Genomic DNA, 115343 nt, shown 5'->3' with positions numbered 1-115343 from the left:
CGTGGGAATGAAATTATGAAAGCTCTTACTGTATTAACTGCTGTGAGTACGCCTTTGACAGCCTTAGGAGCATTATGGGGTATGAATTTTAAATACATGCCTGAACTAGAATGGAAATATAGCTATTTAATCGCTCTCTTATTTATTATTTTCACAACAGGGGGTATGTATTTGTATATGCGGGTAAAAGGATGGACAGGTGATTTATTACGAGTAAAGAAAAAAAAATCTTTTTTTAAATCAAATTAATCTTGTTTTATAAAACATATGATAGATATATGGTTAGTAATATTTATTAATTGGGGTAGTGCCATATCCTCACAAAGTTAAAATTTTGATGTCCCCGCAATGATAAAAATGGTGAATATTTATATGAAAGATTAGAGCTCTCCTTCTTGTAAGAGAGCTCTAATCTTTGTTTAAAAACTATATTATATACATAGGCAGACTCATCATCTGTAATTTGTTCCGATTCAATTTAGAATATGACAAAAGAGAACTTGCGTTAGACAACAAGCTCTCTTTAAAAGAAATAACGTAATTGAGATACTTATATAGTAACAATTGTTTTCTTCTAATTCCATATGTCTTATGTTGAGAAATAAATTATAAGTGGCTTGATAACGCTAAAATGAATGATTGACATAATATTTTGACGATAATATAATAAATCTCGAATTCAAGATAACTTGTAAAGGATTGGGAATTATGAGCGTGATTAACGATGAGAGCCTATATTTAAAGTTATTTGTTATATTATGAAGGGAATTACAGTCAATCACTAAATGTATTGCAAAGGATATAAAAAATTATGGACTTAATCCAACTGAATTTGCAGTGCGTGAGCTACTATACAGTAAAGATAATCAGCTTATACAAAAACTTGGAGACAAAATATTACTTGCAAGTAGTAGTATCACGTACGCGTCAAATATTTCAGAAGGTATTGAATTAATGGACACTATTTTTCCTCAGCATAAAGGGGGATTCGGCAAATATTTGATAGTTTGGACTATATGGAGAAAAAATGATAATTAAACAGTTGAAAAAGTTAGGATGTTACACACAGAAATTGTAAGTTTTTAGAGGTTATTTCTTTTTAGTAATATCCTAATTAAATATAAATTAAATAAATAGGAGGAAAAATTAATAAGTGGTAGTAAATGTATTGTAATGCAAAGTAAATAAATTATGTAATTGCAATTGATATAGTAAGAAAGATAGTTGTTATGTTAACGATATATATATCGTCCTTTTCATTATAAATCTTTCATAAAGCGGAGAGTGGGTATCAAGAATGGAATTACGTCATTTAGAGTATTTTATTCAAGTTTGTAATAATAATAGTTTTACTAAAGCTGCGGAAGTTCTAGGTATTTCACAGCCGACTTTAAGCCAACAAATCCGTGTGTTAGAAGGTGAACTTGATACACCTTTGTTTCATCGAGTTGGAAGAGGTATCAAAATGACAGAAGCGGGTAAGCTGCTATTTGATAAAGGAAAATTTATCATGCAACAATTTGATGAAGTTTATAATGAAATTTTTGAATTAAAGGGTGTAAAAAGAGGGGTAATTACTATAGGTGGTTTATTAGAGGATCTCACTTATTTAACACCTTATATTATGAAGTTTCAACAACATTATCCCAACATCGTAGTGAAAATTATAGAATCCGAAGTTGCTGTAAATCAAATCGTTGATAAAAATATTGATATAGGCATCACACGTAGTGCTCAAATTCCAGAGACATTAACAAGCACCCTTTTGTATAGAGAAGAGCTTGTCCTTGTCATTCCAAAAAATCATCCTTTGAATGAAACATCATTTGTTTCTTTTCGAGAATTAGTAGGGCTCAGTAGAATAATGGTTTCATGTAGTTGTCGTGAATCTATTAAAATATATTGTGAGAGTTTAGGGTTATCTTTATCTGAAGCAAATATAGAAACAAAATCTTCTATTTCTCTATTGAGCCTTGTATACAATGGACATGGGGTTGCCATAATACCTCTTTCACTGGTTAACTTTGTTAATAATGATACTTTGAGCATAGTTCGTATTATTGACCCGACACCAAGTCAAGATATTAATCTTATCCACTTTGATGATAAATTTCTAAGTTTTGCAGCACGTATCTTTATGCAGAAGTTAAATAATCCTGAAAAAGCATTAGTATAATAAAAATAATAATGATTATAGTGTGAGGATTAAACATGATACATAATTCTTGGGAGAAGACCTAAATTACAGTCAAAGGGCATTGGCTTTATATGTGTGGTGTGATCGATTCAAATGGGAATATCATTGACTTTTACTTAAGGGAAAAAGGGCAGACTTTGCAATGAGAGAAGGCTGTTAAAAATAAGTCAAGTTAATTAATTAGCTCTTCGATTTTATCACATAGTAATAGATTCCATTAGGGAGATATTGCTATTTCTTTTTACATATCCTTATTGCATAAAGAATACCACCGGCATTATACCGGTGGTTTTGACTTAGAAAGCAAAGCAAGTACAACCAATACCCCATTTAGTTCCATCTTTTCCTATTACGGTATGAGTGTGTTGATGGAGAGGGTTACTGTAACTATGTAACTTGTGATCATGGGCATCGTGAGAAAGTATAGTGTGGGCTAGGTTAGCACCACCATAACCATAAACTCCCGTCGGTGACCAATCAGGTGATGCTGGTGGCAATTCAGGTGATAAATTTTTAAATTCATCATTTCCATAAACAACCTGCCCACCCATAATGGTGAGTAATGATTCAAGGTTCTTGATTTCTTCTTCTGGCACAGTAAAGTAGTCAGCAGACAATACAGCAAGATCAGCAAACTGACCTACTGCAAGGGTTCCTTTTTTACCTTCATCACCAGAGAACCACGCACTTCCTTTTGAATATAATTCCAGGGCTACTTTTCTATCAAGTTTATTTTTTTCATCGTATATCGAAAGTCCACCAATGGTTTTTTCGGCAACCATCCAGTAAAGAGCGACCCAAGGGTTATAGCTGGAAACCCTAGTTGCATCACTACCGGCGCCAACAGGTATACCTAGGTCTAACATACGATAAATCGGAGGAGTACGCTTTGCAGCTTCCTTTCCGTATAAATCAACAAAGTATTCACCTTGAAAAGCCATGCGGTCTTGGATGGCAATACCACCATTTAAAGCTATTTCCTTGAAATACATTTATGCATTTTGTTTACTAAGATCTCGCTGCGCGCCCATATAGCTTCCAATTATATTTTGATAGCCTGGAAGATTGCTAGCAAGCAAATTGCCAAAACCTTCGACATCGTTGCGCCAATCACGTTGTAATTCGCAAGCTACGCTAAACCAGTTCATAAGTTGCACACCACTATGTGCCATACGAGTATTTGCAGCATCTGCTACTTGTTTACTGAAAGTTCCTGAAGCATCAGTAACAGCAAATACTTCATATCCAGCTTTTATAGCGGAAAGTGCAGGGAAAGCAACACAAACGTCAGTAACTACGCCCGCGATGATAAGTTGCTTTTTTCCAGTTTCTTCGATTGCTTTTACAAAATCATCATTATCCCATGCGTTAATTTGTCCAGGTCGAGCTATTTTTGGTACATGAGGAAAGAGATCAACCAATTCTTGCATTAAAGGTCCGTTAGGCCCGTTTTCAAAACTTGTTGTTAAAATAACTGGTAAATCAAAAAACTTAGCAGTATGAGCAAGAGCTAGAACATTGTTCTTGAATTCATCAACACCATAGTCACGTACTAGTCCGGACATAAGACCAGTTTGATGATCTACTAAAAGCACGACAGCATCATCTTTGTTAATACGAGAATAGAAATCAGTCATTATGTATTCCTCCTAAAAATTAAGTAATCGAAGAAAGTTTAAATAGTCGAATACTATCATAAGTTTCTTCGTTTATAACTAAGCTGACCAATAATATTGGTTATAGCAGCATTCACAGAACATGAAGTGCTATACAAATTTATAGTATTTGAAAACTGATTAATTAATCAATTCTAAATCATCTATAATTTGTATAGGTCGTAACTATAGTTGTTTTCACTATAAAATAGATTGGTTTTACCTATACATCCTATAGATAGAACAATATTGATAGTCACCTATTTTTGTTATTACAATTGAATATGAGTAATGTTCAGTAATTATTTTATGATGAAAAAGGTATTAGAGGGGGGGATTGTTCCAAAAGGAGAAAATGAATGCATTGGAACAATAGAGTTTCATACTTAGAGTTCACAACATAAAGGTGCATGAATAGGTTATGAGATTCATCCGAGTTATTGAAGAAAAGGATACATATTAGAATATTTTTTGGAGGTAGAAGCATGGCTAAAATTACTGTAGGAACCGAAAATCAAGCACCAATTGAGATATATTATGAGGATCATGGCACAGGAAAACCAGTTGTACTAATTCATGGTTGGCCGTTAAGTGGTCGATCTTGGGAATACCAAGTTCCAGCTCTTGTTGAGGCTGGATACAGAGTTATAACGTATGATCGTCGAGGATTTGGAAAATCATCTCAGCCGTGGGATGGGTATGAATATGATACCTTTACTTCTGATTTACATCAACTATTAGAACATTTAGAGCTTCAAAATGTCACACTTGTTGGTTTTTCTATGGGTGGAGGAGAGGTAGCTAGGTATATTGGGAAATATGGAACCAATAGAGTAGAGAAGGCTGTATTTGCAGGAGCTGTACCACCATTCCTTTACAAGTCAGCAGATCATCCTGAGGGTGTATTAGATGATGTAGCAATTCAAGGATTTGAAAATGGAGTAAAAAGTGATCGCCTAGCATTCCTTGATGAGTTTACGAAAGGATTTTTTGCTGCTGGAGATCGAACTGACTTAGTTAGTGAACCATTTCGACTTTACAATAGGGATATCGCTGCAGGTGCATCACCTAAAGGAACACTAGATTGTATCGCTGCTTTCAGCAAAACAGACTTCAGAGGCGATTTAGCTAAGGTTAATATACCTACCCTTATTATTCATGGTGATTCAGATGCGACTGTACCATTTGAATATAGTGGGAAATTAACACATGAAGCAATTCCTAATTCTAAAGTAACGTTAATAAAGGGTGGTCCACATGGGCTAAATGCAACGCATGCCAAAGAATTTAATGAAGCACTCCTATTATTTTTAAAGGACTAATTATAACTATATAATTGTTAATTGATAACTTATAAACAAGTTAAAATAAAGCTTTATAAAAGATGCTCTTGGATAAATCCAGGAGCATCTTTTTAAATGGTGATATTGAGATGTTAGATTGATAAATCTCCAGTAGTTTTGGATTGAATATTCTTCTTAACAGCTAAAATGTATTGATTAGAGTTTTTTAGATTTCTTAGAAGTATTGTTATATTACTATCAAGATAATATTTTGAATAATCCTCAAAAAAAGAAATGTTTTGTCAGAAAATAATAAAATTTTATTAATTTTTATAATTAGTTGAATTTTTATAGAAATAATTCTCTTAATATATTAAAATAACATCGTATTATGTCAGATTTTAATTATTAGGGGAGAGAAATTTTATGTTGAAAAAAATCATTCCAGTTGCTTTAGCAATAAGTACAGTTACTTTTACTAGTGTATTTGCTTTGCCTTCAGTACAAGCGAGTACAGAACCAAACCGCTACATAGATGTGCAAATGCTCGGTATTAACGATTTTCATGGGCAACTAGACACGGTAAAAAAAATTAACAATAAAGATGCAGGGGGAATTGAGTACTTAGGGGCTTATTTACGTAATCGTGAAAAACAAAATCCGAATACATTAAAGGTACATGCTGGCGATGTTGTTGGAGCAAGTACTCCTGTTTCAGCATTATTACAAGACGAACCTACGATTGAATTTCTAAATGATTTGAAATTCGATGTTGGAACGATAGGAAATCATGAATTTGATGAAGGTGTTGCGGAAATGAACCGCCTTATTTATGGTGGATACCATGAGAAAACAGGGAATTTTAAAGGAGCAAAATTCCCATATGTTGCCGCAAATTTCTATAATAAATCCACTGGTCGTTTATATTTACCACCATTCACTATAAAAAAGGTACAAGGAGTTCCTGTTGGATTCATCGGAGTCGTAACAACGGATGTTCCTAACCTTGTTATGCCTACTATGCTAAAGAATGTAGAAATTACAGATGAAGTTGAAGCTATTAACAAATCCGTAAAGCAATTAAAAAAACTAGGCGTTAAATCTATCGTTGTTCTTGCGCATAACGGAGGTATAACAGATGGGAACGGTGTAACAAATGGTGATATCGTCCGATTAGCAAATGAGACTGATCCAGAAGTCGATGTTATTTTTGGTGGGCATAGCCACACTTATGTAAATGGAACTGTTAATAATAAACTTGTCGTACAAGCAAATTCTTATGGTATGGCTTTTGCTGATGTTGATGTAAAGATTGATCGTAAGACACAAGATATTGTTGAGAAAAAAGCAGAAATTGTTACAACTTACCATGAAGGCATGGAGCCTGATAAAAAAATAAAGAAGAAGATGGAGAAATATCAAGCAAAAATCGCACCTCTTGTTAATGAAGTTGTAGGTAAGTCTATTGCTCCACTAGATCGTAAACTCAATACGGCTGGTGAATCTACTCTCGGAAATTTAGTTGCTGATGCCCAGCGTGCAACAATGCAATCTCAAATTGCACTTATGAATCCTGGTGGTATTCGTAATGACTTAGATGCTGGTGATATTACATGGGGAGAGATATATGGTATTCAACCATTCGGAAATCAATTAATAAAAATAAATTTAACAGGTCAAGACATTCGTGATATTTTAAATCAACAATGGCAAAAAGATATAACAAGAATGCTTCAAATTTCAGGTATCCAATACACTTGGGATGCGAACAAGCCTAATGGAGAAAAAGTAACAAGTATTCGCTTAACAAATGGAGAAGAAATCATTCCTTCTAAAACTTACAGCGTCGTTGCTAACGCATTTCTAGCTTCAGGTGGAGATGGATTTGTATCCTTTAAAAACGGTAAAGATGCTGAAACAGGACCAACTGATTTTGAAGCATTAGTAGATTATATAAAAAAATCAAAAGAACCAATTCAGTCTATTATCGATGGAAGAATTCAACAAATAAATTAGTTTTTATTAATCTCAAAAACAACTAGATTACCTGTGCGCTATACTCTTTAGTGTGCAGGTAATCTAGTTTTTTGATTTGAAATAGTCTAACTGTGGCCAATGGGTATACCGTCTAGATGCAGAGTACCGAAAAAAATGAAGTGAACAAAAAATAACCCCTAAATTAACTCTATGATAAAGAGACTACAAACAATCAAAATTTGGAACTTCATATTAACCACGTTAATAATACATACTGAAATTGAATACTTTAGATAACATCATTTATAACGAATATCTATACATTATAATGTTATGCAATGAGGAATTTACACTACAATGGATTGAAGCTTATGTAGTTTTATATTCGTATAAGTGAATTAAGAATTTCTTAAGAACCTATTAAGAAATAAGTGAGTTTTAGGAATTAGAATAAATGTATCTTAACAGTAATAAGAAAATGAATGTTTTAAATGGAAGTTGGCAGAGTATGTCAAAAAGCTATAAGTAAATATTTCAGGAGGTTTTTTATGAAAAAGAAAATAATTATTGCAATTGTTGCTTCTGCTATAACAATGACTCATTTTGTAGGAAATACTTATGCAGATTCGAAAACAGAGGTTTCTGTTACAGCTCCCTACAATATAAATCAAATAGTGAAATGGTTAGAAGCACATGCAAAGCCTTTAAAAACAACTAATCCAACTGCATCTCTTAATGATTTGAAACCACTTAAGAATATGATAGGTTCAGCTTCAATTGTAGGTTTAGGTGAAGCTACGCATGGGGCTCATGAGATTTTTACAATGAAACACCGCATTGTTAAGTATTTAGTATCTGAAAAGGGCTTTACCAACTTAGTTTTAGAAGAGGGATGGGACAGAGCTTTGGAACTTGATCGATATGTTCTTACTGGAAAGGGAAACCCAAGCCAACATTTATCACCTACATTTAAGACGAAAGAAATGCTAGATTTACTTGATTGGATTCGGCAATATAATGCTAATCCAAAACATAAATCGAAAGTACGTATCATTGGGATGGACATTCAATCAGTAAACGAGAATGTCTATAATAGCATAATAGAATATATTAAAGCGAACAATTCAAAACTGTTGCCTAGAGTAGAAGAGAAGATAAAAGATCTTATTCCTGTAACAAAGGATATGAATACTTTTGAAAGCCTTACGAAAGAAGAAAAAGAAAAGTATGTTTTAGATGCTAAACAAATTAGTGCTTTATTAGAGGGAAATAAAAGCTATTTAAATGGAAAATCTAAAGAGTTTGCATGGATAAAGCAAAATGCTCGTATTATTGAACAGTTTACTACAATGTTAGCGACACCTCCTGATAAACCAGCGGATTTTTATTTGAAACATGATATTGCAATGTATGAAAATGCGAAGTGGACTGAAGAACATTTAGGGAAAACCATTGTATGGGGACATAATGGACACGTTTCAAAAACAAATATGCTTCCTTTTATATATCCTAAAGTAGCTGGGCAGCATTTGACAGAATATTACGGAAAAAGATACGTATCTATTGGAACGTCAGTTTATGAAGGACAATACAATGTCAAGAATAGCAATGGTGAATTTGGCCCATATGGAACATTAAAATCGGATGATCCAAACAGTTATAACTACATTTTTGGACAGGTCAAAAAAGATCAATTTTTTATTGATTTACGTAAGGCGAACGGCGTGACAAAAACTTGGTTAAACGAACAACATCCAATTTTCGCTGGAATAACTACCGAAGGGCCTGATATACCAAAAACTGTTGATATATCATTAGGTAAAACGTTTGATATACTTGTTCAAATTCAAAAAGTGAGTCCATCTCAACTACATCAATAAATTTAGAATAATGTACCTTAATGACAAATTTCATAGTGTTTCATATAACACTATGAAATTTGTTTTATATAGCAAGAAGAATAATCGTATTAGAAAAAATCAGCAGTTTAACCTGTTAAGAGTAAAACGAATCTTCAATATGTAAAGCGCAAAAAACACTGAAGCGAAAAGCATCGGTGTTTTTTGCGCTTTTGGGCACAGATGCTACTTCGATCCTATTGTAGAAGTGATTTTGTATATTAAGGAATTTATAAGGAATAGGTAAGGAAAAAGAGATTTTCATTGTGTAGGATAAAAATATAAGGAGGCGTGAAGGGGGGAACAAGTACGGCCTACATATAAAACAAATAATCAGTAACAAGAGTGTTTTGTGAAAATAATGAGTACAATGATTGCAAATGCATTGTTGCCTTTTCATCATTGAGAGAATGGATAGCTGTGTGGTTCGTATATGACACTGCTATTAACTATCTATATAATTTAAATAGAAGAGAGGAATTCTTTATGAAAACACGCAGTAAAATTACATGTGCAAGTCTAGCACTTTTAATAGGTGGAAGTTCCCTGTTATACATAACACCAACATCAATTGTAAAAGCAGAATCTACGCAAAATGTATCTAGTTCGTTACAAACAAGTACGAAAAGCGATCGTACTTCCGTTAAGAAAGCAATACGGGATGAACTGCAACTTGGATACCCGGGAATACTCGCTCAAATTTCTAAGGGTGGTAAAACTTGGAGTTATACCGCTGGGGTAGCGGATCTGAAAACTAAGAGACCAATGAAAGCAGATTTTCGCTTTCGCATTGGCAGTGTGACGAAAACGTTCATTGCAACGACTCTACTTCAATTATCTGGAGAGAATCGTTTGAATCTAGACGACTCCATTGAAAAATGGTTGCCTGGTGTCATTCAAGGAAACGGATATGATGGTAACCAGATTACTATCCGGCAAATATTGAATCATACAAGTGGTATTGCTGACTATATAAATTCAAAAGACTTTGATATAACGGATATAAAAAAATCGTACACGGCTGAGGAATTCGTAAAGATGGGGATTTCACTTCCCCCAGACTTTGCACCAGGAAAGGGTTGGTCTTATTCAAACACAGGATACGTATTACTGGGAATCCTTATTGAAAAAGTAACTGGCAACAGTTATGCCGAAGAGGTTGAAAATCGGATTATTGAACCGCTTGATTTGTCAAATACATTTCTACCTGGCAATTCAAGCGTGATTCCAGGTACCAAGCATGCACGTGGCTATTTGCAACTAGACGGAGCGAGTGAGCTAAAAGACGTTACTTATATTAACCCAGGTAGCTCGGATGGAGATATGATTTCTACTGCTGACGACTTAAACAAATTCTTCTCTTACTTACTAGGTGGCAAATTACTGAAGGAACAGCAACTAAAACAAATGCTTACTACAGTTCCTACAAATAGAGAGGGAACTGGATATGGTCTTGGAATCCTTGAAATTAAGCTTCCGAACGGTGTCTCGGTATGGGGACACAGAGGTGCCGTTCCAGGGTTTTCCACTTTTGTTGGTGGAACACTTGGAGGTAAACATACACTCGCTATCAATTCGAACAGTTTAAACATTAATAACCCGGAATTTTTTAAAAACATTTTACTTGCTGAATTTAGCAAGTAGACAAAAAGGAAAACTGGATAAATTTATCATTTGCAATTTCAATAGGAATGGATTAACACTTGAAATGAGTATAGGGGGGCATTAAGTATCTAGAAATAATCAAACCAATAATGAGAGATTGCTAAGTAAAAGGATTTGTTTATATATTCTATTCTCTCCAGCCGATTAAAAAAGTAACAGATATAATGAGTGATTATTATGTATACATTATTGCATTTGTGTTGGTATCGTCACTGATTATAAATTTGTATAAGGTGCGAAGTCTAATTTATGACTTCGCACTTTTGCTGTTTAACAGCCATTATTACTAAGCTATTAATAATAGAAAAAAGGAGAATGTAACTAGTTATGCAGATGAATCTTGGCACAGGCGTTATGTAGGAGGTTTTGCTGAGAATAAATTTAGAAGAATATATGAATTAGAGACATGAAGGCTGAAGTGAATTTTAGTAGTTTTTATGTTCATGAGTTACTTGAAATTCTAGCTGTTTTGTATGCATAGTTTTTCCCACCGTGATTGATAGTGCATAGATATTATTCTTATTATTATATATATTACCGAGTATGCATTAAGTGAGATTTTTTTAGAACTAAATACAGTGCCATCCCCTAATGGTGAAAATGGTATTTGAATATTGTAGGGCTCTTAAGTATTTTTTAGATTTTTAAAGCCCGGTCATTTTAACCAAAATTTTCATAGAAATACCTTTGAAAAGAACGTAAGTTCGTATATAATAAGAACGAATGTTCTTTTGTTGGGAGTGATAACCTTGTATGATTATTCTCTTTTACCGAATCGTATTATTCTTTGTGTAGACCTTCGTAGCTTTTATGCAAGCGTATCATGTATTAAAAAAGGACTTGATCCAAGATATACAAAATTGGCTGTCGTAGGGGATGTGAATCAGAGCGGATCAATTGTATTAGCAGCAACACCGCCATTAAAAGCGTTAGGAATAAAGAAGATGGCTCGTTTGTACGAAATACCGAAGCGACCAGATATTATTATTGTGAATCCAATTATGCATACGTATATGAAATGTTCAACTTTCATAACGGGTTTGGCTTTGCAGTATGTCGCGCCGGAAGATTTTCATCAATATAGTATCGATGAATTTTTTATGGATATGACTGCAAGTATTCATTTGTTTGCCAGTAATCCGCGCGAATTCGCATTAAAGTTCAAGCGAGAAATATATGAACGTACAAGGATTGAAAGTACGATTGGTATAGGGCCTAATTTATTATTAAGTAAAGTAGCGATGGATGTAGAAGCGAAGAAGAATAGGGATGGAATAGCGCAGTGGACGTATGACGATATACCCGAGAAGTTATGGAGTATTAGACCGCTCAGTAAATTTTGGGGTATATCGTATAAAACAGAGATGAAATTGAATCGAAAAGGTATACATACCATTGGAGAATTAGCTCAGTATCCTTTGAAATATTTAAAGCAATCATTCGGTGTAATAGGAGAAGAATTACATCTACATAGTAACGGAATTGATTTTAGTAGAATAGCAGAAAAATACGTTCCAGCAACAACATCTATAGCGAAAAGCCAAATATTATTGCGTAATTATTCGATAGAAGAGTTCATAGTTATTTTATTAGAGCATATAGAAGAGGTTTGTTATAGGTTGAGACGAGAAAAGAAATGCGCGCAAACAATTCATTTTTCAGTTGGATATAGTAAGGAATGCGGTGAGGGAATAAAAAAGGTACATACGTTAAATAGAGCAACAAACTTAACGATGGATATTTATAATGTTTGTACATATTTTTTATATGAACGCCATACAGGAGAGCCGATTCGATCAGTAAGTGTTTCATTAACAAACCTTATTAATGAAGGGGAAGAGCAAATTTCGCTTTTCGATAACATTATACAAAGAGAAAAAGAAATACGATTAACGAAAGTTATGGACGAAATTCGAACACGATTTGGTAAGAATAGTATTTTACGAGGTGTTTCTTACACAAGCGTCGCAACAGCAAGATATAGAAATACATTATTAGGAGGGCACAAATCGTGAAGAATGTTAATATGCCAAAAGGAAGAGGTATGGTAAAGTGGCAACCGTTTGCCAGTATGCCGGAGCAGTTCGCAGTTATTAAAGAAATGGTAAAGGAGCAAACGAAAGCCTCGCGTCCAACTGTAATGCAAGATGCAAAACAAATGATTGAAAATAAGCTATTAATTTCATTTTTAGGTGAGGAAGAGGTTTTACTTACATATTATAAAGATGGTTATTTATATAAAAATTACATAACAGTAGTGGATATTAATCCATTAATGGAGACGATCACTTGTACGGATGCTTTTTGTAATAAGCGCACTTTTAAGTTTTTTGATGTAATTGAGATTGATTAAAGTATATTTCTATGCAGCAGGCGTATTTTTTTAGCCTACTGCATAGAAAGGTCAGTTACAGTATTAGGCTTATACTAAAAATAAGATACCCTTTATTACCATTGACGATAGTTGCATTTTAGATGAAAGAATGTGGGGAAACACCCCCCGTTAACAATAGAATTAGCATTAACATTAACAGCAGTTATAGGGTTTCTTAAAATTATGCATATCAGTTGTTAGAGGGTGCGATATTTATTTAGAAAAAGCCGTTTTAGATACTAATAGATATAATTAAGAAAAGACTTAATGACTAAAGAAAATAAGCATTTTACACTTCAATTATAATAGGGAGGATCATTGGTTTTCTTTTTGTATGTGAGTATATAAAGTGACCAAGTGATTCTCGTATTTCTCTTTTTAGAACATTCCATTGATTAATATGTGCTTTTTGTAATCTGTTGACAGTTTCTACAACTAATTGATTAATTTTATTTAAGAAATCTTCTGAGTCCCGAACATATACAAACCCACGAGAAATTGTATCAGGGCCAGAAATTATTTTCTCTTCTGTTTTACTCAAGGTTATAACTATTACAAGCATACCATCTTCAGAAAGTTGTTTGCGATCGCGCAATAAGGCGTTTCCAACATCTCCAATACCTAAGCCATCTACATATATATTACCCGCAGTTATACGTCTTGTTTGCATAGCAGTTTGATTTTTAATATCAACAACATCTCCATTGCCGATAACATAAATATTATCTTTCTTGACACCAACAGATTCTGCCAATTGACGGTGATGATGTAACATTCTAAATTCACCGTGTATGGGAATGAAATATTTAGGTTTCATTAAAGTAAGCATCAATTTTAATTCCTCTTGATATGCATGTCCAGAAACGTGCATTCCTGTTGAACTTCCAGATCCATAAATAACATTTGCTCCTAATAGATATAAGTTATCTATAATACGTGAAACATTACGCTCATTTCCTGGTATGGGGGATGCAGACAAAATGACTGTGTCACCTGGTAAAATATCAACTTGTCGATAGTTGCCACTAGATAATCGGGACAGAGCAGCCATAGGTTCACCTTGACTACCAGTGCAAAGTATAGCGACTTTTTCGGGTTCCATTTGATTAATCTCATTTGCTTCGATTAACATGCCTTCAGGTATATTCAAATAGCCTTGTTCTAAGGCGACAGAAACTACGTTCACCATACTTCTTCCGAGGAGGGCAAGCTTTCTATTTGTTTTTAAAGCGGCATCTACTATTTGCTGTACACGATTCACATTAGAAGCAAAGGTAGATATAATAACTTTGCTGTGAGCCTTTACAAAGGCTTCTTCAATTTTTTCGCCTACTAATCGTTCTGATGGAGTAAATCCAGAACGTTCGGCATTCGTACTTTCTGAGAGGAGAGCTAAAACTCCGTTACTTCCGATATTAGCCATTTTGTGAATGTCTGGATATTGATTGTTTATGGGAGTCAAATCAAATTTAAAATCACCTGTATGGACTACTGTACCTTCTGGTGTATGAAAAGCAATCCCGAGGCAATCGGGAATACTATGATTTGTTTTGAAAAAAGATAGGTTTATCTGTCCGAATTCAATTAAAGACTTAGAGTCAATAACAATTAACTGTGTCGAATCTTGAAGTTTATGTTCTTTTAATTTAATGCCGATTAAGCCTAAGGTTAATTTTGTTGCGTAAATTGGTACATTCAATTGTTTTAAAAAATACGGAATACCTCCAATGTGATCTTCGTGTCCATGTGTAACAATTAAACCTCGAATTTTATCTTTATTTTCTTGTAAATATGTAACATCAGGTATTATTAAATCTATGCCTAATAAACTCTCGTCAGGAAACTTAGAACCACAATCAATGATTACAATGTCATCTGAATATTGTATGACATACATGTTTTTACCAATTTCATTAACGCCACCTAAAGCAAAAATAGATAGTTTATCATTTATTATACTCAAATGAATATCCTCCTCTTAAAACAAATTTACTTGAATCTATGTAAAGGTTTGTAACCAACTATTCATTAATAGTTGGTTACAGTTATCTCAAAGACCCATATCTTTTAATCCAGGACTATGCTCATTTGGCATTTCAGGAAGTTCTGGTACAGGAAAACCTTTTGGCGGGTCAGTTACTGCTAATGTTCCTTTGTTTCTACTTGGTGATTCACCTTGGAATATTTCTCCTATTCTTGTTGGATCTAAGCTAAAATTAAATTGTGCGTTATGGAATCCCATGTCTACATACTTTCTGCACTCTGGGTATTTATTAATATCATAGTTCGGCACAGGGAAGAGTTTCCCCCATTCAACACCCAATGTCTCTAAAGCTTTTGCGAAAGCATTTTGATGAGCATTATCACGTACAATTAAAAATGCAAGTGTTTCTCTAAAAGTTTGATTGGAACTCATTTCATAAATTCGAGTTTTTTGAAGTACACCTGTAGATTCAAGTACTACGTTATCTAATAAATCGCTAATTAAATTCCCATGACTATATACCCAAGATCCATTCCATGGGTTGCCAGCTGCATCAACAGGCAATGAACTTTGAGCACCTACAATAAAGTGGTGAGGATTTGCATGTTTAACCGCTTCATCAAGTGGTGCGTTGTCAACACCAGCATTTCCTGGCGTAGGTTCACCAGATCCATCCAGTTAATAGTTGATTAATTGTATGTTGTACAAGTTCTACATGGCTTATTTCCTCTAAAAAAACACCTCGAAGTAAATCGCGATATTGCTTCTCTTTACCTCTAAAATTTGAGCTTTGGAAGAAGTATTGCATCATTGTACGCATTTCGCCATAATGCCCACCTAATATTTCTTGTAAAACTTTTGCGGCAGCTGGATCTGGCTTGTCCGGCTTGATAATATTAATCAGTTCTTCTTTATAATAAAACATGAAGTACACCTCTTTTAAGTTAGTTAACATTGTTATCGTGTCCGCTAATTGGTTACTTAATACTCAAATTCATTTTTTTACCAATAAATCATGATCTCAAAATGCAAATTCTTTTGGAAATAACTATTTTCGATATGAGATGAAAATGGGGGAATAGCTACTTACAATTTAATAAAAAAGATAAGATTACGGAGTGTAATCTTATCTTTTTATTAAGAATAATAAATTGTATCTTCAAGGTTTTAAAATGACTTTTATACAATCATCTTCACGATTATTAAAAATTTGATAACCATAGCTCGCTTCTTCAAGGGGGATTTTGTGTGTAATAATCTCTTTTGGATCGAATTCTTTGTTTATTATTTTTTCAAATAGTTCCGGCATAAAATGAATAACAGGTGCTTGTCCCATTTTAAGGTTAATATTTCTAACCCAAAATGCTCCGAGTGGAAATGCATTATAATTGCCACCATAAACGCCAGTCATTTGAACCGTTCCATATTTTCTTATGGCTTTCGTAGCGATTTGAATAGGGCCGAGAGTTCCGCCTTGTAATTTTAATTTTTGTTCTAGAAATTCTAGTGGCGATTTTTTTCCATCCATGCCCACGCAATCAATGACTACATCGGCACCGCCATGTGTGATTTCCTTTAAATGTTCTCCCATATCGGGGAATTTTGTAAACTCAAATACCTCAACATTGTTAATCTTTTTTGCATAATTTATACGATAATCTAAGTAATCGACTGCGATTACACGCTTAGCACCTTGCATCCAAGCAAATTTTTGTGTCATTAATCCAACAGGCCCGCAACCAAGGACGATAACAGTATCACCTGGCTTAACACCAGCGTTTATTACACTCCAATAGGCTGTTGGCAAAACATCGGATAAAAACAGTAAAGATTCATCTTCAAGTTCGCATGATTCTGGTATAACAAATGGAGTGAAATTTCCAAAAGGAACTTTTAAATATTCTGCTTGTCCACCTGGATGGTTACCAAATTTCTCTGTATAACCAAAGTATCCACCAGAATCATAATGAGGATTGGAGTTATCACATTGGCTTTCCATTTCATGTTGGCAATAAAAACAATGTCCACAAGAAACGTTGAAGGGGATGACAACACGATCTCCTTTTTTCACTTTAGTAACATCTGGACCAACTTCTTCAACAATGCCCATTGGCTCATGACCAATAATGTAACCTGGAGGTAAAGGCATGTTGCCCTGATATAAATGTAAATCAGAACCGCAAATAGCAGTTGAAGTAATTTTTACAATAATATCATCTTTTTTCTCTAACTTTGCATCATCAACCTGTTTAACTTGTACTTGGTTTGGTCCTTGATAGGTTACAGCTTTCATCTCATATCTCCTTAGGAATCATTTTTCATAATTTATCTCGCTATTTGCCGGCTGCCCGTAAAAGCCCGATTGATGAGGGCTGATAATCACCCGGGGATGAACAAAACCCCACTGATTAAAATTTCACTTTATATGTATCTCCTGATAAAATATAAATTTTTAGTAAAGAGAAACCTGTACATAGTGTTGTTATGAAAGTATGTTATAGCAACTCTTCTTTCTTATATCTTTTGCCCTATTTTAAGAAGAAACTCAATAATTATTCATAATCTAATTTCCATAAAAAGGATAATTATTATTTCATAATTTGTCGCATATTAAAAACATCGGAGGTGAAATAATATGGCAAACAATAATAGTGGAAATCGTAATGAATTATTAGTTCGAGGCGCTGAACAGGCTCTTGATCAAATGAAATATGAAATTGCACAAGAGTTTGGTGTACAACTTGGTGCAGATACAACAGCTCGTTCAAACGGATCTGTTGGTGGTGAAATTACAAAACGTTTAGTTGCAATGGCTGAACAACAACTTGGTGGTAGAGCTAACCGCTAAGAGAATTCGTATAAAATATAGCGAATATGTAAATCAATTTCTTTTGTATATGTATAAAAATAAAAACCCTTATAGTAAATGGATTCTCACTCAAAGATTATTGATAATCTTCTTTCATAATCTTTGGGTATTTAATTTGTAAACTACTTTCCTAAACAATAAACACGCAGTGTTGGAAAGGTGTTTTCCATGCATAGTAGAAAAGCTTTTGCAGGAAAAAGCATACTTAAAAATTTGATTTCAATATTGAAATCAATATTGATTATGATATTTTCGAAAGGGAGGAATTTAAAAATGGGTATTTTAAGTGGAAACCCTCAAAATGAACCGTTACATTACGGAGAAGTATTTGATATTTGGAGTTATCTTCTAGCCGCACAAGGTGGAATCGCAAGCCATCAAGTATTTATGAATCATACAGGTGACGAAGATTTGAAGAAGTTTTTAGAAAGCTTAATTGAAAATGATATGAATTCAGAAATAGAAGAGTTAAAAACTCTTTTAAAAGTTAATGGCGTAGCTTTACCGCCAGCTCCGCCAGAACGACCAGTTGCATCTATTGAAGACATTCCTCCTGGAGCACGTATTAATGATGCAGAAATTGCAGCAGCGGTTTCTACAGGATTAGCAGCTGGACTTGTGACATGTAGTCAAGTGATGGGAAAATGTCTTCGAGAAGATGTAGGGATGCTATTCGGACAATTTCATATGAAAAAAGCACAAGCAGGTGTAACTTTGCTACGTTTAAGTAAGAAAAAAGGGTGGGTAGTTCCACCTCCATTACATGTGAAAAACTCTGATCAAGCTTAATAAACAAAAATAAAAAAGTGGCATTGGCCACTTTTTTATTTTTTAGATGTATCCTCAACTTTGGATTTATTTATTGTAGAAGAATCCATATATTCATCTGACATTTCCATAGCATATTTATCATGATGAATATGATTGTGATTTCTTAATTCATCGTCGTTACGCAGTACTAACCTCTTCATATAAATGTGGAAGAAAACCTCTATTCCGCCAATAATTAAAGCGGCTAAGAATGAAGAAAGTCCAATATTACGAGTAGCATCTAAATTAGTAAACAAGTATGTTAAAAGCCAAATTCCGAAGAAGCTTAAGCCGAAATCTGCCATTGTAGCAATCGTATTTCCGTATTTAGGTAAAATGAAGAGATCGCCGATTAAATAGGCAGCTCCTGTTAAGAAAAGAGAAATGAGTAATACTCTAGGAATGGAAATGCCTTGAAAGATACTGAGTACGATAAGTAATACTGCAGTTATCGCTGTGTATTTAATTAATAAAGCAACAATATGTTTCATCATTTTCCTCCATTGTTTAAACGTATATGGAATAAAATATTTCATTAGAAACGGGTTATGCTTTTATATAGCGTAACCCGTTTCATTTTCTGATGGAGGCCTATTTATAATATCCCATGGCACGTATATTGTATTTCGTTCTCCTATACACTATTATGTTGGGCTTAAAGGGCATCAATTATACCTTTGAATTCACGGTCGTAATTACCAATTAATTAGCTATATATTTTAGCATGTAATTTAACATATTAAAGAAAGAAGGAGGTGAATGAACATGTCAAACAATAACAGTGGAAGCAGCAATCAATTATTAGTACGTGGCGCTGAACAAGCTCTTGATCAAATGAAATATGAAATTGCTCAAGAATTTGGCGTACAACTTGGTGCAGATGCAACAGCTCGTGCAAACGGATCTGTTGGTGGTGAAATTACGAAACGTCTTGTATCATTAGCTGAGCAACAACTTGGCGGTGGCGTTACTCGTTAATTTTATATATGAAATGGATATAAAGGAGAGGCATGCCGTCTCTCCTTTCTCATACATTTTTATTTGTTTAACTTTTAGACTCTCGAGGTTTTAAATACATAATGAATTTTTTGTGAAATAAAAGGATAAAAGATAAGAGGTTATATTTGATGCGAAAGGGGCAGAAAAAATGAAATATGAAGCGTTATTTACAGTTGAGATTTCTGTAGGAAGTGAGAGAGTAGCAAACCATAAAATAAAGGCACATGATGTCGTTGATGTTGTTGAAAAGCTTGCTGAAAAGTACTTAAGTAATCATGAGGGACATTCTCAAAATGAATAAAGGAGAATCGTAATATGACCTGTCATGATGTTAAGAACAAAACGAAAGAAAAAAAAGATTTAAAATGGTGGCAACTCTCACTTATTGGAATTGGTTGTACGATAGGAACGGGCTTTTTTTTAGGATCCAGTATAGGGATTAAAATAGGTGGATCTTCAATTATTCTTATTTTGATTTTAACTGGATTCACTACATATATTGTATTTGAAGCATTGGCAAAAATGGCTGTGGAAGATCCGCAAAAAGGATCGTTTCGCATTTATTCAAGAAAAGCTTTTGGAAATTGGGCGGGTTTTAGTCACGGATGGACATATTGGTGTTCGGAGTTGCTTATTATGGGCAGCCAGTTAAGTGCGTTAGGAATCTTTTCACGTTACTGGTTCCCTAAAATACCACTATGGATATTTGCTGCTGTATATGGAGTAGCGGCTATATTAATTATTTTTATAGGGGTAAAGATATTCGAACGTTTAGAAAAATGGATGGCTATTATAAAAATCGTTGCTATTGTGGGGTTTATTGTAATTGCCATTTTAGTTATTTTAGGATTTATAAAGGGTGGTTTATATAAGGCACAAATCCCGCGTAATTTTAAAGACTGGTTCCCAAATGGATTAAAAGGCACTTGGTCCTCTCTAATTTATGCATTTTATGCATTTGGAGGAATCGAAATTATGGGATTAATGACAATAAGACTGAAAGACCCTAAAGATGCACAAAAGTCAGGAAGAGTAATGTTAATGATTTTAACGATTATTTACGTAGTCTCTTTAGGGTTGGCAATTATGATGGTTCCGTTAAATCAGTTTAATACGAAAGAAAGTCCTTTTGTAATAGCGTTACAAGACTATAATTTACCGTATGTGCCATTTATTTTAAATGTAGTATTAATTTTAGCGGGCTTTTCAACGTTAGTTGGTTCATTATTTGCAGTGACAAGTGTATTAATGAACTTAGCTGAAGAGGGTGATGCACCTGCGATGTTTGCGAAAAAAAACAAGAAGAATATCTCTTTTCCAGCTTTAATTCTTATCATAATGGGGCTTGGTGCTTCTATCCTTAGCGCTTTATTACTACCAAAAAATATATATGAATATGTAACAACTGCAGCTGGATTAATGTTGTTGTATACATGGAGTTTAATTCTTCTTTCCTTTTGGAGACTAATGAATCCAAAAGGGTGGATGCAGATAAAAAGTATTATTGGTCTTATTATGATTGCACTAGCTGTTAGTGGAACACTATTACAAAAAACAACGCGTTTTGGTTTCTTAGTGAGCTTGTTGTTTTTAGGAATAGTTATTATTGTTACTATAATTGTTCATTTTGTCTCACGAAAAAGGAATCCAGCTATATGAAGTATCTTTCTTTTCACACCATGAATAGTATGTCAGAACTAAATAATAGAAGTTATTGAAAAATGATTTGGTAAGTTTGAAAACCAAAATATAATCCATAAATAATAAGTGATATTCCAGATACTACTGTTATAAGAGACAATATACGTGTATTCAAAATTTTACGAAATATACTAGATGTACTTGCCATCGTAATATCCCAAATAAAAATGCCTAAAATAATCCCGAAACTATATAACAAAAGCTGCTCTTTATTATAGGAAGAAGCGGCTTTTGCTAATATAGAGCCGAAAATTCCAAGCCAAAATAGAATTGTTAATGGATTAGATAAGGACATAAAAAAACCAGAAAAAAAGCTTTTAATAACTGAATCATCATTTCTCGTATTACTAATGCTAATTTGATTTGCATTTTTTAAACTTTCGATACCTGTATAGATTAAAACAAAAGCGCCGAAAGACCATAAGAAAAGTTTTATAATATCTTTTTCGAGGAAATGAATGACACCTAAATAAATAAGTGCCATGTAGATGACATCTGCAAGTAAGGCTCCTATGCCAAGAATCCAAGCGTGAAAAAACCCACTCCTAATACCTTTTTCTAACTGTGCAGCATTAATAGGCCCCATTGGAGCAGATAATGATAAACCTAAGAAAACATAGCTTAAAAATATGCCCACGTATGATATGCTCCTCCCACTAAATTTGATCTATATTAAATCTATTCAGTGGTTAAAGTTTGTACAACTAAATAATAAAAAGTGGAGTGGGTTACTTATTTTTATGCAAGTATTTTATTATTCGAGAAAAGGGACACTTGGATGGAATTGTTTCATCATCACGTAAAAAATATTGTTGCCATTCATAATTATCTTTTTCACCATAATCTTTAAGAGAAGGGTGAATAGGAGCTTTGTCATAAGCGGCTAGACGTTGACGTATTAAGTTTTTTAGCTTTCTACTGCGTTTCTCAGAATTCATAATTCCCTGTAAAACCCACCTAGGAGTTAAAGCAAGCATCATACATGAAAAATGTCTACTTTGTCTATTGACATGGGCAGGTGTAGCGCAGTAAACAAAATATGATTCATTATGAAAGCAAAATTCCCAAGTGTTTTCCATAGGATCATTTGGAATGTGCATAGGCCATTCCATTTCGTCCAAACGGCTAGTTGTATTAAGTAGAGACCAATAAATATGTTCAAAATCTTCAACTGTAGTTTCTCGCAGTAAATCTATTGGTGTATGAATAAAAACAATAAGTGAAGCGTATTGCCCTGTGTCTCTAGAACATTCCGTATATTCTTTAAGTAATGTGGCAAAATCAGCGCTAGTATTCGTATCTCTAGGATCACCTATGAATCCGTACCGGAGGTGATTGGCTGTAAAGCCGTGTTGAGCTGGGATACAAGGGAACGGCTTATTTTTATCTGTCATTTTTAATTTAAAAGAACGGAAAGCTTCTTGTTGCCAATGTGGAAGGTTAGTAATATTTTTTTGTAAAGAGTCTTTATCATAAAGCATAGTCATCTTTTTATCCCTCCTAAGTCATAATATATAACCTATTAATTATTTAAAAATAGGTGACTAACACGGCTAGAATAATTATTTTTTAATCTATAAAAATAAAATGATTTAATGAAGAATCCCCTTCAATGTAGTTACTTTAATAGTTGATCTTTAATAACGTATAAATTTAAGTAGCTATAAAATTTGAAAAATATATAAGGAATATGTAGGTACAATGTTCACATTTATATTTTCTAACTAATATGGTTTATAACGAAACAAGAAGGGATGTATTATGATGGGGATTTTTAAGGAAGAAAAAATTAAATTTATAGATTGTAAAGGCGAGGAAGTCATTTTGAAAATCAAAATTAAGGATATAAAAAAGTAGGGAAGAGGAATTAAGGATACTTTATTGTGATTAACATAGAAGGATGAAAAGTAACCATGAATTAGATTGAAATGAATTCAGTAGTATAGGCCCTTTTTGAATTTTTTTGCATATTGTAGCATGAATGAATATTAAGGGGGAACGTCTATGTCTTATCCTAATCAACTAGCTTGGCATGAAACATTGGAGTTACATGAATTAGTAGCATTTCAAGCAAACGGTTTAATCAAATTAAAAAAATCAGTTAGGAATGTACCTGATCAAGCACTTCAATCGTTATATATTAAAGCTATAAATGCCATCCAAAACAATTTACAAGAGTTAGTACAGTTTTATCCATATGCTCCTGGATTTCAATCGCAACATCGTGATGACACTGGATTTTACGCTGGAGATTTGCTTGGGTTAGCAAAGACATCTGTTCGAAATTATGCAATAGCGATTACTGAAACTGCAACGCCTCGTCTTAGAGAAGTTTTAATCCGTCAAATAAATGGTGCTATACAATTACATGCACAGGTTTTTAACTTTATGTATGAGCGTGGTTACTATCCAGCTTATGATTTAAAGCAACTATTAAAAAATGATGTTCAAAATGTGCAAAAGGCAATACAAATGCAATATTAAAATGAAGATTTGGAAATTATCATGAGAGAAAAACTATAGTTTATTTATAGAGGATCAAATAATTAAGACTATATGATAATTTCCATTGTTAATAAATTAATTAAATGCTAAAAATATAGATTCATTCTAAAATATTAAAGAAATTATACTAGCGCTATTTTAGAATGGTGAATTCCTTAAAGCTTTTTTAGTGAGTTTTAATAAAATATTAAATACGCTTGAGAATAAGTATTTATATGATACATCTAATTGAATGTTATTTTCCTTCGGCACTAAGTATGTTTAGCACGTTTTTCTTTTGGGAAAAATAAGAATATACATTAGTGGAAAGGATAGGATTTAATGTTTACCAAAACCGATAATACAAGCTATTTAACCTCTTCTGTTTATTTGACCCGTAATCTATGGTCAGGTATCTTGTTTGGGCTAGGGTTAGTAGCTTTTATAGATGAAACTATTTTTCATCAACTGCTACATTGGCACCATTTCTATGATAAATCTACAACAGATATTGGACTCATTTCAGATGGTCTTTTTCATGCTTTTAGTTGGTTTGCAACGATTGGTTCCTTGTTTATGGTTGCTGATCTCCGCCGTAGAAATGCATTTTGGTTGAAAAGATGGTGGAGCGGATTAATGCTTGGTAGTGGTGGATTTCAATTATATGACGGTATAATTCAACACAAACTAATGAAAATACATCAGATTCGATACGTAGATAATGTTCTTATCTACGACGTAATATGGAATATAATTGCGACTGTAATGCTCTTAATTGGCATTCTGCTAGTTTTTCAGACAAGAACTGATGAAAGATTATTGAGAGGTAAAAGCTTAAATGAACAATAACCATCTTCATCATGAAATATGGAATGCACTGGATATTTTACTATTCGTATTCATTTTAATTATGTTAATAATTTATATAGTAGCCACGATTTTATCAAATAGCCATTACAAACGATGGCCGTTATATCGAAGTGTCTTCTGGATTTTAGGACTTATTTGTGTGGCAATAGCAGTTGTTGGGCCCTTAGCTCATCGTGCTCATAATGATTTCACAGTGCATATGCTTGTGCATTTACTCCTTGGGATGCTTGCTCCAATTTTTATAGCATTAGCCGCTCCAATGACTCTTTTTTTACGAACGCTCAATGTGAAAGCAGCACGACGTCTTTCAAGGATACTAAAGAGTAGGCCTCTACAACTTCTTACTCATCCAATTATCGCAACCTTACTTAATTTAGGAGGACTATGGATTCTCTATACGACTAGCTTATACTCGATGATGCACGAAAGTATACTTCTTCATTTGTTCATACATTTCCACGTTTTTATTGCAGGATATCTGTTTACCACATCAATGATTTATGTTGATTTAATATCCCATAGGTATAGCTATACGTACCGATCAATTATTTTAATAATTGCATCAGCTGGTCATGGGATATTATCAAAATACATATATGCTCATCCGCCTGCTGGTGTAGTTACTAAACAAGCAGAAATTGGGGGCGTGCTGATGTATTATGGCGGAGATTTCGTTGATATTGTTCTTATTTTTATACTTTGTTTGCAATGGTCTAGGGGTAGCAGAAAGAGAACAAAAGTTAATAATGTAGTAAGGGCATGGGATGTATCGGATTTTTTGAAACTAAAAACTTTGAAATGAAATGTAGTTAAACTGTATTATGGATTAAGTATGGTATGAACAAAATTTAAAAAAGTATGTTAAAAGTAAAAAGAGCAGTTATTTATTATGACTGCTCTTTTTTATGGTAAGAAGTACAACCTGGGTAAGAAGCAGGCTACACTACAGGTAGTGTTTGCGGAATATCGAGTTTTATTCAACAAGGATAGTTCCATTCTTAAAATAGAGAGGTCGCCTCAGGTTATTATTTTCACATATTTTAACATTCTTTGACATTTTGATTTTGTGAGACATTTTAGTTTTTTGTTTAATTTATGTTTTTATCTACATATTTTCCATAATCAGGTGTAGCAATTTTATCAAATTCTTGAACCAGTGTATTGAGGCTTGTTGATAGCAATTCACCTGACATTGGTATCCCATGTCCAGTAATAGCGACTAGAGGCTTTAATTCTTCTAATTTAATGACTGATTCTTTAGCTGCTTTCCAGTCTGTTGTTAAATAACGAGGGGGTCCGCTTATTTCCTGTTCTTGAGTTATTACTTTATACAGATACTCCTGTTTCACTGTAACAAAAGCGTCCCCAGCAATTAAAGTTCGGTCTTTCTCTCTGAATAATGAAATATGCCCAGGAGTATGCCCTGATGTATGAATCCATCTAAACTCTGGCATATGGGGAACAGTTCCATCGGTAGGTAGTGCTTTTACGCTATTTCCTAAATCAATCGGTTCATTAGGGAACAGGGGAGACATTTTCGCTACCATACCACCTTCAACTGTTGGATCTGGTTCAGGATAGCTTTGTTGTCCAGTCAAAAACGGTATCTCCATTTGATGGGCATAGACTGGAACATCCCAATATTTAATGAGTTCAATTATTCCTCCAACATGATCAAAATGGCCGTGAGTTAAAATAATTGCTTTTGGGCGACTATTGGTACCAAATCGATTCTCAGCGATAGAGATAATTTCATTTGCACATTTAGGCATTCCAGCGTCAACTAAAACAAAATCATCGGTATGCGGATTCCCAACAAAACATATGTTGACGATTTGAATCGTGTAGCAAAATAAATCAGGCAATACTTCGATGCCATGACCACTTTCAATTGAAGTTGCTGGAATAAACTTATAATCACTTCCATAATTCATCTCATTGTCCACTTTTTATCCCCCTTACTATATGTTAATACGACATTATAGTTCCCTAATTTCTCAAATCCATTTTGGAGGATTTGAGAAAAGAATGAGTGGGGGATTAAAAAAACAATAATTTACTCCTAGAATTAAGGTGGAGACATATCAATTTATATAAAGTGCAAACAAAAAATATTGATTGTAAAGTCGTAGTTTCTACTATTATTTTGAGTTTAAGTGTATATCTTTTAAGAGGATATACCAAGTTCTTTTATTTTGATAATTACTTGAAACTTGAATAGGGAAAACATGATCAAGCCCCCATTCTAATTCGTTTATTTCATTTTCAAGTCCTGTTGGATAGAGTAAAAGAATCTTAAAATTATTTTTAACAATATTCGATAAAACGGTTTGTAATTCTAGTGCTTCAGTCAAGTTTCCGCCCCATCTAACAAATAAAATGGATTGTGAATGATGAATTTTTTCGTAAAAGTTATCAATTCTTCGATCTAATTTTTGTTTAAAATCATGGTATGTGATGAACCAATCTTCATTTGGAATAACAGGGAAATCATGATAAGATGTTACGTTATATTTTGTGTCTTTTATAATATGAGAAAAAACAGGTTGTATCACACCATCATTAAACACAATATTTTGTTCCTGCATTGCGTGCATGTTTTTTAAATCCATAAAGTCTATAAAATTATTTTTCAATAATGTGTTGATAGAAGAAAGATTCGGTGATTCAAACCAATCTAGAGGACCTGAATATTTCCGCAGCCTATATTTTTTCAGATGGATAGCGGTATAACAATTTTCCCCTAAACTAATAACATCATCATAAATTCCTTGAAGTTTTTTCATTTCCAATACAATCATCCTTTTTTTGGAAAGTGTGAGAACTAATTCATTATAAATAATATATGTATGTATAAAACCTCCTGTGAAAAGGCTCACAGGAGGTTAAACTAAAGCGTATTTCGAGTTATATACTATTTGTCGAGGTAAGAATTGTGTGTGATAATTAATGGCGTGTTATAAAAAAGGAGAAAAACAGAAGTACATTGAAGTTAGTTGTGAATAAATTATAATTTAAAATTGAGCGGAAATAAGGAGCCCCAGTTACTTCATTATGCAACTGGGGCATTTTCTAATCTCTTCCTAACTTAATTATATCATGTAAATCAAGTTCGAAATAGACTGTTTCTTCTCATTTACTACTGTTACAATCAAGAACACATGAATAGTAAGGAGAGGTGCCAAATGAGTTCTTTCGTTCTCGGTTTTCAGGAAATAGAAAAAACACAGCTTTTTCTCGTTGGTGGAAAAGGATTGAATTTAGGGGAGTTATCCAATATTCAAGGGATACAAGTGCCAGAAGGTTTTTGTGTTACAACGGTAGGGTATGAACAGGCCATCGGAAAAAATGAAGCATTTCAAACTTTGTTGAATCAATTAAAAATGCTAAAAATTGAGGAACGAGATGAAATTGGTGAAATTAGTAAGAAGATTAGAGCAGTCATTATGGCGGTGGAAATTCCAGTTGATGTAGTGGAATCAGTAGCTCATTATCTCTCGCACTTTGGCGATGAACATGGGTATGCAGTGCGTTCGAGTGCTACTGCTGAAGATTTACCGTATGCCTCGTTTGCTGGTCAACAAGATACGTATTTAAATATTATTGGAAAAGAAAACATTTTGCAGCATATTAAAAAATGCTGGGCTTCTTTATTTACAGATCGAGCGGTTATATACCGAATGCAAAACGGTTTTGATCATAATCAAGTTTCTATATGTGTTGTCATTCAAAAAATGGTTTTCCCTGTGGCTTCAGGGATTTTATTTACTGCGGATCCGATTACTTCGAATAGGAAGGTGTTGTCAATCGATGCCAGCTTTGGACTTGGCGAAGCGCTAGTATCTGGATTGGTTTCTGCAGATAATTATAAGGTAATAGAAGACGAAATCGTCGAAAAGGTCATCGCAACGAAAAAATTAGCCATCTATGGACGAAAAGAAGGCGGAACAGAGAGAAAGAAAATTACTCCTAATAAGCAAAAAGTTCAAACACTTACTGAACAACAGATTTTACAACTAGCACGCATCGGAAGACAAATCGAAGCTTATTTTGGTTGTCCGCAAGATATTGAATGGTGCTTAGTTGATGATACATTTTATATAGTCCAAAGCAGGCCAATTACGACTTTATATCCAATTCCAGAAGTAAATGATGGGGGAAATCACGTTTATATATCAGTTGGTCACCAACAAATGATGACCGATGCGATGAAACCATTAGGTTTATCCTTTTTCTTGTTAACGACTAATGCTCCTATGCGCAAAGCGGGAGGAAGGCTGTTTGTTGATGCTACGCAACAATTAGCTTTACCTGCTAGCAGAGATTATTTAGTAAACACTTTAGGGAAATCGGATCCACTCGTAAGAGATGCATTAACGACTATAATCGAACGAGATTATTTTATTAAATTATTACCGGATGAAGAAAAAGAAAAGAGTGCTAGTAAAAGTAAGCCACCAGTAAGTTCGCAACCAGAAATCGAAATTGATCCAGCAATCGTTACAGATTTAATAAAAAATAGTGAAGCATCAATCGAAGAGTTAAAGCGAAACATGCAAACGAAATCAAGGGTGGATGTACTTGATTTTATTTTGGAAGACATTCAGCAATTAAAGAAAGTATTATTTAACCCGCAAAGTATAGCGGTCATTATGGCAGGTATGAATGCTTCGGCTTGGATTAATGAAAAAATGGAGCAATGGCTAGGCGAAAAGAATGTAGCAGACGCGCTTTCTCAATCGGTACAAAATAATATTACGTCAGAAATGGGGCTAGCATTAATGGATGTTGCTGATGTGATTCGGCCGTATCCAGAAGTTATTGCGTATTTACAACATGTAGAAGAGGATAACTTTTTAGATGAACTTGTTCAGTATAACGGCGGAGAAAAAACTCGAGATACAATCATTGCTTTCCTAAATAAATATGGAATGAGATGTAGCGGAGAAATCGACATTACGAAAACGCGCTGGAGTGAGAAGCCAACAACCATTATCCCAATGATATTAAATAATATAAGAGACTTTGAATATGGTGCGAGTAAGCGGAAGTTTGAAGAAGGACTGCAAGAAGCTTTGAAAAAAGAAGAAGAATTATTAGACCGATTGCAGCACGTGCCGGATAGTAAACAAAAAGTAGAAGAAACGAAGCGAATGATTCGTAATATCCGTAATTTTATTGGCTATCGTGAATATCCAAAATACGGTATGATTAATCGTTATTTCATATATAAGCAGGCGTTATTGAAAGAAGCTGAGCAACTTGTGCAGAGCGGTGTCATTCATGAAGTTGATGATATTTACTATTTAACTTTTGAAGAGCTTCACGAAGTTGTTCGCACGAAGAAACTAGATTACGAAATTATTCATAAACAAAAAAATGATTATAAATTATATGAAAAACTAACGCCTCCGCGTGTAATGACGTCTGATGGAGAAATCATTACAGGTAAATATAAACGTGAAAACCTTCCAGCTGACGCGATTGTAGGCCTGCCTGTTTCTTCAGGAGTGATTGAGGGAAGAGCTCGCGTTATTTTAAACATGGAAGAAGCGAATTTAGAAGAAGGAGATATATTAGTTACTGCGTTTACTGATCCTGGCTGGACACCATTATTTGTATCTATAAAAGGATTAGTCACTGAAGTCGGCGGGCTGATGACCCATGGAGCGGTTATCGCACGTGAATATGGATTACCAGCAGTTGTCGGGGTAGAGAATGCTACGAAATTAATAAAAGATGGGCAACGAATACGGGTACATGGAACAGAAGGGTATATTGAAGTGTTGTAATGAAATAAAAGATCATCCGCTATAAATAGTGGATGATCTTTTATTTTGCAACAACTCATTTCTTTAAACCAGCCGCATAAAAAGGACCATGAACTGCGATTGTTGATAAAAAGCGAGCAATCTCCTCAGGTGTTTCTTTTTGTCCATTATTTAACCATTGTTGGATGACACCTATATGCGCAGATGCCATATAAGAAGTTAAGTATTATTGCGACACTTGTAATTGGGTTTGGTCTTACATGGATTGCGGATGGGATGGTAGGGTTAAATATCTCGAACTTCACGGATACAGCTCTATTCTTATCCATTACTTCTTTTAGTTTCTTCTTAATGATATCTGCGGTACTTTCATTAGTTGGGCTAAAAGGGATCGGTTTATTCGCTTTATTACTATTCTTCGGGGCGCCGTTATTATCGTTAGCACCTGAGATGTTGTCTCCGTTTTATCAAGACTGGGTTTACTCATGGTTACCAATGAAATTTATGATTGAAGGCCTAAGAGAAATCTTCTTCTTCGGAAAAGGGTTAAGTTGGAATACTCCTGTTACTGTACTCGTTTGGATTGGTATAGTAAGTATGGTTACTATATTAGCAACTGCACTCAAACGTAGTGTAGTAAAAGGGCATGAAACAGAATTGAATGCTTAAAAACAAGCTGTTTCACTAATTAGTGAAACGGCTTGTTTTTGATTTTTTCTCAATGTAAATGCCTGATTGTTGAAAAGTGTATTGTTTAGAATTAAGTCGGAATCTCTAAAAATCGCGTACGTTCCAAACAATCTCACCACGTTCATCATCCCACGTACTGTGATGACGCTTAAATCCTATCTTTTCTAGTACCCGGAGGGAAGCGATATTCCAAGCACCTACAGTCGACCAAAGTCTTTGGCGCCCAGTAGCAATCGCTGCGTCCAGTACAATAGATGCCGCCTCAGTCGCATAACCTTTACCATGAACGCTACGGAACAACTCGTATGCAACCTCCGGCTCTTCAATTGTGGAACGTCCAATAATTAAGCCACAGTATCCGATGAAATCACCTTCATTGCGCCTTCGAATAGTGAGAAGAGAAATGCCATTTTCGTCTGCCTTCTTGCGCATCTCAATGAGCCGGTTACGAACGGAATCAACGGCTGGAATGTCCACGCCACGTTCGCCAATTAATTTGCTCAGCCAAACGGAATCGGATTCCTCCCACATACTAAGCTCAAGTCTTTCGGTTTTCAGCTGGAAGGCCATAGTTTTAAATAAAGATGGCATAGTGGTACCTCCTAGTTATATGACTGGATTCATAATAGCTTCGCATCTCAACACCACATCTGGTTGGAAACCTGATTCATTCGCGAATTTATAGCAACAGCGTACAAAAAAATAGTGATATTTTATCCGCTATTTGTCGTGTAGTAAAATCCCCACTGAATATAGTTTCACTTTATGAATAAGCAATTCCTTTGCAAAATAGACCCTTTTCTCAAACTTTTCTTTCAATCTAAAGCCGTCCCGTTATATACATAGGCTCCTACTATTTCTAAATGCATAAAATGTTAAGCGAAAGTATGAAGGGATACGATGTATAATTCGAATTATTATGATTGGTATAGACAAAATGATAAGTTGATTAGTGATATTGAAAAAGCTATAAATGGAGAGTATAGCGCTATAAGCTGCTATGCAAAATTAGCGAATATGGCTCCAAATCAAGTAGAACAAAAATAAATTTTTGAAATTCGTAATGATGAAATAAAGCATTTCCACAACTTTGTACAAATTTATACGAACTTAACTGGCAGGCAGCCGAAAGCACAAATTACTGAAAACTGTTCGAATACGTATTTACAAGGATTAGAGTTTGCTATACAAGATGAACAAAATCATGCAGTATGGTTTTTATATTACTTCCTGAAGTCGAAGTGAGCATTAAGAATGAACGGCTAATGTGGTGCATATATTAGAAAACATTTTAAAACGTAGTGCAACAATTGAATGAAATATTTAAATGTAAGCAGAAGGAAACCGTTTCGCTAGTAGTGGAGCGGTTTTTTATGATGTACATATGTATCGACAAAATATAGTAATTACATTTGATATATAATGTATGAAATGAAAATGAATAAGTTAGGAGCAGACATATGAAAAGAGGGATTACAGTAGATATTCTAGATGGATATGATAATTTACTTTGGAAAGTATTAAAGCCAATTGATATTACTGTATTTGATTGGCAAGTCATGGGAAGGGAGGAAGCTTATATAATAATAGGGAATGAATTAGGTCCAGAATTATTTTCAGAAGATAACGAGATCATGGAAGGATCAGAATTAAAAAAGCTAATAAAAGATAACATATATTATCTTTTATTTTTAGATCTAAAAGCATGTCCAAAAGGAGAGGCACTAGGAGAAATTGCAACATTTGAAGAATTTAAGGAGAGTAAGTGTGAAGTAGTCGTATTAGTAGCGGATGGTGAGTATATACAAATTTATGCGAAAAACCAAGAAGAGATTGAAATGATGTATGAAAACGCAGTGAATCAAGGATTTTATGTAGAATATATTACAGATGAAAATGATGGAAGGACTCGTTTGTCAGTATGGTAGCAATTTGAAAGGGGAAAGGCAATATGGAGAGCAATATAAGTAAAGAATATGCAATTCGAATTGCTACTGAAAATGAAAGTGATAGTATTATCCTTTTATTAAAAGAGGTAGCACAATGGCTACAATATAAAGAAGTGGATCAGTGGCAGAAGCTACGGCTGAAATAATAGAATGTATAAGAGAGAAATATACATATGTTGTTCTGAAAGAAGATGAAATAGTGGGTACGGTTACAGTTTCTCCTAAACAAAATGAATGGGATGAACATATTTTTGGTAAAGAGGAAGTTTCTAATTCATTATATATTCATAGATTTGCGGTGAAACGGAAGTATAAGGGGAACGGAATTGGCGAATGGATTTTACAGTGGATAGAAGAGAATGTACAACATGACAAAGAGTATTTGAAGTTAGATTGCGTGGGGCATAATCGTACGTTGAATGATTTTTATAAGAAAAATAGTTTTGAATATGTTGGGAGTACGGATGGGCTTAGTAAGTTTCAAAAGAAAAGGAGAATGTGAATGCATCCAATTAATGTAAGTTTAGTTAAAAAGTTAATACAGGAACAGTTTCCTGAATGGGCCCATTTAGAAGTGAAACCTGTAAAGTTTAGTGGGCATGATAATAGGACGTTTCACTTAGGGGATGAGATGAGTGTAAGATTGCCAAGTGATGTGGCATATGCACCGCAAGTAGAGAAAGAAAATAAGTGGTTACCACTATTAAGTAAGGGGCTTTCTTTACCGATTTCTACCCCACTTGCGAAAGGAAATCCGTCTGAAGCGTATCCATTGCCTTGGTCTATTAATAAGTGGATAGAGGGAGAAACAGTTACGAAACAAAACGTTCGGGATTTAAATGAATTTGCGGCGGACTTAGGATCTTTTTTAGTAGAATTGCAATCTATTAATGCGAGTAACGGACCTTTAGCTGGAACACATAATTTTTACCGAGGCGGACTTATATCTGTATATGATGAAGAGGCGAGAGTTGCTATTGAAAATAATAAGGATGTTTTTGACGAGGCATTATTAAAGCACCTTTGGAATGTAGCACTTAGTTCTACATGGGACCGTAAGCCAGTTTGGATTCATGGAGATGTAGCACCGGGGAATTTACTCGTTAAAGAGGGAAAACTTTGTGCTGTAATTGATTTTGGTATTTTAGGTGTAGGAGATCCTGCTTGTAATGCAGCGATGGCGTGGACGTTTTTTGATGAAAATAGTAGAAATGTATTTAAAGAAGTATTACGCATGGATGAAGAAAAGTGGAATAGAGCGAGAGGATGGGCTCTTTGGAAGGCGTTAATTACATATGATGCGAATAGGGATAGTAATGAAAAAGTAGCAGAAGAATCGTATCGTATCATTCAAGGGATTGTGGATGATTATGAGAGGTAATAGAAAAGCCTATTTTAAAATAGGCTTTTTCATATGATTAAATAGTAGAAATGGAAAGAAGGAATATAACATAATTATACAGAATTTTTAGATAATAGGAGGTGTCGAATTTTGAGTGAAATTGAATTAAAGAGTAATGTAATTAAGACAGGGCGAGAGAAGGGGATTATTCTTCGGTTTATACTTGCTAGTCTCGTTGGGGTGTTTATGTTTTTCGTTCCTGTTACGATAAACGGTGCATCGTCTATTATGATTGATCATATCGTATCGTGGATTAGGGCTTCGGTTCCAGGCGTAGTACCTTATTATGCATTGTTCGTTATGGCGATTGGTGCGATTTATCCATTTTATACGAAGAAATGGAATGCATCTATCGTAGACATTTGTTTTTCTATTTTAAAAGTAGTTGGCGTTGTTTTTGGCATATTATATTGTTTAAAAGTAGGACCAGCTTGGTTCTTTGCGCCAGATGTTGGACCGTTTTTATATGAGAAGCTAGTCATATCAGTAAGTTTGCTCGTTCCAATTGGCTCGGCGTTTTTAGCGTTATTAGTCGGATATGGATTGCTTGAATTTATCGGTACATTCTGTCGTCCGATTATGAGGCCATTATGGAATACGCCGGGGAGATCGGCAATCGATGCAGTTGCGTCCTTCGTTGGAAGTTATTCGCTTGCTCTCCTTATTACGAATCGCGTGTATAAAGAAGGAAAGTATACGACAAAAGAAGCGGCGATTATCGCTACAGGATTTTCTACAGTATCCGCTACATTTATGATCATCATCGCAAAAACATTAGATATTATGCATTTATGGAATGTTTATTTTTGGACTACACTTGTTGTAACATTCATCGTGACTGCTATCACCGTAAGAATCCCGCCCCTCAGTAGAAAACCAGATACATATGTAACAGAAGAAGGGTTCCCAGAGCCTGTTTATAAAGAGAAAATGTTAGAACGTGCTTGGGAAGATGCGTTAGAAGTATCAAAATCTGCACCGAGCATTATGAAAAACATTGCAGTGAATTTAAAAGATGGATTTATTATGACGATGGGAATTTTACCATCTATTATGTCAGTAGGATTAATTGGTATCGTCTTAGCGAAGTTCACGCCAATATTTGATTGGATTAGTTATATTTTCTATCCATTTACATGGCTATTACAATTACCGGAAGCAGAATTAGCTGCTAAAGCCGCATCAGTTGGTATTGCAGAAATGTTTTTACCGTCATTATTAGTAGTAAGTGCACCACTTGTGACAAAGTTTGTTATTGCAGTTGTTTCCGTATCATCTATACTGTTTTTCTCTGCTTCCATTCCTTGTATATTATCAACAGATATTCCGTTAAAAGTATCTGAACTTATTATTTTATATGTGCAGAGAACGATTTTAACGTTGCTTATCATTACGCCGATTGCTTATTTGTTGCTTTGAAGTTTTAATAAGATAAAGTTATAAAAAAGAAGCCGTCTGTAAAAAGAGGGCTTCTTTTGTTTAAAAGCGGGATATTTTTATTTATTTTTCGTATATGACGTAACGCTTCTTAAGAAGATTCCTAGTCCCGCAAAAAAGAACCCTAAGCATAATAAGCTGCCTGGCGTTCCCCAAGTAATTTGATCTAACATTTTTTATCCCCTCCCGTTTATCATTATATAGGATTTATTGGAAAATATGAAAAGCTTTTTTTAAGGGTTACTGATGAGTCTTCCTACCGTATAATACGAGAAGAATATATTTGAAAAGAATTTTTTTATTATATTTTTTTATTCTTATAATACGTTTTTAATTCTTATGATATAGTAACAACAAAGGGGGCTTACAAATGGAATTTATTCACGAAAGAGCAAAGTTGCGGTTAATGGATAATACTGATGTCGAAACTTTGTTTTCGATTGTAGAAGGAAATCGGGATATTTGGGCGTATTTAATCTCTAAAATGGATAGTGTGCAAGATATGCAACAATACGTTCAAAAAGCGATAAAGGGTTACGGAAGAGGTACTCAAATACCTTTCGTAGTCGTAGATCAACAGACGAATAAGATTGTAGGAAGTACACGTTTATATAATATTTCAGTAGAAGATAAGACAGTTGAGTTAGGGCAAACGTGGTATCATCCGAGTGTGCAACGTACGAGTATAAATACAGAGTGTAAGTATATGCTTCTCCAGTATGCTTTTGAAAAACTGCATATGCTTAGGGTACAAATTAAGACGGATGCAAGAAATGAAAAAGCACAACGAGCAATTGAAAGGTTAGGCGCAGTAAAAGAGGGTGTGCTTAGAAATGAAAGAAAATTACCGAATGGTTATGTGAGAGATGCGGTGGTGTACAGTATTATCTCGAGTGAATGGCCAGGCGTAAAAGAACAATTGTTAGAAAAATTAGAGTTATATAAAGAAAAGTTATAATTCGTGTTTTGAAAGGTATATTGTTCGTGAGGTATGAAAAATATACCTTTTTTCTTACAAAATGCTACTTTATTTTAATTCCTTTTGTTTCATCGTTCCCTTCTGAGAAAAAATTCGTTACAATGTAGTTGTATGGTAATAAACTTATGAATTTAAAAAATGTAATGAAAACCGCAAATGAAAATGAATTGATAATCCTCAATTTTAAATGAAAACCCTTTTATATATAAATAACAAGTAAAGTTCCTTCTTTTAAATAAACTCAAACAAAACGATTTGATATAAATGTTTTTTATAGAAGTATGGATGATGTACGGAGGCAATTACAAATGAAAGAGAATAAGAAGAGTAAGAAAAGACGAATCTTTCAAGTATTTTTACTAATGATTTGTTCTGCTATTTTATATGTAAGTTATGCAGCTTACGATATTTGGAGTTATCGTTTTAAAGCAAATGATGACGTGAAAACGGATGCTGGTATCGTACTAGGAGCAGCTTCGTGGAACGGAAAACCATCTCCTGTATTTAAAGAAAGAATTAATCATGCGATTTCTTTATATAAGAACGGAAATATTAAAAAGATTATTTTTACAGGTGGTACAAAGTTCGAGGCAGAACTTGAGGAAGCACGTACTGCAAGAGTATATGCAATGAAACAAGGTGTAAAAGAGGAAGATATTTTAATTGAAACTAAATCCCTTTTCACTGAAGAAAATTTAAAAAATGCGAAGCAAGTTGGAATAGAGAACGGAATACGCACATACACGATTGTAAGTGATCCACTTCATATGAAACGCGCAATGAGAATTGCAAAACATATTAATATTGAAGCGTATGCTTCACCAACGCCGACATCAGCATATAAAACGTTAGACACAGAAATTCCATTCTTCTTTAAAGAATTATTCTCGTATATTGGATATGTAACCTCTTTGCCATTAAAGGCATTGAAGGGAGATTAACATAAGAAAAGAACCTATCCTTAAATAGGAACTTTTCTTATTAGTCAAAAACATTGTATTTTTATCGGAATAGTGAAACAATAGAGAGGTAGCTTCATATAATCATAATGAAAAAGTGAGCGGTTGATGAATCGAACATAAAGGAGATTATAGTATGGCACTCTCATTTGTTGAAACAGAAGAACAATCTTTCATTATTGCACAAATAAATAAATTGATTCCGAAGTTCATGGAAAGGGAGCATCAGCTAAGTGAATTAGGATCATTTCCGTATGAAAATATAAATGATTTGAAAGATATCGGATATACGAAATTAACATTACCGAAGGAATTTGGTGGTAGTGCGATTTCTTTATATGACTTTGTTTTATTTCAAGAGAAAATCGCGGAAGGCTGCGGAGCTACTGCATTATCGATTGGCTGGCATCTTGGCATTGTGAAAGAGCTAGCGGAAAATCGCTCTTGGAATGATGAGATGTTCAAATGGTTTTGCGAAGAAGTACGTAATGGTGCGCTCTTTAACAGGGCAGCAACAGAACCGAAAACAGGGAGTCCGACGCGTGGCGGCAAACCAGAAACAATAGCGGTTCAACAAGGCGAGAAGTGGGTTATAAATGGAAGAAAAACTTTTACAACGATGGCGCCAGTACTTGATTATTTTATTATTTCAGCAAGTATGGAAGGCCAAGAAGAAGTTGGTGAGTTTGTTATTCCAAGAAATACACTCGGTGTATCTATTGAAGAAACGTGGGATAGCGTTGCAATGCGAGGGACTGCTAGCCACGACCTTGTCTTACAAAATGTAGAGATAGAAAGTCGCTTTTTTACAGATATAAAAGGCGGGAAAGTAAAACAAAAGGGTGTTGGCTGGTTGCTACATATACCAGCATGTTATTTAGGAATTGCACAATCAGCAAGAAATTATGCAGTTCAATTTGCGGAATCATACAAGCCAAACAGTTTAAACCATTCTATTAGTTTATTGCCAAATGTTAGAAAATTAATTGGAGAATTAGAACTTGAGCTTATGCAGGCTCGTGTCTTTTTATATCAAATTGCGAAAAAGTACGATGAGGCAGAAGATAAACTATCACTGCAAGCAGAATTAGCAGCCGTGAAATACGCCGTAACAAATGCGGCGATATCTATAGTGGATAAATCGATGCGCATCGTAGGAGCAAAAAGTTTATCAGAAAAAAATCCGCTCCATCGTTACTATTTAAATGTCAGAGCAGGATTACACAATCCACCGATGGATGATGCAACATTGTCTATGTTGGCGGATGCGGCGTTTCGGTCGTAGTTTTTAAATTTTACATTTTATTGTTTGTGGATATTATAGTTGTTTTGAAAGCACGGGTTTGATTAGTAATCAAACCCGTGCTTTTTATGTGTATGAAGTACTTAGTTGAGATGTAGGTTTTTAATATAAATGATTATCATGGTTTGTGATTGTTTCTTGTTGAAAAATTCTTATTGTAATGCCAGTTTGGAGGCTGTATAAACATTTTTCGTATTTAATCCCAAATTAATGGTCTTTCTAAGTTTACCATTCGTAAATATTGTAAAAATTGACCTGCATGGACCGCATCATGATAGGCAATTCGTAATAGCATATCGCCTAAATATCGTTGATAGCCAACATCGCTTCTATCAATAAGTCTTGAATCTAGCTCGGCTATGCTTATTGATTGAACATATTCTATGAAGTCAGTAAAGTATGATTGTGCCAATTCAATTTCTTTTTTTACACAAGTAATCGGCTCGTCATCATACGTGATACGTATGTCGTTTATTGAACCGTTGTTTTTTATAATCATATGGTAGTAAAAAGTTGAACTCCATACATGACGAATCATCTCACCAAAAGACATAGCCTCAGGATCAGGCTTCCAATTAAGAAAATTATTAGGAAGAGAATTCCATAATTTTTCTGAGCGCCTTCTCGTTTCTTTCAAATTTAATATACTAAGATCAATTGCATTCATAATAAATTCTCCTTTACTATTAAACTTAAAATAATTGTATCAATTTAATAGTTAGGGTATCATCGAAATATGAATGTATATCCGAATATCTCATATATAGCTAAACTAATTGCTGAACCTACAAGAGCAATCATATTAGATTGTCTAATGAATAATCAGGCACTACCCGCTAGTGAATTGGCTTATATGGCAAAAGTGTCACATCCAACAATTAGTTCTCATCTTTCTAAATTAGTAGAAGGGAATTTACTTACAGTTGAACAACATGGTAGACATCGTTACTATCGACTTGCTAATCAAGAAGTTGCAGAAGTGCTTGAAAAGTTAGGGACAATCGCACCAACAGTTCAAGTTCGCTCTTTAAAACAATCAGGTCAACTAAAACAAATTCGTTATGCTCGAACTTGTTATGATCATCTTGCAGGCAAACTCGGTGTAGAGATAACTGAAAAATTACTAGATAGGCAATTTATAATTTTAGAGGATGGAGAATACATTGTAACGGAACAAGGTAAGAAATGGTTTCTGAATTTTGGAATAAATGTTGATGAGGCAGATACAAAAAGGAGGGTATTTGCAAAACCTTGCCTTGATTGGAGTGAACGGCGTTACCATATTTCCGGTTGGTTAGGGTCTGCAATTGCAAAACTGCTTTTTGAACAGGGATGGATTACCAAAACGGATAAGAACCGAGCTGTCCATCTTACAAAGAAAGGTGTAAAGTTATTGGAAGATCAATTAGGCATTGATATGAAAACTGAGGAAAGAAAAGCTTGAAATTAGAAAAGTCCGTCAAAATGACGGGTTTTTTTCATTATGGTAGGAGTGTACATGAATAATAGGATGTTACCAATAATTGTTGCCAATAAAAAAATCTTTCTTTTCATTCTTCTTTTTTAAGTTTTAAAGGAGAAAGCTAGGCTTCTTATTTTTACTAATGTTATAATAAGAAAAAAGCACGAAAAGAGGTCATCTCATGCTAGAGGTTATTGCAACATGTTTAGAAGATGTAAAACGAATTGAAAGCGCTGGCGGGAAGCGGATTGAATTAATTTCATCTTATACAGAAGGTGGTTTAACACCGAGTTATGCTTTTATAAAAAAAGCGGTAGAAGCGGTAAGTATACCAATTCATGTTATGATTCGTCCGCATGCGAAGTCTTTTACATATACGGAAGAAGAAATTGAAATGATGAAAGAAGATATTATAGTTGCACAGAAGTTAGGAGCAGCTGGTGTAGTATTAGGCGTATTAAGCGAACGAAATGAAGTGGATGAAGAGAAATTAGCGGATTTACTATCTGTTGTAGATGGAATAAATGTAACGTACCACCGTGCGATAGATGATATAGAAAATCCAGTAGAAGCGATGAACACTTTAAAGAAGTTTCATAAAGTGACTCACGTTTTAACTTCAGGTGGACAAGGAAATATAGTAGAGAATATTCCGGTGCTTACAGAAATGCAAAAGGTAAGTGATGGTCAAATTCAGCTTGTAGCTGGAGCTGGCGTGACGAAAGAAAATATAAAGCGATTGCTAGATGAAACTGGAATTTCGCAAGCTCATGTCGGTACAGCGGTAAGAGAAGGAAAATCATGTTTTTCTGAAATAGACCCTAATTTAGTACAAGAATTAGTTAAAATCATAAAATAAGTGCTTAAGAAAGAGGAGAAACGATGAAGGAAAATACGAAGAAAGAATTATTCTCTTGGGCTAAAACGATAGGTTTTACCCTTGTATTAATTGCTATTATTCGCGGTGTTTTATTTACACCTTCTTTAGTGCAAGGTGAATCAATGATGCCCACTTTAAAAAATAACGAACGAGTGCTCGTGAATAAGATTGGTTATAGTATAAGTGGATTAGATCGCTTTGATATTATCGTCTTCCACGGAAAAGAAGGATACGATTTAGTAAAACGAGTAATTGGTTTGCCAGGCGATACAGTTGAGTATAAAAATGATGTTTTATATGTAAACGGCAAAGCGATGGAAGAACCATATTTAAAACAGTTTAAAGAAAAAGCAGTAGGCCGTGTATTAACTCCAGACTTTACGTTAGAACAAATCACAGGAAAAACGAAAGTGCCAGAAGGCCAAGTATTTGTTTTAGGGGATAATCGTGAAGTTTCTAAGGATGGTCGCATGTTTGGCTTTATTTCAGAAGATGAAATTGTCGGAAAAGGACAAGCTGTTTTCTGGCCGTTGAAACAAGTAAGAGCGTTATAAAGTGTAGTGAAGTATGGGAGAGATATTCTTCCATACTTTTTTATTTGCTTAAAATCTATTGATTGAATTGAAAGAATATTTTATAATTTTAAATTATATGTTTGTTTCGAAAAACGGAATTTAAGTTCCGTAATTCGGAACGAAAGGGAGATAGAATGAGTATAAATAAAACGGCAGTTAAGACAATGGATATTTTAGAGTTGTTTTATGAGCATGAAGAGCTAAGTTTAACTGAGATGGTTCAGCTTACCAATATGCCGAAAACATCTGTTTATCGTTTAATTGGCTCGTTAGAAGAGATGGCGTTTTTACAAAAAAACGAAAAGGGGAAATATCGTTTAGGGGTCGTATTTTTACGGTTCGGTCAACTTGTTTCACAACGATTATCAGTAAGAAATATAGCAATTCCTTATATGAAAGAACTTAGAGATAGTTTAGGACAGGCAGTTAATTTAATAATTCAAGATGGTAATGACGCAATTTACGTTGAAAAGATGGAAGGTGTTCAGCCGGTACGCGTGTATACGGCGGTTGGAAGAAGAGCACCGCTTTATACTGGTGCATGTCCAAGAATTTTACTATCGTATTTCTCTGAGGAAGAGAAACGGAGATACATAGAGGAAGTGGATTTAAAACAGTTTGCAGATGGAACAATCGTGGATAAGAAACAATTGTTAGAAGTGTTGCAAATGGCAAAAAAGGAAGGCTATACAATTAGTTATTCTGAGTTAGAAAATCATACAGCCGCAATAGCAGCGCCCATTTTCGCAAGTGATGGAACGGTTGTAGCAGGCATTAGTATTTCAGGATTAGCAATTGAGTACAGCGAAAGTAACATTTCATATTTTATCGCTAAGGTGAAAGAAACAGCACATCGCATTTCGAAAGAACTCGGCTTTTTGGCATAGAAAGAGGGAGTAGGATGAAATTTTCTGCGTTAGGGGATCAAGCAATTATTGTTACATTTGGTGAAGAAATTAAGATGGATATATATGAGAAAGTACAGCGGTTATTTCAAGCACTGCAGCAACATCCGTTTGCAGGAATGATTGAGTGCGTTCCATCGTTTACTTCATTAGCTGTTTACTACAATGTATATAAAGTATGGAAGAGAAGTGAAAGACCATATGATTATGTTCGCCAGTATATAAAGGAGCTTTATGATTCTAATAAAGAAGAAGTAAAACAGGATGTGAAACATATTTCTATACCAGTTTGTTACGGGGGAGAATATGGACCTGATTTAGAAGATGTCGCACATTATAAAGGTTTACAAGTAGAAGATGTGATTCGAATACATAGTGAAACTACATATTTTGTATATATGCTAGGTTTTACACCAGGGTTCCCGTATCTAGGAGGACTATCAAAAGAATTAGAAACACCTAGAAAAGAAACACCACGGTTACAAATTTCTCCTGGTTCAGTGGGTATTGGCGGGAATCAAACAGGTATATATCCACTTGAAACACCAGGAGGATGGAATATTATCGGCAGAACTCCTATTTCATTATTTAATCCAGAAGAAGAAATACCAACATATATTCAAAGTGGTATGTATTTACGATTTATCCCAATAACGAAGGAAGAGTACGTATCACTTGAGGGGGCTAAAGAATGGATGTAGAAGTTTTGCATGCGGGAATGTTTACAACAGTCCAAGATTTAGGGCGATCACATTATCAACAATACGGTGTACCCGTTGGCGGGGCAATGGATCAAAGTGCGCTTCGGATGATCAATATGTTAGTTGGTAATGAAGAGAATGAAGCCGGACTCGAAATTACGATTATGGGACCTAAATTGTTAATAAAGAAACCGGCTTTACTTGCGATTGGCGGAGCAGACATGGAACCGTTATTGAATGGAGAACGTATCCCGTTATGGCGTCCCATTTTAGCGGAAGAAGGTAGTATGCTTTGTTTTGGAAAGGTGAAAAGTGGTTGCAGAGCGTATGTGACTTTTGCGGGTGGCATCCATATTGATCGCACTATGGGAAGTAAAAGTACGTACATACGTGCTACGATTGGCGGTATAGAAGGAAGAATGTTGAAAAAGGGTGACTACTTCCAAATTGGTGCACAACCAGAAATGGCGAATTGTTTCATTCAAGACTTACAAAAAGATGAGCGAATAAAAACGAAATGGGCAATTAGCAACAGCGTACTACCAAAGTATAAGAAACATCCTAAGCTTCGTGTCATAGCTGACTTTGAATATAATCAATTTACAGAAGAAAGTAGAAAGGCATTTTTTACGAAAGAGTATAAGGTATCTAATCATGCTGACCGTATGGGCTATAGAGTTGAGGGAGAAGTATTAAATAGGATTGAAGAAAAAGAGATTTTATCGAGTCCTGTTACATTTGGAACCATTCAAGTTCCAAATGGTGGACAGCCGATTATATTAATGGCAGATAGACAAACGACAGGTGGCTATCCGAGAATTGGAAATATCATTTCAGTAGATTTACCTCTTCTTGCCCAGCTAAAGCCGGGGGACTATGTTTCTTTTGAGAAAATTACGCTTGAAGAAGCGGAACAATTGTACATAGAACAAGAAGTAAATATGAATCTATTAAAGAAATTCATCGCTTTACGAAGCTGAGAGCAGGAGGGAAATATCATGACTACAATTGATTTGAATTGTGATTTAGGAGAAAGTTTTGGCGCTTATAAAATGGGGAATGATGATGAAATTCTTCCGTTCGTTTCCTCTATAAACGTTGCTTGCGGTTTTCATGCGGGTGATCCGTCTGTTATGCGTCAAACTGTTGAAAAAGCTTTGGAGCATAACGTAGCAATAGGGGCGCATCCTGGATTTCCTGATTTAATTGGATTTGGTAGAAGAAACATGAATGTTTCAGCAAGTGAAGTATACGACTATGTATTGTATCAAATCGGTGCATTAGACGCTTTTTTGAAAGCAGCTGGCGGGAAGATGCATCATGTAAAACCACACGGTGCTCTATATAATATGGCGGCGACTAATCCGGAAATTGCAGATGCAATTGCAAAGGTAATTTATCATAGTAATCCAAATCTATTACTTTACGGATTAGCAAATAGTGAGGCATTTATACAGGCTGCAAAAAAATACAAAGTAACTCTCGTACAAGAGGCTTTTGCGGATCGTACATATAAGCAAGATGGTACATTAACGAGCCGTACAGAAGAAAATGCGCTTATAAAAGATGAAGACGAAGCGATAAAGCAAGTACTTCAAATGGTGAAAGAAGGCCATGTAAATTCGGTCAATGGAAAGAAAGTAGTAGTCCAGGCGCAAACGATTTGTTTACATGGTGATGGGGAAAAAGCAGTGCAATTTGCAGAAAGAATATACAGAACATTCAAACTTAACGGCATTTCTATTTGTGCACTGAAGTAAAAAATGAGGGGAAGTGTTGGAATTGGTGAAATTAATCGGGATATTACTTGTTGCAGTGGGCTTTTTATTTAGATTAAATACACTTTTAGTAGTTATGGTTGCAGGTATTGTTACTGGTATGGTTTCAGGATTAAGTTTTTATGATGTGATCAGTATGTTCGGTAAATTTTTCATAGAAAATAGATATATGTCTATGCCAATTATATTAACATTACCGGTAATCGGAATTTTAGAGCGTTACGGTTTAAAAGAAAGAGCAGAAGCACTTATAACGAAATCAAAAGGAGCAACAACTGGAAGAGTATTAATGTCATATTTTACGATAAGAGAATCCTCAGCAGCACTTGGACTGAATATTGGTGGTCATGCACAAACAGTAAGACCGCTCGTTGCACCGATGGCAGAAGGAGCCGCACAAGGTAAATACGGTAAACTCCCTGAAAAATTAAGAGAAAAGATTAAAGCAAACGCAGCTGCTGCGGAAAATACAGCTTGGTTTTTCGGAGAAGATATTTTCATCGCAACTGGTGCTATTTTATTAATGAAAGGATTCTTCGATTCAGTAGGTATGCATGTCGGTGTATGGGATATGGCACTTTGGGGCATTCCGACAGCAATATCTGCACTTATTGTAAGCTGGATTAGATTTAGAAGGTTTGATAAATATATAGAGAAAACAATGAAGGCAGAAGGAAAAGAAGAGAAGGAGGTAATCTAATATGAACATCATCACAATGGATACAATCTATTATGTATTAGGGATAATCGTTGCCTTTATCGCTGTTCGTATCGCATTCGATCGTGAACATCCAAACAGATTCGGTTCTAGTTTATTTTGGGCATTGTTTGCAGTTACATTTTTATTCGGAAATATAATTCCTTCGTTTTACGTTGGTTGTATAGTGCTTACTATGGTCGTTTTAGCTTCACTAAATAAAGTAACAAAGTCTCAGGAAAAAGAAGTACCAGTACAAGAACGTGTGAAACATGCTGAGAAATTAAAAAATAAAATTTTTATGCCTGCACTTTTAATTCCTATTTTTACAATTATCGGTACGTTAACGTTAGGGAAAATTAAATGGGGAAATGTCTCTCTTGTTGATCCAGATAAAGTAACATTAGTTGCATTAGCGCTTGGTGCATTACTCGCATTCGTCGCGGCAATGCGTATTACAAAATCAAAAATAACAACGCCTGTACAAGAAGGAAGCAGACTATTACAAGCTGTCGGCTGGGCTGTCATTTTACCACAAATGTTAGCAGCACTTGGTGGTATATTCGCGAAGTCTGGCGTTGGACAAGTTGTTTCAGACTTAGTCGGACAAGTGTTACCGACAGAGTATCCGTTCGTTGCTGTTATGGCGTACTGTTTAGGCATGATGCTATTTACAGTCGTAATGGGAAATGCATTCGCAGCGTTTGCTGTTATTACCGGCGGAATTGGCTTACCTTTAATAGTTCAAATGCACGGCGGAAACCCAGCGATTATGGCAGCGCTTGGTATGTTTGCTGGATATTGCGGAACACTGCTTACTCCAATGGCAGCAAATTTTAATATCGTACCAGCAATGCTTTTAGAACTAAAGGATAAAAATGCAGTTATTAAAGCACAAGTACCAATTGCTCTTTCAATTTTTATCATAAATATGTTTATTATGTACGGCCTTGTATATCGTTTTTAATTAGGAGGATAAAACTATGAAAACAGTATTATTAACAGGGTTTGATCCATTTGGCGGAGAAAATATCAATCCAGCTTGGGAAGTAGCAAAAGGTTTGCATGAAAAAACAATTGGAGAATACAAGGTAATAAGCAAACAAGTACCAACTGTATTTCATAAATCAATAAGCGTATTAAAAGAGTATATAGAAGAACTAGCGCCGGAAATTATTATATGCATTGGACAAGCTGGGGGCAGACCAGATATTACGATAGAACGTGTTGCAATTAATATTGATGATGCAAGAATTGCTGACAATGAAGGAAATCAGCCGGTAGATGTACCGGTTGTAGAAGAAGGACCAGCTGCCTATTGGTCTGCACTTCCGATGAAAGCAATTGTAAAAAAACTTTGCGAAGAGGGCATACCGTCATCTGTTTCACAGACGGCAGGCACATTCGTTTGTAATCACTTATTCTATGGACTTATGCATGAACTAGAGAAACATGATAAGAAAATAAAAGGCGGATTCATTCATATTCCGTTTTTACCAGAACAATCGAGTAATTATCCAGGGCAACCGAGTATGTCACTTTCTACTATTAGTAAGGGAATAGAATTGGCAATTGAAGTAACGATGACAGTTGAAGTAGATATTGTAGAGATTGGGGGCGCAACGCATTAAGTAAAATGAATTGTACAACACCTCCTGTAAACAACTGGTATAATAAGAATAGGAAAATACATAGAGGTGATTTTTGTGCAACAATTTGAAGAAGTACGTTCAATTTTAGAAAAAGCGAAGAAAATTACAGTATTAACAGGCGCTGGTGCAAGTACGGAAAGTGGTATCCCAGATTTCCGTTCAGCAAATGGATTGTATGCTGATGCGAATGTGGAGATGTATTTATCAAGAGGATACTATAACCAAAGTCCGAAAGAATTTTGGAAGCATTATAAAGAAATCTTTCAAATTAATACGTTCCATCAATATAAACCAAATCGTGGACATCGTTTTTTAGCTGAGCTAGAAGAACAAGGGAAAGATATTACGATTTTAACGCAAAATATTGACGGTTTACATCAATTAGGTGGCAGTAAGCATGTTATTGATTTACATGGAACACTTCAAACAGCACATTGTCCAAAATGTAAATCAGGCTATGATTTACAGTATATGATTGATCATGAAGTACCGCGTTGTGAGAAGTGTAATTTCATTTTAAATCCAGACGTAGTTTTATACGGAGATACATTACCGCAATATCAAAATGCGATAACACGTTTATATGAAACAGATGTATTTATCGTTATGGGAACCTCATTAAAAGTACAACCCGTCGCTTCATTCCCGCAAATCGCAAAGAGGGAAATAGGGGCAACAACAATTTTAGTAAATGAAGAGTTAACAGGGCAAGAATATAACTTTGATTTTGTTTTTCAAAATAAGATTGGTGAGTTTGTTAAAGGGGTATCTTCAGTGAAATAAGTTATCTAAAAAAGTGAGGTATCTACCTCACTTTTTTATTTGAGTAATCGCTGTTTAAAGCGATATGAAAACATTTTGATAACGTAGTAACAACATCTTTATAATTTATAAAAAAGAGTTTGGTAGGTAAAATGGCAGAGTAAGAAGTAATATTTTCTTTAGCGAATACACAATCGTCATAAAGTAAGCTAATGTGTACCTGTTGTAAAGGTTTTATTTGGTTTTGTTTTAAGTATAAAACTAAATCATTATAAAGTTGCGTACTATACTCACTTACAGACCATTCTAATGAATGCTGACCTACTATGCTAGTCCACCATACTTTAAAACTACACAGTAATTCTTTAAAAGATTCCTCATTACATAATTGAGTGTCAAAAAGCTTCTCGTAAAATATATGATTCTCCTCGTGAAAAATTTGTAAATCATATCTGTCGTTAGCAGTTTGCTTACGAAGAGTCAGCCATAATTCTTTGAAGTTTGTTTTAAAGTCAGTGGAGAAATGTAATGTTTTTGTTATGTAAGGAAAACGAAAATTTTCTTTTTTTCCTTTTTGATTGAGATAAATATTTTGAATGTAAATCATAAAGTTTAAACAATGTGGCGTATTAGTATATATGATAAACGAATCTGTCATTTTCGTTCTCTCCTTAAGTAATGTCTTTTATGAATCTATTTCTTTAGTATACAAAGAAATGTGAATTAATGGTATAAAAATCAATTTGTCCCATTTTTCTTTTAGAATAATATTCATGTTATTGTGCATTAAGGGAATGGTAATAAATAGGATAGCGAAATAAAAAACTGAAAATTAAATCTTTTATTTCTTTTGTAATTAATATAAAATTCTATATATATCATATAAATAAATTTGATACATAATGATTTTGCGTAGAAATGTTAATAGAATGAAGCGAGGGAGCGAAATGAGACAGAAAAAGGAGCAGAAAAAACAATCGAAAAAGAAAAAGACTCATATTCCATTTCGGTTAAATGTACTATTTTTTATTGTCTTTCTTTTATTTTCAGCTATTATAATTCAATTAGGTAAAGTACAAATCATTGATGGAGAAACGTATAGAAATGAAGTAAACAAAAAGGAAGATGTAACGGTAAGCACTCCCGTTCCTAGAGGGAAAATGTTTGATCGGCAAGGTCACGTTATTGTAAATAATAAACCATTGCGAACCGTTACATATACGAAAATGAGAGGAGTAGACTCGAAAGAAGTTTTACAGGTAGCAAAAGATTTAGCTAAGCTAATTGAAATGTCGCAAGAGGACATGGATAAGTTAACAGAGACAGATAAGAAAGATTTTTGGATGCAGTTAAATGAAAAGCGGGCAGCAGCGAAAGTAACGAAAGAAGATGAGAGTAAATTTAGAAAGCAAGAAATAGAAGGAAAAGAGTTAGATAAAAAAGTAGAAGAACTGCGCCGGGAAAGAATTACACAAGAAGAATTAAATGAGCTTTCAAAGGAAGATATAGAAGTATTAGTAATTAAAAGCAAAATGAATGCGGGATATAAAATGACGCCGCAAATCGTTAAAAAAGATGTAAGTCAAAATGAATATGCTGTCGTTAGTGAAAGGTTGGCAAGTTTACCGGGGGTAGATACAACAGTAGATTGGGAACGTGAATACCCAAATGATAAAATACTGCGCTCTATACTCGGTAGCGTTTCTAATGAAAATGAAGGGTTGCCAAGAGAACAATTAGATTATTATTTAGTTCGTGATTATAATCGAAACGACCGTATTGGTAAAAGTTACATCGAAAAACAATACGAAGATGCACTACATGGAACGAAAGAACAGTCTAAAAATATTATGGATAAAGCAGGGAAGATTGTTCGAACTGAAAAAGTGACTGAAGGAAAAAGTGGAAATAACTTGATGTTAACAGTCGATATGGATTTACAGAAAAGAGTAGAGGGAAGCCTTGAAAAGAATTTACGAGCTTTTCATGCTGCAGAGCCGATGATGGATCGTGCGTTCGTAGTAATGATGAATCCGAAAAACGGTCAAATTTTATCAATGGCAGGAAAGAAAATTGTAAATAAAGATGGCGGTATGCAAATAGAAGATTATGCACTAGGAACGATGACAAGTTCTTATGAGTTAGGGTCAACTGTAAAAGGTGCTACTTTATTAACTGGATATCAAACAGAAGCGATTAAGCCGTATACACATTTCTTTGATGCACCAATGTATTTTAAAGGAAGTTCTAAGCCGAAGAAATCGTGGAAAGAATTTGGGGATATTGATGATTTAAGAGCTTTGCAAGTGTCATCGAACGTTTATATGTTTAATACGGCTTTAAAAATGGCAGGCATTAATTATGTCCCAAACAATCCATTAGACATTAAACAAGAAACATTTAATAAAATGCGCTACTATTTTAGACAATTTGGCCTAGGTGTGTCGACTGGTATTGACCTGCCAAATGAATCAATTGGTCAAGTAGGTAGAACTGATAACATACCCGGATTTTTACTTGATTACGCGATTGGACAGTATGATACATATACGCCGCTTCAGCTTGCGCAATATATTTCAACCATTGCAAATGGCGGTTACCGAATGAAACCACAAATTGTACAAGAAGTTAGAGAACAACCGAATAGACCAGAGGATGTAGGAAAAGTCGTTCGGTCGATTGAACCAGTTGTATTAAATCGAGTGGATATGGACACTTCGTACATTAATCATGTAAAAGAAGGATTTAGAAGGGTTTTTCAAGAAGCTGACGGAACAGGTACTGGAACGTTTAAAGGTTTACCATATAAACCAGCGGGAAAAACAGGAACAGCTGAGACAGTATATGGTGGAGAAAGTGATATTGGAAGAGATGAGAACAACAACAGAAAAAAATGTTATAATTTAACTCTTGCCGGTTATGCGCCATATGATGCTGATCCGGAAATAGCCTTTTCAGTTGTTGTGCCATGGGTGAATGATGATAAATCAGGAATTAATTCTGCCATTGGTAAAGAGATTTTGGATGCGTATTTTGAATTAAAAACAAATAGATCAAATGCAAATTCAATTCCAGTAGAACAACCGAACAAGGCACAGTAAAAATAGTATCACTGCATGGAAACTTATTGTGCAGTGATATATTTTTTTGAGTTAAAAAGCGCTTTATAAGGTGGGAATGGATATGAAAAAGGAGATTAAGAGAGGCTGGGGAAAGTACATACTATTTATATTGGTGATAGTCATAGGCTACCATTCTTTTACTTTATGTAAGGTGGAAGGGGAATCGATGCAGCCGACTTTATATGAAGCAGACTACGTATTTGTAAATAAAGCAGCAGTACGTCTTTCTAATTTACAACACGGAGAAATTGTCATTATAAAAGAAGAGGATGAATCGAAATATTATGTGAAACGTGTAATAGGGCTTCCGGGTGATGTAATTAACATAACGAATGGAAAGGTATATGTGAACGATAAAAAGCAAGAAGAACCATATACGAACAAAGATTTATTTAACAACACACAAGTGTTTTATAACTTTCAAAAGACAAAAATTCCGCCAAATAAGTTATTTGTAATGGGAGATAACCGCGAAGTAAGTAGAGATAGTCGCAATGGCTTAGGATATATTGAAGAAGATAACATAATTGGCAAGGTGGAATTCGTATATTATCCTTTTTCAAAAATGAAAATGATAGAATAAGTGGGGGAGGAGCAAAACCCCACTTATTAAAGTTTCACTTTACCCCGCATTAATGGGCAGTAAGACCTCCACCTCAAAGTTCAGGGAAAGCAAAGAAGTTAGGTGGGGGATCAACTGTCCGTAAAAGCCCGATTGGTGAGGGCTGATTAAAGTTTCACTTTATTTTCTTTAAAAACCCTTTTGGATTAAATGATATGAAAAATTTATGTTTAGAGTCGTCGATTATGAAGTGATTATTTTTTGTTAAAAACTCATCCACAGCTTCCATCGGGCCAGGACCCCAATCAGGAAGAAGTGGATTTCCATTAATGGAGGTATCTTCTACAATTATATAACTGCCAGTAGTGACGATAGATTTATATAGTAAGAGTTCTTTGGATACATGTTCTTTACTATGATCAGAATCTAAAATAACTAAAATCACATCATCAGGTTTGCGCATACTTACTATTGTTTGAACGGCCTGCACAGAAACAGAAGAGGCTGTTAAATACGTAATCCGATTATGTGATGGCCGATTTGGCTGCGGAGTTATATCGATAGTAAGTACGTGACCTTTTCCAATTAAATCTAACATAGAAGCTAAATACAGTGCACTACCACCATGAAAAGTCCCGCATTCAATAATTAAATCGGGCTTTAATTCATAAATGATTTCTTGATACAAAAAGAGATCAGAGGGAAGTTTACAGATTGGAACCCCGAGCCAGTGTGTATCGTTTAACCACACAAGGCTGTTGTAATATTGGTTTAAAAATTCATTGCTTATAGTATCGATTTTAAATTCTCCTTTCTAAAAAGGATTCTCTCGTTTGACGTAAAGTGTTTACGCATGAAAGTTGTACTATATATTATGTAGTAAGGAATTGTAAGGCGAGTGTTTTTACTTGAAAATAAGCCAAATAACTCATGTGGAAAATGAAAGGAAATGATTGTATGTACAAGTACACAATTTGCTTTATTAGAAAAAGCGATAAAATACTGCTATTAAATAGAAATAAAAAGCCGAATATGGGGATGTGGAATGGTGTCGGAGGAAAAATAGAAGATAATGAAACGCCATACGAAGGAATAATTAGAGAAACATTTGAGGAAACGGGCATAGAACTTTCAAGTGTAACGTATAAAGGGACTGTTGTTTTTAAAGGTAAAGATGAGCCCCAGGCTAATGAAGGAATGTATGTGTTCGTTGCTGATTTGCCAGATGAAATGCAGATGAATACACCATTTCGTACGGCTGAAGGATTATTAGAATGGAAAGAAATTGATTGGATATTAGATGGTGATAATAGAGGTGTAGTTAGCAACTTACCAAAATACTTACCGACAGTATTAACAGAAGAAAATAAGTTAAAACATATATTCACGTACGATAACCGGAATATTATTAATTACACAACTGCATATTTGACAGAAGATGATACGAACAAGCGATATGAAAAACAACTTGTTTCTCAATAGAAGAGGAAAGTGAAAAATCACGTTTTTGCTCTCATTATATATGCGAGGTGATTATATGTTTCAGAAATACAACTCATTGGTCATAATTGTAATATGTATGATATAACTTTTCTTATGATGAAAGAGTAGAGAACATACGTAAACGGAGCAAAAAGGAGGTGGCTATGCCACCTCCTTTTTGCTAGCTGCGAATCGCCTTAATCATAAATCGATGTTGCTTCACATCAAAATATCCTTTTTGCAAGATGCTCTCATGTATGCGATATAAATCCTCATAATATCTTTCGACAGTAAAATCAGGAATTTGCCACGGAATCGCTTTTAAATAATAGACGATAGCGCCAATATCATAAAAGCGTTGGAAAGGGAATTCTTCCCTTGCTTCTAAAATAGTAAATCCATTTTGCTTTAACTCACTGCATGCTGTTTCGAGAGACCAACTTGCAAAGTCGCTATTTAGTGTTGAGCCAAACTGCTCATTAAGTTCCGCGCAATCAAGACCGCCAACTTGTTGTGTAAGAAAAACGCCACTTGGAGAAAGGATTCTGTTTACCTCAGAAGCAGCATACGATTCATGTTGATTTATAATTAAATCAAACTGCCCATCTTGAAATGGTAATGCAGTATCATCAGTTACTTCTAAAACAGTAACTCCTAAAGGCTCTAATTTGTTTTGAGCAATTGACACGTTTGGAGTGTAGCCCTCAGTAGCGAATATAGTTGACGGGAACGGTTGTAACATAGATAAAAACTCTCCGCCGCCAGTACCCATATCGAGCACTGATTCTGCACATTGCATAAGCTGAAAAGCAGTGCTGCCGTACGACCACGATAAAGGCTCGCTCTTCATTCGACCCGTTTCTGAAATGAAAGAAAAATCCCAGCCGCTAAAGTTTGTATTTGCACTTTTTAATAAAGTTAAAAATAATGGATCACGTTTCATAAATTTGTCCTCCTATTTTTTAATGGATAATATGATGAGAAAAAGGGAGGACCTCTTATTAAAATGAAGCAGTTTTATGTTTCATGTTCGAATAGATTCATATAAATTCGCTCCTTGTGAGAATGGTTATTTATATATTCGGGATAAATAAGTGGAAATCCTTTGATCAAGAGCTAGGGAATTTAGTAGATATGACTAAGGAAGTTCTAAATCGCTTGGAAAGCATGATAAGTGATAAAAATATATTAATTGGAATGCACCGAGAGAAATAATCGTTATTCACGAAAAAATATAGATGGAGGAAGCTTTGTTAAACCTGTTGAAGAATGCAATAGAACATTCTAAACCAGGTGGTAACATAATGATTCAGGTCAAAAATTCTCCAATCTATATCGAACTAGTGATCCAAGATTTTGGAGAGGGAATTTTAGCTGAAGAATTACCTCATATTTTTGAACGATTCTATAAATCAAGTAGTTCTAAAAAGCTTGGCTCGAATGGAATTGGGTTGGCACTTGTCAAAGCTATTATTTAGGCTAACTAACATATTGTATGTTTCAGTATCTATTTTATAAAAAAGAAAATAGATGTAACGGTCCTCCTTTTAATAAAAAAATCCTATAAAAATATAGTGCTCTTAAAAAATTTTGTTACAAATTTGTTTTGTTTGACTTTAAAAAAGGAAAGTAATATTTATTTGTAGAAAATTTTTAAGGATAAAAATAGGATGAATATCCATGGTAAGAAAAAGGGGGCACTTAAATGTTAACAAATGATTTAGATTTTCGATTAGAACCACGTTTAAAAGAACTGTATGAACAACATAAAATAAGAGCGCAGAAGATAGACTGGGCTTATCATGAGTTTTTACCATGGGATAAGGGAATGGACTTTAAAAGAGTTCCTTGGGATGAAAGTCAAGTTACTCTCCCTTCTGGTGTAATTACGGCCATTGAAACAGCTTTATTAACAGAAGTGAATTTACCATGGTTTACAACGTATTTATCTGCGACTTTTAAAGGTTCCCTTTCTGTTATTACAGACTTTATTCATACTTGGACCTCAGAAGAGGATCAACATTCGAATTTATTAGAGACATATTTACTACTCACTCGAAGTGTAAACCCTAAACGTATACATGAATTAAGAAAATCAGTCGTTGAGTGTGGATTTGAGCCTGATTTTCATACACCAATCGAAGCCATGACATATACGACGCTACAAGAACTTGCAACAATGGTGTTTTACAATAATGTAGCTAAGGTGGCAAGTAAGCATGATCCAGATCTTGCTACATTATTACGCCGTCTTGCAAAAGATGAAACACTTCATTATGCGTTTTATCGAGACGTTATTCGAACACATTTAGAATTGGAACCAAATTATTGCTACCATATTGCCAATGTAATTAGGAATTTTAAAATGCCAGGTGCCGTCATGCCTGATTTTGAAAATAGAATGGCTGTGATTGCAAAAGAAGCAAACTATGGCCCACTACAATATTTTGATCAAGTACTTGATGTAGTGGTTGAGTATTGGGGGTTAAAAGATTTACGACCAATTGCCCCTCTAGCAGAAAAAGCAAGAATTGAGATTTTGGAGTATCATATAAGATTGAAAAAAATACGGGATCGATTTGGCCGTTTTCAAGGGGAAATTGATCTACGTTAATGGGTGGAGATTTCAGGATATACGCGTATGGATTCCCTTTTCTTTTATTGGAAATCTCGAACGCTCTTTGGTATTTTACGGCTGTTTTACTTGATTTAACTTTTGAAGAAAAAAGTAATTGACATCTAAAATGAACTTGTGATATTATTAAATATTTGATGAAAAACAACATATGTGTTAAGCTTGAAAAGGTTACCACATATGGAGGTGGATTATATGTTTCAAATTGGCGATAACATTGTTTATCCAATGCACGGAGCAGGTATAATTGAAGCCATAGAAGAAAAAGAATTCTCAGGGGAAAAACAACAGTATTATGTCATCAAAATGTCAATCAGTAATATGCAAGTCATGATTCCTACGGGTAAAATATTGAATTCGAATATACGCCCAGTTACTGATATACTTGCATTAAAACACATTATACACATTTTTCAGCATGAAGAATCATGTAAATTACTGCCGTGGAAACAAAGGCATAAAGTGAACACGGACAAAATAAAAACGGGTGAAATACAAGAAGGTGCTGAAGTTGTACGCGATTTAATGCGTATGAAGAAAGAAAAAACACTGAATACAAGTGAAAAAAATTGTTGGATGATGCATATAAGTTTTTGGTCAGTGAACTAGAATTAATTAAAGGAATCACTGAAAATCAAATAAAAAGTTTCTGTTAAGGTTTATTATAGATAATGTATTATATTTCCCGAAAACATCCTGAATTTTTCGAGAATATGATGAGTATTAAAAGTAAATCATTTCAAAGACATTCAATTTCTTCAACTCACTTTTAGAGTAGGAACCTCTTTTGTTATTACTTCAATCTAATCCATTTTTATTTTTAAATTTATTTTACGAACATTCGAAGTTTCATTAAATAACTCGATTAAATAGTCACTTGATTTTTGCAATCCTGATTCACACTGGCACGGACAAGGAGCCGTAAGGATGAAAGAGAGGTAGGGCTTTCATTGTTTTAGGTAATATACTATCTAAGTCATTATTTCTAGAAGAAAAAACAATCAATCTCACCGCCAGCTTTAAGAGTTCCTTACATCTACTGAGACAGTGAATAGTAATTGTTTATCTTCTTTACGTAAAATTGATAAACGAACTGGTAACACCATATGGTAAACTACAAAAAATGGTTTCCAGACCAAGAAACCATTTTTTATTTTATTTACATAACAATAGTAAATTAAGCAGTAAGAAGGAGTCCGCACATGAAAAAAATGTTAACAAAAGAATTAAGTGTCAATAACGTATTGAAATTCCCTTTTTTTGACGGAATCAAATTCCCTTTTATTAGCGATTTAATGTTGTTGGCTGTATTCCAGCTTTTTGCTTCTCACGAAGCCTATATGAATCTCCCTTGATATTAAATGTTGTTGCGTGATGTAAGAGTCGATCTAAAATAGCTATTGCTAATACTTCATCTCCAAAAATCTTTCCCCACTCTATAAAAGATTTATTTGACGTTACAATGAGTGCTCCCCCTTTTTCATATCGCTTTGAAATGATTTGAAAGAAGATATTGGCACTTAATTCATCAAAGGGAAAATAGCCTAGTTCGTCAATGATAAGAAGATCAGGACGACTCCAACGTTTGATTACTCGATTCAATAGTCCCTTGGTATGAGCCTTCTTACACTCATTAATAAAATCATCAGCTCTCAAAAAAAGTGCTGTATAACCTTTCATGATAGCTTCGCTAGAAAATGCAATTGATAAATGTGTTTTCCCTACTCCTGGAGGTCCTAAGAGTAGGACATTTTCCCCATTATTAATAAAACGGCATGTTAATACTTCTTTCACTCGCTTTTCGCTAATACTAGGTTGAAAAGTAAAGTCAAATTCATGAATTGTTTTATGAAACGGAAGTTTCGCGTGTTGTATTCGTTTCTGTAAAGCTGATGCTTCTCTTTTTTCAATTTCATGCAAAAGTAGGGTGTTTAGAAATTCAGAATATGGTACATTATGTTTAGATGCATCTTCTAAAAGACCATCAATTTGGTCGGCGGTATGATGCCATCCAACTTTGATTAAGCGTTCAATTATAAGCTGAGTGGTCATACAGAATCACTCCCTTCTAATTGTTCATACACTTGAAGAGAACGTTGTTCTACTTCGAGCTCATCGGGTTGAATGTGACGGGTCGCCAAACCTTTTGTTGTCGCATTCAGCCCTTTATAATGTTCAAGGCTTACATGTGTTTCAGTCTTACCTGTAAGAATTGGATGTATTGCGACGCACTCTAATTCATCATATATTTCAAGATGATGATCAAGTGTCTCTTTTATCTTCACTTGTTTGCCCACGAATCGAAACGGTACAGAGTAACGTTTTCCTTGATAAGAGATAAAACAATCCTTACTAACCTCTCGTATTTCCCATTTTGTAATTGGAAAGGCTGGTTTTGTATTAGACTTTCCTAGATACTTTTCCTCGACTTGATATCTTGCGATTGGAGCTTCTTTTGTTGTTCCATTTGGTTTACGATTTGCCGTTTTATTTAGCCAATCCCTGACGTCATCATTTAATGATTCTAAAGTAAATGTATGCTTACGCTGCATAAAATTCTTTTTAAGATACCCTACTACATTTTCTACTTTTCCTTTTGTTTGTGGACGATATGGCTTACACGCCTTCGGCACAATCCCATAATAGGATAGAAAATCTTCGAACCTTCGATTAAATCTAATCTCTACTGGTGTATGTTTAATTACAACAGTTTTCATATTGTCATAAAGGATTTGTTCAGGAACCCCATTAAAATAAGCAAATGCATTCATATGGCATTTCATTAAAGTTTCTAAATCCATACTTGTAGTAAATTCAACATATTTCATTCTGGAGTACCCTAATACCATTACAAACGCGTATACATCTTGTTCTTTTTCGTTAACTTTTATGTTCCCTATGTATCCCCAATCCATTTGAGCCTGTTTACCAGGTGGTGTTTCAAACCGTAAGGTTGCTTGTTTTTTAGGGGTTTGTCGATGAGGTCTGACAAAATCGCGCAAAATGGTAGCCTTCCCTGGGTATCCCATTGATACAATTTCGTCGTATAACACTGCGCAATTTGTAGTACCTTCTTTAATCCTTTGAAGGAGGTATGGTTTATATGGATCTAGTTTACTTGGTTTTTTCTCTACTTTCTTTTTTGATGGTAATGCATCTTGCTGGATATATTTCCGAATAGTTTTTGGATCAAATCCTGTTTCTTCAGATATCGCTTTGATTGTCCATCCTTTTTGATACAATTCTCTGATCATAAAAAATTCCCCAATCTTGACCATAGCTTCTCCACTCCATCATTGTCGTTTTGAAACCATTGTCCGTTATTTTTGGGGAATTTGGAACCGTTGTTATAAAGGATTTTACCACCGTTACTAACAGATATGTCAATATGAAGTACGTCTGCGATTTCTTTGTATTGAAAACCAGAAAATTTCATTAACAATATGGTTCGATCTCGTTCATTCATATGACTAAGTACGTTTTGTACTTTTGTAATCTCTTCTTTTCTAATCCAATCATCATCTAATGATGAGATAGGTTGAACCTCATGGTGTTGTATCGTTTTATCTATTCTCGCCTGATGCCTTTTTTCGGATCGTAAATATTTATATGCAACATAAGTAGAAGATTTTATGAGCCAACCAGATACATTTTCAATTGTCTTCCAATCATTTCTATATAGCTGTAAAAATACTTCTGGTGCTAATTCTTCAGCAATAGGTTGTTTTTTCACAATCCATAGAATTTGTTTCACAACATAAACGTAATATTGCTTAAATAAATCTTCAAATGTCAGATCCGAGACAGGCTTTTCTTCCTTTTTTATCTTTAACATGTCAGTTAAAACCTCACTCTCATTTGATGCCTGTATTATAAAGAACCCAGAAAGACGAGTTTTGTGACAAAAATGTTTTATTTTTTTATTATGTACGAAAAAAAGCATTCATCTTTCAAGTAGATGAATGCAAAAATTAGAATCATTTTGAGTTTTTCTTCCTATCCTTATCAAAAGATATATGAATTCAAAACAAAAGTAATTTATCCTATTTTCTTTTAAAACCGTAAAAGGAGGTATCCTCTGGAGATAAAAATAGTATTTGAAATTTAATGTGTTTTTTATAAGTGGCCCCAAAAAGAAGGAATCGTTGCCGTTCCCCAAAAAGGGCTAAAAACAACGTGATGATTTTTTATTTTTAAAAATATTCATAATTATAATGCCGTTTTTAACCTATCCAATTATTCTATTGTATTCTTCTTGGATGGTTTGTAGTTGTAGACTTAAACACTTTGCAAGTGATGCCATTTTGGGCTCTTGTTCCAACGTGAGTAACAATTGAGATACTTCTATCAACATTTGATGGACCTCATATGCTTCTTCTGTAGGCACATGCCCACATGCCCAGAAATATAACGAAGGATAAGCATAGACTCAATTATCCTCATTTTCTGATCGATTTCTTGTAATAATTGATTAGAACCACTAGACAATGATTTGTTCAATATACCAATCCTCTCCTATATTTTTTACGGGAAGAAGACAGTTATACAATAGATTCTTTTTGTACAAGTTAAAAGAAAAATGATTTTTTGTATTCTATACCAATTATAATACTTACACAAAGACATTTGTGATTTTTATTTTAAAAAAAGCCAAATGTATATACAGTTCGAATTTTTTCATTGAATTTGTTCTGTTTGGGTTTCTACCTGAACTAGTTTTTTATTTGATTCAAATGAATTGACCCATGTTAACTAGGTTAACCTAAGTTGTATCAAAGTTTTTTAAGTATTCAGGTTAACTTTAAAGGAGATTTGTATGGGGAGGAATGCAATTGAAAATGAACAACAACAGAACCGTTTTGATCATGTTGATACAACCAATCTATATGAAACGAATGGTTTTGTGTACCAACTGTATACGAACTCACTTGAAACAAACTCTTCAGATTGACTAGTAAACGTTTTTAATTTATGCGGAGTAGGAAAAGCATGTGAACGAATTAAAACGAGTACACAACCCTATAAGAACCTTTAAAATAATTGAAGGTGTTTTTCTAATAAAAGAGCATTGTATTTTTAATATAATTCCCGTAAAGTAAGCGCATACCATACAAAATATACAACTAGGAGTGTGATACACAATGAAACCCATTTTCAAAACAAGTATAGCTCTAACACTTTTTTCTCTTTCTCTTATAGGGTGTCAGTCACCACAAACACAGCCGAAACAACCATTTTCACTAACCGAACAACAAGTGATGGCAGATGCTTGGTATCAAACCGCTGGAGAAGTCAAAGCGCTCTATCATCAAGGATATAATATCGGAAAGATGAAATTAGACGCAGCACTTGCCAAAGGTACCGAGAAAAAGGCTGCCATCGTTTTAGATTTAGATGAAACTGTCGTGGATAATAGTCCGTATCAAGCCATGACAGTAAAAGAGAAGAAAGGATTTCCTTATAAATGGGAGGATTGGATTCAACAAGCGAAAGCAGAAGATCTTCCTGGTGCCGTTTCCTTTTTACAATATGCAAATAAAAAAGGTGTGGCGATCTACTACATTTCAAATCGCAAACAAAGTCAATTAGATGCTACCTTACAAAATTTACAGAATCTGAATATCCCGCAAGCTGATAAGGAGCATGTCTTATTGCAGGGAAAAGAAGAAAAAGGGAAGGAAGAACGCAGAAAGAAAGTTGCGACAGAACATGATATTATTCTATTCTTTGGAGATAATTTATCTGATTTTACAGGATTTGATGAGAAATCTGTACAAGATAGAAATCAATCAGTTGAAGCGATACACGAAGCATTTGGAGAAAAATTTATTGTGTTCCCGAATCCGATGTATGGGGATTGGGAATCCGCTTTATATCAATACGATTTCAAAAGGTCAGATACTGAAAAAGATAAGCTCCGTAAAGATGCATTGCATGTATTTGAAGATGCGAAATAATAAACGTATTGAGACAAATGGATATATGTTTGCTATTATATTCTATAAGCTGTGGTAAGCTGTCATTTGGAAGATTGGGCGCATTCGCTCAATCTTTTTTCCTATTTTTTATGATCCCATGATTAAATTGCAACATATGGCGAATACATACTACCTATCAAGGGGATTTCCTTGACGATAAAATGTTGATGCATCAACGATATAGGGCTTTTATCCCAATCTTTATGTTTTAAACAAACGTTTAATTCGACATCTTTCGTACAAATCCCACACGGATTCGCTACAATTCGTCAATATTTGTATGCATTTTTTGAGAAAGGAATTCTCTTATGTATAAATCTAATTTCGTTGCTTTCTTACTATTCGTAATCTCTTTTTCTTGTTACATCATCTATGTAACCAAAAACCCACTCTATTTGCATCCAGTCGTTTTATTATCTATTATGTTGATTACAATTGTAAGTGTCATTTTTTTTAGTGATTTCTATGATACAACTTATATGAAATATATACTTCTCATGGGATTGTTTCTGTATCTTATTCTTATATGTAGTACCATGCTAAACGTGATATAAGTGTGGGTACAACAACATAGTAACAAGTATATTTTATTTTAATTCCTTTCTATTAGCTCCCACAAGATAGATAAAAAATAAAAGCGATTCGGAAACTCATTTTTGTAAGCTTCCTTCTTTGTCTATTGTATGTTTTTCTTTTCATTCTCAAAATTTATAATAAGACAAAAAAGAAAAAACGCAATCTTTATGAAAGCGTCTCTTCTTTATATATAAACTTACAAACAACGGAAAGGAATTTACATCCACTTGTATCTTAGCACACATCCTCATCGACGAATATTGAGAAATTTCTACATGGTCATCTCCCTGTCAAGTAGACAGTAATAAAAAGAGTATTATGCCACGGCCTTTTCCCGATATTCTATCGGGGAAAGGCCGTGAAGTTTTTCTTGGAATCTTTCTGTATTATAAAACTGAATATATTCTTGAATTGCTCGGTAGGCCATTTCATATGTTTTTGGGCGCACTAAATACAACTTCTCTGTTTTTAAATGTGAGAAGAATGATTCGATACACGCATTATCAAAACAGTTTCCACGTCTAGAATGACTACCGACAAATCCTAATTTCTCTAACTGTTTTGCGTAGGATTTAGATGTATATTGAAACCCTTGATCTGAATGGAAAAGGGGCTTAGTAGTTAATGACTTCCCTTCTAATTGACGTAATGTAGTTAAAACCAAATCTAAATCATTTCTTGAAGATAGCTTCCAGGCAACAATTTCATTGTTGTATAGATCTAACACAGCTGACAAATAGGCAAATTGTTCTCCGATTCGTACATAAGTAATATCTGTTACGAATTTTTGGTTTTGCTTTTCAGCTTGAAACTCTCGATTCAAATGATTTTTAAATACCACAGATGTTTTTCTTCCATAAAACGGACGTTTTTTTCGAATGATAGATTGAATACCCAGCTCTCTCATAAGACGACGAACACGTTTATGATTCATTACCATTCCTTCTCGAGCCAAAGCACGAGTCATACGTTTATACCCATAGTAAGGGTGCTGACGATGAATAGATAAAATATGTTCTTTATGCCACCTATCCCTTTTCTGACGTAAACGCTGCACGTTATGATATTTCCGCCATTTATAGTAGCCAGCCTTAGAAACTTCCGCGATTTGAAGCAACCATCGGAGTGGATAGGCTTGGCGTAATGAATCGATAAGAGAAAATCGTTCTTTCTTTAGGACCATTCCTTCCCATGTAGATTTGGATTGCGCTTTTTTAAATACTCAACCTGTGCCTTCAAATAAGCATTTTCTTCTTCTAGACTATTAAAATTCTTTCGATTCCAGACACCACGTTGATCATCAAAGGACTCCCCCTGTTGCGCACGTTTTACCCACTCAATAATCTGGGCATCGCTCTTCACACCGAGTTGTTCACGAATTTCTCGCAATGATTTTCTCTCTTCTAATCGAAGACGAACTGCTTCTCGCTTTAGTTCTTCTGTATATTTTTGAAATGATTGTCCTTTTCTTGCCATAAAAAAATCCCCTCCAGATAAAACAGTATTGAGTCCATCATATCAGATGGACTCTTTTTTTACTGTCTACCTATAGGGGGTAATACCATATACCTCCAACTCCGTTTTTATGGGCTAATTTGCTCCTATGGCACATAGGAGTGCTCTTTTATCAGGCCCTTTCTCTCTGGAGTAAAACAGCCAAAATACAACAGATTATTTACATTGGCAAGGCGACTTCATATTATTTGAAGGTTGCCCGCACTGACAATTCGCGTTATTCGCAGATACGTTTGTCTGTGCTCCTAGAGAAGAGTCCGTTGCCATTATAGATGCTCCTGGTTGTGCGAGTGGAGTAGCAACCCCAATGGTATTTATTACTGTATCTCCACCTGAAACACTATGTGGTGTGATTTCTTCATATATCATTTCTTGTACTTCTACCCAATCTACCGTAAACTCTGCACCCTCTGATTGAATAATCAAATCCACTTGGCTCGTATTCGCATCTGGATAGAAATAGAATTCTTGGGTCATAAAAGTAGGTTGGGTGAAGAATAACATATGTCTTTGATTTCCTGGTGGCACAATGGAAATCGTTCCTTGTCCTTTGGCACGAACGCGAACACGATACTCTGTGTTGCCGCCCTCACTTGGTAAGGTAATGATTTGAGTAACTGTGCTATCCCAATTCGATAATGTCAAGACAGGTTTCCGATTACTGTCTTGTGGGAAACTCACTGTACCGGCTATATTCCAGTTTTGTGCTTGTTGAAGAAACAAACCATTTTGAACAATATTCCGTGCTTGTAGTTGATTCCAAGCGCGAAGAGCGGCTTGATAGATTGCTGCTTTTTGTTGTGCATATCGATCTTGCATTGGTATACCTGGCATAGATCCTTCTTGAGGAGCACTGTTTTGAAGTGCTGTTAAGTTCTCTATATCGGTATAACTTACGTTTGGTCCGATCGTTCCGCTCCAATTGGATGAATCGTACATGGCATTTAATTGATTTGTAGCCTGCTGTAAACCCGCAGTGATTTGTGCCTGTTGCGCCAAATAGGGTTGTAGCCATTGTTCCTCTTGGTTTTGTGCTTTTCTTATTTCTGCCGCAGTTAGTGGGCGTCCCTCTGTCAAGGAAACTTGACTTATTTTTGCGAATCCATTCGACGGTACGGTAAAACCAACTGTAATGCCTATATTCGCTTCTGGATGTAATGCACCTACATCAATTGGATATTGAAAGAAGTTTGGACTACTGTTAACACCTTCTACAGAAGTTGGCAGAGACGTAGAATAGGCTACATTCACGACTTGATTGACTTCATTTCCATAGCGGGAAGCCATAATTTGTAGAGAATCCGCTTGTAAGACAAAAACGGATAGATAATAACGTGTATACGGTTTTAATACTGATTCCGGTACAGTCTGATAGGCATAAGATGGATATACAAGGGAAGAAGGAGGTAACACCAGTTGCTGCCCCGCGTATTGTGAGTCTCCTGATGAGATGAACACCTTGCGTCCAAGTTGCCACCCTTCACCTGTAAAACTCCCACTGCGCAATACATTTTGTGATTTACTCAGACGTTTTGCCTGATTCACTTGTGTATTTAATTCCCGTTTTTCTATTGCATAACTATTTGGTAGAGATTGAACTTGTTGATGCACATAATCAATCCAGTAATCGGTCACACCGGGAGCTAGTTGATTCGGATTATCGGTCGAAAAAAGACTTTGTGTCATTGTACGAACTTGGGCCACATCGTTAGATGTAGTTACGATCGACGAAGCAACTTGATTCATATTTACCACCATATCATCACTCCTCTATACTTATTTTGAATCTATTAAATAGATATAATATTAGCACGCTGCTTTCGAGAGTGTGTAAAAAATTGAAAATCACCCAAATATCATTTGCTAGGAATGTCGAAATTCAAAGTCTGAAACATTAGTTAGTAGGTGGCTGGTCCGTACCTAAATAGGCTTTTGCACTACCTGTTATTGTTAAACTATAATCATGAGGATTATTATATAATATGATTGCATCAAATCCTGATGGGTCTGCGTATCCCTGGTTCAATACTCGATTTGCTATCCATTGCCCTTGTCTTACATACCACACTTGTAGTGGCTGTATTTCAGGAGGTATCTGATCCGTAGAAGAACTACCGGCTACATATGATTTATACTGTAACTCTCCGCTCCAAATAGTTTTAGTTTGTAAAGGACTAAGAGTAAATGCATCCGGATCCAAAAATGGAATCAACTCAATGCGATCGATAAATACTTGTGTGTTTGTTTCCTGTGGCTGTAAGGTAAGTGCTACTACCACATTTCCTGAAGGTAAAGTAAGAGGATCACCAGATCCGCCACCTGTAGGCCATGAGATGTCTTGGACTACATAATTTCCTTGTTGTCCCGATACATATACTTGATTTGGGAAGTTTGCTTGTATATTGGCATCTGTAGTACTTTTAAATCCCCATCCACCACCTTGAATCTGGCCACCATTTGCTACTACACTTTGCGTTAAAGATGCAGTAGTTGTACCAGCGTTTGCATAACGTACACGAACTTTATATTTTCCCGCTGTTAAGTTTGTTGCTGTTATCAACAAAGTATTTCCCGGAGTAAGGTTTACAGCATTCGCACCATTCACCCATTCTCTTACCACTACAGGACGGTTCCCATTCGTAAGAAATCCCTTTTCTGCCGGAAACCCTTTTCCAACGATATTTAGTGTATCAGGATCGATTGTACCAAAAACATTGTTTGGACTTAGACCATAGGGAACGAAACTCGCCATTACTCCTAATTTCCCAGATGCTCCCGACACATTTGTTTGTGTAAAAGGGTATAGTGCATTTATTTTTTGATTCGGTAACGGAGTATTACAACTCGCTGCATATCCAGAACTTCCATTTACACAATAGCTTCCCGGTGTACACGTCGCAGCATTACAATAACCAGGTGTAGCACAACCTGCTAAGTCAGCATTTTCTGTCGATAAGCTTTCCGCATCTACATAACGAGTATTTTGAGTAATCGCATTAATTGTCTGGACAGGGGCAATCGCACGATGATCCCAGCTGGTGTTATTTCCCGGATCATTATCCCCGTAGCGGTACGTCTTATTATTTGTATAATCTAAATAAAGTCCATAGGGGTAACAAGCATTATTAGGGTTGTATGTTTTCGTTCGAATGTACTGTAATTCTCCTGGAAAATACGAGATATCATTCAGGTTGATGGGTTGATGTTGATAACCATTGCTATCAAAAATATTATGAATAGTCGTAGTCCCATTATTGATTTGATCCTGTCCAACCATATCTGAAAAAATAACACGTGTTTGTTCTAATTCTGTTTGAGAAGTATAATCATCAGGATACATGGAAGGCCATGTTGCAACCATATCTAAGCCGTTTAACAACATTCCTCGAATATATACATTGTAGGCATTGATCGAAGCTTTATCAGATCCTAATGAAGGCATCCCCGATTTAAAAGCATCAAACACTTTTTGTGTGTTGTCATGAATAGCTGTCCGCATGATTCCTTTTATTCTAACTAGATTTTGTTTTTGTGTAAGCCCATCACCTTGTGTTTGATCTGGGTACACTACATTAATCCATTTATTTGCAAACTGGATAAAAGATTGATACGTTGATAATTGTACAGTTGCTCCTATAACAAAGAAAGGTATCGCAAGCGTGTCAAAATTTCCAGTGACCATTTGACTTAGGGCGATAATAAAAGCGGAATTAGCCGCAACAAGTTCATTATAAACATTTACATAATCTGAAGGGCTTGGTTGTCTTGGTTGTCTGTTTTGATCTCCTTGTACGCCAGTAAACTGCGCATCGACTACGGTGTCCGCTGCCTCGCTCGCTAATGTAAAAATAGCATTCAAATACCCCTGCCAATTATTTTTATCCTGATTAGATAAGGCTTGATTCAACTGTTTTTGAATTTCTGCATCAATCAAATTAATCAATTGTTGAGTATCATCTTTACTACTGTGTGGCCACAACCAACCAATCACCATGCTGAGAATTGGTGCTGCAACAGCAACGCCAGGAATTTCAGCGCCTAAAACTGTTCCTAATATTCCTATACCAGCTTGTAAAACTGCTAGATAATTGAAGCTTCCCCCACTCGCTGCTGAGAATCCGTTCTGTAGAACCGTTGTTAATAATTTGTCACTACCTGTTTTTTGAAATTCCACCCATGCTTCTTTTAGGGAAGTAATAAGGTCCTCAAAATCACCAAATTGACTCCCTGCAGTGCCCCTTGGCGGGCTTACCAGTACATTATAAGGAATAATGGATTGTTCTTGTAATGAATTCATAAAATACCCCCCTATAAAAATGGATTTGATATAGCATACTCTCTTTTCGAGACGGTGAAGAAACTCAGAACTTTATATGTTTTATTGGTATTATAAACATATTTTTTTGTGTAAATGGAATTTTTTGGGTTGTTATCACCATTTTAAGATATACGTGAAATACTCTGTTTATTCCTGTTATTTTCTTTATATAAAAAACTACAATGTTTTCCGTAGTCTGACAAAATTGTTCAAAAAGTAAAAGTATGTGTATATGTGAGCCAAAAAAGGGGAAATTTACATTCCAGACTTCTCTTTTTCGACGTAAAAGGAATTACATTATTTAAACATCAACCATATTATTTCGTACATAATCATAACCGAGGTTTATCTTATCTTTAAATTAGGATGTGTGCTCTGAACACCTGAATCAACAACTGCTACAAACCTCATTTTTTCCAATTGATTCGTTTGAGCCTTTAATGTAATTCCAATGGATTTGAATCCCCGTAAACACAGTACTCATAGGATTATAATCACTATGTGTAAACTGTGAATCGTGTCCATTGGCTTGAATGATTTCAATATTAGGTAAAACCTCAAAAACATTAATAATGGCTATCAAGCTTTTGCTTTTTACTTATGCCGTACGCTATCCACCTTTTTTCTGATGTTACATTAGACCATGATTCCATTCGGAAAGGAAGTGCAGTCAACATCTTCCTTTCCTTCTATGAGTGAGCCCTATACAGAGTTAGGAACGACAGAAAACCAAACGATTTTAGGTGTAGAACTGATTCCCCATTAAGAAAATGGCACAATGTTTTCTGTAGATACGTTAAAAACAGGAACCGTATTAATTTTAATAACGAGTAAACAGGTAGAGATACAACTTATTTCCTCATCAGGGAAGGTTTATAATAAACAAGATACATTAGTAACAAAGGGTCATAATATCTTTTTAAAGGGGTTTTCATTCATATGTTTCAACTAAAAAGTATGAAAGTGGGAGACTGGCAGATACGTATGAACACGGAAGGTAAAGATGCCTATTTAATGATGGTACGGTATCAACAATAAGCACCTTTCCATTTGAAAATACCCGCTAATAAAGCAAAATTAAAAATCCCATCTTTTGATAAAAAACTGTTGAAGCGGAGGTGGTCTCTATTATGATTCGCGTTGTTCATTGGACAGCTACACTGAGTTCATAATCTGATGGATTTCGACAAGTAGATACAAATATTTTATCTGCTACGTTACAGCATATAGAGCAATCGGATATATACAATCTTATAATTGATGTGAAAGGAATAAATAAAACAGGACACCCATATACATGTACAATTATACTTTCTATGTATATTGAAAAATAAAATATGTTTAGAATTCTACAAACAGAAAAAACGCTCTTATGAGCGCCCTTTTTCTGTTCGTTACTTTTATTCATTTTGAGGTGGTACAGTAAAACTGGAACACAGTATAGAGATAAATTATTCTATATAAGAGGTGTTTCAGATGAAAAAACAGTATGATGAAACATTTAAAAAACAATGTGTTGAATTGGTAATCAAAGAAGGGCGTACAATTTCCAGTATTCAAAGAGAATTTGATCTAGGACATGGGACTCTTAATTCATGGATAAAAAAATATTCTTCTCCACTTTTAGATAGTAAGGGAACTGATATGGCAGAACTACGTTCTTTACGAAGAGAAATCCAGGCATTAAAAAAGGAAAATGAATTTTTAAAAAAGGCGGCAACCTTCTTTGCCAAAAACCAAAACTAACACGTTTTCAGTTTATCAAACAATATCACCACATATTTGGAGTGCGCTGGCTTTGCTATCGATTACAAGTGTCTGCGAGTGGTTTTTACGACTATTTTCATCGTAAAGCCACTGAAGGTCAGAAACAACGTAAAAAGACAGCGGCTTATATTGTCATGCAATTTAAACGTTTAAAAGGTAGAATGGGGTATCGAAAACTGTACCGTTATCTTATAAATAGAGATGTTATGGTGAGCTTATCTCAAGTAAGACAAGCTTTATGTCGAGCTGGATTAAAGTCAAAAGTTGTCACGTATTATAAAAAAAGAAAGCAAGACCATTATACATTCCCAAATGTACTAGAGCGCTCCTTTAAACCTGGTAAGAAAGACGTTCCAACAGTTGTATGTGATATTACAGAATTTCGTTTAGTAAATGGATTGAAAGTGTATTTTTGTGCTGCATTAGACATTAGCACCCGGCGGGTGCTTGGTTACTCTTTGGATACTCACCAAGATGCGCAATTAGTAAAGGACACAATTCAGCAAGTTAAAAATGTTTATGGAAGTCACAAAAAGATTTTATTTCATAGTGATCAAGGATCCCAGTTTGCCAGTTATACAGTTACTGATTTTTGTAAGCAACAAAAGATTCAACAAAGTATGTCCCGCAAGGGGAACTGTTGGGATAACGCTGTGATCGAATCATTTTTTAGCATCTTTAAACGTGAATGTTTGCATGGAGAAAAACTGATTTCTCTCGCTCAAGTAACTCAGTTAGTAGCTGAATTTATTTATATGTATTACCATTCCATTCGTCCGCACTCATCATTAAATGGAATAACTCCGTATCAGTATTCAAAATCAATTGCATAATCTATTTCATGTTCCAGTTTTTCTTGACCAGGTCATAATGTGTAAATTAACATTTGAATTATATATTGCTTATAAGTTATCATTCATATAAACCCTATCTACTTATGAGAGTAAGTAGAATTGAAATTTCAGTAGAGGAAGGAGGTTTAATTGATGGAGGTTAGAATTAAAGAAGTGCGCAAAAAATTTGGTGATACACTACAAGGATTGGCTGAAAAAATCGATTATGACTACAGTAACCTTTCTAAAGTAGAGCGGGGAGTATATACTCCTTCTTTAGAATTACTTTCAAAAATTGCTGATGTTTATAAAATTGAGATAACAGATTTATTAATTGTATCTAATTTAAATAATATAAAAAAAATTTCTCTAGAGGATAACTTAGAAGCTAAAAATTACGCTCTTAGTTTAGATGGGGAAACAGTGAGTGAAGATGAATTAGATTTTCTTATACAAAGTATAAGAATTTTTCGACAGAAATTACAAAAATATAAAGACAATCTAGATTAGATTTTACTCATTGGAATCCAGGGAATTTTATTTATAACAATGCCTGTTATTATAAATTAGGTTAAGTGAAAATGTAAGTTCGTCATTTTGTTTTTGAAGCTTCTTTTGGTAATGTACGTGCGATTAAAACACGATTTGAATATTATTTAAATTATATGTAATTAGCAATAATTTTATTAGCAAATGCTGTGAAAACGAAGTGGTATCTTAAACTTCGTTTTCATTTATGTTATACAAAGCATGAAGTTTGTGTTCACCCAAAAATAGTTTAATGGTAGCTTAAATAAGAAGAAAATATAAAATTATTAGCAGGAAAAAAACTTAAAATTTTAACATGAGAGTATCTCTATGAAGTAAAGGATTTGTTAGCGGAAATTTATTTGTGTAATTGATTCATCATTAACGTCATAAACGTATACTTTAAAAATAAGGAATAATTAGTCATACGATTGAAAGAACTTACCTAAAAATAAAACATAAGATAAATAAGAATTACTGATAGCATTTTGTTAAGAAGGAGGATTATATGTCACTTCCCAATATCCCTAATATTACGCCATGTATTTCTTTAACGCGTCATGAAGCAATTAATTTATTATTGTCTTCCATTGCGATGGAGGAAATTGGTTTATCGCACATATTAAATGCTGAGGGTGAAAAATTACAACATTTTTTAAAAATAAAACATTTAGATGTCTCTAAATATATAGCAATGAATAAAAGTGTCAATGATACGTTAAGGACTATTGTTAAGTCTCAAATGTTATTACAATTGAAATTAGAAGAAGTTAATTCTATAGCTGAATGTGAGCATAGATGTACCTGTGTATGTGAGAAAAGTACTTTGCAAGGTTGTCGTTGTAAGAAAAACTGTTGTAAACAAAATTGTAATAAAATTTCCAAAAAATGTAATTGTGAAAATAATAAACTATAAGGAATAATTATGGGTAAATATTCCAAGCTAATATTTTTAGTTTTTATTGTAATGTCTATATAGAATTTTTGAGATGTATTTTTTTACAAAAGATATAGTGCATTTCTCGCCGATTTTTATGTAGTATTGGCTAATATACAAATTTAAAAATAGTGTTCTTGACTAATGTTGGTGGAGAATAGGTAAATTTCAACACATGTAAACATTAATTTGTTAAATTTATTCTAATAAGAAACAAATTTATATATGGGGAGAGGTGAAAATGGTTAATGAGAGCTTATTTAACACAAAAACATTCATAAATTCCATTTTAGAACATTATCTTTTTTATATTGAACAACATTGTGCATTACTCAAAAAAATATTAAGTCAATTGCAACACGTATCCTGTTGCAGGAATATGCATATAGTGATAAATAAGAGATTATATGAATCTTTATGGCTTTTTCATAGTTTATTTAATCATCTTAACATAAAAATTAACGAAATACAGCAAGATGTTAAGTATAATATTTTGATTAATCCTCAATTTATACATTTTTCAAAAAATATACAAGCTTTTTTGAGATATATTTATAAATACGTACAAACTTATGAGCTTTTAGAACCACGATACTACAAAAGATGTAAACTGTTACTGCAAACTTTATTAAATCAAACTTTATTTAACGTGAATCAAATACAAAAAAAAATTAACAATATTCATGCTAGTCCACCTTGGGTAAACTCAACTGCATTTAATGCTTGGAGACGGATTCAGCAATAAAATAATTAATTTACTAATAGAATTGAATATAGATGTAAGATTGCGGACGAATCTCCGATATTTATATAACACGAATAAAAAATATTCATATTATGAAAGGGGAAATAACGTTGAAAAAAAACACCATTTCTTTATGCATGATTGTAAAAAATGAAGAAGAAAGTATTGAAAGGTGTTTAAATAGTATTAAGGAGCTAGTAGACGAGATTATTATTGTTGATACAGGTAGCAGTGATCGTACCATTGATATTTGCAAACAATACTCCAAAAATATTTATCAGTTTCTTTGGAACTATAATTTTTCTGAAGCAAGAAACTTTAGTATTCAACTAGCAAAAAGTAAATGGATACTATGTTTAGATGCAGACGAGGAATTTGATGGAAATGGAATTAGTAATTTAAAAGATAGTTTAGATGAAAAAAAAGAACAGTTGTTTTATTTACCTATACTAAACTATGTTGGAAATACGGTTGCAGAAAATAATATTTATCAGATTTTTCAGCCAAGATTGTTTTGCAATGGTGCTGAGCTCAGATTTCAAAATAAGATTCATGAGACGTTATGTATTCCTCCGAACTTTTCTCAATATGGAATTCTCAATACCCCTATTAAACACTATGGATACCTCAATTCAAGAGTGACAAGTAAAAAAAAAAAAACGTAATTTAGAAATACTTAAAAATGAGTTAGAAATTCAAAATCATACCCCATGGATTGAATATCATATGGCATCCGAACATTATGGTGTAAAAGATTATGAAAAAGCATTTTATTTTATAAACCAAGCAATTTTGAAATTTCTTGCGCAAGAAACTTTACCACCTGCAATAGCATATCGATTAAAGTATACAATTATTATGGAATCAGGTAATATTGAAAAGGGCTGGCGTGGTATAGATTTGGCGATCCAAATTTATCCAGATTATGTGGATTTATATTTTATAAAAGCTAATATTCTATTTTATCTAAAAAAATATCAGGAGGCCCTAGAGGCTATAAATTGTTGCTTAAATTTAGGAGAGGATAATTATAAATATTTAATTTTAAAGGGAACAGGTAGCTTTCGAGCCATTAAGTTGAAACAAAGATGCCTGGAAAAATTAAAATGAGTATGATAGAGTTATCCACGATTTAGAGAAAGAAAAACAAGGGTCCAAAAAGAAACCCTTGTGGAGGTATGGGCATTTTAACTAATGCGAAATTTTATAAGTGGCAATCGATTTACAATCGTTATAATTAACAAAAATAAATATGATACATCCACGTATAAGACGACTTTCTAAAAATCATTAACAACTACATCTACATCATTATCCGGACAACATCCGCCTGTTATTTTACGTACACTGCTTACTCGTAAATCAGTGAAATTCATATTTGCATTTCTATCAACCCAAACTAATATAGGGCCTTCTACACGAATAAATGAACCTGTCCCCATAATTCTTCCACCTGAAAATACTTGGATTTTATCTCCTTGAAATAAACCATATACTTTACAAAAACCGTCACCATATCCATAATAGGGCATGATAATCTCTCCTTATTCATTAAATTTTTCTAACCTTCAAACAACTTGCTATTAACAAAGAGGCGTTTCCGAACATACTATTAGAATTTGTATATTCATTTTATTTATATGAGCATATCATAATCCTGCTTGGACAGACGCACAAAAAACATTATATTTTTTGATTAGTAGTCAATTTACCTTTATAAATTGGAAATTTTAAAAATATAATTCAATATCTGAACTACCTTCGGTTTCACTCCGGTTAGAACAGAGAGATTCCTAAGTAAAAGGGTTCTATTATGATTTGGAAGACAAGAAGGGTAGTCTCATTTATGTAGGTTTATATTTTGTACGTCTGTGTTTTGACAAGAACATAATTGGTTTGAAATAAATGTTTTCCTTACCATTTTTTCTTTATACGCCAACATAGTTCGAAACTTTGACCATGATATCGTACAACTCGCTTTTGCTAATTTATATTTTTGTAATATATTTGATATTTGCAAATCCTCTATATCGATAACACCGTGGTTTTGGATAATTTTAGTTAAGATTTTGTCCAATTAATCTTTTCTAGCACTCGCCTTGTATTTATACATTTTAGCTACCTTTACTCGCTGTTTATTCCAGCGAAAAGATCCATTCTTTTCTCTAGGGAAAATACGCTGTGTTTTTGTCAACTTCTCTCCTAATGATTGAAAAAACTTCAGATTTTTATAGATTGTTTTATCTGATAAGATGGTGAAATCTTTTAATCTTAAATCCCTCCTAAAGGTTGTAAACAGAAGACTGAATCGCAATACGATCCACTTCTTTGAATCAAACTCTTTCGTCATGACAGTAAGTCTGGCAGAGCATGATCTATATGCCAAACCTTCTACGGTTTCTTTGACCTGGTCAAGAAAAACTGGAACATGAAATAGATTATGCAATTGATTTTGAATACTGATACGGAGTTATTCCATTTAATGATGAGTGCGGACGAATGGAATGGTAATACATATAAATAAATTCAGCTACTAACTGAGTTACTTGAGCGAGAGAAATCAGTTTTTCTCCATGCAAACATTCACGTTTAAAGATGCTAAAAAATGATTCGATCACAGCGTTATCCCAACAGTTCCCCTTGCGGGACATACTTTGTTGAATCTTTTGTTGCTTACAAAAATCAGTAACTGTATAACTGGCAAACTGGGATCCTTGATCACTATGAAATAAAATCTTTTTGTGACTTCCATAAACATTTTTAACTTGCTGAATTGTGTCCTTTACTAATTGCGCATCTTGGTGAGTATCCAAAGAGTAACCAAGCACCCGCCGGGTGCTAATGTCTAATGCAGCACAAAAATACACTTTCAATCCATTTACTAAACGAAATTCTGTAATATCACATACAACTGTTGGAACGTCTTTCTTACCAGGTTTAAAGGAGCGCTCTAGTACATTTGGGAATGTATAATGGTCTTGCTTTCTTTTTTTATAATACGTGACAACTTTTGACTTTAATCCAGCTCGACATAAAGCTTGTCTTACTTGAGATAAGCTCACCATAACATCTCTATTTATAAGATAACGGTACAGTTTTCGATACCCCATTCTACCTTTTAAACGTTTAAATTGCATGACAATATAAGCCGCTGTCTTTTTACGTTGTTTCTGACCTTCAGTGGCTTTACGATGAAAATAGTCGTAAAAACCACTCGCAGACACTTGTAATCGATAGCAAAGCCAGCGCACTCCAAATATGTGGTGATATTGTTTGATAAACTGAAAACGTGTTAGTTTTGGTTTTTGGCAAAGAAGGTTGCCGCCTTTTTTAAAAATTCATTTTCCTTTTTTAATGCCTGGATTTCTCTTCGTAAAGAACGTAGTTCTGCCATATCAGTTCCCTTACTATCTAAAAGTGGAGAAGAATATTTTTTTATCCATGAATTAAGAGTCCCATGTCCTAGATCAAATTCTCTTTGAATACTGGAAATTGTACGCCCTTCTTTGATTACCAATTCAACACATTGTTTTTTAAACGTTTCATCATACTGTTTTTTCATCTGAAACACCTCTTATATAGAATAATTTATCTCTATACTGTGTTCCAGTTTTACTGTACCACCTCATCAAGGTACGGTCAAAATGGAGAATAAAAGAGGAAGCTTTAAGCAAATTGTCCCGAATTATGAAAAAATCAATGCCGGTTTTACGGTTGATGTAGGTAAACCGGATAAGATTTATTTTTATGAAGATCCAATCGACATGTTATCTCATTGGAGTATCAAACAAAATAAGATACAAAACGCTCGCCTGGTTTCTATGCATGGATTGAAGTCAAAAACAGTAATTCAATCTTTAATGGATGCGAAAAAAGAAGGGCACGATATTAAAGAGGTCATTATGGCAGTTGATAATGATAAACCTGGGAAAGACTTCATTCAGACAATGAAATGCTTTGTAGACCTTCAAGAGGATATTCCAACAAATGAAAAGGATTGGAACGATGTCCGGAAGAAACAAGTGAATGAGCAACAGGCAAAAGAAATAGCCCAACCAAAGAAAATGAAACCAATTAAAGAGGTGGAGCGAAGTGTCTAATCTACCAGAAATGCCAAACATATTACAAATTTTGATGTATAGTTTTATCCTTTATTTTCTTTTTCTTATTTTTAAATTCATGTACCGGAAGATCCAGGAGCGAAGAATATTAAAGCGAATGGCTAAGTCTGGTATTCGTTTTAATATGTGCGTACTTACATGAGAAGGAATCACAATCTTTAAATCTGATTATAAATAAAGGTTCCACATAATCTCTTTGAATAAGAACATCTTGTCCACTTATAGAATAATATATCTAGATGCTTCGTAGTTAATTAGAACAAGGGATGTGGAAACATGGAAGATATCAAGAAAAAAATAGAGGAGTTGACCTTGAACCAAAAAGAAATCATGCGAGAAATAAGAAATGTAGAGATGCGTACAACGATAAATGAAAAAGACATTTCTACAGTTAATAAGCAATTGGAAAAAATCAGTTTAAATACAGTTTGGATTTTACGAATTATTATCGGGGCAGTCACAGCAGGGATTTTAGGGTTAGTAATTAAAGGAATAATGTGAAAAGTTTATTTAAAAGAGCTCTTAACGGGGAGCATTCGCAGCGTTATTCGCGTGGATGCTTTTGACTATGTAAAAAAGAATGAACAGTATCAGAAAGTTATTGAAAAAAACCAGGATGTTACCAAAAAACAAGCAGAAGTTTTTGAGGATTTGAAGTGCCCCCTAAAAGTTAAACATGGTTATTTCATTAGGAAGCTTGATAAAAGTGAGTCTGGTATTGCACCGGGCTCATTTTTAATCTTGTCTTTATCCGTTTCGTATTATAATAATTTGTATATTTTTTTAATTCTATTTTAAAATGTTCTACACTTTCAAACTCTTTTATGTAGAGGAATTCCGACTTCATGATCCCGAAGAAATTGTCCATTATTGCGTTGTCATAACAGTTGCCTTTTCGAGACATACTCTGCACAATACCTCTTGATTCAAGAGTACGGACATATTGTTTCATTTGGTAATGCCACCCTTGATCTGAATGCATCAATAGTTGGTGATTTTCAAGCAAACGTTCTAATGCGTTCTCTGACATTTCTGAAACAAGTGAATACGTCGGTCTAGAGCCTATTGTATAGGTAATAATTTCACCATTATACAAGTCTAATACAGGTAATAAATAAAGTTTCTCTCCAAAAAATTTCTGTTACCCATTTTTGATTCGGTGCATCTGCATGAAAACTACGCGCTAAAATATTTGGTGTCATTTTACCGGTTTTCTCTTCATAAGACTTATATTTTTTCATACGTACAACCCACTTTAATCCAAGCTCTTTCATAATGTGCAGAACCTTCTTGTGATTCACTTTCTGACCACTATTCGTTAACTCATCACGAATGCGACGGTAGCCATAACACCTTCATTTTTCCTTGTTTTGAACTAAGGCATTCAACTTTTTTAAGTACTCATTTTCCATTTCAAGCTGTTTAATACGTACTTCAAGTGCTTCGACTGAAATTTCAACTGGTGCTTGTTTTGATTGTTTATTTGACTCTTTTTTCATGGATGGACGCCTCTTTTTCCTTGATTGAAGGGCATCAATTCCTTGTGTTTCGAGCTGTTTTTTCCAAACAGAAATCGTTGAAGGGGCAGGAATGTTAAAGATAGCTGCCGTCTCAAATAAGGACATACCGTTTTCAATCATAAAGTTTAGTACGTCTAGTTTAAATTGTTGTGTGTAATTTGTACATCGTTTTAGAAAAGCTTCTATACCATTTTGTTTATATTGGTTTACCCAATTCAAAATAATTGTGTCACTTATACCAATCGATTTACCCATTTCTCGATAACTTTCATTTCCGTTCAAATAACGTAGAACGATTTGTATTTTTTCATCAGCTGTAAATTTAGCCATAGAAAAACTGCACCTCCAATTGTTAGACTGTGTCTAACAATTGGGGTGCAGTTCAAATTCACTCTTTTTTATTTGGATTTTTAAGGAATGAAATTGATATAATGATGAGTAACAAGAGGGAGAAATGATGGGAATACATATTAGAAGAGCAATAAAGGATGATATACCAGGTATAGCAAAGGTGCATGTTGATAGTTGGAAAACAACTTATAAAGGTATATTTGCTGACGAAATTCTAGATAATATAGCATATGAGAAACGAGAAAAACAATGGGAAGATATGTTTCAAAAAGAAGGTAATCATCAATTTAGATTTGTAGCAGAGAATTTAAGTGGAGAAATAGTTGGATTCATCGATGGGGGAGTAGAAAGAACTGGCACATATAATTGTGATGGAGAATTATATGCAATCTACCTTTTACAAGAGTATCAAGGAATGAAAATAGGACAAAAGTTATTTCAAGCTTTATTATCGGATTGTATAAACAATAATATGCAATCACTTTTAGTTTGGATTGTTACGAATAATCCTTCTAAAAAGTTTTATGAAAAATTTAACCCTGAAAAAATTGATACGAAATTTTTAGAGAGAGTAAGGAGAGAAGAAACAGCGTATTGTTGGAGAGATTTGAATTTGTTACAAAAACAAACAGCTATATAGATTGATACATATAATAATATTATGTAAATATATCGTAGGGAAAGGTATACCTCATTTGGTGTACCTTTTTATTAATCCATCAAAAAATGGATTAATAAAAAATAGTAGGTAATTAGTTTGAAGGCAAGAATTTTTCTAGTGTACTTTTAACTAGATTAAAGAAAAGAAAGAAAAAAAGAAAAATTTAATTTCATAAAAAAATTCTGAAATATACTCTTGAATTGAATATCATTATCAATTAGAATCATAATTGATAACGATGTTCAATTATCAATTATCAATTGTAATATGAAATTCTCATAGCGTTAATATAAAGAGGAGGACCAACATGCAGCATGCGAAACAAATCGCAGAACATGCAACATTACAAAGCTTTTTAAACTGTTATTTAAGAGAAACAGGGAGTGGAGAATGGATTACAGAGGATGAAAGAATGAAAAGTATCTTCAGTAATACGTTGAATAGAGATACAGTCCCCACATATTTATGTTGTCGGCTATCGGCACAGAACGTTACTTTGTATGGAGAAGTTATATATAAATCATCAACAGATCGCCATTTGTTTGGAGAACAATTTTATTATCAAATTGGAGATAGTAATTCTGTTATTACAGCAGATTACGTTACAGTTATTACGTTTTTAATAAAAGAGATGTCTATCAACTACGGAGAAGGAACGAATCCTGCGGAACTTATGCTTCGAGTTATCCGTAGTTGTCAAAATATTGAGGAATTTACAAAAGAGAGAATAGAAGATACATCCGCATTATACGGTTTTCATACAACTTTTATAGAAGCGGAGCAGTCTTTATTATTTGGGCATTTAACTCATCCTACACCAAAGAGTAGACAGGGGATATTGGATTGGAAAAGTGCAATGTATTCTCCAGAATTAAAAGGAGAATGTCAGCTTCATTATTTTCGGGCACATAAAAGTATAGTAAATGAAAAATCATTATTATCAGATTCTACAACAATGATTATAAAAGAAGAATTAAGTAATGATGAGATGGTTAGTAAGGAATTTATAGCGAAGTACTGTAAGGAAGATCAATATGCATTAATTCCAATTCATCCGCTTCAGGCAGAATGGCTCTTGCATCAAGCTTACGTACAAGATTGGATAGTTCAAGAATTGCTTGAGTATATTGGTCCTGTAGGTAAGTATTATATGGCAACATCATCACTAAGGACGCTATATCATCCCGATTCGAAGTATATGCTTAAGTTTTCATTTCCGGTGAAAGTAACGAATTCAATGCGTATTAATAAACTGAAAGAACTTGAGAGTGGTCTTGAAGGGAAGGAAATGTTAAATACGGCTATTGGTGAAGTACGAGAAAGATTTCCAGGATTTGATTTTATTTGTGATCCAGCCTTTATTACATTAAATTATGGAACACAAGAATCTGGATTTGAAGTGATTATTCGCGAGAACCCTTTTTATAGTGAACATGCAAATGACGCAACATTAATTGCTGGACTAGTTCAAGACGCTATACCTGGAGAGCGTACGCGGTTATCGAATATTATTCATCGTCTAGCAGATTTAGAAAGTAAAAGCTGTGAAGAAGTAAGCTTAGAGTGGTTTAGACGATATATGAATATTTCTTTAAAGCCAATGGTATGGATGTATTTACAGTATGGTGTTGCATTAGAAGCTCATCAGCAAAATAGTGTTGTTCAGCTAAAAGATGGTTATCCGGTCAAATATTATTTCCGTGATAATCAAGGATTTTATTTCTGTAATTCAATGAAAGAGATGCTTAATAATGAATTAGCTGGTATTGGAGAACGTACTGGAAATTTATATGACGACTATATTGTGGATGAGAGATTTCGTTACTACTTAATTTTCAATCATATGTTTGGCCTCATTAATGGTTTTGGCACAGCAGGATTAATTAAGGAGGAAATTCTTCTTTCGGAATTAAGGTCTGTACTTGAATCATTCCTTCCATATAACCGGGAACCTTCTACATTTTTAAGAGAATTATTGGACGAAGATAAGTTAGCGTGTAAAGCAAATTTACTAACGAGATTTTTCGATGTCGATGAGTTAAGTAATCCATTAGAGCAAGCAATCTATGTGCAAGTACATAATCCACTCGTTAGAGAAGTGGCTGTTCGTTCATAAATAGAGTTAAAATTTCACGTAATACAAATAATGGTATTTTGTCATAAGGTGGAGGGTTTTATGAGAGTGGACATGTATCATACGAAAGTATTGAAGGCGCTCGAATCAGAAGATTACATTTCAGTACGAAGAAGAGTGCTACGTCAATTAGTAGAATCGTTAATTTATGAGGGGATTATTACACCGGTTCGCATAGAAAAAGAAGAACAAATTCTTTTTATAATACAAGGACATGATGAAGAAGACAAAAGTGTCACGTACAAATGCTATGGCAGGGAACGGATGACATTTGGACGTATTTCGTTAGACTCATTAATAGTAAGAGTCCAAGATGAACAGCAAGAAATACAATCTGTCTCGCAATTTCTAGAAGAAGTTTTTCGGGTTACTAGTGTAGAACAAGCTAAATTAGATTCTTTTATGCACGAATTAGAACAAACAATATTTAAAGACACGATTGCACAATATGAAAGAAATAATAAGAGAGAATACACTCAAAAATCTTACGATGAGTTTGAAAGTCAATTAATAGACGGCCATCCATATCACCCTAGTTATAAAGCACGTGTTGGATTTCAATATCGTGACAATTTTCAATATGGTTATGAATTTATGCAGCCAATAAAACTCATATGGATTGCAGCGCATAAGAATTATGCGGCTGTAGGTTATGAGAATGAAGTGATGTATAACAACCTTTTAAAAGAGGAGATTGGCGATCGTAAATTAGAAGAGTTTATGGAACGAATTCGTAATAAGGGATGTAATCCAAAACAGTACGTGCTTATACCTGTTCACCCATGGCAGTGGGAGAATTTCATCATTTCAAATTATGCGGATCATATACAGGGTAAATTTATTATTTATTTAGGAACATCAGAGGACGATTATTGCGCGCAACAGTCAATGAGAACGTTAAGAAATATTAGTAGTCCAAAGAAACCGTACGTTAAGTTATCGATGAATTTACTCAACACTTCAACACTTCGTACGCTGAAACCATACTCTGTTGTGAGTGCACCAGTAATATCAAATTGGTTAAATGATGTTGTAAGTAATGACGCCTATTTAATGGATGAAGCACGTTTAATCTTGTTAAGTGAGTTTTCAAGTGTAACGTATGACACGAATAAGAAAGCTATATATGGTTCATTAGGATGTATTTGGCGCGAAAGCGTTCATAAGTATTTAGATGCACAAGAGGATGCAATTCCTTTTAATGGTTTATACGCTAAAGAGAAAGATGGTACACCAATTATTGATGCGTGGTTGAATAAATATGGAATGAAGGATTGGCTACAATTACTTATTCAAAAAGCGATAATACCAGTTATACATCTTGTTGTAGAGCATGGCATCGCACTGGAATCACATGGACAAAATATGATTCTAGTTCATAAAGAAGGGGTGCCTGTTCGTATTGCGTTAAAGGATTTTCATGAAGGGCTTGAGTTTTATCGTCCATATTTGAAAGAAGTTGACAAATGTCCCGACTTTACTAAAATGCATAAAACATATGCGAATGGAAAAATGAATGATTTCTTTGAAATGGATGGCATTGAATGTTTGCAAGAGATGGTGTTAGATGCACTATTCCTGTTTAATTTAGGAGAATTAGCATTCGTACTTGCGGATGAATATGGATTGAAAGAAGAACATTTTTGGATGATGGTTGTTGAAGAAATTGAAAATCATTTAAGAATATATCCACATTTGAAAGGTAGATTTGAAAATATTCAATTATATGCACCTACATTCTATGCTGAACAATTAACGAAACGTCGATTATATATGGATGTGGAATCGCTTGTTCATGAAGTTCCAAATCCATTGTATAGAGTAAGACAACTTATGAAACAAAAATCAGCTGTTACAGGGGGAAATTATGCTAATCATTAATAAACAAGAGTATAGCAAAAGTGATTTTGAATTGAGATTACAAGTTTATGAGGAAATGGAACAATTTCAAGAAGCAGAAGGAAATAGATTTGCACTTTGTCTGAAAGATCCATTCGATATTATTACGCTTGTGTTTTTCTTAAAAGAAAAGAAATCATCAGTATTACTTATACATGAAGATACGCCAAACGAAACGGCTATTGAAATGGCAAAGCGTGCAAATTGTGTAGGAGTTTTATATGGAGAATATGGCGATTTTACAAAGTTAGAAGTAGAGAACTTTTTACTAGAAGAGCCTTCTTTATTGCAATATAGTTCGGGAACTACGGGAGAACCGAAACTGATTCGTAGAGCATGGACGGAAGTTGATACAGAAATTACTGCCTATAATGAAGCTTTAAACTGTGAAGTAGATGAAGTGCCAATCGTTATGGCTCCTGTTTCACATTCATACGGACTAATATGTGGTACGTTATCAGCAATTACGAGGGGGAGCAAGCCTGTAATCATTACGAACAAAAATCCTAAATTCGCATTAAATATAGTTCGCAATACAGAAAAACATATTATATATGCAGTACCACTTATGTTACACATTATGGGGAGTTTTCCATTAGGAACGTTCCAGTTTCATAAAATTATGACATCAGGATCGCCTTTGCCAGAAGCACTATTTTATAAACTAAAAAAAATGACAACATATATGATGCAGCAATACGGTTGTTCTGAAGCAGGTTGTATTAGTATATGTCATGATATGAAGAGCCATTTAGATTTAGGAAACCCTCTACCTCATGCGAGTATAAGCATAGGTTCAGATGAAAATGCACCGGAAGAAATCGTCGTGAAAATGAATGATAAGGAAATTTTCACGAAAGATTTAGGTTATAAATCTGAGCGTGGCATTCATTTTATGGGGCGTATGGACGATGTAATTAATGTTTCAGGATTAAAAGTCTTTCCTATAGAGGTAGAAGAAACGATGCTTCGATTGGAAGGTGTTCAAGAGGCAATTGTATATCGTGGGAAACATCCTGTGATGGGCGAAATAGTTAAAGCGAAAGTGATCTCTCATGTTGATCCAGTACAAATAAGAGAATGGTGTATTCGGCACTTACCTTCTTATAAAGTTCCGCATGAAATTGAAAGTGTAAATGAAATTCCTAAAAATAAAACTGGAAAAGTAAGTAGAAAGTTACTAGAGATGGGAGAGGTTACAACATGAGACGGGAAGCGTTAAAGAATGCCGTATTAAAAATTATGATAGAAAAAATGGAACTGAAAAATGTAACGCATTTAGAAGAAACGATGCGCTTAAATCAAGATTTATATATAGATTCAGTAATGATGTTACAGCTTATTGTATACATAGAAATGGATGTAAAGTTATGCGTTCCAGAGGATGAGGTAGATCCAAAGGCATTTCTTACTGTAGGATCTTTGCTTGATTTTATGGAGGAGTTACAGCCGTTACAGGAAGTAAATGTGAATAACTAACCTTTAGGAAAGTGGATGAGAGTATGACTTCAATTAAAGTGCACTGTTTAGTGAGTTGTTTTTGTGAAATTATAAAAAGGCGTAGCGACATTGATTTTCGTCCATTTTATTTTGGACTATGGGATGGAGATTTTGATATAACAGAAGGCGGAATTATTTCATATCACTCTGAAAACATTAACCATGATCATTATTTACTTTGGTTTGAAAAATTGTACGGTATTAAAGTAAACGAATGGTATGATCATGCAAAAGATAAAGATAGCAATGTAGAAACGTTTTTAGAATTAGTAGAAAACAAGCCGGAAAATCGTTATGTCATTGTAATGGTTGATATGTCTCTATTACCAGAGAGGGAAAATAAATTTCATCAAAAACCGTTTCCACATTATTTAATGATATTAAAAACAGAGAAAGAAGAAGAGTGGTTCATGCTAGATCCTGATTTTCGTTGGGAAGGAAATATGGAAAGAGAAAAAGTACTTCACTCTATTCAAGATAACCCATTTGGTGGAGGTTATTTCATTGATATAGAAGGAATTGGGGAGCCAACGCAAGAAACAGTAGCTAATTATTTCACAGAAACATTCAAAAAGAACGACAATGAACTGACTATGGAACTGAAAAATTTAATTGTAAAAATGGCAAATGAGGAAGAAGGATATGCGCTTTCTGGACTTGTAGCAGCAGTAAAACAAATACCAGTACTTGCAATTCGTAAATATAGTTATGAGCATGCCTTTGCATACTTCCGTGAAACGTTGCAATATTCGGAGCAAGAATTTGATTATTGGTGTGATCGGGTAGAGGATATTGTACAAGGATTTACAAATGTACAGTACCGTGCAATTAAAATGGCAATGACGAATAATAAAGGTATGCTAGTATCGATTATTGAAAAACTGGATGAAATGAATGCAATTGAACTGCAAATTAAGAAGGAATTAGAGAGACAGTTTCTATCATGGAAAGGTATGAAAACAAATCAATCTGTCGCAACTCTTTAATAAGCTAACTGAATTTAAGATAGGGGAGTTTAATACTATGAAATATTCGCTATGTACCATTTCATTTCGTCATCAATTAATTTCATTTACTGATATTGTTCAATTTGCATATGAAAACGGTTTTGAAGGAATTGAATTATGGGGGACGCATGCACAAAATTTGTACATGCAAGAACGTGAAACGACAGAACGAGAATTGAATTTTCTAAAGGATAAAAACTTAGAAATTACGATGATAAGTGATTACTTAGATATATCATTATCAGCAGATTTTGAAAAAACGATAGAGAAAAGTGAACAACTTGTAGTACTAGCTAATTGGTTTAATACGAATAAAATTCGCACGTTTGCTGGGCAAAAAGGGAGCAATGACTTCTCGGAACAAGAGAGAAAAGAGTATGTGAAGCGAATACGTAAGATTTGTGATGTGTTTGCTCAGCACAATATGTATGTGCTGTTAGAAACACATCCCAATACACTAACGGACACATTGCCTTCTACTATAGAACTATTAGAAGAAGTAAATCATCCGAATTTAAAAATAAATCTTGATTTTCTTCATATATGGGAGTCTGGCGCAGATCCAATAGACAGTTTCCAGCGATTAAAGCCGTGGACACTACATTACCATTTTAAGAATATATCTTCAGCGGATTATTTGCATGTGTTTGAACCTAATAATGTATATGCTGCAGCAGGAAGTCGTATTGGTATGGTTCCGTTATTTGAAGGTATTGTAAATTATGATGAGATTATTCAGGAAGTGAGAGGTACGGATCTTTTTGCTTCCTTAGAATGGTTTGGACATAATTCAAAAGAGATATTAAAAGAAGAAATGAAAGTATTAATAAATAGAAAATTAGAAGTAGTAACTTCGTAATGTGAAATGATGTTAGAGTCTCGTTTTAGAGGCTCTTTTTTTATGGTAAGAAATAACCAAAAATTTCCATGTATTTTAATTTGAATTTAACACAATTTATATATAAATAAGGAGGTGATTGGTAATGGCTAGAAATCGTAATTCTAATCAATTAGCATCACATGGAGCACAAGCAGCTTTAGATCAAATGAAGTATGAAATTGCACAAGAGTTCGGTGTACAACTTGGAGCTGATACTTCTTCACGTGCAAACGGTTCTGTAGGCGGTGAAATCACAAAACGCCTAGTAGCGATGGCAGAACAACAGCTTGGTGGCGGATATACTCGCTAAATGTAGAAGGTTATAGGAGAAAGGAAGGATTCTTCCTTTCTTTTTTTTTTCAATTAATTGGTATGAATATATTGCGAACAGAATTCAAAGAATAGAAGTAATACTATATTTTACCCAATTTCTTTTGTTGTGAATGGGAAGTATTAAAGATGTAATAGCCCTGGTGGAATGAAAATTATGTTCCAGCAGGGCTATTATATGGTAAGAAATATATGATGAAAGGTTCCGAAATCAACATGTTAAAAAAAGAAAACTGTTGTTTAATTGCGCTTGCATCCGTTCCACTTGTCATGACATTAGGGAATTCAATGCTCATTCCAATCTTGCCGACAATTGAAAAGAAATTACATATTTCATCGTTTCAAGTATCCATGATTATTACAATTTACTCTATCGTAGCCATTTTACTTATACCGATTGCTGGTTATTTATCAGATAGATGGGGACGAAAGATGGTAATGGTTCCGAGTTTGCTGATTGCGGCTATAGGAGGAGCGATAACTGGTTGGGTATCTTGGAAAGTTGATAATCCCTACACTTGGATATTAATCGGTAGAGCGATTCAAGGTATTGGTGCTGCTGGTGCAATGCCGGTTGTTATACCGTGTGTTGGTGATTTATACAAAGACGAAAAACAAGTTAGTACAGGCTTGGGAATCATTGAGACATCCAATACATTTGGAAAAGTGCTGAGCCCTATTTTAGGATCTGCTCTTGCTGCCATTGTATGGTTCTTACCATTTTGGGCGATTCCAGTTTTATGTGTCATATCAATTGTTTTGTTACTTGTTCTAGTAAAGGCAAAGAAACAAGAAGGAGAAGTACCACCACTTAAAGAGTTTATAAAATCTATTCTGTCTACGTTTCGAGAAAAAGGAAGATGGTTAATTGCCATTTTTGCATTAGGTGCAATTATTATGCTTATTTTATTCGGAATTCTCTTTTATTTGTCGACTATACTGGAATCAAAGTATGACATTCATGGTATATGGAAAGGGTGTGTGCTTGCTATCCCGTTACTTGTACTGTCACTTAGTTCATATATGGCCGGTAAAAAAATTGGAGATAATCAAAATGTTATGAAGAAGTGTATTTATATTGGTTTTTTAATGGCAGCTGCATCAGTCATCATTCCTTTATTTATAAAAGGGATTTATTTACTACTTCTTTGTCTCGTTATTATGGGGATAGGAATTGGTATGGCACTCCCATGTTTAGATGCCCTCATTACACAAGGAATTGAAAAGGAGCAAAGGGGAACGGTTACGTCATTTTATAGTTCAATGCGATTTATCGGTGTAGCAGCTGGACCACCTTTATATTCTTTTTTCATGAAAGGGGCGGACCATGAAGTGTTTTATTTGACAAGTATTTTCGCTGCCATTGGTGCTGTCATAGCAATCATTTGGATTAAACCAGCAAAAGATGCAAAGAAGGTAAAACAGAAACCGGAACCTACTTCATAATTTGTAAGAGAATTGCATGATGTTTTTAGTAACATGCAATTCTCTTTCGTTCATTAAGAATAAATAACTTGTTTTAACATATAAAGCGCGACACCCCATATGATGAGACCAGAAAATTTATTTAATAATAAAATTGTCTTTCCGGTTGAGTCTATTCTTTTTAGAAATTTCCCCGCTAAAGCTAAGCTTATAAACCAAATCCAAGAAACGATAATAGTTGCAAGTGTGAAAGCCCATTTTTCACTTCCTATGTATTGAATAGAATTTGTTCCAATTACACCGATTGTGTCTAAAATAGCATGTGGATTTAATAACGAAACGGATGCTGCGAAAAGAATTTGCTTTTTTAAGCGCATACTTTTTTCTTGTTTTACATCGTTGGAAGGGTTACTTCTCCAAATAACAAAGCCCATGTATAGGAGAAAGAAAAATCCAATTATATATAACGAGTTAGTTAGCCAAGAAAAAGTAAGGAGTACAAAGGAGACACCTTGCACTGCAATCAATATGAGTAACGTATCACATATAGAGGCAGTTAATACTACGGGTGCTGCCCTCCAAATGTTTGGTTGGCTCGCACCTTGGTTGAAGACAAAAACATTTTGTACACCTAATGGAATGATAAGTCCAAATGCAAGAATGATACCATGAATAATTGCTTCACTCATCATATTACCTCCTATTTTAATTCATTATGATAGTGTATATTGTATAGAAGAAATGAAAATTTGTATCCATCCATATGGTTGGGGAGGTTACCAACCAAAAAGAATATAAGGTGATATAATGGAAAGATTCGTTTGGAAACCGAATATGTCTCTAGCGACTCCTCTGTATAAACAAATAGAAACGTATATAAAAGAAAGGATCGTTAATGGAGAATGGACCGTTGGAACGAAATTACCTTCACAAAGAGATTTGGCACATACATTTGGTGTGAATCGAAGCACAATTGTAATGGCTTTCGATGAACTAGTTGCAAAGGGATACATTGAAGGGAATGGCAGGAAAGGAACAATTGTTGTAAATAATAATGAGAATGCTTCACCTTACGCACCCCCGCCTAATTGGCAGTCTTATGTAGAAACAGGACTTCATTATCCGAATCTCCCAGCTATTCAGGAGATTAATCAAGCTGAATTTTATCCACATGTAATCCGATTAAGAACAGGTGAGCTCGCGCCAAGTCTCTTACCTGAGAAAAAGATGAAAGAAATTATGAATAAGCTTTTAAAGTCAAATGTGACGCTTGGGTATGAAGAGCCGAAAGGAAATCTGTATTTAAGGGAAAAGATTTCCGAATACTTACAGGGGCATGGTGTATATGTATCTCCTGCCTCTATATTAATTGTTTCAGGAGCGATTCAAGCGCTGCAACTTATTTCTATGGGTCTTCTTTCGAAAGGGGCATCAATCTTATTAGAGAAACCATCTTATTTATATTCACTTAATGTTTTTCAATCAGCAGGAGTACGTTTAATTGGAATCCCAATGGATGAGAGCGGCTTATATACATCATATATTGAGAAATATAAGAAGCAATTCAATGCCTCTATTTTATATACAATCCCGTCGTTTCATAATCCGACGAATTTTAGTATGAATACTAAGAAGCGAAAAGAAATAATGGAAGTATGTAATGAAATTGGATTACCTATTATAGAGGACGCAGTGTATCAAGACTTATGGTTTGATGCACCTTGTTCGAAACCTTTAAAAGCCTATGATAAAAATGGAATCGTACTACATATTGGAAGCATGTCCAAAGTGATTAGTCCAGGTTTAAGAATTGGATGGATTGTTGGACCTGAGCCAGTAATTCAAAGATTGTCAGACATAAAAATGCAAACAGATTATGGCTCAAGCACTATATCCCAGCAAATTGCAGCAGAGTGGTTTACAAATGGTCTATATGATCAGCATTTGCGATTTGTAAGAAGTGAATTGAAAAAACGAAGAGATTTTATGTTACTAATGTTAGATAAATATCTTCGTGAAATAGCAACTTGGCATGAGCCAACAGGTGGGTTTTATATATGGGTACATATAAAAGTACCCATTTCATATCGCAGTTTATTTGATAAAGCTCTGCAAGAAAAGGTTTTATTAAACCCAGGTACTTTATATGATAGAAGTGCAAATCAATTTTTGCGCCTATCGTATTCATACGCAACGTTAGAAGAAATTGAAATAGGTATAAAAAAACTTGCACAACTAATGAAAAAGTAAGAGGAGAAAGTAATGAAACAATATGTAATTTGCCAAATTATCAATGGAGAAAAATATTTAGCTGCTTATGCGGAGACGAAGGAGGAAGCAATTGAAAAAGCAGAATTGTTAGGATTACGAACGGGAAATCGATACACAGTTATTACTGCAGAGGAAGCAGAAGGGTTAACGTATCCTTAAACAACGTATAATAATGATGCAGAAAGTAAATAAGCCTAGTAATATATTATTACTAGGCTTATTTTTTTGAAAGCGTTACGTGTTCTCGTATGAAAAGCAATAGTATTATGAGTCAAGTTGACGGAAGTAACGATTTGATTTTCTATCCTGCTTTCCGTTTCTATAGTCATCAATATATTGTCTGAAGTTCCACGATTGTAAAAACTTATTTGCGGCATTATAACCAGAATTGTATAGCCACTCTTTTTCTTCCTTTGTTAAGTCGAAGTTTGTACTAGTAATAGCCCCTGTTGGAATTGTAATTGTTCTTGCTTTTGATTCCTTGTCTAAATGACGTAAATCATGAGCTTGCATCATTGTTTTAAATAGTCCTTTGAACATGGAAATAGGCTCGTTATAGTGAGCAGGATCAGCTTGAATCTCATCTTTTACAAAATGAAATCCGAAAGTCGGCCAGCGAGGAGCGGTAGGTGAATCGAAGATCCAAATTGGATAATTACTTAGAATTCCTCCATCAACCATATAACAAGGCTGCTTCCATTTTGGAGTTCTCCATTTTACGGGTTCAAAGAAGAAGGGGATTGTACTACTCATTCTTACCGCTTTAGCGATAGAGAAGCGATAATTTAAAAATCCGTAGTTTGGTAAGTCGTCAGGAAAGACAACCATTTTACCATTACTAATATCAGAGGCGATGATTTTGAGTTTGTTTAGATCCGGTAAATCAGTAAATAAATGAATACCTTTTTTTCGAAGCAATTCTTCAATCCATTCTTCTATAAATGCATTAGAGTATATACCTAGAGTAGTCCATGCACTTAGCCCCTTACCGATAAAAGGAATTCTATCAATAAAAGTTTTTTTCATAAATTTATTATAATCAATATCAGTTATAATCGTTTTTAACTCTGAACAAGAATATCCTGCCGCTACAAGTGCTGCAATAATCGAACCAGCCGATGTACCAGCTACACGTTCCCATTCATAACCTTTTTCGGCTAACGCGCAAATTGCCCCAACATGCGCAATACCGCGCACACCGCCTCCTTCAAAAACACCATCAATCTTCATTAAACATACTTCCTTTCAAATAAAAGATTTGGAAATGGCAAAAAAGCACGTATTGTACGTGCTTTTTTACAATGGTTTTTAAGTTTACTAGCAGCCTACAAAGCCGCCCCAACAGCTAGCTCCGATGATGATTAGAAGGATAAATAAAACGATTAATAAAGCGAAACCTCCGTAACCACAACCGCCGCCACCGTATCCGTAACCACAGCAACTATATCCGTAACCCATGTGGAATTCCTCCTTATATTTAAAAATGAACGAGGGGAAAATGTACTGGAAGAATTAAAGAATTATCGTGTTTGTAGGAACAATGTATAGTATGCTTTTTTAAACTTGTTCGCGTACGAAGGATAAGCCCGTTTTTTGGAGGCTTGTTGATTTTGTAAAGAATGAAGTATAATCTTTGTACTATGATATAAATAAGTATGTAAATGTAAGGAGAATTTATGAATAAAAAAATTGAAGTATTAATTGATAAATATGAACTAACACACTTGAAAGAGGAACTTATTAATACTGTATTTCCTTGTATAAAAGTTGTGCCAAAGCAGCAGGAAACTGTTGCGATAGGTAGTTCGAAAATGGGAGGAGTTCCTGATTTACCAGCTTTATTTGAATATCCAAAGCATAAAGGAAATCCACTACAATTTATCGCGCAATTTAACTTAAGTGATTTACAAAACGTTGGTATGGATCACAATCTTCCTAAGACGGGGATGCTGTATTTCTTTTGCATCGAAAATTATTTTGAAGAAAATGTGAATCTAACAGAGGCTGGGCGTGTACTTTATTATGATGTTCCTGTAGAGCAATTACGAAGAGAAAATGAAGTACAAGCGAAATATAACCAGTGTGCAATTACTTTTGAACTGACATACAAATTACCAGAGCTTTTCATTGAAGATGAGGCTGATTCAGATCGTTTCTTGCAACTACTTGAAGAGCTAATTCCGGATAACTACGATAACCATCAAATGTTTGGTGAGCCATTCTCTGTACAAGAGGAAGTGTTATATGAGACAGGAGAATATATGGGAGTAGACCCACAGCAAATGACTCTTTTATTCCAAATTGATTCAGATCATAAAAATTGTAATATGGTTTGGGGAGAACTAGGGATGCTATATTTCTGTATTAGTAATGAAGATTTGAAAAATCAACGTTTTGAAAATACATGCTGCGTATTACAAACTTGCTAATGAAAAAAGGTTGTTCTTTTAAAAAGAACAACCTTTTTATGTGAATTAATTAATATGCATAATCTCATATGACCTATACGAAAAAGTATTGTATACTCTGAAACTATACGATACTTTTTCGTATAGTTATAGAATGTAAGGAGTGACAAGATGGGAAAGACAAGTAAGTATGTGACAGCTGCCGCACTTTGTTCAACTATAGTAATGGGAGGCTTACAAGCGTCATCTGTATCTTATGCAGCTACAAATCCGACTACAGTGACAGCACAATCAGATGTAAAGTTATTAGATGATTTCAGAAAAGAATTAAAAAAACAGATTGATAATCGAGAAGAAAATATTACAATCACATATAAAACAAAAGATAGAAATGCTAGAAATATTATGGATCAATTGTATGGTGAGTTTAATAAAATTGTAGATGCTGATGAGTATGTAAAATATAATGTAGCGTCTACTAGATATTCTATTAAAGGAATGCCAGGGGACTATACGTTTACACTGCAAGTAAAATACCGTGAATCAAAAGAACAAACTCAATATGTAAAAGCTCAGGCGAAATCAATTGTTGGATCAATTGTAAAACCAGGGATGGATGAGCATGAGAAAGTAAAAGCTATTCACGATTACGTTGTTAAGCATGTGTCTTATGATACGTCTTATCAAGCGTATACAGCATATGAAGCATTAGCGAATCGTTCTGCCGTTTGCCAAGGATATACATTATTAACGTATGAGTTGTTAAAAGAGGCAGGTATTCAAAATCATATTGTAACAGGCACAGGAAACGGACAAGCTCACGCGTGGAATTTAGTGAACATTGAAAACAAATGGTATCACCTAGATACTACATTTGATGATCCAGTACCAGATAAAGCAGGGCGTGTAACTTACTCATATTTTAACATGTCTGACGAACAGTTAAGTAAAGATCACGACTGGGATCGTAGTAAATATCCAGCAGCAACTACAAGTTATTTTGGTGAATTAACAAATAAAATAAAAGCGGGTAGCTCAAAAACTGTCGTATATGAGCAAATGTTAAAAGAAACAAATTTACAGATACTTATCTGCAGAATACGGAGCAGAAAATTATAATGAATTTAAGAAAAAGTTACAGCAACAGTTTGCAGCCAAACCAGAAAAAGTAGAAGTACGATATAAGCAGTCCATGGATGGAACGATGCAAGATATAAAGAAAGTATTAAATGAAATAAATTGGCCAAAAGGTGCAAAGCGTGTGTCTTATCAAGTAGCACCTTATAGTGCATTAGCGGGTTATTCATTAGCGACAATTACATTTACGTATTAAGCAATGATAAAGAGCATCTGTAAAAGATGCTCTTTTTATATTTGTTGATCACTTTAAAATATTGAGAATTATGTGATAAAATAAAAAGGAGAGGATGTGAATGCGGAATGAACTTGTTTGAAAGTAATATATTTACATTGATATATACTTGTTTAGTAATCGGACTTATCGTTTTGTTTTTCATATCATTTACTTTGTTTATTAGAAGAGTATTACAAAGCAGTGCTGCAAAGAAACACCACGTGATTAATATGAACCAGAAGCTAGATCGAATTATTGAATTGCTTGAAAAAGATAAGAAATAGCGATAGAAGAAGTATGAAAAGGGGAAAGAGAATGGCCAATTATATAAAAGAATTACGTGAAAAAGTAGGACATGATTATGTTTTCTTAAACTTTGCCGGTGGTTGTGTATTTAATAAAGAAGGAGAAGTATTACTGCAAAAAAGAGGAGACTTTAACGCTTGGGGATTTCCAGGTGGCGCAATGGAGATAGGGGAATCAGCTGCGGAAACTGCAATCCGAGAAATAAAAGAAGAAACCGGGTATGATGTAGAAATAAATGAGCTTATTGGAGTGTATACAAAATATTTTCAATCATATCCAAATGGAGACAAGGCCCAGTCAATTGTGATGTTCTTTTCATTCTCAATAGTTGGAGGTGACAAAAAAGTAGATGGTGATGAAACGTTGGATTTGAAGTTTTTCCCGTTAGACGACATGCCACCGTTATTTTGTAAACAACATGAAGATTGCCTGCAAGATTTATTGGAGAAAAGAGTAGGGGTATATCGTTAACATATAAAAAAGAAGCTAAATGAAGATTAGCTTCTTTTTGATGTTTAATTTATTTCCACCAATCATCAAACATTGACGCTGGTACTTGTCTTTTATGCTCACTCACTGTGTAACGTTTTTCAATTTTCTCTGCAACGTCAGCTGGAACTGCTTTACCTTCTAAATAATCATCTAATTGATTATAAGTAATACCTAACTCTGTTTCATCAGCTTGACCTGGTTTTTCATCTAATAAATCAGCTGTTGGCATTTTTAAGTACAGTCGCTCGTCTGCACCTAACTCTTGTAATAATGCACGTCCTTGGCGCTTCGTTAATCCCGTTAATGGTAATAAATCTGCACCACCATCTCCGAATTTTGTAAAGAACCCTGTTACAGCTTCTGCAGCGTGATCTGTTCCGATAACAAGTAGCCCTTTTTGTCCACCAATTGCATATTGAGTAACCATACGGATACGTGCTTTCACGTTACCCTTATTGAAATCTGTTAATGATTCACCCAATAAGTTTTCATATTGATTTGAAAAAGCATCAACAGTTGAAGCAATATCAAATGCAACAGATTGATCTGCTTGAATGAATTGTAATGCTAATTGTGCATCATCTTCATCTTTTTGTACTTTATAAGGAAGACGCACGGCGATAAACGTTGCATTACCACCTTCGTTACGAATTTCTTCAACTGCAAGTTGTGCTAAGCGTCCTGCTAATGTAGAGTCTTGTCCGCCGCTAATACCAAGTACAAATCCTTTTGCACCTGTTTTTTTTACATAATCCTTTAAGAAATCAACTCGTTTACGAATTTCAATTTTTGGATCAATTACAGGCTGAACATGTAATGCTTTCATAATCTGTTCTTGTAATGTCATTATGTTTCCTCCTATTCATATTAAAGCGGTAATTAAGTTTATATGTATAATGGTACATACTTCTATCCTTTATTATTTCGCAAAATTAACGAATATACAATAGGATGTGTGTATGAATATGAATGTAGTCATTATAAATAAAGTACTACGTATAAGCAATTTTTTTAAACCTTTCAAAAATGTAAGGTTTTTGTCATTTGAATCGATGGAAGGTATTTCCGCACTTTACTAATATAAAAACATAGATAGTAGAAGGGCGGAGAAGTAATATGAACATTAGAGAACTAGCATATCGGAATGTAACCCGAAATAGACGGACATACTCAGCCTATTTTTTGAGTAGTGCATTTGCAATTATGGCCTTTTTTGTGTATTCATTTTTTTGCGTTTCATCCGGCATTAAGTGCAGGAGAATTAGGTCAGTACGTATTCGTAAGTATGTCTTTTGCACAGTCTATTATTTACTTATTTACATTCTTCTTTATTTTATATTCGATGGGAATGTTTTTAAAAACGAGAAAGCATGAACTAGGAATTTTAATGATGCTAGGTATGACGAAATATCAATTAAAGCGTCTGATCTTTTTTGAAAATATTATGATTGGAATAGGGGCAATTATTTTTGGTATTCTTTCAGGTATGTTATTTTCAGGGGTATTACTATTTGTCGCTCCGATGATATTGAAACTAGATATCTCCTTATCCTATTACATACCGATGAAAGCAATTGTTGTAACGAGTATTATGTTTTTTATTTTATTTATGATCATATCATTGTTTAGTGCAGGAATGATTCGTAAAAATAAGATTATGAAGTTGTTTAGGGGATCAGCAGAGGCAAAACCGGAACCGAAAGCATCAATCATTTCTTCAATATTAGCAGTAGTATTGCTTAGTGCTGGCTATGTAGGAGCTCTTCTATCGCATGGCGCAATGGTATTTATTATGATGATTCCTGTTACAACGGTAGTTATTATTGGGACGTATTTGTTGTACAAGCAGCTGAGTGTCTTTATTATTCGATTATGTAAAAAAAGTAAACGTTTCTATTGGACACAGACTAATATTATTACGTTATCAGATTTAGCGTATCGCATGAGAGATAACGCAAGAATGTTCTTTATTGTAACCATTATTTCTACTGTAGCATTTTCCGCAATAGGGACATTAGTTGGCTTCGCATCCATGACGAAAGGGATAATGGAGAGACCGATTTCGTTTCATTACCATTCTAAGCAAGGGAATAGTAACGAATCACAGCATATACAAATGATTGACAAAGGATTAAAGAAACATAGTATAGCAGCTTCAAAAACTAATATTTCGACAAAGAAAACGGAGGAACAGTCGTTAAGAAGCGCCATTTTTATAAAAGAATCAGACTATAAGAAATATGCAAAGTTAACAGAAGAACCATTTAATACTGTAGCAAATAAAGAAGTTGTATTTTTGTCAGCTAATATACCAGGGCCAACGATGAAAGAAAGAAAAGAAATTACTTTACCTAATATGAATGAAAATTTAAAAGTGAAAAAAGTTACTTCATCTTCATTGGGGAAAATATTAAGAGGAAATGTTTATGTAATCTCTAATAATCAATATGATTCATTACAAGATGGGTTTATAGAGACAAAAGATTATATGTATAAAACTGAAAGAACGAAAGATGAGATTGAAATTGGTAAAGAGCTTACGCATCAAATTAAACCGTATCAAGAATATTCAACGTTTAGTGCGGAAGAGTACGAGCAAAACCAAAGTTTACAAATTGCAGGACCGATTTTATTTGTAGGTTTCTTTATTGGTATAGTATTTTTCGTTTGCGCAGGAAGTTTCCTTTACTTCCGTTTATTCTCCGATTTGGAGGATGATGTTCGTTTGTTCGAAATGATTCGTAAAGTTGGATTGACAAGTAGGGAATTATCGAAGGTAGTTACAATTCGATTGGCGCTTTTATTCTTCGTTCCAATTGGTGTTGCAACATTACATGGAGCAGTAGCCTTAACGGCGTTAGGGCAAATGTTTGAGTACTCATTGTTTAAAGAAAATACAGTTGTATTAAGTGTTTTCATAGGTATTCAAGTTGTATACTTCTTACTTATAAGATCCCGTTATGTAAAACAATTGAAAGAGAGATTACGTATGCATTAAATGTGTTTTTTTAACTCGAGTACAAAATTTTCTAAAAAGAGGCAAGTATTGTCAAAAAGTGATAAAATGGAAAAAGCGAGGCGAAAAAATTAATAGAGAGTAAGGGGGGGAGAAATATGAAAGCAACAGGAGTTATTCGAAAAGTAGACGAATTAGGACGAATTGTTATCCCTAAAGAATTACGCGATGTATTGGGAATACAAATTAAATCACCGCTTGAAATTTTTGTAGAAGCAGATAAAATCATTTTACAAAAATATCAACCTTACAATGCTTGCCAAATCACAGGTGATGTTTCAGGGCAGAATATTACATTAGCAAATGGAAATATTACAGTTGGGATAGAGGGAGCGGAATATTTAGTAAAAGAAATAGAAAAGTTTTTAAACAAGAGTGAGGTTTAGTCTTAATTTATATTATTTTTCAAATACATATCATTCTTTTAAAAGACTGTAAGAGGACCATTAATTGGTCCTCTTATTTTGGTTATTAGTTGAACGACCCGGGTTGTTACTTCCTACAAATCATAGGGAAAATAAAAAAGTATTATAGAGGTAGTAAATGATGTTGAGAAATATTTGAAAAGAAGGAAAACAAAAAGAATAAAACGAATGTTACATTTACACGTATTCAAAAGTGGTCTGAAATGAAAATAATACATTTTCAGGAGGGATTACGATGAGTAGTACAGTGAATAAACAAAAAGGTATACAATTGATTCCGTTTACCGTAAATAAGGTGGTAGAACAAGTAAATGAAATTCCACCAGGTGTACAACTGATTCACGCTCCGCAAGTATGGGAAAAGAGTGTGAAGGGGCAAGATGTAGTCGTTGCCGTATTAGATACAGGGTGTGATACTAATCATATAGATTTAAAGGATCGTATTATCGGCGGAAGAAATTTCACAAAAGATTATGAAGCTGATCCAAATGTGTATCTTGATAATAACGGACATGGTACTCATGTTGCGGGAACGATTGCCGCGACTGAAAATGGTGTCGGTGTATTAGGAGTTGCACCACTTGCTAAAATGTTAGTATTAAAAGTTTTAGCGGGAGATGGTTCTGGAAGTTATGAGCAAATTATTGAGGCAATTCATTATGCTGTAAATTGGAGAGGGCCGAATCAAGAGAAAGTGAGAATTATTTCAATGTCACTTGGTGGTCCGCAAGATGTTCCAGAATTACATGAAGCAATTCAAAATGCGGTAAAGCAAGATGTTCTCGTTGTATGTGCTGCTGGAAATAATGGAGATTGCGATGATGAAACAGAGGAACTAGACTTTCCGGGTGCGTACTCCGAGGTAATTGAAGTTGGTGCTGTTAATTTAGAGCGGAAGATTGCATGTTTTAGTAATTCAAATCAAGAAATTGATCTAGTAGCGCCAGGTGATGAAATATTATCTACGTATCCAGAAGGAAAATATGCTGTGTTAAGTGGAACTTCCATGGCGACGCCGCATGTTGCTGGAGCGCTCGCCTTGCTCATTAAACAGTGTGAGAAAGAATACGGTCGAAAGTTATCGGAGCCGGAAATATATGCACAACTCATTAAAAGAACTGTACCTTTAGGGTACGAACGTACATCTGAAGGGAATGGATTAATAGATTTATTAAAAGAATAGCCATATTAAAAAAACATCTCATATGAATATGAGATGTTTTTTTAATATGGCTCTGTCGCATGTAATACAACTTGTAATAAACCTGGGAATCTAGCATTTAAATCTTCTTCACGAATTGAAATGAAACGTTGTGTTCCTTCAAGGCGCGTGTACATAACACCTGACTCACGTAAAACTTTGAAATGGTGAGATAAAGTTGATTTTGCAACAGGGATGTTTAAAGCACCACAAGATTGTTCATTTTTCTCTAGTAAAATATTTGCAATTTGTAAACGAATTTGATCGCTAAGTGCATATAAGACAGAAGAAAATTGAATTTCTTCTCGATTTGGATGATAGAGTGTACGCATATTTCACCTACTTGTATAAGTTAAGATATTTGCACTATAACATATAAAGTGCTATATTTCTATTGTTCGAATATATTCGAACAATAGAAATATAGGGGGAGAAAAAATGAAGTATACAAAATTGCAAAAGGCAGGATTAAATATTTCAAAGTTGGGTTTAGGTACAAATGCAGTAGGGGGACATAATTTATATGCTGATGTGAATGAAGAAGAAGGAAAGCGATTAGTAGAAGAAGCTATTCAGCAAGGGATTACATTTTTTGATACAGCAGATTCATATGGTTTCGGTAGATCAGAGGAATTAGTAGGAGAAGTATTAAAGGGAAAACGTCATGAGTTTATACTTGCTACAAAAGGTGGAATTCAACCGTTGTTAAATGGAGAAACTTATATTAACAATGAACCAAGTTATTTAAGGAATGCTGTGGAAAATAGCTTAAGAAGATTACAGACTGATTATATTGATTTATATTATTTACACTTTACAAATCCTGAAACAAGTTACATAGATTCAATCGGAGAGCTTACTCATTTAAAAGAAGAAGGGAAAATTCGTTCAATTGGAATATCGAACGTAAACATAGAACAATTAAAAGAGGCGAATCAACATGGTCATATAGATGTTGTACAATCTCCATACAATATGTTAGAACGTACAGCTGAGGAAGAACTGTTGCCGTATTGTATAGAAGCGGGTATTTCATTTATTCCATATGGGCCTCTTGCTTTTGGAATATTAGGCGGAAAATATACAGAAGATTTTAAATTGAACGAAGTCGATTGGCGCCAAAATGTAAATCTATTTGAAGAAAATACATATAAGAGTAATTTTAAGAAAGTGGAAAAGTTAAAAGGGCTAGCTAAAGAAAATGATATTGAAGTGTCTCATTTAGCGTTAGCATGGTTATTAAATAAAGAAGGAATTGATACTGTTATACCTGGTGGAAAGCGGGCAGAGCAGGTAAGAGAAAGTGTGAAAGCGGTAGACGTTGTATTGAATGAAAGAGTCATGAAAGAAATCCAATCTATTTTAGAAGATTAGTGAAACAGAGGGAGAGTACCCTCTGTTTATATAAGGAGAAGGTCTAAATGAACAGAGCACTAGCTGTATTTTTCACAATAATGTTTATGATCGGTACAGATACTTTCTTAATTTCACCACTGTTGCCGACATTACAACAGGTGTATCATGTTTCAACTGAGTTGTCAGGATGGATGGTGAGTTCCTATGCTTTAGGGTATGCTGGATTTGCACTTATCGCTGGTCCTATATCAGATGGATTAAACAGAAAAAAAGTGATGGTACTAGGTATGAGTTTTTTTGCAATAAGTACGTTTTTGTGTGGATTTGCACCGAGTTTTTTATGGATGCTAACATTTAGATTTTTAGCAGGTGTAAGTGCAGCTTTTGTATCTCCACAAGTGTGGGCATCCATTCCGCTCCTTATAGAGAAAAAGCAAATTGTGAAAGCAATTGGGATTGCAACAGCAGGGTTATCAATCTCTCAAATTTTAGGGCTTCCACTGGGAGCTTATTTAGCAACGATACATTATACAATGCCATTCTATTCCATTGGTATATTATCAGCACTACTTGTCATTCTTATTTATGTTGTATTACCAGAAATCCAGTCGGTTCATATAGGTGGAAATAAAAAAGCTATCTTAAAGCGCTATAAACAATTACTTACAGATTCAAAGGTTTCACTTTCTTATTTTGCATACTTTGTTTTTCAAACCGGAAATTTTGCTGCATTTTCATTTTTTGGTGTATGGCTTTCCATTCAATTTGGCTTACAAGTTCATGAAGTAGGTACAGCTATGCTCGTATTAGGATTAGGAAATTTAACTGGTAATATTTTTGGTCCTAGAATCGTAAATAAAATTGGTTATAACCTTTCTTTCTATGGTGGAATTATATTTACAGCAGTGCTATATGTATTACTTCCTCATGTAAAGAACATTGTATTGGTGGAGTTATCGTTCTTTGCTTTGTTTTTTGTGACAGGAATTTTGTTTGTATTAATGATGGGACATTTACAAAACATGTCTAGTATAGCAAGAGGAACAGGAGCCGCGCTTGCAAATGCTTCTATGTATATTGGTCAAATGATTGGAGCGGCAATAGCAGGAATGTTATTTGCAGTATCTCACAATTTTATACTTATAGGTAGTTTTACTGCGTTACTATATATAGGAGCTTTATTTTTGTTTAGAAAAAGTGAAAAACTTACTGAAAATAGTGAAACAGGAATTGTATCATAAAGCTTGTATAAATATTTCGCAAATCAGAATTAATAAGAGTGTGAATACATGAATGTGCTTTTAATTAAAGTGGTTACTAAAAGTATAGAAATAGTAGAAGAAATGTATTGTAACAAAGTTATGAGGAATCAAAAAATAAAAATCCCTATAAAGATAGGGATTTTTATATCGGCATATAGTTCCTTGGAAAAGGATATACTTAGTTTAACATATCGGACTACTTATATTTGTGAAATAGATGTGAAAGTAATGTGAAAAATGCCGAAGGAAAAAACTATTTAAATAGAGGGCAATTTAGATGGGGATATGGATTTTACATAAATGTTGTGTTATATTTCTACTTATCTGTTAATAATTACATATTTTAATTTTATTAGGGATAAAAGGGAGAGGTTTAAATGCAATGGTATTTGAAAGCTCTAAAGAATTATGGGAATTTTAGTGGTAGAGCTACGCGAAAAGAGTACTGGATTTTTAGTTTATCCAATATCGTAATTTTTTGGCTACTGTTATTTTTATCATCATTTTCAGAGGTGTTAGTTGCTATTATTGCATTGCTATTTATGTTAGTAATGATTATACCAAGCTTTTCGGTTGGTGCACGACGATTACATGATATTGGGAAAACGGGATGGTGGCAACTATTAAATTTTGTACCGTTTGGTAGCGTTGTTTTACTTGTATTTTTTATCATTGAAAGTGAAGAAAATGACAATCAATACGGACCAAATCCGCATTCAGATTTAAAAGAAGCGATTTAATAAACTTGTTTAGTTTGTAGCATTACTAGTTCAATTATTTTATCTATTATTAAAATGGTTTGCGTGGGCTAATATTATTAGGTTGATCTTTAGGTTTAGATGACTTTTGAAACTGTAAAAATGGAAAGATAAAGGCAGAGAGAATATAGCATGGAAAGAAAAAAATTCTAAATAAAAAGCACTGTTTTAGCTAATGTAGCTAAAACAGTGCTTTTCTCTTTGATTGAACAGTTGCAGCATTTTCATCATGTATACCTGCATCTTTAATAATTCGTTGTTTTGCTTTATTTAATAGATGGTTTACTGCTTCGCCAAAATAGTTAGCTTCGCTTTTTGTGCGGGCTTCTCGTAAACATTTATAGTTTTCTAGCAGTTCCTCTTTTTCGGAGTTTGTTAAGAAATCTTCTATTTTCTTTTTTGTCATACGAAACACCCTTTCTCCTGACAAACGACGCAATAGAAAATATTTATTTCTCATTATAACAATAATTTTAAAAGAAAGTATACACTAACGTCGCAATAATTTGTCAATTTCTTGAATCTTCTCATCAGCTTTCCCAATTTGCGTATTTTTAGCCTGTTCGCCACCAAGAGCTTGATGTAGTAAGAAAGTTTGGCCGGAAATAGCAGTTACAATGGATACTTTTATAATTTCTTTTATTGCGGTGACATCGAATAAAACGAGCCCAAGAAGTGCGGCTAGGCTACCAGTAAAAATATCAGTTAAAAATCCAAAATGAAAAAATGTTTTCAAACGGCGTGGAAGCAATAACTTACCTTGGTTATTGATTAGATGGGAAACGAAGCCGGTAATGCCACCAACGAGAACAGCGGTTAGCCATTGATACATTTCCATCGAATCCACTCCTTTTAGTGAATAAGATTCGATTATTTTATATTGATTCCTTTTAATATTTCATATAAGCATATTGAGAAAGTTTGTTTGGGTATATTTTGTATTCAAATTAATTGTAACAGAAAATTTAGATATATTTCAGTCTATTATATGAATCATTTTTACAATAATATGAATGCAGAAAGGGGTGCGTGATATGAATATAGATTATCGAATAAGAAGCGTAGATGGTTATACAAAAAAAATAGGGGAATTAGTAAGCCTGCTTGAGCATACGAGAGCTGTAACATTAGGCGAAGTAAAAAATTTATCAGTTGAGAAATTAGATTTAATTATGCAAAGCAGGGGAAATTCAATTGGCGCCTTATTAAAGCATATAGCAGCTATTGAAAAAGTTCATCAGCTTATTTCATTTCAAGATCGTGACTTTACAAAAGAAGAATTAGAAATATGGGAAGATGCACTGTATTTAGGGGAAGCGGGTAGAGCAATCCGTGGTCATGAAATACAGTATTATGTACAACTTCTACAAAGTGTTCGAGAAGAATCTCTGAAGTATTTAAGTGAACAAGGTGATGAGTGGCTCATGTCAGAAAGAAAGTGGCCTAACGGTGTAGCATATAACCAGCACTATCTATGGTTTCATGTGCTAGAAGATGAAATTAGTCATCGAGGACAAATTAGAATGCTCAAAAACAAGTTATTTGAAAATTACGTAAAGTGATGTAGCTTTTTATAGGAGAATTACATATAATGAGAATAATTAAAATAAGAACGGGGTGATGTATTATGGCGAAAATAACTTATATGAATAATCAACCAAATACAAAGGTGGATGGAAAGGGCGATATTATATAAGGTAATTCGCAATCCTTCCACTTAGTACAAACTAGGGAGGATATTTATTTGAATCAAAATATTTTAGAATCTTTCGGCTGGGATTCATTTTTTGAAGAACAAGTTACAGAGAAAAATTATGAAGTAGGTCGTATTTTACTTGAGCATAAGCATATATATCGCATTATTTGTAATGATGGTGAATATATGGCAGAACTGTCTGGGAAGTTTCGGCATGAAGTGATTACGAAAAGCGATTATCCAGCAGTTGGTGATTGGGTGTATATAAAGAAAATAGAAGATGAAAAGAAAGCGATTATTCATCGTATTTTCCAGCGAAGAAGCTCTTTCTCAAGACAAGAGGCTGGAACAAGAACAGAAGAACAGATTATAGCAGCAAATGTAGATTATTTATTTTTAGTGAATGCACTTAATCATGATTTTAATGTTAGAAGGATGGAACGTTATTTATTATTAGCGTATGAAAGCGGTGCTATGCCAGTTATTGTTTTAACAAAGAGTAGTATATGTAATGATGTGGAAGAGAAAATTGTAGAAACGGAAGCTATAGCAATTGGTGTTCCTATTTTCGTTGTTGATAGTTTAGAGCATACAGGTATTGATTCGTTGAAACAATTCGTTTCTTCAGGGAAAACAATTGCTTTAGTTGGATCATCAGGGGTAGGAAAGTCAACTTTGTTAAATGCTTTAATAGGAATTGATGTAGCAAAAACGGGAGATATACGTGAAGAGGATAGTAGGGGGAGGCATACGACAACGCATCGAGAATTATTCCAATTGCCTAGTGGAGCTCTCGTGATTGATACGCCTGGCATGAGGGAATTGCAACTTTGGGAAGGCAGCGAAGCGATTCAAACAGCATTCTCTGATATTGAAGAACTTGCGACAACATGTCGTTTCCGGGATTGTAAGCATGAGAATGAACCAGGATGCGCGGTGTATAGTGCAATTGAAAACGGACTTATTACGATAGATCGTTTGAAAAGCTATAAAAAATTACAAAGAGAACTGGCGTATTTTATGAGGAAACAAGATGCAATCCTTGCCAGAGCAGAGCGTGATAAATGGAAGAAAATTTCTAAACAACATAAAAAAATGTAAAAACCAAAGGGCCCCTTTGGTTTTTTCTATTTGTAAATTTTATAATAATATTATTCGTATATATAGACAAAGGGAAATTAATTGTTTAAACTTTACAAAGTATTCACCATAATAGGTTATGAAAATAATAATTAGGGAATGGGAAATATTCATAATTAACTCAAATTAACTTTTAAATTTGAAAATTAGGAGGTTCATAATGGGTAAACTATTAAATTTGTTTCGTGATATGAAAGTAGCAAAAAAGCTATTAATTTCATTCTTTGTAATTTTAATTGCGGCTGTGTCTATTATTGGAGGCATGTCTTATCAAACAGCCAAAAAGAATTTTGAATCGCAAATTAAGAGTAGTGCCAACGACAATATAAAAATACTGGATAATTTAATCAATCAAATGATTGATGCAAAATTTAATGATGTGAATAATTTTGCACGGGTGATTCAGGGGAATATGTATCAAGGAGATAATCAGGATGAATTAAGAAAAATGTTATCTCAATATATAAATTTAAATAAAGATGTTGAACAAGTATATGTTGCCGGAAATGATAAAAAATTTGTACAAGAACCAAATATACAAATGGCAGCAGACTATGATCCAACAGAGCGTTCTTGGTATAAAGATGCAGTTGCAAAACAAGGTGGTATTGTTGTTACTGAGCCATATAAGGCAAAAGGAAATGGACATATTGTCGTAACAATCGCAAAACAAACAGAAGATAAAAATGGGGTTGTTGCGCTAGATTTAAGTTTAGATAATTTATTAAAAACATCAAAGTTAATTAATATTGGTAAAAAAGGATATGCCTTCATTTTAGATGGAAAGCAAAAAATAATTGCTCATCCACAAGAAAAATCAGGAGAAAAAGCGGCTGATTCTTGGGCAAAGAAAATTTATGAAGATAATCACGGTGCTTTTTCATATTCTTATGGCGGTAGTGAAAAGAATATGGTATTTGCTACAAATGTAAAAACAGGTTGGAAAATTGGTGGAACTATGTACTCAAGTGAAGTAATTGAAGCTGCTCAACCTGTATTTTATAATATGTTAATTGTTATGCTTATCTCATTAGTAGTAGGCGGGGCACTTATTTATTTTGTAACACTTTCAATTACGAAGCCTTTAAAGAGATTAGTTGTTACCTCTAAAGAAATAAGTGAAGGGGATTTAACGCAAACAATTGAAATTCATTCTAATGATGAAATCGGCCAACTTGCTAAAGGCTTTAATGAGATGACGAATTCGTTACGGACGTTAATCGGAAGAATTAACGATTCAGCTGGGCATGTTGCAGCGGCATCAGAAGAGCTAACTGCAAGTGTAAGGCAAGCAAGTGAAGCGACTGAGCAAATCACAATCGCAATGGATGAAATATCAAGTGGGGCAACGACGCAAACAACAAGCGTAGAAAATGGCGCTATGTTACTGTTTGATGTAACGGAAGGTATTCAGCATGTAGCAAATAGTTCATCATCTATTAATACGGCTTCTGCACATACTCGTGAAAAAGCAGAAGATGGTGGGAAACTAGTAGGAAGAACAGTAAACCAGATGCAGTCTATTGCAGAATCTGTGTCACAATCAGATGCAGTTATACAATTACTAAATAATAAATCAAAACAAATTGGTGATATTTTAGAAGTAATTCAAAATATTGCAGATCAAACAAACCTTCTAGCTCTAAATGCGGCGATTGAAGCCGCAAGAGCCGGTGAGCATGGAAGAGGTTTCGCAATTGTTGCAGATGAAGTGCGTAAATTGGCAGAGCAGTCTAGCGTATCTTCTAGTGAAATTAGTAAATTAATATGTGAAATACAAGATGATATGGGTAAGACAGTCAAATCTATGAATCATGTAAATGAGGAAGTTCAATCTGGACTTGTTATCGCAAATGAAACGAAGCAAAACTTTGCTGAAATTTTACAATCTACAAATGAAATAGCTAATCAAATTAAGACGATGGTTGAAACGGCTAATGGAATGTCAAAAGGGGCAAATGAAGTATCTATTTCGGTAGGACAAATTGCAATGACAGCACAAAATAATGCAACAAGCACACAAAATGTTGCGGCTTCAGCTGAAGAACAGCTAGCTTCAATGGAGGAAATTGGATCCGCAGCGGGCACGTTATCTCAAATGGCTGAAGAGTTACAAGGACTAATTGACAGATTTAAAGTTTAATAGAGAACAGACTATCCCCTAGTAGCATTATGCCACTAGAGGGTAGTCTGTTTTATTGTGTAAAATCAAATAGGGATGTAGACTTCCTTTATGACGTTTAAAATGGCATTTTGCATAATGTTTGTCGAAAAATAGAGGTATTTGTTAGCTTTGTGTATAATTATTAACGTATAGAATACAAATAAAAGGAGAGTATTATGGGAGTGTATTGGGGGACAAAAAGACATTCTTGGCTTAGTTACGTCTCATTTTGGCTAAGTATTTCATTTTTTATTGTTTTTCTAATTGAAGTGTTTATATTAAAAACACTTTCGAATAGCTCGGTACAAATTGTTAAATATTTTTATTTTATACTTGTACCGGTAAATATTTTTCTTAGTTTAAAGTTACTATTTAAGAAGAATGAAAAGAAAGCGTTACCTATTTTTAGTTTCATTGTCTCATTATTATTTGCAATTTTAATAATCGTATTAGTTTTAGCAGCTATAGGGAAGTTCTTTTAAGGGGAGTGGTATAAGTCACTCTCCTTTTTTATTTGTGGTAGTCTTACTATATGTAAAAGTATGAATGCTGTGAGCTAATAAAAGCGGAGAGTAGACAATATTTGCATGGATTAAAGTCTGACGTTATTTAAACTTGTAAGAGTGTATGGAGTAATGAGGTAATATACATAATAATGAAGATAGAATTAGTTATTTTATAAGTATCTATGAAGCAAATGAATACGGTAAGAACGGTGATATATGGTACAATAGCTATGGATAGTGATAGAGATAAAGGGTATATAAAATACTCATCGTTTTTTAGTAAGAGAGGGGTTATCTTATGCTATACGAGGATTTGGAGACATTATTTCAAACAGCTCCGAAAGAAGATAGAGGCGGATGGAAATATATAATCCAAGAACAAAATGATACATATAAAATTGGTGATGAAATACTGAAAAATCAAATGAGTGTCGAATTGTATTTTAATGAATACGATGAGGTGAAAATCACTTTATATAAAGATGGAATTCCGATTACGACTATACAAAGAATTGTGATTTCAAAAGTTGAATTAGACGAAGATGAAGAAGGTATTCAATTTGTTTTAGAACGCATGCCTAGTCGAATGATTCGGTTGCAGTTAAAGCCGTATTTAGCATTAGAAATGGGACCGTACTGGGAAGTATGTGATGATTGTGAATGAACATAAAAAAGCATCCAATAACATGGATGCTTTTTTATGTTTTTTGAAGTTGTTTAAACGCAATGATTGGAAGTATAACAATACTTACCCATCCGATGATAGGATATAGAATGTGAAGTAAGTCACTGTAACCGATGTAACTAAAGCAATAACTAATTAGTAAAATGAAGAAAATAATATTGTGATTTTTCCACCCGGTAATAGATTGCATCTGTTTTGTCATCCCGAACACATTACCAACTAAAGTTGTGAAAACTTCACCGAAAATAATGAGAACGAAGAAGAAGTGAAAAGTTGCATTAAATCTTCTTATGACTTCAGCCATTGGGATGTTATATTGATAAAATTGATCGACTGATAAGATTGCTAAATGGCTGCATAATAAAATTAAAGAAAGTCCAGCACCACCTAAAATCCCACCCCAAAAAATGGCTTTTCGATCCTTTACTTCACTGGCTAATGGGACGAGAACACTTTGGGCGAGAGAAAGATTTAAGGCGACATATGTAATAGGGCTAGTAATCCATTTCATATTCCAACTCTCTGCAGGAATAGTGTTATTAATGGAAGGTGTACCGTGAAAAAAGGTTGTAATAGCAAGTCCGATAATAAAAATCATCATAATAGGTACGACAAGTGTATTTACTTCAAAAACACCTTGTAATCCGCGGCTACTTATAATGAGACAAGCGATAACTGTAATGAGAATACCGAGTTGTCTTGGTAAGCGAAGTTGCTCTTCAAATACTGCACCAGCCCCTGATAACATAACGCTCGTTACGCCGAATAAAACGAGTAATAATAATGTGTTTACAACATTCCCAAATACATCCCCAAATAAATATTTGTTAAATTCTTGCGCTGAAAATGCCCCGATTTGTGATGAAAGTAACATCATCTTTGTGCCGAGCCAAATAAAAAAAAATCCACTTACACATATGCCAATTGTCCCGTATAATCCATTCACTGTGAAAAATTCAACAATTTCTCGTCCAGTAGCAAATCCAGCTCCAACGACAGTTCCGATATAAGTAGCAGCTACTTTCTTTGCTACTTGCCATTGTTGATTGTCCATGTTATCCCTCTTTCTACTATGATGAGCTTGATGTACTATTATGCATATGTATGAGCTTGGACAATTAGACGTATGAAGTGTTTGAAAAAATACATGAATTAAATGATATTAGGGAAGTATTAAAGGTGTTAAAACTTTGTTACATATAAGCCGATTGTTCGAAAGGAAAGGGAATGTATGGTAAAATGTAATTAGGTTATTAAAAGATAAACATTACAAAATGATAAGAGGAGTGGATTGTATGAGTACGAAAACAAATGTTGTTGAAGTATTAAACAAGCAGGTAGCAAACTGGAATGTGTTATATGTTAAATTACATAATTATCACTGGTATGTGACAGGGCCACACTTCTTTACATTACATGAGAAATTTGAAGAGTTTTATAATGAGGCTGGAACGTATATTGATGAGTTAGCAGAACGTATTTTAGCTTTAGAAGGTAAACCATTAGCGACAATGAAAGAATATCTCGCAACATCTAGTGTCAGTGAAGGGACAAGCAAAGAATCTGCAGAAGAAATGGTGCAAACATTAGTGAATGATTATTCTGCACTTATTCAAGAATTAAAAGAAGGTATGGAAGTTGCGGGTGAAGCTGGCGATGAAACATCAGCTGACATGCTGTTAGCAATTCATACAACATTAGAACAACATGTATGGATGCTAAGTGCATTCTTAAAATAACGATAAAAAATATATAGAAACCCATTGAAAAATTATTTCAATGGGTTTTTTTATGATTTTTCAGTTTTCTTTTATGCTATAATATAGTAAAAAGGAGGCGATGCGATGTTTCGCTTTTTCAGAACTGGAAAAGAAGAGCGGGAAATTACGAAAGATGAGTTAGAACAAGCGATGGCTCAGTTTTTAGAAACGAATGCTAATATCGTTTATACAGTATTAGTAAATGATGATTATACAGTAAATTATGATCTGTTAAAACCGTATTTACCTGCATTTCCAACAAATGTTTTTCTTATAACGAAGGAAACGCTTGAGGTATTTGAACATACAGAAGAAAATTTAAACCTAGTGAAAGAAATTGATGTCGTACAAAAAGCAGTAGATCAATACGTAACAGAAAAAGAAATGTTCCCAATTGTTGAAGGTAGCGAAGATCGCCTCATATGCGGAATGAAACTAGGACCTTACTTAAATCGTAGCTTAAAAAGAGACTTATATATTTCAGAAAAACATTATTTAGTTTCAAGTAAACCAGATAGAAAAAAACAAAAGAGCGGGTAGACGTAATGAAAACAACAATACATATATTGTTGTCTTTTTTTTGTCTGTTAAAATATTGATTTTTCAGTCTATTCTTATTTATACTAAATGCATTGGACAGGGAAGAGTAACTATTAAGCATCATTCTGAGAATAAGATATTGTTAGAGTAGGTTATACAAAGTGGTATAAAGATTCGCAAAAAAATATTATAAAAGGTTTCGGGGGAATTGGTACATGAAAAATAGTATGACTTACATTCAATTATTAAATGAAACGTTACGTTGTTATGCAAATAAAGGAAGTTTTGAAGCGTACAATTATATAATGGAAAATGCTACAGGTGTAATAGGGAATGAGGCGCAAATATATAATTTTAAGTATGCGCTCGCAAGTGCATCGGGACTTGAAAAAGAAGCATTACATTTAATGAGAGAGGCCATTATAGAAAAGGGATTCTGGTATGGAAATGAGTATTTAATTTGGGACGATGATTTAAAATCACTACATAAATTTGAAGAATTTCATACAATGGTTCAATTATGTAAAGAAAGAGAAGCATTAGCACATAAAACGGAAAGACCAGACGTGAAATATATATACAGCAAGAAAGAGGGAAATCTACTACTTACATTACATGGTGACCAAGAAAATATTCAAATAGTAGAGTCATATTGGAAATCAGTTTTGACACAAGATTACACGTTAGCTTTACCACAGTCTTCACAAATTCAGTTTTCAGATGGATTTGTTTGGGGTGATCTAGAGAGAGGGAAAGGGGAATTAAAAGAGCATTACAATAAGTTTATAGAAAATCATACAGTAGAAAATGTAATAATTGGTGGTTTTTCTGCAGGGGCAAGAGTAGCTTTATATACGATTTTACAAAAAGATATAGATGTAGATGGTTTTGTTTTTATGGCACCCTGGCTTCCTGAGATTGAAGAATGGGATGAGTTGCTAAGAGTGCTGAAGGATAAACATATAAAAGGATATATAGTATGCGGGGATCAAGATGAAGACTGTTTCGAATCCACGCAGCAATTCGTACAACTATTAAGAGAGAAGAATATAGAACATAAGTATAAAGTTGTGCCTGACTTAGATCATAATTATCCTATTAACTTTGAAGAGCTATTAAAAGAAGCTATTGAATATATAGGAAATGAAAACAATAAGTAGTAAGAAAAAGAGATGCATCATATGTGATGCATCTCTTTTTAGAATTATAAATTAAAAGCATTTGCTAGTAAGCGATAAGACTTTAATTTATGTTCGAATTGATGAGTAATCGTGACAATCATAAATTCGTCAGTATTGTATGCTTTGCTTAAGTTTATTATTTTTTCTTTTACAGAAGACGGATCACCGACAATCATACGTTGACGATTTTCTTTTATACGGAATAAATCATAAGCGCTGTATGAATAATTTTGAGCAGTTTCAATAGAAGGTGTACCAGTAGTTCGTTTTCCTTGCTCTAATAATAAGATTGATAAATCTAAACTAGAAGCAATTTTTTCCGCTTCTTCATTTGTTTCTCCGCATATAACAAAGATGGCAACGATTGAATTAGGCTTATCTCCTAAAAATGAAGGCTGATATTGTTCTTGGTAAGCCCTCATAACTTCAGGGCCTCCGAAGCCGTTAATAAATTGTGCAAATGCGAAAGAAGCTCCGTTGTTTGCAGCAATTTTAGCGCTCTCTCCGCTAGAACCGAGCATCCACATTTCAGGAGATGTTGGGATAACTGGAGTGGCTCTTAAGTTTGCATAGTGATGGTTTTCTGGTACTTGATCATGTAAGTACATTGCAACGTCTGCAATTTGTTCTGGATATTGATCAAGTGAGACCATTTTCCCTTCTTGAAGTGCGCGAGTTGCTATTGGCATACCACCAGGGGCTCTACCAACACCGAGATCGATACAATTTGGATACAGTGCTTCTAGAACACGGAAATTCTCAGCCACTTTATATGGGCTATAATGCGGTAACATAACACCACCTGAACCGACTCTAATACGGTCCGTTTTTGCGGCAATATGAGAAATAAGTATTTCTGGACTTGAACCAGCTAAGCTTACGGAATTATGATGTTCGGATACCCAAAAACGTGTGAATCCGAGTTTTTCAACTTCTTGTGCAAGCGTAACTGTATGTGAAAAAGCTTGGGCTGCTGTGCTACCATCTGAAATAGGTGATTGGTCTAATACACTTAACTTGATCATAGAATATACCTCTCAATCTTAATGTACATCCTATTATATATTTACTTATGAAAAATGCGTAGTGAAATGCTCAAAATGAAAAGCGGATAATCTTATTTCCGCTTTTAACGAGAAAATCCGCGTTCATAATGATTCATTTCGACTAGATTTAAAATATATTCATAGTTGTCAATTTCACGTTTTAGTTGTTCACGTTCTTTTTCAGATAGTGTCATATTGCTAAGTTTTTTACATAAGTTTTGTTTCTTTAATTCTAAATGTTTTTTTGTAGCATCGTAGTCATAAGTATGTTTCATTTTTAAC

109 protein-coding genes and 16 pseudogenes (1 of these 125 running past the window's edge) are annotated in these 115343 nt (G+C 34.2%); 87 read left to right on the top strand and 38 right to left on the bottom strand.

What is annotated here, in order from left to right; genetic code table 11:
* From F3I02_RS02450 to F3I02_RS02445, 3 genes and pseudogenes are all read left to right on the top strand, one after another.
* A protein-coding gene (locus tag F3I02_RS02450; RefSeq protein ID WP_000388920.1) for a magnesium transporter CorA family protein crosses the window boundary here: on the top strand, positions 1-249 show its end. 702 nt of this gene lie to the left of the window's left edge; only the last 249 of its 951 coding nucleotides appear in the window; the start codon falls outside the window, past its left edge; its stop codon occupies positions 247-249.
* Between the two features lie 459 nt (positions 250-708).
* Positions 709-1078: pseudogene (locus F3I02_RS33700) on the top strand (MarR family transcriptional regulator).
* A 219-nt stretch (positions 1079-1297) separates the two neighbouring features.
* A complete protein-coding gene (locus tag F3I02_RS02445) occupies positions 1298-2176 on the top strand; it encodes a LysR family transcriptional regulator (RefSeq protein WP_000423210.1) in 879 nt (292 codons plus the stop codon).
* 317 nt (positions 2177-2493) lie between these two features.
* Here the strand turns inward: F3I02_RS02445 and F3I02_RS02440 are convergent.
* Together F3I02_RS02440 and ycaC are read right to left on the bottom strand one after the other, a co-directional pair.
* Positions 2494-3171: pseudogene (locus tag F3I02_RS02440) on the bottom strand (amidohydrolase family protein); the annotation flags it as partial.
* Between the two features lie 18 nt (positions 3172-3189).
* On the bottom strand, positions 3190-3834 hold the full coding sequence (ycaC, locus tag F3I02_RS02435; RefSeq protein WP_000129304.1) for an isochorismate family cysteine hydrolase YcaC: 645 nt from the start codon (positions 3832-3834) through the stop codon (positions 3190-3192).
* A 503-nt stretch (positions 3835-4337) separates the two neighbouring features.
* On the opposite strand from ycaC, the gene F3I02_RS02430 reads away from it, so the two are divergent.
* The 6 genes from F3I02_RS02430 to F3I02_RS02405 all read left to right on the top strand — a co-directional run bounded on the left by F3I02_RS02430 (position 4338) and on the right by F3I02_RS02405 (position 13028).
* On the top strand, positions 4338-5174 hold the full coding sequence (locus F3I02_RS02430; protein WP_001074309.1) for an alpha/beta fold hydrolase: 837 nt from the start codon (positions 4338-4340) through the stop codon (positions 5172-5174).
* A 387-nt stretch (positions 5175-5561) separates the two neighbouring features.
* A complete protein-coding gene (locus F3I02_RS02425) occupies positions 5562-7151 on the top strand; it encodes a bifunctional metallophosphatase/5'-nucleotidase (RefSeq protein ID WP_046946076.1) in 1590 nt (529 codons plus the stop codon).
* Between the two features lie 509 nt (positions 7152-7660).
* Entirely contained in the window at positions 7661-8992 is a 1332-nt protein-coding gene (locus tag F3I02_RS02420) for an erythromycin esterase family protein (protein WP_000726825.1), read from the top strand.
* A 438-nt stretch (positions 8993-9430) separates the two neighbouring features.
* Positions 9431-10654, top strand: coding sequence for a serine hydrolase domain-containing protein (locus F3I02_RS02415; RefSeq protein ID WP_116777374.1), 1224 nt, complete (start codon positions 9431-9433; stop codon positions 10652-10654).
* Positions 10655-11424: 770 nt separating this feature from the next.
* Entirely contained in the window at positions 11425-12690 is a 1266-nt protein-coding gene (locus F3I02_RS02410) for a Y-family DNA polymerase (RefSeq protein ID WP_196477530.1), read from the top strand.
* The gene (locus F3I02_RS02405; protein ID WP_196477529.1) at positions 12687-13028 is read left to right on the top strand and encodes a YolD-like family protein; all 342 of its coding nucleotides are present in this window, start codon (positions 12687-12689) and stop codon (positions 13026-13028) included. The genes F3I02_RS02410 and F3I02_RS02405 overlap by 4 nt, the downstream gene beginning before the upstream one ends.
* Positions 13029-13338: 310 nt before the next feature.
* Here F3I02_RS02405 and F3I02_RS02400 read toward each other — a convergent pair whose 3' ends face one another.
* From F3I02_RS02400 to F3I02_RS02390, 3 genes and pseudogenes are all read right to left on the bottom strand, one after another.
* Positions 13339-15012 carry a ribonuclease J gene (locus tag F3I02_RS02400; protein WP_196477528.1) on the bottom strand — a complete coding sequence of 558 codons (1674 nt, stop codon included), beginning with the start codon at positions 15010-15012 and terminating at the stop codon, positions 13339-13341.
* An 87-nt stretch (positions 15013-15099) separates the two neighbouring features.
* Positions 15100-15958: pseudogene (locus F3I02_RS02395) on the bottom strand (manganese catalase family protein).
* A gap of 234 nt (positions 15959-16192) precedes the next feature.
* Complete coding sequence (locus tag F3I02_RS02390; RefSeq protein WP_196477527.1) at positions 16193-17326, bottom strand: zinc-dependent alcohol dehydrogenase; 1134 nt, start codon at positions 17324-17326, stop codon at positions 16193-16195.
* A 342-nt stretch (positions 17327-17668) separates the two neighbouring features.
* Here F3I02_RS02390 and sasP point away from each other — a divergent pair, with 342 nt between their 5' ends.
* Together sasP and F3I02_RS02380 are read left to right on the top strand one after the other, a co-directional pair.
* Positions 17669-17881: a small acid-soluble spore protein, SasP family gene (sasP, locus tag F3I02_RS02385; protein ID WP_000002833.1), complete on the top strand. Its 213-nt coding sequence runs from the start codon at positions 17669-17671 to the stop codon at positions 17879-17881.
* Between the two features lie 294 nt (positions 17882-18175).
* Positions 18176-18691: a DUF3231 family protein gene (locus F3I02_RS02380; protein WP_000512139.1), complete on the top strand. Its 516-nt coding sequence runs from the start codon at positions 18176-18178 to the stop codon at positions 18689-18691.
* 35 nt (positions 18692-18726) lie between these two features.
* On the opposite strand, the gene F3I02_RS02375 is transcribed toward F3I02_RS02380, so the two are convergent.
* Positions 18727-19203 (bottom strand): YndM family protein, encoded by a 477-nt coding sequence (locus tag F3I02_RS02375; RefSeq protein ID WP_000680682.1) that lies wholly within the window; start codon positions 19201-19203, stop codon positions 18727-18729.
* A gap of 274 nt (positions 19204-19477) precedes the next feature.
* On the opposite strand from F3I02_RS02375, the gene F3I02_RS02370 reads away from it, so the two are divergent.
* The 3 genes from F3I02_RS02370 (at position 19478) to F3I02_RS02360 (ending at position 21370) form a co-directional block, all read left to right on the top strand.
* Entirely contained in the window at positions 19478-19690 is a 213-nt protein-coding gene (locus F3I02_RS02370; RefSeq protein WP_000069660.1) for an alpha/beta-type small acid-soluble spore protein, read from the top strand.
* Between the two features lie 169 nt (positions 19691-19859).
* Positions 19860-20012, top strand: a complete 153-nt coding sequence (locus F3I02_RS02365) for a hypothetical protein (protein WP_000872954.1) — start codon at positions 19860-19862, stop codon at positions 20010-20012.
* Between the two features lie 14 nt (positions 20013-20026).
* On the top strand, positions 20027-21370 hold the full coding sequence (locus F3I02_RS02360) for an amino acid permease (protein ID WP_000128225.1): 1344 nt from the start codon (positions 20027-20029) through the stop codon (positions 21368-21370).
* 52 nt (positions 21371-21422) lie between these two features.
* On the opposite strand, the gene F3I02_RS02355 is transcribed toward F3I02_RS02360, so the two are convergent.
* Together F3I02_RS02355 and F3I02_RS02350 are read right to left on the bottom strand one after the other, a co-directional pair.
* Positions 21423-22049: a LysE family transporter gene (locus F3I02_RS02355; RefSeq protein ID WP_000510852.1), complete on the bottom strand. Its 627-nt coding sequence runs from the start codon at positions 22047-22049 to the stop codon at positions 21423-21425.
* Positions 22050-22140: 91 nt separating this feature from the next.
* Complete coding sequence (locus F3I02_RS02350; protein WP_000178273.1) at positions 22141-22899, bottom strand: YqcI/YcgG family protein; 759 nt, start codon at positions 22897-22899, stop codon at positions 22141-22143.
* A gap of 517 nt (positions 22900-23416) precedes the next feature.
* On the opposite strand from F3I02_RS02350, the gene cotF reads away from it, so the two are divergent.
* From cotF to F3I02_RS02335, 3 genes are all read left to right on the top strand, one after another.
* Positions 23417-23896, top strand: coding sequence for a spore coat protein CotF (gene cotF, locus F3I02_RS02345; protein ID WP_000121386.1), 480 nt, complete (start codon positions 23417-23419; stop codon positions 23894-23896).
* Positions 23897-24238: 342 nt separating this feature from the next.
* On the top strand, positions 24239-24745 hold the full coding sequence (locus tag F3I02_RS02340) for a DUF2243 domain-containing protein (RefSeq protein WP_000494506.1): 507 nt from the start codon (positions 24239-24241) through the stop codon (positions 24743-24745).
* The gene (locus F3I02_RS02335; RefSeq protein WP_001063498.1) at positions 24735-25568 is read left to right on the top strand and encodes a cytochrome c oxidase assembly protein; all 834 of its coding nucleotides are present in this window, start codon (positions 24735-24737) and stop codon (positions 25566-25568) included. The genes F3I02_RS02340 and F3I02_RS02335 overlap by 11 nt, the downstream gene beginning before the upstream one ends.
* 286 nt (positions 25569-25854) lie before the next feature.
* Here the strand turns inward: F3I02_RS02335 and F3I02_RS02330 are convergent, their stop codons facing one another.
* Entirely contained in the window at positions 25855-26712 is an 858-nt protein-coding gene (locus F3I02_RS02330) for an MBL fold metallo-hydrolase (protein WP_000368279.1), read from the bottom strand.
* 195 nt (positions 26713-26907) lie between these two features.
* The gene (locus F3I02_RS02325) at positions 26908-27567 is read right to left on the bottom strand and encodes a DUF1796 family putative cysteine peptidase (protein WP_003301681.1); all 660 of its coding nucleotides are present in this window, start codon (positions 27565-27567) and stop codon (positions 26908-26910) included.
* A gap of 384 nt (positions 27568-27951) precedes the next feature.
* On the opposite strand from F3I02_RS02325, the gene ppsA reads away from it, so the two are divergent.
* Entirely contained in the window at positions 27952-30558 is a 2607-nt protein-coding gene (gene ppsA, locus F3I02_RS02320) for a phosphoenolpyruvate synthase (protein ID WP_196477526.1), read from the top strand.
* Between the two features lie 55 nt (positions 30559-30613).
* On the opposite strand, the pseudogene F3I02_RS02315 reads toward ppsA, so the two are convergent.
* Positions 30614-30763 (bottom strand): annotated as a pseudogene (locus F3I02_RS02315) (TetR-like C-terminal domain-containing protein); the annotation flags it as partial.
* Positions 30764-30765: 2 nt separating this feature from the next.
* Here F3I02_RS02315 and F3I02_RS02310 point away from each other — a divergent pair.
* Positions 30766-31206 (top strand): annotated as a pseudogene (locus F3I02_RS02310) (ABC-2 transporter permease); the annotation flags it as partial.
* A gap of 105 nt (positions 31207-31311) precedes the next feature.
* On the opposite strand, the gene F3I02_RS02305 reads toward F3I02_RS02310, so the two are convergent.
* Positions 31312-31818: a GNAT family N-acetyltransferase gene (locus F3I02_RS02305; protein ID WP_001139525.1), complete on the bottom strand. Its 507-nt coding sequence runs from the start codon at positions 31816-31818 to the stop codon at positions 31312-31314.
* Positions 31819-32127: 309 nt separating this feature from the next.
* On the opposite strand from F3I02_RS02305, the pseudogene F3I02_RS02300 reads away from it, so the two are divergent.
* The 8 genes and pseudogenes from F3I02_RS02300 to F3I02_RS02265 all read left to right on the top strand — a co-directional run bounded on the left by F3I02_RS02300 (position 32128) and on the right by F3I02_RS02265 (position 39238).
* Positions 32128-32472, top strand: a pseudogene (locus tag F3I02_RS02300) (ferritin-like domain-containing protein).
* Positions 32473-32687: 215 nt separating this feature from the next.
* The gene (locus F3I02_RS02295; protein ID WP_196477525.1) at positions 32688-33155 is read left to right on the top strand and encodes a DUF2691 family protein; all 468 of its coding nucleotides are present in this window, start codon (positions 32688-32690) and stop codon (positions 33153-33155) included.
* A 23-nt stretch (positions 33156-33178) separates the two neighbouring features.
* Positions 33179-33678: pseudogene (locus F3I02_RS02290) on the top strand (GNAT family N-acetyltransferase).
* Positions 33679-34557, top strand: a complete 879-nt coding sequence (locus F3I02_RS02285) for an aminoglycoside phosphotransferase family protein (protein ID WP_163050786.1) — start codon at positions 33679-33681, stop codon at positions 34555-34557.
* A 111-nt stretch (positions 34558-34668) separates the two neighbouring features.
* Positions 34669-35997, top strand: coding sequence for a YjiH family protein (locus F3I02_RS02280; RefSeq protein ID WP_001289420.1), 1329 nt, complete (start codon positions 34669-34671; stop codon positions 35995-35997).
* A gap of 388 nt (positions 35998-36385) precedes the next feature.
* Positions 36386-36973 carry a GNAT family N-acetyltransferase gene (locus tag F3I02_RS02275; protein ID WP_000394342.1) on the top strand — a complete coding sequence of 196 codons (588 nt, stop codon included), beginning with the start codon at positions 36386-36388 and terminating at the stop codon, positions 36971-36973.
* A gap of 329 nt (positions 36974-37302) precedes the next feature.
* A complete protein-coding gene (locus tag F3I02_RS02270; protein ID WP_000662216.1) occupies positions 37303-37935 on the top strand; it encodes a YdcF family protein in 633 nt (210 codons plus the stop codon).
* A 154-nt stretch (positions 37936-38089) separates the two neighbouring features.
* The gene (locus tag F3I02_RS02265; RefSeq protein ID WP_001218340.1) at positions 38090-39238 is read left to right on the top strand and encodes an acyl-CoA dehydrogenase family protein; all 1149 of its coding nucleotides are present in this window, start codon (positions 38090-38092) and stop codon (positions 39236-39238) included.
* Positions 39239-39452: 214 nt separating this feature from the next.
* Here F3I02_RS02265 and F3I02_RS02260 read toward each other — a convergent pair whose 3' ends face one another.
* Positions 39453-39923 (bottom strand): DinB family protein, encoded by a 471-nt coding sequence (locus F3I02_RS02260; RefSeq protein WP_000991285.1) that lies wholly within the window; start codon positions 39921-39923, stop codon positions 39453-39455.
* A gap of 69 nt (positions 39924-39992) precedes the next feature.
* Here F3I02_RS02260 and F3I02_RS02255 point away from each other — a divergent pair, with 69 nt between their 5' ends.
* The 11 genes from F3I02_RS02255 to F3I02_RS02205 all read left to right on the top strand — a co-directional run bounded on the left by F3I02_RS02255 (position 39993) and on the right by F3I02_RS02205 (position 48689).
* Positions 39993-40700 (top strand): ArsR/SmtB family transcription factor, encoded by a 708-nt coding sequence (locus F3I02_RS02255; protein WP_001103802.1) that lies wholly within the window; start codon positions 39993-39995, stop codon positions 40698-40700.
* Between the two features lie 199 nt (positions 40701-40899).
* The gene (locus F3I02_RS02250; RefSeq protein WP_000895114.1) at positions 40900-41577 is read left to right on the top strand and encodes a copper homeostasis protein CutC; all 678 of its coding nucleotides are present in this window, start codon (positions 40900-40902) and stop codon (positions 41575-41577) included.
* 23 nt (positions 41578-41600) lie between these two features.
* The gene (gene lepB, locus F3I02_RS02245) at positions 41601-42152 is read left to right on the top strand and encodes a signal peptidase I (protein WP_000662502.1); all 552 of its coding nucleotides are present in this window, start codon (positions 41601-41603) and stop codon (positions 42150-42152) included.
* 155 nt (positions 42153-42307) lie between these two features.
* Positions 42308-43060 carry an IclR family transcriptional regulator gene (locus F3I02_RS02240; RefSeq protein WP_000026351.1) on the top strand — a complete coding sequence of 251 codons (753 nt, stop codon included), beginning with the start codon at positions 42308-42310 and terminating at the stop codon, positions 43058-43060.
* Positions 43061-43074: 14 nt separating this feature from the next.
* A complete protein-coding gene (pxpB, locus tag F3I02_RS02235; RefSeq protein ID WP_046946031.1) occupies positions 43075-43779 on the top strand; it encodes a 5-oxoprolinase subunit PxpB in 705 nt (234 codons plus the stop codon).
* Positions 43770-44759 (top strand): 5-oxoprolinase subunit C family protein, encoded by a 990-nt coding sequence (locus tag F3I02_RS02230; protein ID WP_196477524.1) that lies wholly within the window; start codon positions 43770-43772, stop codon positions 44757-44759. The genes pxpB and F3I02_RS02230 overlap by 10 nt, the downstream gene beginning before the upstream one ends.
* Positions 44760-44777: 18 nt before the next feature.
* On the top strand, positions 44778-45539 hold the full coding sequence (gene pxpA / locus F3I02_RS02225) for a 5-oxoprolinase subunit PxpA (protein ID WP_061884339.1): 762 nt from the start codon (positions 44778-44780) through the stop codon (positions 45537-45539).
* Between the two features lie 22 nt (positions 45540-45561).
* On the top strand, positions 45562-46257 hold the full coding sequence (locus F3I02_RS02220) for a DUF969 domain-containing protein (protein WP_000239810.1): 696 nt from the start codon (positions 45562-45564) through the stop codon (positions 46255-46257).
* Between the two features lies 1 nt (position 46258).
* Positions 46259-47221: a DUF979 domain-containing protein gene (locus F3I02_RS02215; protein WP_001021649.1), complete on the top strand. Its 963-nt coding sequence runs from the start codon at positions 46259-46261 to the stop codon at positions 47219-47221.
* Positions 47222-47237: 16 nt separating this feature from the next.
* The gene (pcp, locus tag F3I02_RS02210; protein ID WP_000859714.1) at positions 47238-47885 is read left to right on the top strand and encodes a pyroglutamyl-peptidase I; all 648 of its coding nucleotides are present in this window, start codon (positions 47238-47240) and stop codon (positions 47883-47885) included.
* 66 nt (positions 47886-47951) lie between these two features.
* On the top strand, positions 47952-48689 hold the full coding sequence (locus F3I02_RS02205; RefSeq protein ID WP_074594268.1) for an NAD-dependent protein deacylase: 738 nt from the start codon (positions 47952-47954) through the stop codon (positions 48687-48689).
* Between the two features lie 22 nt (positions 48690-48711).
* On the opposite strand, the gene F3I02_RS02200 is transcribed toward F3I02_RS02205, so the two are convergent.
* A complete protein-coding gene (locus F3I02_RS02200; protein WP_074594270.1) occupies positions 48712-49326 on the bottom strand; it encodes a hypothetical protein in 615 nt (204 codons plus the stop codon).
* Between the two features lie 289 nt (positions 49327-49615).
* On the opposite strand from F3I02_RS02200, the gene F3I02_RS02195 reads away from it, so the two are divergent.
* Together F3I02_RS02195 and lepB (F3I02_RS02190) are read left to right on the top strand one after the other, a co-directional pair.
* Entirely contained in the window at positions 49616-51769 is a 2154-nt protein-coding gene (locus tag F3I02_RS02195; protein WP_001249187.1) for a peptidoglycan D,D-transpeptidase FtsI family protein, read from the top strand.
* Positions 51770-51851: 82 nt separating this feature from the next.
* Positions 51852-52373: a signal peptidase I gene (gene lepB, locus F3I02_RS02190; protein ID WP_002164083.1), complete on the top strand. Its 522-nt coding sequence runs from the start codon at positions 51852-51854 to the stop codon at positions 52371-52373.
* Between the two features lie 154 nt (positions 52374-52527).
* Here the strand turns inward: lepB (F3I02_RS02190) and F3I02_RS02185 are convergent, their stop codons facing one another.
* Positions 52528-53151, bottom strand: coding sequence for a cephalosporin hydroxylase family protein (locus tag F3I02_RS02185; RefSeq protein ID WP_265411132.1), 624 nt, complete (start codon positions 53149-53151; stop codon positions 52528-52530).
* Between the two features lie 158 nt (positions 53152-53309).
* On the opposite strand from F3I02_RS02185, the gene F3I02_RS02180 reads away from it, so the two are divergent.
* On the top strand, positions 53310-53834 hold the full coding sequence (locus F3I02_RS02180; RefSeq protein WP_000280185.1) for an NUDIX hydrolase: 525 nt from the start codon (positions 53310-53312) through the stop codon (positions 53832-53834).
* 181 nt (positions 53835-54015) lie between these two features.
* On the opposite strand, the gene F3I02_RS02175 is transcribed toward F3I02_RS02180, so the two are convergent.
* Entirely contained in the window at positions 54016-54777 is a 762-nt protein-coding gene (locus F3I02_RS02175) for a class I SAM-dependent methyltransferase (protein WP_196477523.1), read from the bottom strand.
* A 158-nt stretch (positions 54778-54935) separates the two neighbouring features.
* On the opposite strand from F3I02_RS02175, the pseudogene F3I02_RS34590 reads away from it, so the two are divergent.
* From F3I02_RS34590 to F3I02_RS02160, 3 genes and pseudogenes are all read left to right on the top strand, one after another.
* Positions 54936-55309, top strand: a pseudogene (locus F3I02_RS34590) (sensor histidine kinase); the annotation flags it as partial.
* A gap of 230 nt (positions 55310-55539) precedes the next feature.
* A complete protein-coding gene (locus F3I02_RS02165; RefSeq protein WP_000957093.1) occupies positions 55540-56448 on the top strand; it encodes an acyl-ACP desaturase in 909 nt (302 codons plus the stop codon).
* A gap of 216 nt (positions 56449-56664) precedes the next feature.
* Positions 56665-57125, top strand: a pseudogene (locus F3I02_RS02160) (CarD family transcriptional regulator).
* A gap of 628 nt (positions 57126-57753) precedes the next feature.
* Here the strand turns inward: F3I02_RS02160 and istB are convergent.
* From istB to F3I02_RS34315, 4 genes are all read right to left on the bottom strand, one after another.
* Positions 57754-58521 carry an IS21-like element helper ATPase IstB gene (istB, locus tag F3I02_RS02155; RefSeq protein WP_196477522.1) on the bottom strand — a complete coding sequence of 256 codons (768 nt, stop codon included), beginning with the start codon at positions 58519-58521 and terminating at the stop codon, positions 57754-57756.
* Positions 58518-59747, bottom strand: coding sequence for an IS21 family transposase (istA, locus tag F3I02_RS02150; protein ID WP_196477521.1), 1230 nt, complete (start codon positions 59745-59747; stop codon positions 58518-58520). The genes istB and istA overlap by 4 nt, the downstream gene beginning before the upstream one ends.
* Positions 59720-60304 (bottom strand): RNA polymerase sigma factor SigX, encoded by a 585-nt coding sequence (locus F3I02_RS02145; RefSeq protein ID WP_230876756.1) that lies wholly within the window; start codon positions 60302-60304, stop codon positions 59720-59722. The genes istA and F3I02_RS02145 overlap by 28 nt, the downstream gene beginning before the upstream one ends.
* Positions 60305-60697: 393 nt before the next feature.
* A complete protein-coding gene (locus F3I02_RS34315) occupies positions 60698-60823 on the bottom strand; it encodes a hypothetical protein (RefSeq protein WP_269061756.1) in 126 nt (41 codons plus the stop codon).
* 462 nt (positions 60824-61285) lie between these two features.
* Here F3I02_RS34315 and F3I02_RS34310 point away from each other — a divergent pair, with 462 nt between their 5' ends.
* Together F3I02_RS34310 and F3I02_RS02135 are read left to right on the top strand one after the other, a co-directional pair.
* Positions 61286-61420, top strand: a complete 135-nt coding sequence (locus tag F3I02_RS34310; protein ID WP_269061755.1) for a hypothetical protein — start codon at positions 61286-61288, stop codon at positions 61418-61420.
* Between the two features lie 190 nt (positions 61421-61610).
* Positions 61611-62426 (top strand): 5'-nucleotidase, lipoprotein e(P4) family, encoded by an 816-nt coding sequence (locus tag F3I02_RS02135; protein WP_196477520.1) that lies wholly within the window; start codon positions 61611-61613, stop codon positions 62424-62426.
* 913 nt (positions 62427-63339) lie between these two features.
* Here the strand turns inward: F3I02_RS02135 and F3I02_RS02130 are convergent.
* From F3I02_RS02130 to F3I02_RS02120, 3 genes are all read right to left on the bottom strand, one after another.
* A protein-coding gene (locus F3I02_RS02130) for an IS3-like element ISBth8 family transposase (protein WP_196477519.1) occupies positions 63340-64499 on the bottom strand; the annotation gives its coding sequence in 2 pieces (ribosomal slippage) (positions 63340-64241 and positions 64241-64499; 1161 coding nt in all).
* A 195-nt stretch (positions 64500-64694) separates the two neighbouring features.
* Positions 64695-66296 (bottom strand): hypothetical protein, encoded by a 1602-nt coding sequence (locus F3I02_RS02125; protein WP_196477518.1) that lies wholly within the window; start codon positions 66294-66296, stop codon positions 64695-64697.
* 136 nt (positions 66297-66432) lie between these two features.
* Positions 66433-68835, bottom strand: coding sequence for an insecticidal delta-endotoxin Cry8Ea1 family protein (locus tag F3I02_RS02120; RefSeq protein ID WP_196477517.1), 2403 nt, complete (start codon positions 68833-68835; stop codon positions 66433-66435).
* Positions 68836-69499: 664 nt separating this feature from the next.
* Between F3I02_RS02120 and F3I02_RS34305 the strand changes: the two genes are divergently transcribed.
* From F3I02_RS34305 to F3I02_RS02090, 7 genes are all read left to right on the top strand, one after another.
* Positions 69500-69622: a hypothetical protein gene (locus tag F3I02_RS34305; RefSeq protein ID WP_269061754.1), complete on the top strand. Its 123-nt coding sequence runs from the start codon at positions 69500-69502 to the stop codon at positions 69620-69622.
* A 710-nt stretch (positions 69623-70332) separates the two neighbouring features.
* The gene (locus F3I02_RS02115; RefSeq protein ID WP_230876755.1) at positions 70333-70602 is read left to right on the top strand and encodes a transposase; all 270 of its coding nucleotides are present in this window, start codon (positions 70333-70335) and stop codon (positions 70600-70602) included.
* Entirely contained in the window at positions 70557-71456 is a 900-nt protein-coding gene (locus F3I02_RS02110) for an IS3 family transposase (RefSeq protein ID WP_196477652.1), read from the top strand. The genes F3I02_RS02115 and F3I02_RS02110 overlap by 46 nt, the downstream gene beginning before the upstream one ends.
* 153 nt (positions 71457-71609) lie before the next feature.
* On the top strand, positions 71610-71966 hold the full coding sequence (locus tag F3I02_RS02105) for a helix-turn-helix domain-containing protein (RefSeq protein ID WP_078401364.1): 357 nt from the start codon (positions 71610-71612) through the stop codon (positions 71964-71966).
* A gap of 526 nt (positions 71967-72492) precedes the next feature.
* On the top strand, positions 72493-72900 hold the full coding sequence (locus F3I02_RS02100) for an alpha-helical endospore appendage domain-containing protein (RefSeq protein ID WP_196477516.1): 408 nt from the start codon (positions 72493-72495) through the stop codon (positions 72898-72900).
* Between the two features lie 876 nt (positions 72901-73776).
* Positions 73777-74331: a glycosyltransferase family 2 protein gene (locus F3I02_RS02095; protein WP_196477515.1), complete on the top strand. Its 555-nt coding sequence runs from the start codon at positions 73777-73779 to the stop codon at positions 74329-74331.
* Between the two features lie 61 nt (positions 74332-74392).
* On the top strand, positions 74393-74776 hold the full coding sequence (locus F3I02_RS02090) for a hypothetical protein (protein ID WP_196477514.1): 384 nt from the start codon (positions 74393-74395) through the stop codon (positions 74774-74776).
* Positions 74777-74946: 170 nt separating this feature from the next.
* Here F3I02_RS02090 and F3I02_RS02085 read toward each other — a convergent pair whose 3' ends face one another.
* The 4 genes and pseudogenes from F3I02_RS02085 to F3I02_RS02070 all read right to left on the bottom strand — a co-directional run bounded on the left by F3I02_RS02085 (position 74947) and on the right by F3I02_RS02070 (position 77228).
* Positions 74947-75198: a hypothetical protein gene (locus F3I02_RS02085; RefSeq protein WP_196477513.1), complete on the bottom strand. Its 252-nt coding sequence runs from the start codon at positions 75196-75198 to the stop codon at positions 74947-74949.
* A 311-nt stretch (positions 75199-75509) separates the two neighbouring features.
* Positions 75510-75944 (bottom strand): annotated as a pseudogene (locus tag F3I02_RS33695) (transposase); the annotation flags it as partial.
* A gap of 160 nt (positions 75945-76104) precedes the next feature.
* Positions 76105-77004 (bottom strand): IS3 family transposase, encoded by a 900-nt coding sequence (locus F3I02_RS02075; RefSeq protein WP_196477652.1) that lies wholly within the window; start codon positions 77002-77004, stop codon positions 76105-76107.
* Positions 76959-77228 (bottom strand): transposase, encoded by a 270-nt coding sequence (locus F3I02_RS02070; RefSeq protein ID WP_230876755.1) that lies wholly within the window; start codon positions 77226-77228, stop codon positions 76959-76961. Before F3I02_RS02070 ends, F3I02_RS02075 begins: the two co-directional genes overlap by 46 nt.
* 67 nt (positions 77229-77295) lie before the next feature.
* Between F3I02_RS02070 and F3I02_RS02065 the strand changes: the two are divergent.
* The 4 genes and pseudogenes from F3I02_RS02065 to F3I02_RS33690 form a co-directional block, all read left to right on the top strand.
* Positions 77296-77766: pseudogene (locus F3I02_RS02065) on the top strand (toprim domain-containing protein); the annotation flags it as partial.
* Positions 77759-77908: pseudogene (locus F3I02_RS02060) on the top strand (restriction endonuclease); the annotation flags it as partial. The pseudogenes F3I02_RS02065 and F3I02_RS02060, both read left to right, overlap by 8 nt.
* Positions 77909-78063: 155 nt before the next feature.
* Positions 78064-78288, top strand: coding sequence for a hypothetical protein (locus F3I02_RS02055; RefSeq protein WP_196477511.1), 225 nt, complete (start codon positions 78064-78066; stop codon positions 78286-78288).
* Between the two features lie 25 nt (positions 78289-78313).
* Positions 78314-78441: pseudogene (locus F3I02_RS33690) on the top strand (BhlA/UviB family holin-like peptide); the annotation flags it as partial.
* 34 nt (positions 78442-78475) lie between these two features.
* Here F3I02_RS33690 and F3I02_RS02050 read toward each other — a convergent pair.
* A pseudogene (locus F3I02_RS02050) lies at positions 78476-79637 on the bottom strand (IS3 family transposase).
* 124 nt (positions 79638-79761) lie between these two features.
* On the opposite strand from F3I02_RS02050, the gene F3I02_RS02045 reads away from it, so the two are divergent.
* From F3I02_RS02045 to bcbE, 9 genes are all read left to right on the top strand, one after another.
* Complete coding sequence (locus F3I02_RS02045) at positions 79762-80298, top strand: GNAT family N-acetyltransferase (protein ID WP_196477510.1); 537 nt, start codon at positions 79762-79764, stop codon at positions 80296-80298.
* Positions 80299-80626: 328 nt separating this feature from the next.
* Positions 80627-82435 carry an IucA/IucC family protein gene (locus F3I02_RS02040; protein WP_046945375.1) on the top strand — a complete coding sequence of 603 codons (1809 nt, stop codon included), beginning with the start codon at positions 80627-80629 and terminating at the stop codon, positions 82433-82435.
* Positions 82436-82495: 60 nt separating this feature from the next.
* Positions 82496-84334 carry an IucA/IucC family protein gene (locus F3I02_RS02035; protein WP_046945374.1) on the top strand — a complete coding sequence of 613 codons (1839 nt, stop codon included), beginning with the start codon at positions 82496-82498 and terminating at the stop codon, positions 84332-84334.
* Positions 84321-85559 carry an AMP-binding protein gene (locus F3I02_RS02030; protein WP_000905504.1) on the top strand — a complete coding sequence of 413 codons (1239 nt, stop codon included), beginning with the start codon at positions 84321-84323 and terminating at the stop codon, positions 85557-85559. The genes F3I02_RS02035 and F3I02_RS02030 overlap by 14 nt, the downstream gene beginning before the upstream one ends.
* Positions 85556-85831, top strand: coding sequence for a petrobactin biosynthesis protein AsbD (asbD, locus tag F3I02_RS02025; RefSeq protein WP_001250562.1), 276 nt, complete (start codon positions 85556-85558; stop codon positions 85829-85831). Before F3I02_RS02030 ends, asbD begins: the two co-directional genes overlap by 4 nt.
* A gap of 23 nt (positions 85832-85854) precedes the next feature.
* The gene (locus F3I02_RS02020) at positions 85855-86838 is read left to right on the top strand and encodes a DUF6005 family protein (protein WP_196477509.1); all 984 of its coding nucleotides are present in this window, start codon (positions 85855-85857) and stop codon (positions 86836-86838) included.
* A gap of 37 nt (positions 86839-86875) precedes the next feature.
* Positions 86876-87718 (top strand): sugar phosphate isomerase/epimerase family protein, encoded by an 843-nt coding sequence (locus F3I02_RS02015; protein ID WP_000877688.1) that lies wholly within the window; start codon positions 86876-86878, stop codon positions 87716-87718.
* A 124-nt stretch (positions 87719-87842) separates the two neighbouring features.
* Entirely contained in the window at positions 87843-88049 is a 207-nt protein-coding gene (locus tag F3I02_RS02010) for an alpha/beta-type small acid-soluble spore protein (RefSeq protein WP_000113545.1), read from the top strand.
* A 236-nt stretch (positions 88050-88285) separates the two neighbouring features.
* Positions 88286-89515: a bacillibactin exporter BcbE gene (gene bcbE / locus F3I02_RS02005; protein ID WP_002181649.1), complete on the top strand. Its 1230-nt coding sequence runs from the start codon at positions 88286-88288 to the stop codon at positions 89513-89515.
* A 53-nt stretch (positions 89516-89568) separates the two neighbouring features.
* Here bcbE and F3I02_RS02000 read toward each other — a convergent pair whose 3' ends face one another.
* A complete protein-coding gene (locus tag F3I02_RS02000; protein WP_196477508.1) occupies positions 89569-90183 on the bottom strand; it encodes a LysE/ArgO family amino acid transporter in 615 nt (204 codons plus the stop codon).
* A gap of 118 nt (positions 90184-90301) precedes the next feature.
* Here F3I02_RS02000 and F3I02_RS01995 point away from each other — a divergent pair, with 118 nt between their 5' ends.
* Both F3I02_RS01995 and F3I02_RS01990 read left to right on the top strand, forming a co-directional pair.
* The gene (locus F3I02_RS01995; protein ID WP_196477507.1) at positions 90302-91744 is read left to right on the top strand and encodes an aminotransferase-like domain-containing protein; all 1443 of its coding nucleotides are present in this window, start codon (positions 90302-90304) and stop codon (positions 91742-91744) included.
* A 12-nt stretch (positions 91745-91756) separates the two neighbouring features.
* Positions 91757-91924 (top strand): DUF3933 family protein, encoded by a 168-nt coding sequence (locus tag F3I02_RS01990; RefSeq protein WP_000816377.1) that lies wholly within the window; start codon positions 91757-91759, stop codon positions 91922-91924.
* 105 nt (positions 91925-92029) lie between these two features.
* Here the strand turns inward: F3I02_RS01990 and F3I02_RS01985 are convergent, their stop codons facing one another.
* The gene (locus F3I02_RS01985) at positions 92030-92995 is read right to left on the bottom strand and encodes a patatin-like phospholipase family protein (RefSeq protein WP_000686821.1); all 966 of its coding nucleotides are present in this window, start codon (positions 92993-92995) and stop codon (positions 92030-92032) included.
* 87 nt (positions 92996-93082) lie between these two features.
* Positions 93083-93223 carry a YjcZ family sporulation protein gene (locus tag F3I02_RS01980; RefSeq protein ID WP_000540419.1) on the bottom strand — a complete coding sequence of 47 codons (141 nt, stop codon included), beginning with the start codon at positions 93221-93223 and terminating at the stop codon, positions 93083-93085.
* Positions 93224-93441: 218 nt separating this feature from the next.
* Between F3I02_RS01980 and F3I02_RS01975 the strand changes: the two genes are divergently transcribed.
* The 4 genes and pseudogenes from F3I02_RS01975 to F3I02_RS01960 all read left to right on the top strand — a co-directional run bounded on the left by F3I02_RS01975 (position 93442) and on the right by F3I02_RS01960 (position 96304).
* Entirely contained in the window at positions 93442-94194 is a 753-nt protein-coding gene (locus F3I02_RS01975) for a YwqG family protein (RefSeq protein WP_001034839.1), read from the top strand.
* 150 nt (positions 94195-94344) lie between these two features.
* A pseudogene (locus F3I02_RS01970) lies at positions 94345-95506 on the top strand (transglutaminase domain-containing protein).
* A gap of 107 nt (positions 95507-95613) precedes the next feature.
* The gene (locus F3I02_RS01965) at positions 95614-95811 is read left to right on the top strand and encodes a DUF4083 domain-containing protein (RefSeq protein WP_001048102.1); all 198 of its coding nucleotides are present in this window, start codon (positions 95614-95616) and stop codon (positions 95809-95811) included.
* A 31-nt stretch (positions 95812-95842) separates the two neighbouring features.
* Complete coding sequence (locus F3I02_RS01960) at positions 95843-96304, top strand: NUDIX hydrolase (RefSeq protein ID WP_000024999.1); 462 nt, start codon at positions 95843-95845, stop codon at positions 96302-96304.
* Between the two features lie 49 nt (positions 96305-96353).
* Here F3I02_RS01960 and nadE read toward each other — a convergent pair whose 3' ends face one another.
* A complete protein-coding gene (gene nadE, locus F3I02_RS01955; RefSeq protein WP_046945370.1) occupies positions 96354-97172 on the bottom strand; it encodes an ammonia-dependent NAD(+) synthetase in 819 nt (272 codons plus the stop codon).
* Positions 97173-97441: 269 nt separating this feature from the next.
* Here nadE and F3I02_RS01950 point away from each other — a divergent pair.
* The 3 genes and pseudogenes from F3I02_RS01950 (at position 97442) to F3I02_RS01940 (ending at position 100949) form a co-directional block, all read left to right on the top strand.
* Positions 97442-99323: pseudogene (locus F3I02_RS01950) on the top strand (FtsX-like permease family protein).
* A gap of 116 nt (positions 99324-99439) precedes the next feature.
* Entirely contained in the window at positions 99440-99727 is a 288-nt protein-coding gene (locus F3I02_RS01945) for an AbrB/MazE/SpoVT family DNA-binding domain-containing protein (RefSeq protein WP_000648325.1), read from the top strand.
* 274 nt (positions 99728-100001) lie between these two features.
* Entirely contained in the window at positions 100002-100949 is a 948-nt protein-coding gene (locus tag F3I02_RS01940; protein WP_000099756.1) for a serine protease, read from the top strand.
* Between the two features lie 41 nt (positions 100950-100990).
* On the opposite strand, the gene F3I02_RS01935 is transcribed toward F3I02_RS01940, so the two are convergent.
* Positions 100991-101299 carry an ArsR/SmtB family transcription factor gene (locus F3I02_RS01935; RefSeq protein ID WP_196477506.1) on the bottom strand — a complete coding sequence of 103 codons (309 nt, stop codon included), beginning with the start codon at positions 101297-101299 and terminating at the stop codon, positions 100991-100993.
* A gap of 106 nt (positions 101300-101405) precedes the next feature.
* Between F3I02_RS01935 and F3I02_RS01930 the strand changes: the two genes are divergently transcribed.
* The 4 genes from F3I02_RS01930 to F3I02_RS01920 all read left to right on the top strand — a co-directional run bounded on the left by F3I02_RS01930 (position 101406) and on the right by F3I02_RS01920 (position 104325).
* Complete coding sequence (locus tag F3I02_RS01930; RefSeq protein WP_000877961.1) at positions 101406-102341, top strand: aldo/keto reductase; 936 nt, start codon at positions 101406-101408, stop codon at positions 102339-102341.
* A gap of 47 nt (positions 102342-102388) precedes the next feature.
* The gene (locus F3I02_RS01925; protein WP_196477505.1) at positions 102389-103564 is read left to right on the top strand and encodes an MFS transporter; all 1176 of its coding nucleotides are present in this window, start codon (positions 102389-102391) and stop codon (positions 103562-103564) included.
* A 48-nt stretch (positions 103565-103612) separates the two neighbouring features.
* On the top strand, positions 103613-103819 hold the full coding sequence (locus F3I02_RS34585) for a hypothetical protein (RefSeq protein WP_308018220.1): 207 nt from the start codon (positions 103613-103615) through the stop codon (positions 103817-103819).
* 143 nt (positions 103820-103962) lie between these two features.
* On the top strand, positions 103963-104325 hold the full coding sequence (locus tag F3I02_RS01920; protein WP_001198796.1) for a DUF805 domain-containing protein: 363 nt from the start codon (positions 103963-103965) through the stop codon (positions 104323-104325).
* Between the two features lie 199 nt (positions 104326-104524).
* Here the strand turns inward: F3I02_RS01920 and F3I02_RS01915 are convergent, their stop codons facing one another.
* Together F3I02_RS01915 and F3I02_RS01910 are read right to left on the bottom strand one after the other, a co-directional pair.
* Entirely contained in the window at positions 104525-104749 is a 225-nt protein-coding gene (locus F3I02_RS01915) for a hypothetical protein (protein ID WP_000162602.1), read from the bottom strand.
* Between the two features lie 84 nt (positions 104750-104833).
* Entirely contained in the window at positions 104834-105181 is a 348-nt protein-coding gene (locus F3I02_RS01910) for a DUF4257 domain-containing protein (RefSeq protein WP_000426317.1), read from the bottom strand.
* 196 nt (positions 105182-105377) lie between these two features.
* Here F3I02_RS01910 and F3I02_RS01905 point away from each other — a divergent pair, with 196 nt between their 5' ends.
* From F3I02_RS01905 to F3I02_RS01885, 5 genes are all read left to right on the top strand, one after another.
* On the top strand, positions 105378-105905 hold the full coding sequence (locus F3I02_RS01905; protein WP_046945365.1) for a DinB family protein: 528 nt from the start codon (positions 105378-105380) through the stop codon (positions 105903-105905).
* 182 nt (positions 105906-106087) lie between these two features.
* Positions 106088-107140 (top strand): ribosome small subunit-dependent GTPase A, encoded by a 1053-nt coding sequence (gene rsgA, locus F3I02_RS01900; RefSeq protein ID WP_001073079.1) that lies wholly within the window; start codon positions 106088-106090, stop codon positions 107138-107140.
* Between the two features lie 199 nt (positions 107141-107339).
* The gene (locus tag F3I02_RS01895; RefSeq protein WP_046945364.1) at positions 107340-109322 is read left to right on the top strand and encodes a HAMP domain-containing methyl-accepting chemotaxis protein; all 1983 of its coding nucleotides are present in this window, start codon (positions 107340-107342) and stop codon (positions 109320-109322) included.
* Between the two features lie 197 nt (positions 109323-109519).
* Positions 109520-109825, top strand: coding sequence for a hypothetical protein (locus F3I02_RS01890; RefSeq protein WP_000539571.1), 306 nt, complete (start codon positions 109520-109522; stop codon positions 109823-109825).
* A gap of 322 nt (positions 109826-110147) precedes the next feature.
* Positions 110148-110513, top strand: a complete 366-nt coding sequence (locus F3I02_RS01885) for a DUF3979 family protein (protein ID WP_000965062.1) — start codon at positions 110148-110150, stop codon at positions 110511-110513.
* 34 nt (positions 110514-110547) lie between these two features.
* On the opposite strand, the gene F3I02_RS01880 is transcribed toward F3I02_RS01885, so the two are convergent.
* Positions 110548-111588: a YkvI family membrane protein gene (locus F3I02_RS01880; RefSeq protein ID WP_000370207.1), complete on the bottom strand. Its 1041-nt coding sequence runs from the start codon at positions 111586-111588 to the stop codon at positions 110548-110550.
* A gap of 241 nt (positions 111589-111829) precedes the next feature.
* On the opposite strand from F3I02_RS01880, the gene F3I02_RS01875 reads away from it, so the two are divergent.
* The 3 genes from F3I02_RS01875 (at position 111830) to F3I02_RS01865 (ending at position 113994) form a co-directional block, all read left to right on the top strand.
* The gene (locus tag F3I02_RS01875) at positions 111830-112273 is read left to right on the top strand and encodes a Dps family protein (RefSeq protein ID WP_000105199.1); all 444 of its coding nucleotides are present in this window, start codon (positions 111830-111832) and stop codon (positions 112271-112273) included.
* A gap of 105 nt (positions 112274-112378) precedes the next feature.
* On the top strand, positions 112379-112834 hold the full coding sequence (locus F3I02_RS01870; RefSeq protein WP_000488208.1) for a DUF3939 domain-containing protein: 456 nt from the start codon (positions 112379-112381) through the stop codon (positions 112832-112834).
* A gap of 215 nt (positions 112835-113049) precedes the next feature.
* Positions 113050-113994 carry an alpha/beta hydrolase gene (locus tag F3I02_RS01865; RefSeq protein WP_196477504.1) on the top strand — a complete coding sequence of 315 codons (945 nt, stop codon included), beginning with the start codon at positions 113050-113052 and terminating at the stop codon, positions 113992-113994.
* 44 nt (positions 113995-114038) lie between these two features.
* On the opposite strand, the gene F3I02_RS01860 is transcribed toward F3I02_RS01865, so the two are convergent.
* Positions 114039-115040 carry an LLM class flavin-dependent oxidoreductase gene (locus tag F3I02_RS01860; protein WP_196477503.1) on the bottom strand — a complete coding sequence of 334 codons (1002 nt, stop codon included), beginning with the start codon at positions 115038-115040 and terminating at the stop codon, positions 114039-114041.
* A 104-nt stretch (positions 115041-115144) separates the two neighbouring features.
* A complete protein-coding gene (locus F3I02_RS01855) occupies positions 115145-115336 on the bottom strand; it encodes a DUF3896 family protein (protein WP_000683359.1) in 192 nt (63 codons plus the stop codon).
* Between the last annotated feature and the right edge of the window lie 7 nt (positions 115337-115343).

It is taken from the genome of Bacillus sp. SRB3LM, assembly GCF_015712745.1.
Taxonomy (GTDB): domain Bacteria; phylum Bacillota; class Bacilli; order Bacillales; family Bacillaceae_G; genus Bacillus_A; species Bacillus_A thuringiensis_K.
The sequence above is the reverse complement of the archived record's forward strand: the minus strand, read 5'-3'. Positions and strand labels throughout refer to the sequence as shown.

What these genes read in the sequence shown, in the direction of transcription:
- F3I02_RS02445 (WP_000423210.1), top strand. Translation starts at nt 1,298, where the DNA reads ATGGAATTACGTCATTTAGAGTATTTTATTCAAGTTTGTAATAATAAT.
- ycaC (WP_000129304.1), bottom strand. Translation starts at nt 3,834, where the DNA reads ATGACTGATTTCTATTCTCGTATTAACAAAGATGATGCTGTCGTGCTT.
- F3I02_RS02430 (WP_001074309.1), top strand. Translation starts at nt 4,338, where the DNA reads ATGGCTAAAATTACTGTAGGAACCGAAAATCAAGCACCAATTGAGATA.
- F3I02_RS02425 (WP_046946076.1), top strand. Translation starts at nt 5,562, where the DNA reads ATGTTGAAAAAAATCATTCCAGTTGCTTTAGCAATAAGTACAGTTACT.
- F3I02_RS02420 (WP_000726825.1), top strand. Translation starts at nt 7,661, where the DNA reads ATGAAAAAGAAAATAATTATTGCAATTGTTGCTTCTGCTATAACAATG.
- F3I02_RS02390 (WP_196477527.1), bottom strand. Translation starts at nt 17,326, where the DNA reads ATGAAAGCTGTAACCTATCAAGGACCAAACCAAGTACAAGTTAAACAG.
- sasP (WP_000002833.1), top strand. Translation starts at nt 17,669, where the DNA reads ATGGCAAACAATAATAGTGGAAATCGTAATGAATTATTAGTTCGAGGC.
- F3I02_RS02380 (WP_000512139.1), top strand. Translation starts at nt 18,176, where the DNA reads ATGGGTATTTTAAGTGGAAACCCTCAAAATGAACCGTTACATTACGGA.
- F3I02_RS02375 (WP_000680682.1), bottom strand. Translation starts at nt 19,203, where the DNA reads ATGAAACATATTGTTGCTTTATTAATTAAATACACAGCGATAACTGCA.
- F3I02_RS02370 (WP_000069660.1), top strand. Translation starts at nt 19,478, where the DNA reads ATGTCAAACAATAACAGTGGAAGCAGCAATCAATTATTAGTACGTGGC.
- F3I02_RS02365 (WP_000872954.1), top strand. Translation starts at nt 19,860, where the DNA reads ATGAAATATGAAGCGTTATTTACAGTTGAGATTTCTGTAGGAAGTGAG.
- F3I02_RS02360 (WP_000128225.1), top strand. Translation starts at nt 20,027, where the DNA reads ATGACCTGTCATGATGTTAAGAACAAAACGAAAGAAAAAAAAGATTTA.
- F3I02_RS02350 (WP_000178273.1), bottom strand. Translation starts at nt 22,899, where the DNA reads ATGACTATGCTTTATGATAAAGACTCTTTACAAAAAAATATTACTAAC.
- cotF (WP_000121386.1), top strand. Translation starts at nt 23,417, where the DNA reads ATGTCTTATCCTAATCAACTAGCTTGGCATGAAACATTGGAGTTACAT.
- F3I02_RS02340 (WP_000494506.1), top strand. Translation starts at nt 24,239, where the DNA reads ATGTTTACCAAAACCGATAATACAAGCTATTTAACCTCTTCTGTTTAT.
- F3I02_RS02335 (WP_001063498.1), top strand. Translation starts at nt 24,735, where the DNA reads ATGAACAATAACCATCTTCATCATGAAATATGGAATGCACTGGATATT.
- F3I02_RS02325 (WP_003301681.1), bottom strand. Translation starts at nt 27,567, where the DNA reads ATGATTGTATTGGAAATGAAAAAACTTCAAGGAATTTATGATGATGTT.
- ppsA (WP_196477526.1), top strand. Translation starts at nt 27,952, where the DNA reads ATGAGTTCTTTCGTTCTCGGTTTTCAGGAAATAGAAAAAACACAGCTT.
- F3I02_RS02305 (WP_001139525.1), bottom strand. Translation starts at nt 31,818, where the DNA reads ATGCCATCTTTATTTAAAACTATGGCCTTCCAGCTGAAAACCGAAAGA.
- F3I02_RS02295 (WP_196477525.1), top strand. Translation starts at nt 32,688, where the DNA reads ATGAAAAGAGGGATTACAGTAGATATTCTAGATGGATATGATAATTTA.
- F3I02_RS02285 (WP_163050786.1), top strand. Translation starts at nt 33,679, where the DNA reads ATGCATCCAATTAATGTAAGTTTAGTTAAAAAGTTAATACAGGAACAG.
- F3I02_RS02275 (WP_000394342.1), top strand. Translation starts at nt 36,386, where the DNA reads ATGGAATTTATTCACGAAAGAGCAAAGTTGCGGTTAATGGATAATACT.
- F3I02_RS02270 (WP_000662216.1), top strand. Translation starts at nt 37,303, where the DNA reads ATGAAAGAGAATAAGAAGAGTAAGAAAAGACGAATCTTTCAAGTATTT.
- F3I02_RS02265 (WP_001218340.1), top strand. Translation starts at nt 38,090, where the DNA reads ATGGCACTCTCATTTGTTGAAACAGAAGAACAATCTTTCATTATTGCA.
- F3I02_RS02260 (WP_000991285.1), bottom strand. Translation starts at nt 39,923, where the DNA reads ATGAATGCAATTGATCTTAGTATATTAAATTTGAAAGAAACGAGAAGG.
- F3I02_RS02255 (WP_001103802.1), top strand. Translation starts at nt 39,993, where the DNA reads ATGAATGTATATCCGAATATCTCATATATAGCTAAACTAATTGCTGAA.
- F3I02_RS02250 (WP_000895114.1), top strand. Translation starts at nt 40,900, where the DNA reads ATGCTAGAGGTTATTGCAACATGTTTAGAAGATGTAAAACGAATTGAA.
- lepB (WP_000662502.1), top strand. Translation starts at nt 41,601, where the DNA reads ATGAAGGAAAATACGAAGAAAGAATTATTCTCTTGGGCTAAAACGATA.
- F3I02_RS02240 (WP_000026351.1), top strand. Translation starts at nt 42,308, where the DNA reads ATGAGTATAAATAAAACGGCAGTTAAGACAATGGATATTTTAGAGTTG.
- pxpB (WP_046946031.1), top strand. Translation starts at nt 43,075, where the DNA reads ATGAAATTTTCTGCGTTAGGGGATCAAGCAATTATTGTTACATTTGGT.
- F3I02_RS02230 (WP_196477524.1), top strand. Translation starts at nt 43,770, where the DNA reads ATGGATGTAGAAGTTTTGCATGCGGGAATGTTTACAACAGTCCAAGAT.
- pxpA (WP_061884339.1), top strand. Translation starts at nt 44,778, where the DNA reads ATGACTACAATTGATTTGAATTGTGATTTAGGAGAAAGTTTTGGCGCT.
- F3I02_RS02215 (WP_001021649.1), top strand. Translation starts at nt 46,259, where the DNA reads ATGAACATCATCACAATGGATACAATCTATTATGTATTAGGGATAATC.
- pcp (WP_000859714.1), top strand. Translation starts at nt 47,238, where the DNA reads ATGAAAACAGTATTATTAACAGGGTTTGATCCATTTGGCGGAGAAAAT.
- F3I02_RS02200 (WP_074594270.1), bottom strand. Translation starts at nt 49,326, where the DNA reads ATGACAGATTCGTTTATCATATATACTAATACGCCACATTGTTTAAAC.
- F3I02_RS02195 (WP_001249187.1), top strand. Translation starts at nt 49,616, where the DNA reads ATGAGACAGAAAAAGGAGCAGAAAAAACAATCGAAAAAGAAAAAGACT.
- lepB (WP_002164083.1), top strand. Translation starts at nt 51,852, where the DNA reads ATGAAAAAGGAGATTAAGAGAGGCTGGGGAAAGTACATACTATTTATA.
- F3I02_RS02180 (WP_000280185.1), top strand. Translation starts at nt 53,310, where the DNA reads ATGTACAAGTACACAATTTGCTTTATTAGAAAAAGCGATAAAATACTG.
- F3I02_RS02175 (WP_196477523.1), bottom strand. Translation starts at nt 54,777, where the DNA reads ATGAAACGTGATCCATTATTTTTAACTTTATTAAAAAGTGCAAATACA.
- F3I02_RS02165 (WP_000957093.1), top strand. Translation starts at nt 55,540, where the DNA reads ATGTTAACAAATGATTTAGATTTTCGATTAGAACCACGTTTAAAAGAA.
- istB (WP_196477522.1), bottom strand. Translation starts at nt 58,521, where the DNA reads ATGACCACTCAGCTTATAATTGAACGCTTAATCAAAGTTGGATGGCAT.
- istA (WP_196477521.1), bottom strand. Translation starts at nt 59,747, where the DNA reads ATGGTCAAGATTGGGGAATTTTTTATGATCAGAGAATTGTATCAAAAA.
- F3I02_RS02145 (WP_230876756.1), bottom strand. Translation starts at nt 60,304, where the DNA reads ATGTTAAAGATAAAAAAGGAAGAAAAGCCTGTCTCGGATCTGACATTT.
- F3I02_RS34315 (WP_269061756.1), bottom strand. Translation starts at nt 60,823, where the DNA reads ATGTTGATAGAAGTATCTCAATTGTTACTCACGTTGGAACAAGAGCCC.
- F3I02_RS34310 (WP_269061755.1), top strand. Translation starts at nt 61,286, where the DNA reads ATGGGGAGGAATGCAATTGAAAATGAACAACAACAGAACCGTTTTGAT.
- F3I02_RS02135 (WP_196477520.1), top strand. Translation starts at nt 61,611, where the DNA reads ATGAAACCCATTTTCAAAACAAGTATAGCTCTAACACTTTTTTCTCTT.
- F3I02_RS02125 (WP_196477518.1), bottom strand. Translation starts at nt 66,296, where the DNA reads ATGGTGGTAAATATGAATCAAGTTGCTTCGTCGATCGTAACTACATCT.
- F3I02_RS02120 (WP_196477517.1), bottom strand. Translation starts at nt 68,835, where the DNA reads ATGAATTCATTACAAGAACAATCCATTATTCCTTATAATGTACTGGTA.
- F3I02_RS34305 (WP_269061754.1), top strand. Translation starts at nt 69,500, where the DNA reads ATGATTCCATTCGGAAAGGAAGTGCAGTCAACATCTTCCTTTCCTTCT.
- F3I02_RS02115 (WP_230876755.1), top strand. Translation starts at nt 70,333, where the DNA reads ATGAAAAAACAGTATGATGAAACATTTAAAAAACAATGTGTTGAATTG.
- F3I02_RS02105 (WP_078401364.1), top strand. Translation starts at nt 71,610, where the DNA reads ATGGAGGTTAGAATTAAAGAAGTGCGCAAAAAATTTGGTGATACACTA.
- F3I02_RS02100 (WP_196477516.1), top strand. Translation starts at nt 72,493, where the DNA reads ATGTCACTTCCCAATATCCCTAATATTACGCCATGTATTTCTTTAACG.
- F3I02_RS02090 (WP_196477514.1), top strand. Translation starts at nt 74,393, where the DNA reads ATGGCATCCGAACATTATGGTGTAAAAGATTATGAAAAAGCATTTTAT.
- F3I02_RS02085 (WP_196477513.1), bottom strand. Translation starts at nt 75,198, where the DNA reads ATGCCCTATTATGGATATGGTGACGGTTTTTGTAAAGTATATGGTTTA.
- F3I02_RS02070 (WP_230876755.1), bottom strand. Translation starts at nt 77,228, where the DNA reads ATGAAAAAACAGTATGATGAAACGTTTAAAAAACAATGTGTTGAATTG.
- F3I02_RS02055 (WP_196477511.1), top strand. Translation starts at nt 78,064, where the DNA reads ATGGAAGATATCAAGAAAAAAATAGAGGAGTTGACCTTGAACCAAAAA.
- F3I02_RS02045 (WP_196477510.1), top strand. Translation starts at nt 79,762, where the DNA reads ATGATGGGAATACATATTAGAAGAGCAATAAAGGATGATATACCAGGT.
- F3I02_RS02040 (WP_046945375.1), top strand. Translation starts at nt 80,627, where the DNA reads ATGCAGCATGCGAAACAAATCGCAGAACATGCAACATTACAAAGCTTT.
- F3I02_RS02035 (WP_046945374.1), top strand. Translation starts at nt 82,496, where the DNA reads ATGAGAGTGGACATGTATCATACGAAAGTATTGAAGGCGCTCGAATCA.
- F3I02_RS02030 (WP_000905504.1), top strand. Translation starts at nt 84,321, where the DNA reads ATGCTAATCATTAATAAACAAGAGTATAGCAAAAGTGATTTTGAATTG.
- asbD (WP_001250562.1), top strand. Translation starts at nt 85,556, where the DNA reads ATGAGACGGGAAGCGTTAAAGAATGCCGTATTAAAAATTATGATAGAA.
- F3I02_RS02020 (WP_196477509.1), top strand. Translation starts at nt 85,855, where the DNA reads ATGACTTCAATTAAAGTGCACTGTTTAGTGAGTTGTTTTTGTGAAATT.
- F3I02_RS02015 (WP_000877688.1), top strand. Translation starts at nt 86,876, where the DNA reads ATGAAATATTCGCTATGTACCATTTCATTTCGTCATCAATTAATTTCA.
- F3I02_RS02010 (WP_000113545.1), top strand. Translation starts at nt 87,843, where the DNA reads ATGGCTAGAAATCGTAATTCTAATCAATTAGCATCACATGGAGCACAA.
- bcbE (WP_002181649.1), top strand. Translation starts at nt 88,286, where the DNA reads ATGTTAAAAAAAGAAAACTGTTGTTTAATTGCGCTTGCATCCGTTCCA.
- F3I02_RS02000 (WP_196477508.1), bottom strand. Translation starts at nt 90,183, where the DNA reads ATGAGTGAAGCAATTATTCATGGTATCATTCTTGCATTTGGACTTATC.
- F3I02_RS01995 (WP_196477507.1), top strand. Translation starts at nt 90,302, where the DNA reads ATGGAAAGATTCGTTTGGAAACCGAATATGTCTCTAGCGACTCCTCTG.
- F3I02_RS01990 (WP_000816377.1), top strand. Translation starts at nt 91,757, where the DNA reads ATGAAACAATATGTAATTTGCCAAATTATCAATGGAGAAAAATATTTA.
- F3I02_RS01985 (WP_000686821.1), bottom strand. Translation starts at nt 92,995, where the DNA reads ATGAAGATTGATGGTGTTTTTGAAGGAGGCGGTGTGCGCGGTATTGCG.
- F3I02_RS01980 (WP_000540419.1), bottom strand. Translation starts at nt 93,223, where the DNA reads ATGGGTTACGGATATAGTTGCTGTGGTTACGGATACGGTGGCGGCGGT.
- F3I02_RS01975 (WP_001034839.1), top strand. Translation starts at nt 93,442, where the DNA reads ATGAATAAAAAAATTGAAGTATTAATTGATAAATATGAACTAACACAC.
- F3I02_RS01965 (WP_001048102.1), top strand. Translation starts at nt 95,614, where the DNA reads ATGAACTTGTTTGAAAGTAATATATTTACATTGATATATACTTGTTTA.
- F3I02_RS01960 (WP_000024999.1), top strand. Translation starts at nt 95,843, where the DNA reads ATGGCCAATTATATAAAAGAATTACGTGAAAAAGTAGGACATGATTAT.
- nadE (WP_046945370.1), bottom strand. Translation starts at nt 97,172, where the DNA reads ATGACATTACAAGAACAGATTATGAAAGCATTACATGTTCAGCCTGTA.
- F3I02_RS01945 (WP_000648325.1), top strand. Translation starts at nt 99,440, where the DNA reads ATGAAAGCAACAGGAGTTATTCGAAAAGTAGACGAATTAGGACGAATT.
- F3I02_RS01940 (WP_000099756.1), top strand. Translation starts at nt 100,002, where the DNA reads ATGAGTAGTACAGTGAATAAACAAAAAGGTATACAATTGATTCCGTTT.
- F3I02_RS01935 (WP_196477506.1), bottom strand. Translation starts at nt 101,299, where the DNA reads ATGCGTACACTCTATCATCCAAATCGAGAAGAAATTCAATTTTCTTCT.
- F3I02_RS01930 (WP_000877961.1), top strand. Translation starts at nt 101,406, where the DNA reads ATGAAGTATACAAAATTGCAAAAGGCAGGATTAAATATTTCAAAGTTG.
- F3I02_RS01925 (WP_196477505.1), top strand. Translation starts at nt 102,389, where the DNA reads ATGAACAGAGCACTAGCTGTATTTTTCACAATAATGTTTATGATCGGT.
- F3I02_RS34585 (WP_308018220.1), top strand. Translation starts at nt 103,613, where the DNA reads ATGAATGTGCTTTTAATTAAAGTGGTTACTAAAAGTATAGAAATAGTA.
- F3I02_RS01920 (WP_001198796.1), top strand. Translation starts at nt 103,963, where the DNA reads ATGCAATGGTATTTGAAAGCTCTAAAGAATTATGGGAATTTTAGTGGT.
- F3I02_RS01915 (WP_000162602.1), bottom strand. Translation starts at nt 104,749, where the DNA reads ATGACAAAAAAGAAAATAGAAGATTTCTTAACAAACTCCGAAAAAGAG.
- F3I02_RS01910 (WP_000426317.1), bottom strand. Translation starts at nt 105,181, where the DNA reads ATGGAAATGTATCAATGGCTAACCGCTGTTCTCGTTGGTGGCATTACC.
- F3I02_RS01905 (WP_046945365.1), top strand. Translation starts at nt 105,378, where the DNA reads ATGAATATAGATTATCGAATAAGAAGCGTAGATGGTTATACAAAAAAA.
- F3I02_RS01895 (WP_046945364.1), top strand. Translation starts at nt 107,340, where the DNA reads ATGGGTAAACTATTAAATTTGTTTCGTGATATGAAAGTAGCAAAAAAG.
- F3I02_RS01890 (WP_000539571.1), top strand. Translation starts at nt 109,520, where the DNA reads ATGGGAGTGTATTGGGGGACAAAAAGACATTCTTGGCTTAGTTACGTC.
- F3I02_RS01885 (WP_000965062.1), top strand. Translation starts at nt 110,148, where the DNA reads ATGCTATACGAGGATTTGGAGACATTATTTCAAACAGCTCCGAAAGAA.
- F3I02_RS01880 (WP_000370207.1), bottom strand. Translation starts at nt 111,588, where the DNA reads ATGGACAATCAACAATGGCAAGTAGCAAAGAAAGTAGCTGCTACTTAT.
- F3I02_RS01875 (WP_000105199.1), top strand. Translation starts at nt 111,830, where the DNA reads ATGAGTACGAAAACAAATGTTGTTGAAGTATTAAACAAGCAGGTAGCA.
- F3I02_RS01870 (WP_000488208.1), top strand. Translation starts at nt 112,379, where the DNA reads ATGTTTCGCTTTTTCAGAACTGGAAAAGAAGAGCGGGAAATTACGAAA.
- F3I02_RS01865 (WP_196477504.1), top strand. Translation starts at nt 113,050, where the DNA reads ATGAAAAATAGTATGACTTACATTCAATTATTAAATGAAACGTTACGT.
- F3I02_RS01860 (WP_196477503.1), bottom strand. Translation starts at nt 115,040, where the DNA reads ATGATCAAGTTAAGTGTATTAGACCAATCACCTATTTCAGATGGTAGC.
- F3I02_RS01855 (WP_000683359.1), bottom strand. Translation starts at nt 115,336, where the DNA reads ATGAAACATACTTATGACTACGATGCTACAAAAAAACATTTAGAATTA.